Raw genomic sequence first — 112,862 nt, 5'->3', positions numbered from 1 at the left:
GAGCGGGAGAAGCTGATCGTGTCCCGGCACGGCAAGGGCCGGTTCGTCCACCCACAAGGTTGAGACGTCCTGGGACGTCCGAGTTGGCACCCTAGGTCTGGCTGGGCCTGGGGTGCCTATCGTCTATCCCGTGGGACAAGCTGAGTGGGCGCGCGACCTGGCCGAACGACTTCTTGCCGAACCGCTGTCGCGGCGGTGGGCGCACACACGAGGAGTGGCGGCGCGGGCGGCGTCGCTGGCCCCGGTCCTCGGTGACGACGCCGACACGGTGACCGCCGCGGCGTACCTCCACGACATCGGATACTCGCCCGAACTGGTCGACACCGGGTTTCACCCCCTCGACGGCGCCCGCTACCTGCGCGATATCGCCGGGGCGGATGAGAGGCTGTGCCGGTTGGTGGCGCATCACTCGTGTGCGGTCAACGAGGCGACCGAACGCGACCTGTACGACGCCTTGACCAAGGAGTTCGCCCCGGAGCGGCGGGAGCTGGCCGACGCGCTGACCTACTGCGACATGACCATCGGCCCGGACGGGCGGCACCTGGACGTGCGCGACCGCCTGGCCGAGATCCATTCCCGCTACGGCCCCGATCACCTGGTCAGCCGCTCGATCACGCTCTCGACGCCGTGCATCCTGGCTGCCGTCCGCAGCATCGAGGCAGCGCTATCCGATGTACGGCAGGCCGGTTCCGCTGAGGTAGTGGCCGATTCTCAAAGCCATTGACCGGTCCATCGGCAGGCCGGTGACCTCAGCACATGGTACCCAGCGGACCTCGGTGGATTCGCTGCTCGGGGTCGGCTCACCGCCGACGGCGTGGGCCGTGAGCACGATGGAGAACTCCTGGCGGGCCTCGCCGTTCGAGGCGTAGAGGATCACGTGCTTGGGGTCGGTGTAGGTGCCGACGATGCCGTTGATCTCGCAGAGGATGCCGGTCTCTTCGAGGGTTTCCCGTACGGCGGCCTGCGGCAACGACTCGCAGAGGTCGATCGCGCCGCCGGGGACGGCCCAGTTGCCGTTGTCGGACCGGCGGATCACCAGCAGGTCTCCGGCGTCGTTGGTGACCACGACATTGACGGACGGCACGAGGCTGTTGGGCTTGGGGGCGTCGGGGTCGTCGTAGAAGTCGATCCGGCGGGCCATGGTTACGACTCTAACGGCTGGGCCTGCTCCCATACCCGTTCGAAGCTGTCGACGTAGGTGGTGACCATGTCGCCGCCGAGGACCTTGCGTAGGTGCAGGACGGGGGCGTTGCCGGCGGGCATGCCGTACACGTGGGTGTTGACGAGAAGCTGATCGTCCCCGCGGTAGATCGAGTTGTACAGGACCGTGCGGTGAAGGCGGAACTCGACGTTGTCCAGTCCCCGGATCGGCTTGTACAGCACGAGGACGTTGCGGATCTTGGCGGCCATGCCGTCGTCGATGCCCTCGTCCGCGCCGCGCTGGGCGACCTCGGGGCACTCCGGATCGCCCAGCAGGATCCGCACCCGTGCCCCGGTGGCGGCCTTCTCGCCGAGCATGCGCACGATCCCCGCGTCGTCGGCGAGGAACAGCCCGCTGTAGACGAGGATGCCGATCTCTTCGGTGGCGGCGGCGAACAGTCGTCCCCAGGCGTCCCGGGGGACGGCCCAGCGGTGCGGGTAGACGGTGACGATCTCACTCTCGGATGCTGAGGCGACCTGTTCCCGCGTTAAGGCCTCCGGCCACAGGTAACCCTCGTCCATGCCCAGGTGGACAGCCACGGCGTAGCGGTGCCTGCGGTAGGGGGCGCGGCCCTTGGTGATCCACCGTTCGACGGTCTTGGGGTCCACCTCGACGGCCTCCGCCAGGTCCGCGATGCTCACCCCGCGTTCCAGCAGCGCCGCACGTAACCGATCGTTTGGCATCTCACCTGACCCTGGTGGCTAATTTGATCAGGCCGCGAGGGTGAGTTCGGGCCGGGTGAGGTGGCTGGACCAGACCCGCACCACTCAGCCAAGGCAAGGGTAGGTTCCGGTCACGTAGTCGCCGATCTGCTGGCGCATGCTGGGATGGATGTCGTACTGGTCGAGATCAGCAGGCTGGACGAAGCGGACACCATCGGCCTCGTCGTTGACCGCGGGTTCACCCCCGATGGGGCGGCCGATGTAGGTGTTCTCGTACTGCTGGCGGATCTCGCCGTCAGTGTAGGCGACGATGTGGTGGGGATTGGTGTAAACCCCGAGGAAGCCGGTGATCTCGGCGATGATACCGGTCTCCTCCTGGCATTCGCGGATCGCGCACTCTGCAGCGGTCTCGCCGATCTCCTGAGCGCCGCCGGGCAGGGCCCACTGGCCCGTGTCACGTCGGCGCTGGAGCAGGATGGCGCCGGCATCATCGACGACGAGCAGGTTGCTGGCCGGGATGAGGGTGTTGGCCTTGGGCGCGTCGGGGTCGTAGTAGTACTCAATCCTGCCCATGCGTGGCGGTCCCCTCTCGATCCGGCGTCCATGGGCATGCGCGGGCCCAGACGGCTTCGAAACTCTGAGCGTAGTTGTCGAACCATCCGGTAGCGTTCAGCCTCTTGAGGTGAAGCAGGGGGTTCGCACTGGCCGGCTGGCCCCATACGTGCGGATTGATCAGTAAGTTCTCGTCATAGCGGAACAGCGAGCTGTAGAGGGTGGTGTCATGGAGGCGCACCTCGCAGCCGGGCACGGTTAAGAGCGGGCGATAATAGGTGAGGGAAGCGCGAATCTTGGCAGCGAGAGTTTCACCGATGCCTTCTTCGCGGCCCCTGATAGCCACGGCCTGGCCGTCCGGATGGCCGAAGCACAGCCGCACTCTCACCCCATTATCCGCGCGCTCAGCGAGCATCTTGGCCACCTGTGGATTGGATTGGACGAAGAAGGTTCCAGAGAAGACGAGCACGTCGATCTGATCCTGGGCTTCCTGCAGGAGGGTCAGCCACATCTCTCGGGGGACACTGGCCCGGTTCTGGTAGGTGCCGATGATTTCGGTGCCTACCCCGCGCTGCCCTGGCTGGGGCTGCGGGGTGGGCCAGAGGAAGGTCTCCTCGACACGCAGGTGCTGAGCGGCGCGGAAACGGTGCCGGGGATGAGGAACACGTCCGCCAAGCCAGCGGCTGACGGTTTTTGGGTCTACCGCGCAGGCTTCGGCGAGCGATTCGAGGGAGACGCCACGCTGGGCGAGTACGTGGTGAAGTCGCTCGTTCATGGAGGTATGTAAACCCAGGCGAACGTGGCCGTGCAAGGATGTCGCATGTCGCGTGATTTCCCGATTGTCGAGTTATATCCCGATTGAGCTGGCAGCCCGACAGGGCTCGTATCCTGGCCGCATGCCGCTCACCATCCTGTGGGACATCGACCACACGCTTATCGACAATGCGGGGATAAGCAAGGAGATCTACAGCGCGGCCTTCCGGGCTTTGGCGGGGGTCCGCCCGGCGGGTGCGGCCGTGACGGAGGGTCGCACGGACCGTTTGATCATGAAAGAGATGTTCCTCCGACATCACCTGCCCGAACCGGGCTGGGCGGCCGTCGAGGCTGCCCTTGCACAGGCCGGAGAGGAGCGGACTGACGCTCTTCGTAGTCGTGGGGCGGTCCTGCCGGGTGTGCGCGAGGCTCTTAAGGCTGCCTCGGCGCAGAACGGCTGGACGTCCTCTGTGTTGACCGGCAACATCGCGGCCAACGCCCGTGTGAAGCTGTCGGCATTCGGCCTGGACCCGTTGCTGGACTTGACCGTCGCGGCGTACGGGGCTGATGCCGTGCATCGTCCCGAATTGGTGGCTGTCGCTCGCGAGCGTGTACGTCTTCGATACGGTCCCACGGATGACATACCGATTGTGCTGGTAGGGGACACGCCTCGGGACGTCGAGGCCGCTCTTTCCTCAGGTTGCAGAATCGTCGCGGTTGCCACGGGCATCCACACTCAAGCCGAACTGGCCGCTGCCGGAGCCACCATCGTCCTGCCAGACCTGTCGGATACCGCTGGCCTCATCGAACTTCTGGAGACCTTCCAGGCACCCTGAGAACGTCTTGGGACGTCCCGGAACCGTCCGGGTACGCGGTGACGCGGTCCTTGTTTCCCTGGCCATCATCGAGTCTCCAACCAGAAACCTGGCCGATGGAGGTCCATGTGATCAGGGAAGTCGTCGGGATACGCAAGATTCGGATGCTGTACTTGCAGCTGCTGTACCGCTGCAACTTCGAGTGCCTGCACTGCTTCCACGGCGAGCGGCTCAAGCATGCCGACGCCTTCACCCCCGACGAGGCGATCAGCCTCGTCACCCTCATGCGCGACCAGTACGGCACCGAGGCCGTCACCCTGCTGGGTGGAGAGCCGTTCGCCTACCGGGATCTGCCGCAGGTCGTCAGCCGCACCAAGCAGGAGCTCGGTCTGCAGGTCGAGATCTGCACCAACGGCTACCGGATCGAGCGGCGGCTGATCGAGATCGCCCCCTACGTGGACCTGCTGCGGATCTCCCTGGAGGGAATCGGGCCGACCAACGACCACATCCGCAAACCCGGCAGCTACCAGAGCGCGCTCGGTGCCTTGGCCCTCGCCAGGGACCTCGGCGTGCCCACAGGGGTGACCATGACGGTCACTGCCCGCAACATCCACGAGGTGCTGCCGCTGGCGCGCACAATGCAAAAGTTGGGCGCGCGCCAGCTGAAGCTGCACTGCCTGCGACCGGTCGGCAACGCCGCCCATCACCCCGACCTCTTCGTCGCCGACCCCGCCGCGTACCCCGACATGCGCCAGCAACTCCAGGCGGCGGACCTGACCATCGAAGTGATCGTCGATGAGGACCTGTCCGTCGATGGCGCTCCGGATATCTGTCCCCCAGTGGGTGGCCCACACGAGATCGAGCGGATCGAGGTCGACCCGCGAGGGGCGCTCACCATGTCCTGCAAGGCGGTCGGCAAGGACGCGCATGCCTTCTGGTACGACAAGCCGACCAACAGCATCGTCCACCGACCATCCCCTGCCGATGAGCTGACCCTCGCGGTTCCGGACGTGGTCTACGGCCATGCCTGACCGGCCGAGATTCGAGAGCCTGGAAGGACTGCGCGGTACCGGCAAGTCGACCATCGCACCGCTGCTCGCGGTAGTCCGCAAGGCTGTTCTGATCCCCACGATCCCCATCGTCTACCAGCGGTTGCGCCGGGAGGTCGACCGTCAGGAGAACGTCGAGGCCAGGATGTGCCTCTATCTCTCGGCGCTGTTCGCCGCCGCCGAGGAGATCCAGGGCTACCTGGACGTCGGGATTCCGGTCGTCGTGGAAAGCTACTTCGCCCGGTGCCTGGCCACCCATCAGGCGTTCGGCGCGCAACTCGGCGTCACGCTACCGTCCGACCTACCCATGCCCGTCACCTACCAACTGCTCTGCGCAGAGGGTGAACGCCGTCGCCGGTTGATCCAGCGTGACAGACCAGCCTCCCGCTGGGATGTCCTGAGCGAGGACGCCGCTGAGCTGATCACTACCGCTTATACACAGTTTCCGATGCACCGCGTGGACACCACGGGCCTCGCCCCGGATCAGGTCGTCCAGGCCATTATCAACTTTGATTCGGAAGGAGCCCGCTTCGATGCGGACATGCAGCCTGTGGGAGCAGACACTCACGTTCTTCCCCCAGTTCCTCGCCGCGCTGAAAGCCAACGCCTCCCCTGACGCCACCGTCGCGGTCGTCGGCGCGAGTGACGGCAAGTTCGTCCTGCCGCTGGCCGCCGCCGGCTACCGCGTCATCGCCATCGAGCGCGACCCCCTCGCCCTGCACGGCGGCCCGGCCCGGCTCCCAGGCGACATCGACACCCACGCACCGGGCCTGATCGATCGTCTCAAGCTCGAAGAACTCCACGACCGGGTGCAGGTCGTCGAGGAGGACTTCCTGGCCTACGAACACCCCCTCGACACGCTCTGCGATGCGGTGTGGACGAGCTGCTCCTGGCATTACAGTGTCAACCACCATCGCCCGCTTGCCGAGTTCGTCACCCGTATGCAACTGCTTGTCCGCCCCGGCGGGCTGTTCGGCGCGGAGTTCATGATGGCTGTCGAACCGCGGCACTATCTCATCGAGCACTACACCTCGCCCGAGAGGCTCAGCTACCACTTCACCGGTTCCTGGGACCTTCTACTGACGCTACGCACCAGCGAATTCACCGAGCGAGCCCACGTCGGCCAGCTTGCGGACCACACGCACCGAATGGGCCTGCTGCTCGCCCTCCGCTCTGCCCGCCATTCCCCACTCCTTACGAAGAAGGGCCCATGAAGCACGAGTACGAGGCGAAATTCCTCAACGCCGATGTCACCGACCTCCAGGCCAGGCTGACCGCCTTGGGGGCGACCCAGTCGAGCCCGCGCACCCTGCTCACCCGCAAGATCTTCGAAAACGACGTTCTCGACAACGGTCAGTGGATCCGCCTGCGTGACGAGGGCGGCAGGTCCACGCTGACACTCAAGCAGGTCACCGACGCCACCACGATCGACGGCACGACCGAGATCGAAACGGAAGTCGCCGACATTCACGCCATGGCCGACATCCTCCGCGGAATCGGTCTACGCGAGGTCCGCTACCAGGAGAACTACCGTGAGGAGTGGCGTCTGGGGGATGTCGTCTTCGACTTCGACACCTGGCCGGGCCTTTCCACTTTTCTGGAGATCGAAGGGCCTGACGAGGCGTCGGTCCGCGAAGCGGCCGCTCTGCTGGGACTCGATTACGCCGAGGCCAGGTTCGGGAGCGTCGACGAGATCTACAAGAGCGAAGTTGGACGAGACATCCTCGCCGAACCCACCCTCCTCTTCGCGGAACGGTGATCGTTTATAGGTCCGCCCCGCAGACAGCGGACCCCGCCCACCAACTACGGCAGGCGGGGTTTCTGCACGTCAATGGCTACTTCAGGAGTTGGCGGGCCATGACCATGCGTTGGATTTGGTTGGTGCCCTCGTAGATCTGGGTGATCTTGGCGTCGCGCATCATGCGTTCGACCGGGAACTCGCGCGTGTAGCCGTACCCGCCGAGCAGCTGTACGGCGTCGACGGTGATCTCCATGGCGGCGTCCGAGGCGGCGCACTTGGCGGCGCTGGAGAAGAACGTGAGGTCCTTGACCCGCGTGCCGTTCATGGCCAGCTCCGACTTGGCGGCGGCGGCGTAGGTGAGCTGCCGGGCGGCCTCCAGCTTCATCGCCATGTCGGCGAGCATGAACTGCAGGCCCTGGAAGTCGGCGATCGGCTTGCCGAACTGCTTGCGCTCCTTGACGTACCCGACGGCGTAGTCGAGCGCGCCCTGGGCGATGCCGAGCGCCTGGGCGGCGATCGTGACCCGGGTGTGGTCGAGGGTGGCCAGCGCGGTCTTGAAGCCCGTGCCCGGCTCGCCGATCATGCGTGAGGCCGGGATTCGGACGTTCTCCAGGATGACCTGACGCGTGGGCGAGCCCTTGATGCCGAGTTTCTTCTCCTTGGCCCCGAACGACACGCCCTCGTCGTCCTTCTCCACGACGAACGCGGAGATGCCGCGCGCCCCGGCGCCCGGTTCGGTCACGGCCATCACGGTGTAGTACTCCGACACGCCCGCGTTGGTGATCCACATCTTGGTGCCGTCGAGCACGTAGTGATCACCATCGAGCACCGCCCGCGTCTTCATCGCCGCGGCGTCCGAGCCGGCCTCCGGCTCGCTCAGCGCGTACGAGAACATCGCCTCGCCACGCGCAACCGGTGACAGGTAGCGCTGCTTGAGCTCTTCTGACGCCGACAGCAGCAGCGGGACGGTGCCCAGCTTGTTGACGGCGGGGATCAGCGAGGACGACGCGCAGGCCCGCGCGACCTCCTCGATCACGATGACGGTGGCGAGGGCGTCGGCGCCGGCTCCGCCGTACGCCTCGGGGATGTGGACGGCGTGCAGGTCGGCGGCGACGAGGTCCTTGTAGACCTCCCAGGGGAACTCCTCGTTCTCGTCGGCCGCCGCGGCACGCGGGGCGATCTTCTCGTCGGCGAGGGCCCGGACCGTCTCCCGGAGCATCTCGTGCTCCTCGGCGGGCGCGTAGAGAGGGAAGCTCATGAGGAGATAGTAGGACGTCCGAGCAGATGTTACCTACCAGTAGATCAATCTGGTCGATTCTGACAAGCCTGGTAACAGAACATCCGTCTGGGCCCCATCGACCGAGCAGGGAGGGCACCGTACCGTTGACTCATACCCAGTTTGCGGACGTGGTTCAACGGGCAGTAAACCAGCCCGGTACCATGCCACTTCACAATCAGTGAGCTAGAGGGGAGCATGCCGTGCCGTACCGCCTCACCGTGCTTGGAACCGGATATCTCGGGGCTACCCACGCGGCATGCATGGCCGAACTGGGCTTCGAGGTGCTGGGCCTCGACGTGGACCAGGCGAAGATCGACCGGCTTCGGCGCGGAGACCTGCCGATCCACGAGCCCGGACTCGAGGAGTTGCTGCGGCGCAACCTGGAGTCGGGACGGCTGCGCTTCACGACCTCCTTCGAGGAGGCCGCCAACTTCGGCGACGTCCACTTCGTCTGCGTCGGCACTCCGCAGAAGAAAGGCGAGTACGGCGCGGACGTCTCCTACCTCGACGCCGTCATCGAGTCCCTCGCTCCCCACCTCGACCGCCAGTGCCTGGTCGTCGGCAAGTCCACCGTGCCGGTCGGCACCGCCGAGCGCCTGGCCGAGAAGCTGGTACGGCTCGCTCCCGCGGGCGCCCAGGTCGAGCTTGCCTGGAACCCCGAGTTCCTTCGCGAGGGCTTCGCCGTACGGGACACCCTGCATCCGGACCGCATCGTGCTCGGCGTGGCCTCCGACCGGGCGGAGAAGGTGCTGCGCGACGTCTACGCGCCGCTGGGCGAGGAGATCCCGATCGTGGTGACCGACTACCCGACGGCCGAGCTGGTCAAGTCGGCGGCCAACGCCTTCCTGGCCACCAAGATCTCTTTTATAAACGCGATGGCCGAGGTGTGCGAGGCCGCCCACGCGGACGTCAAGCAGCTCTCACTGGCACTGTCGTTCGACGAGCGGATCGGCGGCAAATACCTCAACCCCGGCCTCGGCTTCGGCGGCGGCTGCCTGCCCAAGGACATCCGGGCTTTCATGGCCCGGGCCGGCGAGTTGGGCGCCTATCAGGCGCTCACGTTCCTCAGCGAGGTCGACGCGATCAACATGCGACGCCGGGCCCGCATGGTGGATCTCGCGCGTGAACTGGTCGGCGGCTCGTTCGAGGGCCGCACTGTCGGGGTTCTCGGCGCGGCCTTCAAGCCCAACTCCGACGACATCCGCGACTCCCCCGCGCTGGACGTGTCCGTCACCATCGCACAGCACGGCGGCAAGGTCACGGTCTATGACCCGGTGGCCCTGGGCAACGCGCGTGCGGCGCATCCCGACCTCGGCTACGCGGACAGCGCGCGCGGCGCCGCCCGGGACGCCGACGTCGTCCTGCTGCTGACCGAGTGGCAGGAGTTCGTCGAGATCGACCCCGAGGAACTCGGCCTGGTCGTCGCGGCCCGCAACATCGTCGACGGCCGCAACGCGCTCGACGCCGACGCCTGGCGTGAGGCCGGCTGGCACTACCGCGCCCTCGGCCGCCCCTGACCGTCTCAGGCGTGGTGGTCTCGGGCGTGCAGGTCGGCGGCCTCGGCGCGCAGGCGCTCGCCCTTGGCGTACGCCTGCGCCTTGAGCGCCGCCTGGAACTCCTCCATCCGCTGCCGCAGACCCGCGTCGGAAGCGGCCAGGATGCGTACGGCCAGCAGACCGGCGTTGCGCGCCCCGCCGACGGCCACGGTCGCGACCGGCACCCCGGCGGGCATCTGGACGATGGACAGCAGCGAGTCCATCCCGTCCAGATACTTCAGCGGCACCGGCACCCCGATCACCGGCAGCGGGGTGACCGAGGCCAGCATGCCGGGGAGGTGGGCCGCTCCCCCGGCGCCGGCGATGATCACTTTGAGCCCACGGTCCGCGGCGTGCGAGCCGTACTCGATCATCTCGGCCGGCATGCGGTGCGCCGAGACGACGTCGGCCTCGAACCGCACGCCGAACTCGGCGAGCGCCTCGGCGGCCTGCCGCATGACCGGCCAGTCCGAGTCGCTTCCCATGACGATCCCGACGTCAGCCATTCAGCGGTCCCCTCAAACAGACGGCGGCGTGGTGGGCCCGGGCCCGCACCTCGTCGAGGTCCGTGCCGAGCGCGGTCACATGCCCGATCTTACGGCCGGGCCGTACGGCCTTGCCGTAGAAGTGGATCTTGATGCCGGGGTCGTTGGCGAGCACGTGCTCATAGCGCGAGAACACGTCCGGGTCGGGCCCGCCCAGCAGGTTGGCCATGACGACGACGGGCGCGGCGAGCGACGGCGAGCCGAGCGGCAGGTCGAGCACGGCGCGCAGATGCTGTTCGAACTGGGAGGTCCTGGCCCCTTCGATGGTCCAGTGGCCGCTGTTGTGCGGACGCATGGCCAGTTCGTTGACGACCAGGCCCGACCTGGTGGCGAACATCTCGACCGCGAGCAGCCCGGTCACGCCGAGGTCGCGGGCGATGCCGAGCGCGACGCGCTGGGCGACCGCCGCCTCCTCGGCCGGGAATCCGGGCGCGGGAGCGATCACCTCCACGCAGATGCCGTCCTGCTGGACGGTCTCCACGACCGGGTAGCTCACCCCCTGGCCGTGCGGGGACCGGGCGACCAGCACGGCGATCTCCCGCTCGAACGGCACGAAGGCCTCGGCCAGCAGCGCGATGCCGGTGGCGAGCGCCTCGCGCGCCTCATCGGCCGAGGCGCACACCCACACGCCGCGTCCGTCGTAGCCGCCGCGTACGGCCTTCAGCACGACCGGCCAGCCGTGCTCCTCCGCGAACGCCTCGACGTCGGCCAGGGACGAGACCCGCGACCAGGCGGGGCAGGGCGCGCCGATCGCGGTGAGCCGTTCCCGCATGACCGCCTTGTCCTGGGCGTGGACCAGGGCGTCGGCCCCGGGCCGTACGGCGACGCCTTCGGCGGCCAGCGCCCGGATGTGCTCGGTCGGCACGTGCTCATGGTCGAACGTGACGGCATCGCACCCCTTGGCGAACTCGCGGAGATCACCGAGGTCGCGGTAGTCGCCCAGGCGGGTGTCGGCGATCACCCGGGCGGCGCTCTCGTCGCGCGCGTTGGCCAGCACGCGCAGCTCGATGCCGAGCGCGATCGCGGCCTGCTGGGTCATACGGGCGAGCTGGCCCGCGCCGACCATGCCCACCACGGGACCCGCCGGCGAGTTCACCAGGGGGTTGACCAACGGGTTGACCTCCAGGCCTCCGGCGGATCGGGAAGGAGGAACGTTCGGGCTGTTCACGACAGGCCAGCTTACCGATTGCGGGAAAGTGCGCCCGCATCCGGAGTTCCTTCAGCACGTCGATCATTACATCGGCTTTGACTGGGCGATGTCGGCCAGGGTGCGGCGCAGGGCGACCGTGGTGAGGCGGTTGTTCTTGGAGACCTTGGTCGCCACCAGCACCAGCTCTTCGGCGGTGATGCTCCTCGGCCCGCTCTTGCCGGTGAACGCCCGCACATCGCCCGCGGCGTACCGGGGATGGGCCAGGGTGGAACGGCCCGGGCCGGGCTCCTGGGCGTGGACGAGCCGCAGCGCGTGGAACACCAGCGCGGAGCCGTCGGGCAGCGCCAGCGCCCGCGGCGATCCCTCGATCCGCACGTCGACCGACAACCTGTCGGGACGGACCCTGCCCGGCGCCCGGACCAGCTCGGTCAGCAGGCCGCGCATCGGGTCGCCGGAGGCGAACTTCACGCCGCTGACACCCGCCGGGTCGGTCAGGAACGTCACATACCGCGTCGGCACGAGCTTCGCCCTGACCGCCACGTCCGGCTCGTCGTCGACGTTCCCGACCTCGTCCGCACGCTTGGGCGCCGGGCCGATGAGCGGGATCGGACCGGCGCCCAGGCGCCACCGGCCCTCGGACCGCACGAACACGAAGTACGCGGGCTCGGGGCGTCGGGCCAGCACGGCGAACCACGCGCCGTCCTCGTCGTCGGTCGCCGCGGTTCCCGGCACCAGGAACTCCGGGTCACGGTAGCGGCCTACTCCCGAGCCCCAGCTCGTGTCCGGTACGGCACGGCCGGACGCTGTCGATCGGGCGGATCGGGCCGCCTCGCACACACGGCCGCCCAGTGTGTTCTCGACCCAGGTGGTCAGATGCCCGACCTTCGCACAGTCCTGGTGTTTCCAGGCGTCAGCGAGGTCGCCGAGGCTCTCGACTGCCGTCTCCGCGTCGGCCTGAGTGAACGCGGCGGTGGCGGGGACGCTCGCGGGAGGGCCGATGGCCTGCCCGGCGTTCACGTCTCCGCATCCCGCCAGTAAGGCGAGGCCGAGCCCGAGGCACGCGACACCTGGGGAGACACGACGTGTGGCCGTGATTTTGCGCAGCACGGTGGGAGCCACCTCTCCGGAATGTGCGGATTCCAGAACGAAGTGATCCTTGTCGGGCGGCAGCGTAGCCTGAACGACACCCAGTTGGCCCCATAACGAGATATTTCATGAAATGTTCTTCGCTGACCTGCGGCGGAGCGTCATCTACGGGCAGCGGCCCACTCCTGGCCGTGCCGTACCGGTAGCCTGAGAACACCTCGGCCTGAAAACATCTCAGCCCTGAGAGCACCTCGCCGCCGACAGGAAGGACCGCCGGGTCGTGCAGTTCCTCCGACACGCTTACGAGCGGTTCGCGTCACTCGTCCATGAGCTGCTGAAGTTCGGGACGGTGGGCGCCATCGCCTTCGTCATCGACTTCGGCGGCGCGAATCTGCTGCGCTTCGGCCTCGACATGGGGCCGGTGAAGTCCTCGGTCGCGTCCACGATCGTGGCGGCGACGTTCGCTTACCTGGGCAACCGCTTCTGGACCTACCGTCACCGCAAGCAGAGCGGAATGGTCCGAGAGTACGTCCTGTTCTTCGTGCTCAACGGCATCGGGCTGCTGCCCCCGGCGATCCTGGCCGCGTTCGCCACCTACGTGCTGCGGATGGACGACCCGGTGAGCTACAACGTCGCACGGTTCATCGGCGTGGGGCTGGGCACGCTGTTCCGCTTCTGGTCCTACAAGAAGTGGGTGTTCCTGGCGCTGCCGGAGATCCCGGCCGATCTGCCGCCGAGCCTCTCCTCCTCGGCCGAGGAGGCGGGTGACCCGCAGGCGCAGGCCGTCGGACAGGCCCAGCCGCAGGAGACACCTCAGGAGAAGGACACGGAAACGTCCCCGGAAAAGGCGCAGGCGCACGCGGGACCGGTCACCGCCATCTGAGATCCTCCCTCAGGCCGGCCCGCTCACCACCCGGTGACGGCCGTACTCGCGGGCGTGCCGCAGGAAGATCGCGAAGGTCGCCGGACGGCGCCTGACCAGCTCCAGTCTGCCTCCGTCGGCCGCGACCAGGGCCCTGGCGAGCGTCAGGCCGAGCCCGGTGCTGCCCCCGCCGCTCACGCTGCGTTCGAATACCTTGTGCCCAAGGCTTTCCGGGATGCCCGGCCCCTCGTCGGCCACCTCTATGACGACCGACCTGTCCGTGCTCGTCGTGTAGATGGTCAGCACGCCCGCGCCGTGCTCCAGCGAGTTCTCCATCAGCGTGGACAGGACCTGGCTCAGCCCGCCGGTCGTACCGAGGGCGCTCAGCCCCTGGTCTCCCCGCCGTACGACTGCGCGCTGCGCGCGACGGAAGGCAGGCTCCCACTCGGTGATCTGCTGCTCCACGACGTCGTCCACGTTGATCGGACCCGTCTGGGCATGGCGCTGCCGCCGCGCCGCGGCCAGCAGCTCGTCGATGACCGCGGTCAGCCGCTCCACCTGGACGATGGCGGCCTCGCCCTCCTCGCGTACCGTCTCGGGCTGGCCGGCCGCGGCGACCATCTCCTCCAGGCGCATCGTCAGCCCGGTGAGCGGCGTGCGAAGCTGGTGCGAGGCGTCGGTGGCGAACTCCCTCTCCCGCGCGAGCAGGTCGGAGATCCGCAGCGCGCTCCGATCCAGCACCTCCGCGACCAGATCGACCTCGGGGATGCCGTAGCTGTGCCGGCTGGGCCTGGCGTCACCCGAGCCCAGCCGCTCCGCGATCTTTGTCAGGTCTTGGAGCGGGAGGCTCAGACGGCGTGAGGTGACGGTCGCGAGGCCGACGGCCACGCCGAGCGCGATGACCGCGAGCGCGACGATGAGCACCAGCCGGGCCCGGACGTCCTGCTCGATCTGGGCCGAGTCCTGGGCCACCCGGACGTAGCCGGCCTCGGACCGGGCCTCCTGCACCAGCTCTCGGCCGGGTGGCGGCGGCGACCCCACGGCGATCGGCCGGTTCCCCCGGACGTACACCTGGATGTACCGATCCGTATAGTTCTTCGCGAGCTGGTGCGGATCGATCTTCTGCTGCTGGCTGACGGAGTATTCCACCCCGACGAGCAGCCGCGTCGCCTCGGCCCGCAGCATCTGCTCGGCCTCGTCGTTGATCAGTCGCACGACGAGGACGCCCAGGGGCACGCCTAACAGCACGACCGCGATGACCGCCACGAGCAACATCGAGGACAGCAAGCGCCGGCGCACGGGCTAGCTCCTCCCCACTGACCACCGCACGGCGGCCTACTCGCGCTCGAAACGGAAACCGACCCCTCGGACCGTCGTGATGTATCGCGGCTTCGCCGCGTCGTCCCCCAGCTTGCGGCGCAGCCACGAGATGTGCATGTCCAATGTCTTCGTCGACCCCCACCAGTTCGTGTCCCACACCTCACGCATGATCTGCTCGCGCGTGACGACCTTGCCGGCGTCCCGTACGAGCACGCGCAGCAGGTCGAACTCCTTGGTGGTCAGGTGCAGCTCCTTGTCTCCCATCCACGCCCGGCGCGAGTCGGCGTCTATGCGGACGCCCTGCACCACCGGCGTCTCGGACGTGCCGCGTCGCAGCAGTGCCCGTACGCGAGCGAGCAGCTCGGCGAGGCGGAACGGTTTGGTCACGTAGTCGTCGGCACCGGCGTCGAGCCCGACCACGGTGTCGACTTCGTCGACGCGGGCGGTGAGGATCAGCACGGGCGTGCCGTGCCCTTCCGCCCTGATACGGCGGGCGACCTCCAGCCCGTCCATCTCTGGCAGGCCGAGATCGAGAACTATCAGATCGACGCCTCCCGACAGTGCCCTCTCAAGGGCCTGCGGGCCATCGGGGCTCACCTCTACCTGATAACCCTCCCGGCGCAGAGCGCGCGCCAGAGGCTCCGAGATCGAGGTGTCATCCTCGGCGAGAAGTACGCAGGTCATGAAAGCGATCGTAGGACCTTAAGCGATCGTTTCCCGGCTACAGCGCGCAGTTTGACTTGTCATTGACCCATCAATTGACCTGGGCAAACACTGATAAATCCGGGATAGTCAGTACGCAACGGGGCACCCCGATACGGGCATTTCTCGCCCATCTCGTGAAGTGCCCCAAATCCCACATGTCACGGTAAACAGCATTCGCCGGTCCGCCGCCGCACCGCCATGGCGGCTCGGCGTGCGGACGTGAACGCGATGGTCCGGAAGTCCGGCGACCCGGAAGATCGCGGTGATCGAGAAGGGGGCGTCAGGACGACGCCGAAGGATCTCCGACATAGCGCTGGAGGTAGAGCGCCTCGCCCAGGCTCTCGATGAGGCTCAGCTCGGTCTCCAGGTAGTCGATGTGGTGCTCCTCGTCCGCGAGGATGTCCTCGAAGATCCGGGCGGAGGTGACGTCGCCACGCTCCCGCATCAGCGTGATCCCGGGCCGGAGCCGCGCGACCACCCCCAGTTCGAGGTCGAGGTCCGCCTGCAGCTGCTCCCGCACGGTCTGCCCGATGTGCAGCGTGCCCAGCTTCTGGTAGTTGGGCAGGCCTTCCAGGAAGAGGATGCGGTCGGTGAGCCGCTCGGCATGCCGCATCTCGTCTATGGACTCTTTCCGGGTGTAGCTCGCCAGTTTCGTGTATCCCCAGTGCTCCTGCATCTTCGCGTGCAGGAAATACTGGTTGATCGCGGTGAGTTCGGCGGTCAACTGCTCGTTGAGCAGCGTGATTATCTCTCTGTCCCCCTGCATGGCGGCCCCTCGGTCTATGCGCTGGTCACCAGGTCATCTGACCGTTTCAGCATCGCACAGATCTTACGGACACAGGTGGCGCAGTCCCCTCCGGCGCCGGTCGCGTCGCGTACCTGACGAGCGGTTTTCGCACCTTCGGCGATGCAGTCGTGGACCTCGCTCTCGGTGACGGCTCGGCAGACGCAGACGTACATGGCGGTGAGGGCCTCTCGGTGGCGCTAGGAAGGTTAGGCACACCTAAGGTAACCCACTTTGGTAAGGCTTGCCTATGTGGGAGGCATGTGGGCTGAGCCACATTTCCTTCCGGTTCAGCGTTCCCGGCCGGACCTCCGCAGGACGTACGGCTGGACGACGCCGAGCCCGCGTGCGGGCCGGCGGCGCAGCTTGACCAGGTCGAAGGCGCTCACGCCCCCGAGCGCGTCGGCCATCTCACCGTCGGCGACGATCGTGCCCGGCCGGGCGATGGCGGTGAGCCGGGCCGCCAGGTTCACGGTCGTGCCGAAGACGTCGCCCATCGCGGGGAGCACGGGGCCGTACGCCAGCCCGATCCGCACATCCGGCCCCTCCTCCCCCGCCTTGATCTCGTCCACCAGGTCGAGCGCGATGAGCGCGGCGGCCCGCGGCTCGCCCGCCGTGAACAGCACCTCGTCGCCCAGGGTCTTGACCAGCCGCCCGCCGTGCGCCGCCACGACATCGGAGGCCAGGGCCTCGAAACCCTCCACGAGGTCGGCCAGGGCCGGCTCGTCGAGCTCCCGGGTGACCCTGGTGAACGCCACCAGATCCGCGAAGCCCACGGCGAGCATCAGACGTGAGGGGACCATCTCCTGGCCGAGCTCGGAGAGCGACATGAGCCGGCCCGCGGCCGCGGCCAGTTGCGACCGCCAGACGTGGACCAGCATCTCCTCGAAGTCGGGCAGCAGCCGGCGGACGGTCTCCATCACCTGGGTGAAATCACCCTCACCCGGCCGGCCCGTCTGGTCGAGCACCGCCTCGATCATGATCTCGGCCTGCCACTGGGCCAGCCTGCCGGTCGTACGGCCCAGCGCCCGGGTCATGCGGATGACGGTCCGCTCGTCGAGCAGGCCCGCGTCGATCAGGTGGCGAATCCGCCGCAACGCGGACAGGTCGGCCTCGGTGAAGGCCACCGCGTCGTCGGGCAGCGTGGCGAAGCCGAGCGCCCGCCAGATCCGCGCCGCCAGGTCCCGGGAGATGCCGGCCGCCTCGGCCAGCTGACGGCGGGTGTAGACCGGCGGCGACCCGACAAGCAGCCGCCGCACGTCATCGGTGCCGGGACGCCCGTTGATCTCCACGTCCCCCTCCCCCAGCCGGCGCGCTGCCCGCGCCATCTCGTCTACTTTCCGTCGATGTTCCCGTCGGAAGCGTCCTCCACCAGCCGGAACAGCTCCTGCCGGACGAGCTGGATCCTCGGGATGTCCCTGAGAATGATCTCGCCCTTCTCCGAGGCCGACTCCACGCGCAGCGTGCCGCAGCCGAGGACCCGTTCGACGAACCGCTGGTCGGAGCTCACGCTGTTGACCTTCGCCATAGGGATGTCCTCATCGGACTTGTTCAGGATGCCGGTGCTGATCGCGAGCCGGTGCGAGGTCAGCGTGTACGAGGTCGTCTTCCATTTCAGGAACGGGATGAACGACCACAACGCCAGCGCGACGACGGCGACCACGGCCACCGCGATCCGGGCATACCCCGAGTACCCATAGTCACTCGGGATGAAGTAGATCGCCGCGCCGGCGGCGACCACGACGACGATGAAGGCGAGGATCGGCAGGATCAACCGCTTCCAGTGCGGATGAAACTCGTGAATGATCCGCTCGCCCTCGGTCAGGTGATGATCGGGGAGACCCATGGCGCAAATCGTGACACGTTCCAGCCCGCTGCGCATCGCGGTCGCCCGATCCACGACTTCCTAGCCGGAGGCGGGGCGGACGTGGACCACGTCGCCGACGCTCAGGGCGTGCTCCTCGCCCTGCGCCCGTACGAGCAGGTGGCCGAACCGGTCGACGCCGACGGCCTGGCCGGTGAGCACGCGCTCGCCGGGCAGCTCGACCCTGACCTCCTGCCCCACCGTCGCCGACCAGGCGAGGTAGGCCGAGCGCAGCCCGGAGGCGTCCGGGTCGCCGCCCGCCTCCGCCCATGCCCGGTAGTGCGACTCGATCTCCCGCAGAATCGCCCGCAGCAGCGGATCACGGTCGGTGCACATGGCGTCCTCGACGGCGAGGGAGGTCGCCCGGTCCACCGGCAGTTCGTCCTGCCGCATGGACACGTTGAGGCCCATCCCGATGACGATCGAGGTGTCCACCCGCTCGGCGAGGATGCCCGCGAGCTTGCGTTCACCGGCCAGCAGGTCGTTGGGCCACTTCAGCCGGACGTCGAGCTCTGCGACCCGCCGTACGGCTACGGCGGCGGCGAGCCCGACCAGCAGCGACAGCCATCCCTGAAGCGTGGGCGGCACGCCCTCCGGCCGGAGCAGCACCGAGAACGACAGCCCCGACCTCGGCGGCGCGACCCACGCCCGGCCCAGCCGGCCGCGCCCGGCGAACTGGGACTCCGCCACCAGCACCGTGCCCTCACAGGCCCCTTCGCGTGCGGCCCGGGCCAGGTCGGCATTGGTGGAGCCGGTCCGCTCGACCACGCTGATGGACGACCACAGCGCTCCCGGACGGATGAGCGCTCTGCGCAGCGCCGCCTCGGACAGCGGCGGCCGGTCGAGATCGGTGTAGGGCGATTCCCTCATCTGCCCAGGCTATCGATCCCCTGCTCGATATGAGGGGCGCGGAGCGGACACGGCCGGCAGTGACTCCAGATCACGCATCCGGGCGAGCCTGGCGGCGAGCCGCCGGGCACCCGGCACGTGCCGGCTACCGCACGCCGGCGCAGCGGGCAGGTAACCGAAGGCCGCCATCTCCGGCCCGGCGACGTCCGCGACGCGTACGGCTTCGGCGACGCTGAGCGCGCCGTGCCACGCCTCCCGCCGCTCGAGCCGTTTCATGCGGGCCTCTTCATCCGGGCTCCCGTACGGACGACCATGCGGACGTTCGTACGGGCCCACGCGCCGCCAGCCGTACGGCTTCGGCGGCGACCCGTTCCGGCGGCAGGTCCAGGCACTCGAGGGCGTACGGGCAGGTGAACTGCCGGCACGGCGCGCACCCGGTCGGGACGGTCAGGACCGACGCCGGGACGAAACGCGGGAGGTACTGCCCGACCTGCTCGGTGCCGGCGAACAGCACCACCACGGGCGTGCCGAGCGCGGCGGCCAGATGCGCGCCGCCGCTGTTGTTGCACACCACCACCCGGGCGCCGGCCACGGTGGCGGCGAGGGCCGGCACGTCGAGCTCTCCCGCCAGGATCACCGCGCCGGGGACGTCGCCGGCCGCCTCGGCCACGACCGGGGCCTCCTTCGCGGTCCCGGCCACGACGACCCGCAGGCCTGAGGAGGCGAGGCGCCCGGCCACCCGGGCGAACCGGCCGGCGGGGTAACGCCGCGCCGGGCACGACGCCCCCGGCAGGATCAGGGCGTACGGCCCGCGATCGCCGAGCAGGACGCGGGCGGCGCGCACCGCACCGGGCGGGACGCGGGCGTGCAGACGCCCCCCGAACGGGGGTACCGCCACCCGTTCCAGCAGGTGCAGTGAGCGGTCGACCTGGTGCAGCTCGTCCGGCGGCGAGGGGACCCAGTGGGTGAGGCCCGCGCCGCCGAACTCCTTCGACATGCCCACCCTGACCGGCACACCGGCCAACCGGCACAGGTATCCGGCCGGCCAGGGCGACTGGGAGAACGACGTGAGGATCACGACCGCCTGATAGCCGCCGTGTCCGATGCGGTCGACCAGATCCAGGTCCGCGGCGACCGGCACATCGCGTGACCCGGCCTCCTGCCAGGAGACCGAGCAGGTCAGCACGGCGTCGATCTCGGGTAGCAGCAGGGCGGCCGCGGCGCCGGCGGGCGCGGCGAGCAGATCCAGCCGGGCGCCGGGAGCGGCGTGCCGTAGCGCGCGCAGCGCCGGACCGGCCATCAGCACGTCGCCGAGGTTGTCGGGGCGCACGACGAGCACGCGGTCCAGGTCCCGCCATCCGATCGGCGGCCCGGCGAGCGCGGCGGGGTGCTCCATCCCCATCTCATGGCGCTACCCGACCGCTGAGCAGGGCAAACGACAGCCGCCGGCGGGTAGGAAACGAACGCCGGTGTCGCTTTCGGCTCGACGGGTAGGCAGTGCCCGCATGCCGCCGTACGGGCGCGCCGGGCGTGCGGGATCGGGAGGTGTGCGCGGTGGACCGGGACCAGATCAGGGTGGCGATGATCCACGGCCCGGCGCCGGCGGACCTGGACGGGGTCAGCGACTACGTCGAACGGCTGATGCACGCGCTGGACGATGTCGGGGTCGCGGCGACGTCGGTCCCGGTGCGCGGCGACGGCTCGGCGGCGGGCTGGCTCACGGCCACGCTGCGGGCGGCCCGGGAGGTGCGACGGCTACGGCCCGATGTGGTCCACGTCCAGTTCGCACCGTCGGCGTACCGGTTCTCCGGGCTGCCCGGGCTGCTGCCGCCCCTGCTGCCGCCATCCGTGCCGCTGGTGACCACCCTGCACGAGTACGGATGGTGGGCGGCGCCGGGATGGGTGCCGGACGCCGTCTGGCGGCCACTTGAGCGCGCCCGGCTGTGGGACCGGGAGACCGGGCGGCTGGTCCCCGCCAGCAGGGCCGTCGTGGTCACCAATCGGGAACACGCGCGGCAGGTCAGGCTACGGACAGGCGGCCGGCCGATCGAGGTCCCGCTGGCCCCCAACGTGGCCGACCACGGCCGCGGCCCGGGCCTGGACGGGCACGGCGACGTGCTGGCCTTCTTCGGGTTCGTCCACCCGGTCAAGGGGATCCGATATCTGCTGGAGGCCGTGGCGTGCCTGCGGGCGCGGCGTCCCGGCCTGCGCCTGCTGGTCATCGGCGGGTTCACGTCTCAGGCGCTGCCCGAGGCGGAGGCCCGCGCCTTCCGGGCCGAGCTGGACGCGCTCGCTGAGCGATTGGGCGTGGCGGACGCGGTGACGTTCACCGGCCATCTGCCCGCCGCCGCCGTGTCGGAGGCGCTGCACGCCGCCGACGTGGGCGTCCTGCCCTTCACCGCCGGCGTCACCGCCAAGAGCGGGGCGCTGCTCACGATGCTGGCGCACGGGCTGCCGACCGCGATCACCGTCCCGGACGAACCTGATCCGCCCGTGCTCCACGACACCGTCGCCGTGATCCCCGCCCGACGCGACGCGGCGGCGATCGCCGGCACGCTGGAGCGGCTGCTGGACGACGCGGCACTGCGGCGGCGGCTCGCCGAGTCCGGGCGGCGGCTGGCCGCCCGGCACTCGTGGTCGAGGGTGACCGCCGCGCATCGGGAGCTCTACGACAGCGTGGTCGGCGCGGCGTACGGACGCCGGAATGCCTGACCTTTACGCCGACATCCTCGTGGTCGACCTCCTCGGCGGGATCGGAGACCTGATCATGGTTCTTCCCGTGGTGCACGCCCTGGCCCGCCGCAACCCCGGCGCTTCGCTGCGCGTGCTCACCCACGAGCCGGGCGCGGAGCTGGTCCGCGGCGATCCCGCCGTCACCGAGGTGCGCACCCCCGCGCATGGACGCCCGGGCGCCGAGCGCGAGGCGGTGGCGCGGGCGCTGGCCGAACGCCGCCCGGACCTCGCCGTCACCACGACCCGCTACGACGGCATCCCCGGCCTGCTCGCCGCCTCCGGCGCCCGATGCGTCACCGATCTGTGGCGACGGCCGCCGCCCGACGAGCCGGTCGGGCTGCGCTATCTGCGCATCCTGCAGGCCGAGGGGCTGCTCGGCGCCGATGACCCGCACGACCTGGCCCGGCCGCGGGTGCACCTGTCCGCGGCGGAGCTGGCCCGGGGCCGCCGGCTGCTCGACGAGTCTCTCCTGGCTGGTGGCAGCTTTCTCCCGGCTTCCGGCAGCACGGCCATCGCTCGCCGCCCGCCGGTCGTGCTCGTCACCGGCAGCGGAATGGCCGTCAAACGCTGGCCGTACTGGACCGAGCTCATCGGGCTGCTGTCCGATCGCGGCCACCCCGTCCTGATCGTTGGCCCGCCCCCTACCGAGCCTGACGCGGTTCCGCACGGCACCGCTGGTGACGCGGCGGGCGGGATGTTCCTGCCGGGTGCCGGGCTGCGGGAGCTCGCCGCGTGCTTCGCCGCCGTCGCCGACCGGGGCGGCGTCGTCGTCGGCGGCGACACCGGTCCGGTACGGCTCGCCGCGGCGGCGGGCGCCGCGACGGTGGGGCTGTTCGGCCCGACGTCGGCCCTCCGGTACGGCATCGGCGGCGGCGTCGATCTGCAGGGGCTGCCGGACTGCCCGCATCGGCTGCCGACCGCCATCACCGAGCAACCGTGCTGGTGGACCGCCCGATGCCCGCTCGCTCCCGACGGGCCACCGGCCTGCATGGCCGACATTCCCGCGCGATCCGTGGCCGATGCCGTGACCAGCACAAGCGCATGCATTTTCGCATGCGTCGCTCTACGATGGAGGCATGGTAGCTCTTCAGATCCGTGACGTGCCCGAAGACATGCGCGACAAGCTCACCGCGATAGCACGCGAACGTGGTCAGTCCTTGCAGGCATACCTGCTCGATGTCGTCGGCGACGAGGTGCGCCGCCACGACAACCTCGCGGTCATCCAGCGGCTGTCGGGCCGTTCATTCGGCACCAGGCTGTCAGTGGACGAGGTTCTGGGGGCCCTGCACAGCGCGCGCGGGGAGCGGGACGCGATACTCGGCGTCCCCGAGGTGGACCAGTGATCGTTGTCGATGCCTCCGTCTTCGCCTTCGCCCTGCTGGACGAGGGACCGGTCGGAGACAGGTGCCGCGCCGCGCTCGCCGACGACGACCGCTGGATCGCTCCAGAGCATTGGATGACCGAGGTTGCCTCCGTTATCCGGGGACACCTGCTGGGAAGGAAGATCACCCTGATCCAGGCGACCGGAGCCATTACGGCTCTTGGCGAGATCGCTCCGGTCGTTCCTCTCACCCGCGTCCTACTCCCTCGCATGTGGGAATTGCGCTCCAACATCACCACCTATGACGCCGCATATGTTGCGGCGGCCGAAGCCTACGGTTGCCCCCTGCTGACAACCGACGCTCGGCTTTCGCGGGTGTCCGGCCTCGGCTGTCCGGTGCACGTGCTGTTCGCTTGAGCGGCGAACGGTACGTCGACAAGACCGCCGAGTGCGCTCCCTGCGGGTGGCTGTCAGCGGACGCGACCGAGGCCTACCGGAAGCTGAACACCCCCAAGTTCGATCGGGCCAAGAACAGCGCAGCCCTTCGGGTGCCGGCCTTCAACAAGCTGATCAAGGCCCGTGCTCACGCCCGCGCCCAGGACGCGCTGGCCGCCAGCCGGGCGATAACGACTCCACTCAAGCCCGTCCATATGAACATGGCAGGCTGCTGGGCAGCAGCCTGGAGCCTGAAGGGGCCTGGATCTGGAGGAGTGCATGCATGACGATGGTAGAGAGCGGCCGGTGCACCGCCCGGGGCCGGTGACGCGGACCCGCGTCCGCCAGGTTTCCGGCTCTGCCGTACGGGATCGCCGTGACGATCTGGCCACTGAGGAGCCTCTGGAGATCCGGCTGCTGGCCGGGGGCGAGAGCCGTACGGTCGCGATCACCATGCGGACTCCCGGCGCGGACTTCGAGCTGGCGGCCGGCTTCCTCTACGGCGAGGGCGTGATCGGGCCCGGCGACATCGCCGCCATCGGCTACTGCACGGATGAGGATCTGGAGCCGGAAGAGCGTTACAACACGGTGACCGTACGGCTCAACCTGCCCACGCTGCCCGATATAGCCACCCTTGAGCGACATTTCCTGACTTCGAGTGCGTGCGGGGTCTGCGGCACCGCGACGCTGAAGGCGTTACGGGACCGCTGCCCGACACCCGCGTCCTCGGCACCGGGTTTCGCCGTCGCGCCGCAGGTCCTGTACGGCCTGCCGCACCTGTTGCGGAAGGCGCAGAGCGGGTTCGGCCGGACCGGCGGGCTGCACGCGGCCGGGCTGTTCACCCCGGACGGGTCACCGGCCGGGGTTCGCGAGGATGTGGGGCGGCACAACGCGGTCGACAAGCTGGTCGGCGCGGCGCTGCTGGGCGGGCGGCTGCCGCTCGACCGGCACGTTCTGCTGGTCAGCGGGCGGGCGAGCTACGAGATCATGCAGAAGGCGGTGACCGCCGGCGTCCAGATCGTCTGTGCCGTTTCAGCGCCGTCGTCCCTGGCTGTGGACGTCGCCCGCGAGTTCGGCGTGACCCTCGTCGGGTTCCTGCGCGAGGAACGCTTCAACGTCTACTCGGGCGCCGAGCGGATCACGACCGGTGACGGCGCCTGACCCCCCCGGAATGCGTCAGCCGGTGTTCTGGAGGCCGGCGGCGACGCCGTTCACGCTCAGCAGGAGGAGCGTGGACAGGCGCTCGCGCTCCGCTTCCGACAGGCCGCCGCCGGAGACCCCGACGTCCGCCCGCAGGGCCGACAGAGCGCGCAACTGCAGGTGGCTGAGCGCGTCCACGTAGGGATCACGCAGTTGTACGGCCCGCGAGAGGACGTGCCGGTTCTCCAGCAACCTGCTGTGCCCGGTCACCTCGAGCACCAGCCTTCTGGTCAGGTCGTACTCTCCGAGGACCTGCCCGGCGAAGTCGTCCCGGCCGCCCAGCGCGAGATATCGCGAGGCGATGGCCCGGTCGGTCTTGGCCAGCGACATCTCGACGTTGTCGAGCATCGCGGCGAACAGCGGCCACTCGCGGTAGGCCGCTCGCAGCTCGTCCAGGCCGCCCCGGGACTCCACGGCCGCCAGGCCGCTGCCCAGGCCGTACCATCCGGGCAGGTTGACCCGGGTCTGGGCCCAGGCGAACACCCACGGGATCGCCCGCAGGTCGTCGAGCGAGCGCGGCGCGCCGAGGCCGCGCCGGGCGGGCCGGGACCCGATCCGCAGCGAGCCGATCTCCTCCAGCGGACTGACCAGGGCGAACCACTCGGGGAAGCCCGACGCCTCGGTCAACGACCGGTAGGCGCGCTCCGACGCGCCGGCGACCTGCTCGGCCAGGTCGCGGAACCTGGCCGCGGCCGCGGCGTTGCTCGACTCGACGGCCGTGGTGGAGGCCAGCAGGACGGCGTTCGTCACCTGCTCGATGTGGCGGCGGGCGATCGCCGAGTGGCCGTAGCGGGCGAAGATGACCTCACCCTGCTCGGTGACCTTGAACCGGCCGGCGACCGACCCCGGCGCCTGGGCCAGCACGGCCCGGTTGGCGGGGCCGCCGCCCCGGCCGAGCGCCCCGCCCCGGCCGTGGAAGAGCGTCAGCCGGACGTCGTTGGCGGCCGCCCAGGCGGCCAGCGCCGCCTGCGCGTCGTAAAGACGCAGGGTGGCGGCGGCCGGCCCGAGTTCCTTGGCCGAGTCCGAATAGCCGAGCATGACCTCCAGTCGCCGCCCGTTGTCCGCGAGCCGGCGCCGCACCGGCTCCTGCGCGAGCATGCCGTCGAGCACCTCGGTGGCGTTGTCCAGGTCCTCGCCTGACTCGAACAGCGGCACCACGTCGAGCACCGGCGCCCGGTCTCCCATCGCGTGCGCGGCCAACTGGTAGACGGCCGCGATGTCGTCGGCCGACCGGGTGAACGAGACGACGTACCGGGAGCAGGCGCGCACCCCGAACCGCTCCTGGATCCAGCCGATCACCCGGATCGTGGCCAGGACCTCCTCGGTGCGCTCCGACGGCCTGCCGGACGCGATCTCCTCCAGAGACTCGGCGTGGACCTTGGAGTGCTGGCGCACCTCCAGCTCGGCCAGGTGGAACCCGAACGTCTCCACCTGCCAGATCAGGTGCTGCAGCTCACCGTAGGCCTGCCGTACGGCTCCGGCGCCCCGCAGCGAGTCCTGGGCGAGCCGCAGGTCGGCGAGCAGCTCCTCTGGCGAGCGGTAGGCCAGGTCGAGGTCGCGGCGGCGGGTCGCGACGATCCTCGCGGCGACGAACAGCAGCCACTGCCGGTGCGGCTCCTGCGGGGAACGGGTCCCCATCTCGGACACGAGGTCGGGGTGATGGCCCTCCGCCCGCGCCAGCGCGGCGCGCAGCTCGGCGGACGGCGGCGTGTAGGCGGCGGCGGCCGTGAGCGACCGGCCGATCCGGGTCGCGGCGTTCTCCAGCGCGATGAGGACGTGCTCGGCCTGGATCTGCATCGCCTCGCGGGTCACCCGGGCGGTGACGTTGGGGTTGCCGTCGCGGTCGCCGCCGATCCAGCTGCCGAAGCGGACGAACGGCCGCGACAGCGGCGCGCGCGTGCCGGTCCCGTCCTCGAGCGCCGCGTCGAACGACCGGTAGATCAGCGGCACGGTGCGGAACAACGTCTCGTCGAACGCGGCCATCGCCGTGCGCACCTCGTCGAGCGGGTCGAGCTTGCTCGCCCTGAGCTGCGCGGTGCGCCACAGCACGTCGATCTCCTCGAGGAGCCGGCGGTGGGCCTCGTCCCGCTCCGCCGCGCCCCGGCCCGGCGTGTTGTACGCGTCGAGCTGGGCGCTGATCCGCTGGATCGCCGTAACGACCGCCCGCCGACGTGCCTCGGTCGGGTGCGCGGTCAGCACCGGGCGGAACTCGAGCCCCTCAATCAGCTCGGGCAGCCGCTCGTCGTCGCTCAGCCGCCGTACGGCCTCGGCCAGCGACTCACGCACCGACACGTCGTCACGGTCACGCCGGCGCAGGGTGCGGATGCGGAAGTGCTCCTCGGCCAGGTTGGCGAGGTGGAAGTAGCAGGTGAACGCGCGCGCGATCTGGACGGCCCGATCGATGGGCCACTCGGCGACCATGGCCGCGACCTCGTCGGCCGTCGTCTCGCCGCGCCGCGCGGCGATCACGGCTTTGCGCAGCCGTTCCACCTCGGCCAGCAGATCTGCGCCGCCGTGCTCGGCGATCACTCGGCCCAGCAGGCCGCCCAGGAGGCGCACATCCGCGCGCATCTCCTCGGGCAGCTCCGCCGCGGCACTGTTACGTCCAGCGGGGGCATGCCCTTCCGCAGGGATTCCGTCTCGGTCTGAGGGAGCGATGGCGGCCATGTTCGGAAGGCTAGCGAACCGAGTTCGGCGACCGGAACCCGCCCCACCAATTGGACTAGACCACCAAGGTCACCCGCCTTGACCTCCGGTTATGTCGGGCGGGAGACCGCGGCGAGGATGTCCGGGATGCGCCGGTAGCCGATCAAGGCGGCCAGACGGCGGCCTCCCCAGGCCACGGCCAGGCCGTACGGCACGGCCACCACGGCCCAGACGGAGAGACCGAACATGACCGGCACGACGACGGGCAGCACCAGGACCGCGGTGCCGGTCATCGCGGCGAAGGTGGCGGCGAACGCCTGTCCGCCCTGCCCCGGCGCGGCCCCTGAGAAGGCGTTCAGCCGTTCGGGAAAGGTGTACGGCAGCAGCACGCTGACCATCGCCCCGACGCCGAGCGCGACGCCCATCACCCCCCACCCCGTGGCGGTGGCGGCGACCGCCAGCCAGGGATCACCGCCGGTCACGGCCGCGAAGACGGACAGCACCGCCAGCAGCGGCAGCGCGACGATCGCGTAGGCCAGATGCCGGCCGGCGAGATCCGTGCGCACGTCCCGCACCGTGGCGAAGGCGACCGCGTTCATCCACAGCGACCGTCCGTCGATGCCGAACGAGTTGGCCGCCTGCATTCCCATCATCAACGCGGCCAGGGCGATGGGACCGATCACGAGCGCCGGGCCGTCCGCGTCGAGCCGCCCGCGCAGGGAGAACATCAGGATGGCGCTCACCACGACAGCGACCAGCCAGTTCATCCGCCCACGCGGCTCCCTGCGTGCGTACTTGAGCTCCTTGGCGACGACCGCGCCGAGCATGCCGCCCGGCAGGAACGACCCCATTCGGGACCGCCGTACGGCCCCGCCCTGGTAGGAGGAGTCCGGCGTGACGAGGGCCCGGCGCAGGGCCACGATCCACAGCCAGGCGAGCACCGCGACGACCACCGCGAGCACGACGATCTCCGCGACACCGGCGAGCCCGCCGTCGGCGATCGCGTGCGCGGCCAGTCCCGGCGGCGACCAGCGCAGCACCCCCGCCGTGGCCGCGAGCAGTTCCCTGGGGTCCCCCGGGAGCCCCCGGTTGATGATCAGGCCGGGGATCTGGGTGAGGACGATGAAGAAGACGACGCCGACCGTGAGCAGGTCACGGCCTCGGCGGCTGCGCAGCGCACCCGACAGCGCGGTGGTGACGGCCCGGGAGACCACCAGGCAGAAGGCGAACTGCAGCAGCACTGCGGGCAGGCCGATCAGCACTCCGCCGGGGCCGGAGGCCAGCGCCACCACACCGCCGCTCAGCATGACCAGCGACGCGATCGGCCAGGGGCCGGCCGCCGAAGCGGCGAACATGCCGGCGACGAGCTGCCGGGTCGTCAGCGGGAAGAGCGTCAGCCGGGCCGGGTCGAGGGTCTCGTCCAGGCCGAAGGCCATCAACGGCACGAAGATCCAGCCGATCGCGACCACCGTGAACACCACGATGCCGACGTCACGGGCGATGTCCGCCGGCGCCAGCCGTAACACCGCGAAGAGCACGAACCCCAGGACCGCGACGACACCGGCGGCCAGGCAGGAGAAGACGAAGCCGAGCTGCTTGGCGAGGTCCCCGCGCAGGTTGCCGCGGATCAGGCGCAGCTTGAGCCGTACGAACAACGCCACCGTCGCGCGCGTCCCCATCGCTTCCGCACCCGTCGCGGTCGTCATGTCGATCGACTGTGTCACGTCCGGTCTCCCACTCACGCCGTGGCCGACCCGAGCCACGACAGGCCCTCGTCGCCGTTGCCGCGGGCGCCGACGAGGTCGAGGAACGCCTCGTTGAGGGTGCGCTCACCCCGGACGTCGTCGAGCGGGCCCTGTGCCACGATCCGGCCGCGGTCCATGACCGAGACCCAGTCGCAGAGCCGCTCGACGAGGTCCATCACATGGCTGGAGAAGACCACGGTCGATCCCGAGGCGGTGAACCTGCGCAGGACCTCGGTCAGCGTGTTCGCCGACACGGGGTCCACGCCCTCGAACGGCTCGTCGAGGAAGAGCACACTCGGATTGTGCAGCAGGGCGGCGGCGAGACCGATCTTCTTCCGCATGCCGGTCGAGTAGTCGACCACCAGCTTGTCCTGCGCGTCGACGAGGTCCATGACCCGCAGCAGCTCGTCGGCGCGCCTGCCGACCTCGTCCAACGGGATGCCCCGCAGCTGTCCGTTGTAGAGAAGCAGCTCACGGCCGGAGAGCCGTTCGAACAGCCGAAGCCCCTCGGGCAGCACGCCGATGCGTGATTTGACGCTGACGGGATCGGCCCAGACGTTGTGGCCGTCGATCTCGATGAGGCCGCCGTCCGGGCGCAGCAGACCGGTGATCATGCTGAGCGTCGTGGTCTTGCCCGCTCCGTTGGGCCCGACGAGCCCGGTGAAGCTGCCCCTCGGCACGACCAGATCGATCCCGGACACCGCCACCTGCTGCCCGAACCGCTTGAAGAGACCCCGTGTCCGCACCGCTTCCGTCATGCGCCTCACCCTGCCAGATTCCGTCGGCGTAAGTTCCCGCTGTCTCAGCCAACGAACGGCGGTGAAGCCCCGGTTCCGTACGCCGGTCCCGTACGCCGGTCCCGCATGTCGGCTCGGTACGCCGGATTTTCCGGTGGCGTGCGAGGACACCCCGGCGCGGCCCGCTGTGAGCGGCTGGTTACCCTGTCCGACATGAGTGCGGAGCGAACCCGCGAAGCGGGCCGGGGGGAGCGGTGATCGGCCGATGAGCACCGAGGCCACCAACGAGATCGATATCCACACGACCGCGGGCAAGATCGCCGATCTGGAGCGGCGCAGGCACGAGGCGGCCCACGCGGGGTCGGCGCGGGCGGTGGAGAAGCAGCACGCCAAGGGCAAGATGACGGCCCGGGAGCGGCTGCTGGCCTTCCTGGACGAGGGCTCGTTCGTCGAGTTCGACGAGTTCGCCAGACACCGCTCGACGAGCTTCGGACTCGATCGCGAGCGCCCGTACGGTGACGGCGTCGTGACCGGGCACGGCACGGTGGACGGCCGGCCGGTCGCGGTGTTCGCGCAGGACTTCACGGTTTTCGGCGGCTCGCTCGGCGAGGTCTTCGGCGAGAAGATCGTCAAGGTCATGGACCACGCGCTGAAGACCGGCTGTCCGGTGGTCGGCATCAACGACTCCGGCGGCGCCCGGATCCAGGAGGGCGTGGTCTCACTCGGCCTGTACGCCGAGATCTTCAAGCGGAACGTGCACGCCTCCGGCGTGATCCCGCAGATCTCACTGGTCATGGGCCCGTGCGCGGGGGGCGCCGTTTACTCCCCCGCGCTGACTGACTTCGTCCTGATGGTTCAGGAAAAGTCGCACATGTTCATCACCGGGCCGGATGTCATCAAGACGGTCACCGGCGAAGAGGTGACCTTCGAGGAACTGGGCGGCGCGCGCACCCACGGCTCGAAGTCCGGCGTGGCCCATTACGAGGCGACCGACGAGAAGGACTGCCTGGAGTTCGCCCGAGCGCTGCTGTCCTACCTGCCGTCCAACAACATGGACGAGGCGCCCGTCTTCGAGGTGGAGACGCCGCTGGAGACCACCGACGAGGACCGCGAGCTCGACACGCTCATCCCCGACTCGGCCAACCAGCCGTACGACATGCAGCAGGTCGTCGCGCACGTGCTGGACGACGGGGAGTTCCTGGAGGTCCACGCGAGCTTCGCGCCGAACATCGTGGTCGGCTTCGGCCGGGTCGACGGCCGGTCGGTCGGCGTGGTGGCCAACCAGCCGATGAGTTTCGCCGGCACGCTCGACATCGCCGCCTCGGAGAAGGCCGCCCGGTTCGTCCGCACCTGCGATGCCTTCAACATCCCGGTGCTGACGTTCGTCGACGTGCCGGGCTTCCTCCCGGGCACCGACCAGGAGTGGAACGGCATCATCCGCCGGGGGGCCAAGCTCCTCTTCGCCTACGCCGAGGCCACCGTGCCCCTGGTGACCGTCATCACCCGGAAGGCGTACGGCGGGGCCTACGACGTCATGGGGTCCAAGCACCTCGGCGCGGACATCAACCTGGCCTGGCCGACGGCCCAGATCGCGGTGATGGGCGCTCAGGGCGCGGTCAACATCCTCTACCGGCGGGAGCTCGCCGAGGCCGACGACGCCGAGGCCGCCCGCGGCCGGTTCATCACCCGGTACGAGGACACGCTGGCCAACCCCTATCTCGCGGCCGAGCGCGGCTACGTCGACGCGGTCATCCACCCCGCGGAGACCCGGGTTCAGATCATCCGCGCGCTGCGTGCCCTCCGCCAGAAGCGGGCCACGCTGCCGCCGAAGAAGCATGGGAACATCCCGCTGTGACCGGCAGTCCGACGGCAGAAGAGCCGTTCGTGAAGATCGTGCGTGGCGCGGCGACTCCCGAGGAGGTCGCCGCGCTCGTCGCCGCGCTCGCCGCGATCCCAGCGATCCCCGGCCCCGAGGCGGGCGTACGGAAATCCGCGAACTGGCGGAACTCGGCATACCAGACGAGAGGGCCGCTGCCGTACGGTCCCGGCGCCTGGCGGAGTGCCTTCTTCCCCGGCGTCTAGACCGGCATCCCCGCGAGCACGGTGCGATTACATCGGCGGAACGGGGTGTCAACCGGCCCAAGAGTTGGGACTATCTAGAAAGTGGGGGAATGATAGTCAGCCCGATCATCTAGTGACGAGTCCTGGAGGACAGCATGGCCATCCCGGACTTCAGCGCACATGGCATTGCCGCGAAGTATGCCGTTCTTGTTGATGTTGGTTACCTCTATGCGGCGGCCGGCGAAGTTCTGTTAGGCGCGAAGGAGCGCAAGGAGTACCGCGTATCGGCCGACGAATTGATCCAGGCGCTCCAGAAGCACGCTCTTGAGCGCATCCCCGGCGAGTTGCTCAGGGTCTACTGGTACGACGCGGCACGTGATCGTGTTCCCACCGTCGACCAACGTGTGATCGCGCAACTCCCCTGGGTGAAGGTGCGGCTCGGCAACCTGAACGCCAGGGGGCAGCAGAAGGGTGTGGACGCGCAGATCCGCAGCGATTTGGAAGCACTGGCCAGGCACCACGCGGTGAGCGACACGGTGTTGATCGCCGGGGATGAGGACATGGTCCCGGCGGTGGAGGCCGCCCAGGCGTACGGCGTTCGCGTCCACCTTTGGGGGGTCGAGCCGCCGTTCGGTACGAACCAGGCGGAGCGGTTGGTGTGGGAATCGGACACGGTGGAGATCCTGAGTGCTGAGTTTCTGCGTCCGTATTTCACCCGTGCACCGGTTCCGGTACCGGTACCGCCCACGCCGTCGCCCGCCCAGGTGTTCGCCGGTCGTACGGTGAAACCCGTGCCGAAGGCGCCGGTGGGCCAGGTCGCCAAGCTCGGCCCGGGCCGTCCGCGGGTGGAGGAGGTCGGCGAGCATGTCGCGCAGAAGTGGATCCTCACCCGGGGCCGCGACAACATCCGCGATCTGCTGCCCGGCCCCATCCTGCCCACCGTGATCGACACTGAGTTGCTGATCGAGGCCGAGAAGGAGCTCGGCCACTCGCTGCGGCCCTATCCGGAGGCGCGGGTCTGGCTGCGGGACGGCTTCTGGGCCAGGGTCTACCGCGAGTTCGATCTGGGGGTGGGCATCTCGAGCAAGTGACGGCCGACAAGTGGCGGCGCGGCGCGCTCAGGTCCGATTTCCGCGAGTCCGAGCCCGTGGTCTGCGCATAACGTCGGAAGAGTGACCACACGACAGCTCGACTTCGACACCTGCTATCTGGCGGTGTCCGCGCGTGATCCCCGGTTCGACGGGCGCTTCTACACGGCTGTCACCTCGACGGGCATCTACTGCCGTCCGATCTGTCCCGCTCGTACGCCCATACGGAGGAACGTACGGTTCTTCCGGCACGCCGCGGCGGCGGAGGCCGCGGGCTTCCGGCCGTGCCGCCGCTGCCGCCCAGAGCTGAGCCCCGGTGACCCCGGCTGGAACGTGCGCGCCGACGTGGTGGGACGGGCGCTCCGCCTGATCGACGACGGCGTGGCCGACGACCAGGGCGTCTCCGGTCTGGCCCGGCGACTGCACGTGACCGAGCGGCACCTGCACCGGCTGTTCGTCGCCGAGATCGGCACCGGCCCGCTCGCGGTCGCCCGGACCAGACGGCTGCTGCTCGCCAAGCAACTCCTCACCGAAACCTCCCTGCCCATCACCGATGTGGCGTTCGCCGCCGGATTCGGCAGTGTCCGGCAGTTCAACGCCGCGATGAAGGAGTCGTACGGCTTCGCTCCCACCGAGCTGAGAAATGGCGAGCTCAGCCACGGCGTGCTCGCAGGCGCCGCCTTCGCGCGGAGGGGCCGCCATGCGGTGTCCGCGGCTGTGACGGGCGACTCGACGCGCCCATGCGCCGCCACCGGGCTGACCCTCCGGCTCACCCACCGCATGCCTTACGACGCGCAGTCCGTGCTGCGCTTCCTCGCGACCCGGGCGATCCCCGGCATGGAGAGCGTCACCTGGTCCGGCGACGGCCCGGAAAACGCGCGGCCGGCCGGAATGCCCGCCGAACCCGGCCTCTCGGCGCGTGCCGAGGTAAGGAGCTACTCCCGGGTGATCCCCGGCGGATCTCTCACGCTGACGCCTGCCGGAGACCACATCCGCCTGCTCGTGCACACCGATGACATGCGGCAGCTCGCCAAAATCGTGTCACGCTGCCGGCGGCTGCTCGACCTGGACGCCGACCCGGAGGCGGTCGCCACCGTCCTCGGCGCCACAGCGCTGGCCTCACTTGTGGCGCTGCGGCCCGGTCTGCGGGTGCCGGGCGCGTTCGACGGGTTCGAGCCGGCGGTGCGGGCCGTCGTCGGCCAGCAGATCTCGGTCGCCGGAGCCCGCACCATCCTGGGCCGCATCGCCGTACGGGCCGGGACGTCCGGCGACCCCGGTCCCAGCTGGGATCAGCACGCCGGATCGGTTCTCTTCCCTTCGGCCGGACAGCTGGCCGAAGCCGACCTGACCGGTCTGGGGCTCACCACCCGTCGCATCGCGACGTTGCGGGCGCTGGCCGAGGTCGTCGCCGCCGGGGAGATCGACCTCGACGGCGCCCAGGACCCCGCGGACGCCACGGCCAGGCTGCTGCGGATCCCCGGCATCGGACCGTGGACGGCGGGCTACATCGCCCTGCGCTCGCTGCGCGACCCGGACGCCTGGCCGACGGGCGACCTGGTGTTGAAGAAGGCCATGGCCGCTCTCGGCATCCCGGCCGAGGAGGTCGAACGCTGGCGCCCCTGGCGCGCCTACGCCGCCCTCCACCTCTGGTCCATGTCCACTCCACCCCGGCTAATCTCACAAAAGGAGGAAAAACGGCCATCATGCAGGTGATCATTGCCCAGGTCGTGCCCACACCAGTGGGTCCGCTCTCGATACTCGCCCGCGACGGGGTCCTCGTCGCCGGGGGCTTCACCGCCGACCCCCGCGAGATGTTCGTACGGCTCCCGCCGGCGTTACGGGATCTCGCCTTGGAAGAGGGCGACCTCGCCGACGCGGCGCAGGCCGTACGGGACTATCTCGACGGGGAACTGGGCGCGCTCGACCGGATCCCGGTCGAGCAGCCCGGCACGCCCACCCGGCAGCGGCTGTACGAGGCGCTACGGGCCGTGCCCGCCGGGGCGACCGTGTCGTACGGCCTGCTCGCGGAGAAGGCCGGCCTGCCCAGAACGGCGGCGCGGGCCGCGGGGTCGGCCTGCGCGCAGAACCTCATCGCCCCGTTCGTGCCCTGCCACCGGGTGCTGCCCTCGTCAGGCGGCTACGGCGGTTACTACTACGGCACCCACGTCAAAGAGTGGCTGCTCGCCCACGAGCACCGCTCCCGGGAGAGCGACAAGGGTTAAGACTCAGTTGGTGACGATGGTCTGGACTTCGTCGACCGGGACATCGCGGGAGGCCGACATCCGGATCGGGGCATAGTTGAGCGCTGCCGCGTTGCCGCCCGTGCCGCTACCCGTGACGTTCCAGACCGCCGTCACGGTGAGCGTGTAAGCCTTGCGCGGCTGGTCGATCGACGCCCGCAGATACTGCACGCCGCACCTGAACTCCTCACCCTTCTTGTACGGGTGGCCCGTAGTGCCGCAATCCTTGCCGATCTTCGCCCGGTCGTCGGTGGTGCCCGACTTGATCTCCAAGGCCTGCGGCGTCGCGGTCACGGTCGCGGACATGACGCCCGGCAGCGTGGCCGTCACGGAGCGGGGCGTCGCCTGCCCCCCCTCCAGCCAGACCCAGGTCTCCAGGTTGACGTAGCTCTTCACGTCCGGGCTGAGCTTGATCTTGGGTTCCGGCACGGTCAGCGCGGCCCGGGCGATCTGCAGGAGCTGCTCGAACGTGATCCCCCCGGGCGGGGTGGTCCCCTCCGGCACCCAGACCGGCTCCGCCAAACCCGCATAACACGCCTCGGCTCCCGGGTCGCTCCAGTTGGCGGCGGCGCCCCACCACATGCCCTTCTCGTTGAGCTTGCCGGCGGACTCCTGCACGTCCTCGTTCGAGGTGCCCCGCTCTCCGGCGGGTAGGGAGCTGTTCTGCCTTCTTTCCGTGACCCTCAGCCGGTGCATCTCCTCGGCCGTCATCATCGGCTCCCGCCAACAGGGGCGGGGCATCCGATAGCCGTCGCTCTTGCCGCCGAGGCCGTTGCCGGACAGGACGATGGAGGAGTTCTTCAGCGTCACCCCGGCCGTGTCGCCCTCCTGAAAGCCCTTCACCTGCGTCTGTTGCCGGTTGACCGGATTGGGATCAACGGCCGCCTGGCCGACGAGCACGCCTCCGGTCAGCACGGCGGCCAGCAGCGCGGCCAGCTCAGCGTTCATCTGGCGCACTCCTTCGCGTACTCATCCGGATAGTCCGCGAAGCGGTACCGGACGACGATCCAGCGGCCGTCGTCCTCATGCCGGAACGACGCGGAGTAGAGGAAGGTCGACTTCGGCGGTTTGATCCAGTCGGGCTGCTTGGCCAGGAGCTTTCCCCGCCAGTCGGTGACCCGCAGGCCGGACTGGTTCAGACAGGCGGCGACCTGGGCGCCCGGCTCCACCTCGGCCACCACCCGCAGCGAGTACAGCTTGATCACGCCCTTCGCCGAGAGCTTCTCATCGACGTACGAGTGCACCCACTTGACCGCGCCTCGCTTCGCGTCGTCCACGACGCCCTCGGTGTAGGACAGGTCCCTGCCGTGGCTGGTGATGGCCCGCCACTGAGCCCGGTAGTCGTCGACGAATGCCTCGAGCAGCGCTTTGTGCTTCGGACTGAGCCCCTCCGGCCACTCGACCTGGATCTCGGGACCCGCCGCTTCATCGGTCCCGGTCACCGTAGCGGACGGTGTCGCCGCCTCCCGCGTCTCCGCTCCCGCTTCCGGAGAGACCTCGACGACGCCGCGTGGGGTGAAAGCGCGATCCGCGTCGGCCCGGCCGCAGGCGGCCGCCGACGCCAGCAGCGCGCACCCCGACAGGGCGGCGAGAGCGAATCTCGCGGGCACACCGTGCTGTTTCTTCATCGACACATGGGCTCCATCAGGCGAGACGAGATGTCGGGAGGTCCTGGGCCGAGGCACGGCGCCAGCTGGGCAGCAACTCGTCGATCAGCGCCTCGGTCTCGGAGGCCATCCCGCCGCCGTACGGATGGGAGGCGGCCCGCCGCCCCAGGCCGTCGACGACGGCGTGCAGCCTCGTCAGGTCACCGGTCGCATGGGCCGCCCGGAGCATGTCGCGCCAGAGTCCCTCGTCGTCGGCCGCCAGCAGCAGGCCCGCCCTGGCCGCCGCCATCGCCGCGTCCGGGTCGCCCTGCCCCAGGCGGATCTCGCACAGCGCGTGCGCCGCGTCGGCCACCCACGCCGTCACGTCGTACTCGAGCGGATCGGCCGCGAGCCAGGCGTACCGCTTGCCCGGCCGGCCGTTCAGCAGCGGCCCGCGCACCAGCCGCAGCGCCCGGTCCAACAGCTCGGCCTCCGCCTCGCGGAGCCGTACGGCTTCCGCCTCGCCCTCCGAACCGGTGCTCGCCGCCGCTCGGCGGACCAGATCCTGGAAGAGCCGCCAGTCGGTACGGATCCCGGGGCCGAGCCGCAGCCGGCCGGAGTCGTCGAGGAGGAGATGCGGCCGCCCCCGCGAGTCGCTGCCCAGCCATTCGGCCACCCGCGTGATGGTCGCGTCGCGGACCGCCTTCTGCACTCCCCGCGGCCACAGGACGCCGCCGAGCACGACCGGGTGGACTCCCTCCGGATGAGTGGCCAGATAGACGACCATCTCGTGGGCGAGGGCCGCCCTCCCCTCCTCCAGCGGATCGACCGAGGTGATCTCGATCGCGCCGAGGATCCGTACCTCGATCTCGGGCGGCTCGTCGGGCAGGCGCTCGGCCGCGCCCCCGGTGATCGTGAGCGGCTCGCCCTCGGCCTGCTGTGCCGTACGGACCAGGTCCACGACGGCGTCGTAGTGCCTGCGCGGCAGCAGGTGGGCGTCGACCTCGAAGCCGAGCGCGTCCAGCCGGGCCCGGCCGGTCTCGGTGATCTCCCAGGTCCAGGTCGCGTGCGGCACCTCACCCGTGAGCACGAAGCCGTTCGCCGTCCTCCTGCCCTTGTCGAGCATGGCGCCCTTGCCGAGCACGGCGAGGCGGCGTGCCTCGTCGTCGTCGGGTCTGATGGCCGACAGCAGGTAGTGCGGGGTCCACGCCGGGTCGGCCACCCGACCGTGGATCCGGCCGGTCAGGACGTCGCCGCCCGGCCGGGCGCCTCCATCCGGCGAGCCTGCCTCGGCGACCGCGCTCTCCAACTCGGGCAGGACCTCGGCCAGGCTGCCGGCCGTCCTGATCCGCTCGGGCGCGAGTGCGGTGAGCTCCTCGCCGAAGCCGACGAGCGTTATTCGCATGTCGTCGGACCACCGGTTGGTCGCCAGCTCCACGGCCAGCGCGGACAGGGCCGCGACGGTGTTCGCGCCGGTCATGCTGATCAGCCCGTGCGCGGCCTCCAGGTCGACGAGCACCCTGCCGCCGTCCTGGCCGACGCCCAGCGAGACCAGGCCCGGATAGGGGGCGGGGACGTCGGCCAGCGCGTGCTCGTCGATCCGCCGTCCCTCGTGCGTCGGCAGCCGCCACACCTGTCCGCCGTCGCACGCCTCCCATGGCTGCGGGGCGTTCTCGTCGGCCGGATGGATCCACAGGTCGAGGCCCCGGTCGGACAGGTGCGCGGCGTAGATCGTGGGCGGATGCGCGCCGCGCTCGGCCAGGAGCCTGCCGAGCAGCCGCAGGCCCAGATCGAGCAGTCTGCTGCCGGGGGCGTCCGCGCCGAGGCGGATGGCGACCTCGGCGTCGGCCGCGTCCCCCTGTGGGCGTGCGATCCGCCATCCGAACGCCCGCCGCCACAGCTGCTCCCTGCGCCTGCGGCCGAGCACGGCGAGCAGCCCGGCGCCGGCCAGCGTCGCGGCGGCCAGGTAGTCGAGCAACTCCAGCCCGGTGGCCGCCTCATCCTGGCCCGACTCGCCCTGCCCGTCGGCCGATCGGGCTACCGGCGGCTTCCCTGCCGGTGCCGCGGTGGGGTGAGCCGTGGCCGTCGCCGTGGGCTCGGAGGCGACGGGCGGCGGGGTGACGAGGGACGGCTGCCTGCGATGTTCCGCCCTGTCATGCTGAGGTCTCTCAGGACGGGGTCTGTCAGGTTCCGGCCTGTTGATGTCCGGCCTGGCGGTGTCGGCCTTCGCGGTGCGGGATTCGGCATGCCCGGCATCGGCGGAATCGGGCTGCGTGTACTGGGTGCGCCCGTCGAGCTCCGCCGGCTTGTCCCGATGCTCCTTGAGGATCTCCGGCCGCTCCTCGTCCACAGGGACGATATGGACATTTCTTGCGTCGTCCGGCATGTCGAGCACCCAGCCGGGCCGGATGAGATCGGCGATGTGCAGGCGGCTGCCATCCGGCTGCACCTTGTGCTTGTTCAGCCGGTAGATCTCGGGATAGCGGCGCCCCTCTCCCAGGCACTTTTCCGCGATCTCCCACAGGCTCTCGTGATGGCGCCCGTGCGGCGGCTGCACGACGTAGACCTTCTTGACCTCCCGGGCATGCAGGGGCGCCTGTTCCGCTTCGGCGGCGACCGGTGCGGACAGCGCCGCCGTCTGGGCCGTCACCTGGGGCTGAATCGATGCGGGTGCGGGTGCGGTCGCCCGGGAGAACGGCACGGCCATCGCCGTCACCGTGAACAGCAGCAGCGCCGCGGAGACCAACCGGTGGGCGAGTGCCTGGGGGCCACCTGACAGGGGAACCCGGGCCGGCATGCCGACGCGGCGCAACCCGCCGTACACCTCGACGATCACGCACAGGAAGAGCTGGAACCAGGCGAGCCACACCAGGAGGACCAGGATCCCGATGATCGCCTCCGGACCGACCCGGCTGGTGAGCAGATCGAGGTTCAGCAGTTCCGGCGACAGGGGCGGGCCGGCCAGCCTGATCAGCGCGTACGGCACGCCGCCCACGAGCCCGACGAGGGCGAGCAGCGCGCCGAGGCCGGAGAAGATGTCACGAGCCCGCCGCCTGGACGGAATGCGGACCGGACGGCGGTCCCGCTGCGCCTCGGCCCCGCGCTGCGTCTGCCCGAAGGGCCGATAGTCGGCGGGCCTCGAGGGGATGGAGCTCGAAGCGTCCGGACCCCGAGCCCCCGGCCTGGCGCCCGGGTCAGGCCGGGCGTTCGCGGTCGATCTCGTGTTCGCGGCTCCTCGGCCACGTGGTCGTTCCCCCGCGGATTCCGGCCAGCGGCGCAGTGGCTCACGAGGGCCGGGGGATGTTGACTTCTGCGACATTTCCGCCTCATCCCTCCCCGACGTTCAGGCCGTCCGATGTCCGGGCCAGGGCGGCGGTGCCCGTGCTGGGTGCGGCCGTCGCGGCGGCCTCCATATCGGAGCCGTTGAAGCCCAGAACTCCGAGGAAGTAGGCGTCCCAGCGAACCGCCACCCCGACGGTCACCTCCGTCTGGCCGCCCGCTTCGCATCGGGTCATCCGCACCCCGTCGGCCTGGTGCGCGCCCACGATCTCCTCGGCACGTCCGCAGAGGTCTCCACCGGCGGAGAGCAGACGGATCTCGCCGGTCGCCCGCAGGGTCTCCTGGTCGATCTGGTCGGCGGCGCCGCGTGCGGCCTGCTCCGCGATGTCGGCGGCCTTGAGCCGTGCGTTGATCGCCGACCCGCCGTCGACCAGCAGGCCGGCGAGGAGGAACACGGCGGCCGAGAAGATGACCACGAACACCGACATGGACCCCCGGTCCGCCTCGTCGCAGGCCCCGCCGGAGGAGGCGTCCCTCGAACCACGCCAACGGCTCATTGGTCATACCTCCGGAACTGCTCCAGGGGCACGACGGAGTCGCCCGTCATCTGCTTGGCCCCACTGAAACCGAGGAAGCCCAGGTCGAGTTGGCACGTCACGGTCGCCTTGACGACCCCGCCCGCCTTCCAGTCGGTCCCCGACAGGCTGACCTGCGGGGAGCAGTCGCCCGACAGCGAGGACTGCGCGACCTCCGTCGCGGCCGACTCGGCTTCGGAGAGACTCCGCTGGACCGAGGCGGCCCTGGCCGCGTCCCTGGCGGCGCCGTTGACCTCCCCCTGCGCCTCCACGATCCGCCCGGCCCCGACCAGGAACAGCAGGAACAGCAGCAGAACCGGGGCGAGCATCACCGTCTCGGCCGTCATCGAACCGGCCTCCATCGAACCGGCCCTCATCGAACCGGCCTCGGCCCGGTCGTCGGCGGAGGTGTCGGCGCGTCTCATTCGCAGCCTTCCGAGCCGTCGTCGGGGCGGAAGCACTCGATCGGGCCGCCGAAGTGCGCGGTGACCTCGAAGGTCGTCTCGGGCAGCAGCGGCACCACCTGTACGGCGCTGGCGGTCACGTCGACGCCCCGCTGGTCGCCCTTCTCCCATGCCTGCACCTGGGCGTTCCGCAGCAGCTTGGGCCCCACCGCCTGGATGATCTGCCTGGCCTTCGCCTCGGCGCCGCTCTGCCAGCCGTCGGAGGTGCCGGCGGCGCGGGCGATGCGGGCCCCCTCCCGTGCGGCGGCGTCCGCCACCTGCCGGCCGTGGAACCAGAGCGTGAACTGGACCACCAGCAGCACCACGGCCAGGATGACCGGCATGAGCATGGCGAGCTCGATCACCGTGGCACCGCGCTCGCTCGCCGCCCGGCGTCCTGAGGCGCGCCGACCCCCTGGGCTCACTGGTCACCCGCGGCGCCCCCACCGCCGCCACCGCCGAAGTTGGAGGTGATCTCGCCCTCCTTCCCGGCGACGAGGTTCTTGATGAGCGTGGCGAGCCCCAGGGCGACCCCGGCGATGATCGCCGTGATGATCACCCATTCGACCGCCGAGGCTCCCCTGCTGGGAGCGTTCCTGGCACGGTCGATCCGTACGCGCAGCACGGCGATCAGGTAGTGCAACCAGAGCATCAGGACCCCAACATCTTCATCGCTGCCGGAAAACTAAGGAAGAGCACGAAGCCGGCGCACAGCAGGAGCTGCGCCACCAGCATCGACTGAGACCGTTCACCCGCCTTGCCCTCGACCTCGGCGAGCTCGCGGCGCCGCAGGGTGGCCGCGCGGGCGGTGAGCGAGGCCCGCACCTTCGCGCCGTCGTCGGCGACGAGTCCGAGCGCCGCGGACAGATCCCGCAGCTCATCCACGTTGATCTCGTCGCCGAGCTGGCCGAGGGCCTGCCACGGGGTGATGCCGACGATCCGGGCGTTGGACAGCGCCTCACGGATCCGCTCCATCGCCCAGTTGGAGCCCGCCGCCGAGGGACCGGCGCCGTCGGCACCCGTACCCGTGCCCCCGGCTGCCCTGTCCCCTGCCCCCGCTCCCCCGGCTCCCGTGCGCCCTCCCACCGTGCGCCCTGCCCCCGTGCCCGTCCCCGCCGGCGCCGGCCTGCCGTGGGGCAGCGGATCGGCGGCAGGCCTGGGGTTGCCGACGGACACCGCCATCATCAGCGCCTCGGGAACGCCGCGACCTCCCGCGAGGTTCATGGAGACGAGGTCGAGGAAGGCGCCCACCGCGTGCCGGAAGTCGCGCCGCCGGTCGGCCGCGTCGCGCTTGATCTGCACGTCGGGGAGCAGGAAGAACACCACGCTCACCAGGAGCGTGGACCAGAACGGCACCTGCGCCGACATGCCCCAGCCCATGAGCGCGAGCCAGGCGAAGAGGATCGGGAAGGCCAGCAGCCCCGAGACGCCGAGCAGGACCTTCGTGGCCAGGAACCCCTCGAAGGACTTCCCCAGAAGGGCGAGGTCGGCCTTGGTCGAGCGCGCCTCCCAGCCGCGGGCCGCGTAGAAGCGCGCGAGCCGTTCGCCCAGGCCACGCCGGAACGGGCTGACGTTCTCCTCGGGAGCGATGAGCGGCGCCCTCGGGACCGCGGTGCCGTCGCGGGCGACGTCGAGCGCGGCGAGCCTGGCGACGAGCCCGGGCCTCGGCGGGAACAGCGCCCTGATCAGGAGGAAGAGCCCGATGCCGAGCACGCCTCCCGCGAGCACGGTCTCGATCATCCGGCCTCCTTCTGCCTGACCGGCGGACGGTGATAGGGGGCGAGGATGCGGGCGGGCTTGTCGAACCGGGCCAGCCGCCGCATCCAGGCGAACCCGGCGCCGAACAGGCCCGCGACCACGACCAGCACGGCCTGGCCGAGCGGGTTGCCGTACTCCTCCACATACGACCGGTTGAAGATGACCAGGGCGCCGGCGAAGGCGAGAGCCGTACCGACCACGATCTGCACGCTCTTGCGGGTCGACCTCCGCTCGGCCTCGACCCTCCGCCGCATGTCGAGCTCCTCCCGGGCCGACACCGCCAGAGCGGACAGCACGTCCCGCAGTCCGGGACCACGCAGCCGCGAGTTGAGGATGAGGGCGGCGACCACCAGGTCGGCCGAGGTGTCGTCGAGCTCGTCGGCGAACATCCGCAGCGCGTCGGGGAGCGGCATGCGGGTGTGCAGCCGGTCGACGAGCGTCCGCAGCTGCGGCTGCAGGGTGGGGGCGGCCGCCCGGACCGACGACGGGATGGCCTGTTCCAGGCCGGCGGCCCCGGCGATGGTGTCGCGCAGCGACTCCGTCCAGGCGGCCAGCGCCTCCAGCCGTCGCATCGCCGCGCGTTCCTCCGCGGCGCCGCCGGTCAGGCCTCGCCAGGCGAGGACCAGGAGCACCGATCCCCCCGCGATGACCGCCCACCGGGTCACCGCCAGGACGACCACTCCGGTGATCAGGGCGACGGTCGTCCTCGTGGTGAGGGCGCGCAGCAGCCGCACCCGGTTCGCTCTGCCCTCCGGGCGGGCCGGCCTGGGTCGCGTGCCGTGGAGAGAGAGGCCCAGCAGGAACAGCCCGCCGCCGATCACCGCCCCGGCCGGCAGCACCAGTGGGTCGAACGCTCCGAAGAGTCCGGCGTTCATCGCCACCCTCCCTGCGCGGGGTCGTAGCCGTGATAGGCCAACTCGGTGGCGCAGGAGATCGGGGCGTGCGGCACCAGCTGATCTCCCGACATGGTGAACACCTCCGAGGAGAGCACCCGGCCGTCGACCCCGGTCACCTCGCGGACGCTGGAGACGTACCGCCGCAGCCCGCCGCCCCGGTGATAGTCGTTGCGTTTCTCGATGAACACGACGAAGTCGATCGCCCCCGCGATCAGCATGTGCGTGGCCTCGATCGGCAGCCGCTCCTCGGCCTGCAGCGCGTAGGTGGCGATGCGGTTGAACACCTCCATGCTGGAGTTGGCGTGGATGGTCGACAGCGACCCGTCGTTGCCCTGGGTCATCGCGTTGAGCATCGTGACGATCTCGTCGCCGAGCACCTCGCCCACGATCACCCGGGACGGGTTCATCCGCAGCGAGCGCCGCACCAGCTCGGCCATGGTGATCTCGCCCTGGCCCTCCGAGTTCGGCAGGCGGTGCTCGAAGGCCACGGCGTTCGGATGCAGCTCGGGGAACTGGTCGAGCCCCAGCTCCAGCGCCCGCTCCACGGTGATCAACCGCTCGTGCGGCGGGATCTCGTTGGCCAGCGCGCGCAGCAGGGTGGTCTTGCCCGCGTTCGTCGACCCCGCGATCATGATGTTCTTGCGGGCCGCCACCGCCGCCGACAGGAACCGGCCCAGCTCCGGCATGAGCGTGCCGTTGCCGACCAGATCGCTGAGGAAGACCTTGCCCAGGCGGGCGCGGCGGATCGACAGCGCCGGCCGGACGGTCACGTCCATCACCGCGGACAACCGCGACCCGTCCGGCAGGCGCAGGTCGAGCTGGGGGTTGGCCGTGTCGAACGGCCTGGACGACAGCCCCGAGTACGCCGCCAGGACCTGGATGAGCTCGATCAGCTCCTCGTCGGTGTCGGCGACCGGGTCGGCCAGCGCCTCGCGGCCGTCGGCGTAACCGACGAAGACCCGGTCGCAGCCGTTGACGTCGATGTTCTCGATCTCGGTGTCGTCCAGCAGCGGCTGCAGCCGGCCCACGCCGAACAGCGCGGCGTGGATCCCCCCGGCGAGCGCCTCCTCCTCTTCGGCGGTCGGCGGCGTGCGGCCCACGCCGATCTCGCCGCGGGCGTACTCCTCGAGAACCTGCGCGATCAGCGCGCGGGCGAACTGTCGCTCGTCCTCGCCGGTCATCGGCGGCAGCCCGCTGGCCTGGTCCAGCCGCCGCTGGTGTGCCAGGCGGTCTCCGACCTCCTGCCGGAACCGCTTCACCAGGCCGTGGTCGACGGGCCGCTGCTCCGCATTCATGATCTCGGCCCCCTCGTCGGCCTCGTGCCGCCCTGGGCGTCGGAGGCGGCGGCATCGGCCGTCAACTGGGCCATGAGCCGCCCGGCCAGATCCCGTGCGGTCCGGATGAGCAGGCTGCGGTCGAGCCGGCCGCCCCACTGCCCGCGCAGCAACTCCGCACCCTTCGGATCATGTGCCAGGCCGCCGACGAACGTGACGTCCCAGCCGGAGACGATCCGCCGGACCTCCTCGATCGAGGCGCGGTACGCCCTGGGATCGGCGATCACCACCACTCCGGCCCGCCGGCCCAGCAGCGTCAGCCGTTCCCGGAGGTGGGCGACGTGGTCGAGGCTGGCCCGGGTGAACAGCACCACCTCGTCGGCCTCGGCGATCAGGTCGTTCATCTGCGGGTGCGACCCGAGCCGGCCGCAGTCGGCCAGGACGTCCGCGCCCGGCAGCGCCGCCAGCGAGCGCCCGAGCGGCCCCCACAGCCAGGTCAGCCCCGCCGCCTGCTCCGCGTTGGTGAGCCCGGTGAGCACGTCGAGGCCGCCGACGAGCCGCTGCGTGTGCTCGTAGATCAGCTCGGCGCGCAGCCCCCGCCTCGCCACGGCGCCCAGGCTGAGCAGGCCCCGGCCCGGATTGAGCACGCCCACGTCCTCCCCCGGCAGCCGGTAGGCCAGGTCGCCTCCCGACGGGTCGCACTCGGCCAGCAGCACCGGCCGGGGCCACACCGCGCCGAGGGCGGTCGCCGCGGTGGTCACACCGGGCGCTCCCTTGTCTGCCGCGAGGACGATGAGCGCCACGTCACTTCACTCCGGGAAGCTTGATCAGGGCGACCTGCCCGTTTGAGGCGTGCTGGGCGATGGCCGGCGCGGCGGAGGTGTCCACGCGCACCGTGAACAGCCCGCTTCCTCCGGTCCGGCCGGGGGTGGGGATGCTGTGGACGCGTGCGGCGGTGGCGAGCACCCGCTGCTGCCGGCCTTCCGTCCCCTGGTCCGTGCCCTTGTCCGCGCCCGCGACGTAGATCACCTGGACGACGTCGCCCACTTGCAGGCCGACCGGAAGTTGCCCGGGCTTGAGCGCGAGGCCGACGAGCGCCTTGCCCGGTCCCACGTCGCCGCTGGACTCGGCCACCATCGTCTCGGTCAGCAGCGTGCCGGGCAGCAGGGTCACCGCGGCGTACCCCTGGGCGACGCTCTCGCGGTCGCGCCACAGGACCCGGGCGATGCCGGTGTCGGCGATCTCCACCTCCTCCAGCGCGGATATCGGGATCGACTGTCCCGCTCCGACCTGCTGGCCGACCCGGATGGCCGACACCCGTTCGCCGCTGCGCATCACCAGCAACGTGGTCGCCAGGGCGCCGCCCAGGATGAGGAGCACGGCGAGCGCCGCGAGCGCGGGCCTGCGCTCCCTGGGCGAGACGGGAAGCTTGCGAGACGCGGGCCCGGACAGCCCGGACCGCTCACTCACCGCGCCGCGACCGTCCTGCGACGCCTTCTCGCTGATCCTCATCTGTTCGGGGGCTCCCAGTGATGATCACGCCCAATTTTCGGGCTGCTCCAATTTATTTACGGTCCTTGCCGTTCTCCGCGCATTCACCACATTATGGCCGACTTTCGGTCTCAGGCGTGGCGAGATACGGCGTCCCATGCTTATCCGTTGGCAATACACCTGTCAACGGCAATGGATCTATCACCATATTGGTAGGCGACTATCCGATCTGGAAATTCTGTGATAAAGGGTAACAGTCCCTTCCCGATGCCCCATCGTTCACAAGGTGCTTGACCGAGCGGCCACGGTCGAATCCGTGCCTGCCGTACGTCCCGGCCATGCCGGAAGATGCGCATGACATGGCGGTTTACCGATTAGGGCACGCGCCGCCCGGATCCCCTCGCTAACGTGGCCTTCGCCGGACGTCCACGCGGCAAAGCCCTGAATGCGGGCCGAATCGTCATGGAAGATCTCCACGGGTTCTTCCCGGGGAGGCCCGGCGGATGAAACGCTTTGCCGGAGAACGTCCCCCTATCCGACCCCCGCCGGGAGTCTGCGCATGCGGATTACGCTCACCGTGGTCACCGAGCACGAACGGCGTGACGTGCTGATCGAAGGCGACGAGACGGCCACCGTGGCCGCGCTCACCGCCGATCTCGTCGCCGCGCTCGACGACCCGTCCGGCCGCGCCTCGAATGTCGTACGGCTCCCGCACGCCCGAGCGCCGTACGACCTCGGCAGCCGAAGCGCCGCCGGCGGGAGAGCCGGACGCGGGGCCGGTGCGGGCCCGCGCAGGCCGCGGCAGGGTGGTGGGCTCTGGCTGGACGGGCGGCCGCTGGATCCGGAAGCGGCCGTCTTCGGACTGCTCCGCGACGGCGACGTGGTCGCCCTGGACGCCCGGGCCGCGTGGGCCACGATGAGCGAGGAGCCCGACGGGCTGGTGGAGCTGCGCGTCGTGGGCGGCCCGGGCGCCGGTTCGGTCCACCGGCTCGGCGTCGGCGCGCACACGATCGGGTCCGATCCGGCGTGCGCGATAGCCGTACCCGACCTGGGGATGCCCCCGGTCGCCGCCGTGATCCGCCTGACCCCGAACGGCGTGACCGTGGAACCGGGCGACGCCGTACCACGCAAGAAAGTCAAGAAGAGGTGGCGCCGACGCCGGGGACGACGGCAGGGCGCCACGGCGCGGCGAGAGAGCATGAGCGAGGGAGCCGCCCGGCTGGAGGGCGAGCCGCTCACCGAGGCCGTGCCCTGGCCCGAGTGGGGCGCCCTCTCATGCGGCAACTCGGCCTTCTCGCTCGGCCCCGTCGAGCCGCCGGACACGCACCTGGACGCGCTGCCGGACGGGGGTCTCGCCTACAACCGCCCGCCCAGGCTGCGGCGGCCGGTCCCCGGCCGGCGGATCACGGTCCCCGCGGAGCCGCGCCGGGCCGAGGGGATGCGGCTGCAACTGCTCGCCGCGCTGCTCCCGGCGGTGCTCGGCGTGGTCATGGCCGTGGCCCTGAAGACCTGGTACTACCTGCTGTTCGCGTTCATGACACCGCTCCTCATGATCGGGCAGTGGGTGAGCGACCGCAGGCACGGCAAGAAGAAGCACCGCCGGGCGGTCAAGGCGTACCGGGAGCGCCTGGCGGCGTTCGAGGCGGAGGTCGCCCTGGCCGTCAAGGAGGACGAGGCGGCACGCCGGGACGGCGCACCCGACCCGGCCGAGGTGCTGCTCACCGCCACCGGGCCCCGGCGCAGGCTGTGGGAGCGCCGCGTCCACGACCGGGACGCGCTGCGGCTGCGGGTGGGCCTGGCCGATCTGCCCGCCGGGCTGGAGTTCGAGCTCGAGAGCGGAGCCCCGCAGGACGCGTCCCGGCCCGAGCAGCCGACCTGTCACGACGTGCCGGTCGCGCTGGTCATGCGGCGGCTCGGCGTGGCCGGCGTCACCGGGCCGCGGAAGACGGCGCTGGCCTGCGCACGCTGGCTGGTCGGTCAGGCCGCCGCCCTGCACAGCCCGCGCGACCTGGCCATCGTCGTGCTGTCGGCGGGGTCGGACAGCGACCGGCAGTGGGGCTGGGTGCGCTGGCTCCCCCACTGCGGCCACCGCGGCGGGGGGCCTCTCGGCGCTGACAGCGTCGCGCTCGTCGGCGCCGACCCCGAGGCCGCCGCCCGCCGGGTCGCGGAACTCACCGCGCTGATCGAAGAACGGCTCGACGACGAGACCAAACCGGGACTGGGCGGATCGGCGTCGGCGCTGGGCGGTGGGCGGTTGACAGGCGGGCCGGCGGGGTGGGACGACCTCGGCGGCGTCAACCTCAGCAGGGGCGGCGCGACGGCCGAGACGGAACCCGCCTTCGCCGGCTACGACGAGCAGCCGTTCGACGTGCTCGTCATCCTGGACGGCGCCCAGGTGCTGCGTGGCCTGCCGGGCATGCCGCAGGTGCTCAGGCAGGGCCCACGGGCCGGCGTCTACACGATCGCCATCGACGGCGACCAGCGGTTGCTGCCGGAGGAGTGCGCGACGGTCGTGTCGTGCTCGGCCGACGGCGAGGTGCGGCTGCACGGCGGGGGCCTGGATGCCCTCGGCGGGATCCGCGCGGACCAGGTCTCGATCTCGTGGGCCGACCGCCTGAGCCGGGCGCTCGCCGCGCTGCGCGACGTGAGCCGCGAGGACGCCGCCTCGGCCGTACCCGGTTCTGCCCGCCTGCTCGACCTGCTCGGCCCGGACGCGTGCGAGCCCGACCACATCGCCAAGCGGTGGGGCCGGTCGACCCGGGCCGTCATCGGCGTCGGTCCCGATGGGCCGTTCGAGGTGGACCTGAGCCGGGACGGCCCGCACGCGCTCATCGCCGGCACCACCGGCGCGGGCAAGTCGGAGCTGCTCCAGACGCTGATCTCCTCGCTGGCCGTCGTCAACCGGCCGGACGAGATGACGTTCGTGCTCATCGACTACAAGGGTGGGGCGGCCTTCAAGGAGTGCGTACGGCTCCCGCACACGGTCGGCATGGTGAGCGACCTCGACGGTCACCTGACGCAGCGGGCGCTGTCATCGCTGGCCGCCGAGATCCGCAGGCGGGAGCGCCTGCTTCTGGAGGCGGGCGCGAAGGACATCGAGGAGTACCAGCGGCTGCGATCACGCGGCGCCACCTGGGTGCTGGGCTCCGGAGGCGTACGGCAGGCCCCCGCCGGAGGCCTCTTCGGCACGGCGGGCGGCCACGTCCGGCAGCAGGAAGGGGAACGGCCGTCGATGCCCCGGCTGGTGCTGATCATCGACGAGTTCGCCGCGCTGGTGACGGAGCTGCCCGATTTCGTCGAGGGCCTGGTGGACATCGCCCGGCGCGGCCGCTCGCTCGGCATCCACCTCATCCTCGCCACCCAGCGGCCGGGCGGCGTGGTGACCGCCGACATCCAGGCCAACACCTCGCTGCGGATCGCGCTGCGGGTGACCGACGTCCGCGAGTCGGCCGACGTGATCGACTCGCCGGACGCGGCGCACATCTCGCGGTCCACGCCGGGCCGCTGCTACGTCAGGTCGGGGGCGGGCCCGGCGGTGGCGGTGCAGACCGCCAGGATCGGCGGGCGTAGCCCCCGGAGGGCCCCCGCGTCCGGGGACGGCGCCGGGCAGGGCGGGGAGAGCCTGCGGGTGATGGAGCTGGCCTGGCCGGCGCTCGGCCGTCCGGTCTCCGTCCCGGCGGTCGAGTCCGGGGACGACTCCGACCTCGCCCTGCTGGTGGACGCGATCGGGGAGGCCGGGCGGGGCGTCCCCGGCCAGCCCAGCCCCTGGCTGCCGCCCCTGCCGGAGCTGGTCACGCTGTCAGTCACCGGCCGGGCCGACGGGGACTCTCCGGGTCACCGGCTCGACCCGGCCGGGCCGTACCGGACAGACGCCCAGGAGGTGCCGCCGCTGCCGTTCGGACTCGTGGACCTGCCGTGGCAGCAGGGCAGGCGCCCGCTCGTCCTCGATCCGCGGCACGGGGGGCACCTGCTGATCGCGGGCTCGGCGCGCAGCGGGCGATCCACGGCCCTGCGTACGCTCGCGGGCTCAATCGCGGCGGGGGCCTCGCCGGCGGACGTGCACATCCACGCGATCGACTGCGGGTCGGGGGCGCTGCTGCCCCTCGTCGGCCTCCCGCACTGCGGCGCCGTGGTCACCCGCGACCAGCTCGACCGGGTGGAACGCCTGCTGACCCGGCTGCGCGCCGAGGTGGGACGCCGCCAGCAGCTCCTCGCCGAGGCCGGATACGCCTCACTGACCGAGGCCAGGACGGCCGCACGGGGACGGGCGCCGCGGTCTTCGGGCGACGAGGTCGGACGGCTGCCCTGGCTGGTGCTGCTGCTGGACCGGTGGGAGGGGTACGTCGCGGCGTTCGAGAACTACGACTACGGCCGCCTGCTCGACGCACTGATGCAACTGCTGCGTGAGGGGCCGGCCGTCGGCCTTCGGGCGGTGGTCACCTCCGACCGGTCGGGCCTGATCGGACAGATTTCCACGATCTTCGATGAGCGGCTGGTCCTGCGGCTGGCTGACCCGGCCGACTACGGGCTGGCCGGGCTGCCGGTGCGGGATCTGCCCACCTCGATGCCCCCCGGCCGGGCGCTGTCGGTCGGGGAGCACGGCCTGGTGGAGAGCCAGATCGCGCTGCTGTCCCCCGATCAGTCCGGCCCCGCGCAGGTGGCGGTGCTGCAGGAGCTGGGCCGCAGCGCCGCCGCCCGCTTCGGCGGCCATGACCTCGAAGCCGGAGACCTCGGCGATGGCGGCCGGGGCCGATGGGTCTGGGCCGGAGAGCCGCCGCTGCGCGTGGACGCGCTGCCGATGCGGATCACGGCCGAGCAGGCCCTGGACCTCGTGCCGTCGTTCGAACCGCCGTCGCCCCTGTGGGCGCTGCTCGGCGCGGGCGGAGACTCCCTCGCCCCGCTGGGCGTGGATCTGCTCGGCCAGGGACCGGCCGCGGTGATCGCCGGTCCGCCCCGATCGGGCAGATCCTCCTGCCTCGTCACCGCGGCGATATCACTGCTTCGGCAGGGCGCCTCCGTGCTCGCCGTCACCCCCCGCCGCAGCCCGCTGCGGGAGCTGGCCGGATCGGCCGGCGTGCTCGCCGTGCTCGACGGGAACGCCAGGGACGTTGCCGAGGGCGATGCGACACGGGATCTCCTCAGCCTGGTCAAGGATCGGGAGCGCTATGTGGTGCTCGTCGACGACGCGGAGCTGATCTCCCCGGACTCGCCGCTTGGTCTCGCGCTGGAGGAGGTCCTCCGTACCGGGCGGGACGGAGAGCACGGGCTGTTCATCGCGGGAGCCACCGGGGATCTGGCGACCGCCTATCGGGGCTTCGTGGCGGAGGCCAGGAAGGCGCGGACGGGACTGCTGCTGTCGGTGCAGAGCCCGGCCGACGGCGACCTGTTCAACGTACGGCTGCCGCGCGGAGCCGTCGGCGGCCCGACCGGGCGAGGCCTGCTGGTGATCTCCGGGACCGCGACCCCGATCCAGGCCGCGGTCCCGGTTCAGTGAACGTGGCGCCGACGCGTCAGCGGGTGGCGGACTCGATGTTGCCGCGGTAGGTGTTGATGACGCGGGACGCCTCGTTGAGCTCCTCGGACATCCGCTGGAAGGCCGACCGGTAGCTCTGCCAGGCGTCGTGGAAGCGCTGCGCGCCGGGCCCGGTCCAGGCGGTGCCGACCTTGGCCGCCTCACGGTCGAGGTTGGCCATCGTGGTGCGAACCTGGTCCGCCTGCTGGTTGAACTGCGCGGCCATGCTCTGCATCTCCGCGGGGTCGCCGCCGAGCAAGCTGTTACTCATTCAGTTCACTCCCTTAATCGACAGAGGGCCGCTCTCACCGTAAACCCCTGGTCAATCTTGTAAAGCCCATATGCCGAGCCGCTATACCGATTCAACCCGGCGTCCGTGTTACCTCTGCCTGTTACCTTCCGAACGTACGGTTTCGGGTAGTTGAGCCTGGACACCGGGGGCGGGCGTCTCCGACGCGAGGGCCCCCCTTACACTCCAGGAAGGCTTGTCAAGGGAAGGGAAGACGCCGGTGCACAAGGTCCTGATCGCCAATCGCGGTGAGATCGCTGTTCGGATCGCCCGCGCCTGCGCGGACGCGGGGCTGAAGAGCGTCGCGGTGTACGCCGACCAGGATCTGGAGGCGCTCCACGTCCGGGTGGCCGACGAGGCCCACGCGCTGGGCGGGCAGAGCCCGGCGGAGACCTACCTCGACATCGAGAAGCTGCTCGCCGTCGCCCGGGAGACGGGGGCCGACGCCGTGCACCCCGGTTACGGCTTCCTGGCGGAGAACGCGGACTTCGCCCAGGCCGTTCAGGACGCGGGCCTGATCTGGATCGGTCCGCCGCCCGCCGCGATCACCGCGCTGGGCGACAAGGTCCAGGCCAGGCACATCGCGCAGCGCGTCGGGGCGCCGCTCGTGGCGGGCACGGCCGACCCGGTGTCCGGCGTCGACGAGGTGATCGCCTTCGCCGAGGAGCACGGCCTGCCGATCGCCATCAAGGCGGCGTTCGGCGGCGGCGGCCGGGGACTGAAGGTGGCCCGCACCAAGGAGGAGATCCCCGACCTCTACGAGTCGGCCGTGCGTGAGGCCGTGACGGCCTTCGGCCGCGGGGAGTGCTTCGTCGAGCGCTATCTCGACCGCCCCCGCCACGTCGAGACGCAGTGCCTCGCCGACCGGCACGGCAACGTCGTCGTGGTCAGCACCCGTGACTGCTCGCTGCAGCGCCGCCACCAGAAGCTGGTCGAGGAGGCCCCCGCGCCGTTCCTGACCGAGGAGCAGCTGGAGCTGCTCTACTCGTCGTCGAAGGCGATCCTGCGCGAGGCGGGCTACGTCGGCGCCGGCACCTGCGAGTTCCTCGTCGGCCAGGACGGCACGGTCTCCTTCCTTGAGGTCAACACCCGGCTGCAGGTCGAGCACCCGGTCACCGAGGAGGTCGCCGGGATCGACCTGGTCCGCGAGATGTTCCGCATCGCCGACGGCGAGGCCCTCGGGTACGACGACCCGGTGCTGCGCGGCCACTCCTTCGAGTTCCGCGTCAACGCCGAGGACGCCGGCCGCAACTTCCTGCCCGCGCCCGGAAAGATCACCTCGATGCGGGTGCCCTCGGGCCCGGGCGTACGGCTGGACGCCGGCTACGAGGCCGGGATGAGCGTGCCGCAGTCGTTCGACTCGCTCGTCGCCAAGCTGATCGTCACGGGTTCCTCCCGGAAGCAGGCCCTGGAGCGGTCGCGCCGGGCGCTCGCCGAGTACGAGATCGACGGCATGCCGACCGTGCTGCCGTTCCATCGGGCCGTGGTGGACGACCCGGCCTTCGCCGGCGAGCCGTTCTCCGTGCACACCCGCTGGATCGAGACCGAGTTCGTCAATGAGATCCCGCCGTTCGCGGGGGTCGCGGAGACGGACGAGCCGGCCGGACGTGAGCGCATCACGGTCGAGGTCGGCGGCAAGCGTCTGGAGGTCGTGCTGCCCGCCGGTCTCGGTACGGCAGGCCGCAGCGAGACCAAGAAGGCGGCGCCCAGGCGAGGCGGTGCGAACGGCGGCGCGAGGAAGGCGGCAGCGGCGAGCGGGGACGCCCTGGTCAGCCCCATGCAGGGCACGATCGTGAAGGTCGTCGTCGCCGATGGGGAGGCCGTCGCCGCCGGGGACACGATCGTCGTGCTCGAGGCGATGAAGATGGAGCAGCCGCTGACGGCGCACAAGTCCGGCACGATCACCGGTCTCGCCGCCTCCGTCGGCCAGACCGTGACCGCCGGCGCCGTGATCTGCGAGATCAAGGACGCCTGAGCGAACCGGAAAGACGCGCCCCGGGAGATTCCCGGGGCGCGTTCGTAACGGAACGGGAAACCGGCCCGACGCGGGGCATGCTTCAGCGGATAGCGTTGTCAGATGAGGAACCTTCGTACATCGCCGTTCGTCCAGAAGGGCGAAGGAGGCTAAAGAAGCCGTGACCATCAAGAAACCGCTGGGCCACGCGGGGAGTGCCGTGGCGGCGCTACGCGTGGGCCTGACCGCATTGCTCATGGGCCTGTTCACGCTGATCGCCGCGGTCCCCGCGGCGTACGCCGCGAGCGCGCCGGACCCGGCGACCGTCGTGGCGTCGTGGAAGAACAGCAAGGATCATTTCTATGCGATGAGCGGATCGCCGCTGTCGTCCAGCCAGCAGGACGAGGTCCGCAAGGCGATCAAGGATTCGAAGGCCCCGATCTATGTGGCGGCGCTGCCCGACGGCACCGTGACCACCGCCCAGGTCAGCAGTTATATCCCACAGCTGCTGACCGAGCTCGACAAGGCCGGCCGGTCGAAGGCGACCGTGGCGGTGCTCGACGGGACCACCCTGTTCGCCGGATCGAATGATCTGCCCAAGAACGCGGCGGGCACGCTGGCCAAGCTCTCCGTGAACGCCAACAACGATCTCGTCACCGGTATGCAGGACTTCGTCAACCGGGTGAACCTGGTCAAGGACGGCGATGTCAAGGGCGCACGTGACCGTGACACCACGGTAGGCGGAGGCGGCGGCGGTAGTGGTGTCCTCGTCGGCATCCTGGGCATCGCGGTCGTGGGAGGAGCCGGTTTGTGGATTATCGGGCGCCGTAAGAAGCGCAAGCGTGAGGAGCGCGAGGCCGCCGAGCTCGCCGCGGTGAAGCAGACCGTCGAGGAGGACGTCACCAAGTTCGGCGAGGAGATCACCGCCCTCGACCTGGACATGAAGATGCTGCCGCAGGCGGAGACGACGACCGACTGGCAGCGTGCGCTCGACTCCTACGAGCGGGCCAAGAACGAGCTGGCGGCGGTGCAGCGTGCCGACGAACTGCGCACGGTGACCTCGACCCTGGAGGACGGCCGCTACGCGCTGGCCTGCGTCAAGGCGCGGGTGAACAACCAGCCGCTGCCCGAGCGGCTGCCCCCGTGCTTCTTCAACCCGCAGCACGGCCCGTCGGTCCGCAACGTACGATGGGCCCCGCCCGGTGGCGCGGTCCGCGACGTTCCCGCCTGCGCGGCGGACGCCGAGGCGGTGGAGCGCGGCTTCGACCCGCAGATGCGCGAGGTCATGGTCAACGGTGAGCGCAGGCCGTACTGGGACGCCGGCCCGGCCTACCAGCCGTACGCCTACGGGTACTACGGCGGCTTCGGCGGCGACCTGCTGACCGGCATGATGGTCGGCACCATGCTCGGCCACGCCTTCGGCGGCTGGGGCCACGGCGGTTACGGCGCGGGCTACGACTCCGGCTACGCCGCGGGCGTCGAGTCCGGCGGCGGCGACTGGGGCGGTGGCGACTTCGGTGGCGGTGGCTTCGGCGGCGGTGACTGGGGTGGCGGCAGCGACTTCGGCGGCGGAGACTTCGGCGGCGGCGACTGGTAACCACCCCGCCCCCAAAACCCCCCGCGTGATCTTGCGAATTCTCGCAGTGACCCACGCTCACCAGGGCGGATACCATCCGTGATCTTGCACAAATTCGCACGGATAGCCCGTCACCTGCACCTTTGAACGCCGTGATCTTGCACTTGACCCGGTGCGAGATCACGGCGTCTCCGTTGCCCGGGAACGGCCGAGGAGGCCCTGGCCCAGGTCAGGGCCAAGCAGACGGACGAGCCGTCAGATGGCGGTGGTGAGCGGTGACATGAGGCGCCGGGCGGCCTCGGTGATGGAGCCCGACAGCGACGGGTAGACGGCGAAGGTGTGCGCGATCTGGTCGACGGTGAGCCGCTGCTGCACGGCCACGGAGACCGCGAGGATCAGCTCCGACGCCCGGGGGGCCACCACGACGCCGCCGAGCACGATGCCGGTGTTGGGCCGGCAGAACAGCTTGACGAACCCGTCGTTGAACCCCTGCATCTTGGCCCGCGCGTTGGTCGCCAGGGGCAGCTTGACCACGTTGGCGGCGATCTCGCCGGACTCGATCTGCTGCTGCGACACGCCGACGTTGGCGATCTCGGGGTCGGTGAAGATGTTGGCGGCGACCGTGGCCAACCGGATGGGCTGTACGGCCTCGCCGAGCGCGTGCCAGACCGCGATCCTGCCCTGCATGGCCGCGACGGAAGCCAGCATCAGCACACCCGTGCAGTCGCCGGCGGCGTAGATCCCGGGCGCGGACGTCCGGGAGACCTTGTCGACCTCGATGAACCCGTTCCGGTCGAGCCGTACGCCGTTCTCCTCCAGTCCGATCCCGGACGTGTTGGGCACCATGCCGACGGTCATCAGGCAGTGGCTGCCCTCGGCGGTGCGGCCGTCCTCCAGCGAGACCACGACGCCGTCGGCCGTGCGCTTGACCGCCGCGGCCCGCGAGCGGCCCATGACGTTCATGCCGCGCCGCCGGTAGACCTCCTCCAGCACCTCGGCGCCGTCGGCGTCCTCGTTCGGCATCATCCGGTCCCGGGAGGAGACCAGCGTCACCTGGGAGCCGAGCGACTGGTACGCCCCGGCGAACTCGGCGCCGGTGACGCCCGACCCCACAACGATCAGGTGCTCGGGCAGCTCCTGCAGGTCGTACAGCTGCCGCCAGCTCAGGATGCGCTCCCCGTCCGGCTCGGCGCCGGGCAGCACGCGGGGGTGTGCGCCGGTGGCGACGATGACGACGTCGGCCCGGATCGTCCGGTCGCCCGCACGCACCACCTGGGGGTCGACGAGGCGGCCGGCCGCGTGGATCACCTCCACGCCCTCGGCGGCCAGCCGCGCCGCGACGTCGGCGGACTGCGCCTGCGCCAGTTCCTTGACACGCTTGTTCACCAGGCACATGTCGGCGATGACGCCGCCGGTGTCGCCATCCGGGCCGCCGTCGAAGTGGACGCCGACCGAGGACGCGTCGAGCAGCGCCTGCTTGCGTACCGAGGTGGCGATCAGTGTCTTGGACGGCACGCAGTCGGTGAGCACGCAGGCGCCGCCGGGGCCGTCCCGTTCGACCACCGTGACCTGCGCGCCCAGTTGCGCGGCCACCAGCGCCGCCTCGTACCCGCCGGGACCGCCGCCAATGATCACAATCCTCGTCACATATCCCATTCTCCCGCATTCCGGCGGGCCCATGCCCGGTGAAGTCCGCCGGGCCCCGCCGTACCGAATCTCTTTCGGCGGCACGGCGTGCGCGATCCCTTCGGCGAAGCCCGGGGTCTTGGATTAGGCTTGTGTGCCGTGCCTGTTTATGCGGCCTACGGCAGCAACATGGACCCGAAGCAGATGGCCGAGTGGGCTCCCCACTCGCCGATGCGAGGAACCGGCTGGTTCGCGGGCTGGCGCCTGACCTTCGGCGGGGAGGACGTCAGCTGGGAGGGCGCGCTCGCGACCATCGTCGAAGACCCCGACGAGCAGGTGTTCGTCGTGCTGTACGACGTGCCCGAGTGGGACGAGGCCTCCCTCGACGAATGGATGGGCACCGCGCTGGGCCTCTACCGCAAGGTACGGCTCCGCGTCGCGACCCTGGAGGGCGACGTGCTGGCCTGGACCTATGTCCTCGACTCCTATGAGGGCGGCCTGCCGTCGGCGCGATATGTGGGCATCCTCGCCGACGCGGCCGAGAAGGCCGGGGCGCCCGACGACTATGTCACCGGCCTGCGCAACCGCCCGTGCAAGTCACTGGGCGACTGACCGGCGTCGACGCCACCGGGGACGGACCGCCCGGGGTTGTGACCGCTACGCTCACTAGCGTGACCAACGACCCATATGTCCTGGCGGCCGAGGCCGCGAGCACGCTGCGCAACCTCACCGGTGTGGATTCCTTCGATGTGGCCCTCGTCATGGGCTCGGGATGGGTGCCGGCGGCCGACGCCATCGGCGAGACGGTGGCCGAGTTCCCTGTGACGAAGTTGCCCGGTTTCACCGCGCCCGCCGTGGCCGGGCACGCGGGCACGCTCCGCGCGGTGCGCACCGGCGCGGGCCTCGACGCACTGATCTTCCTCGGCCGCACGCACCTCTATGAGGGGCGCGGTGTGGAGGCCGTGGTCCACGGGGTCCGTACGGCGACCGCGGCCGGGGTGCGTGCGGTCGTGCTGACCAACGCGGCGGGCGGCCTGCGCCCGGAGACCCAGCGGGTCGGGGAGCCCATCCTGATCAGCGATCACATCAATCTGACCGGGAGCAACCCGATCACCGGCGCGACGTTCGTCGATCTGACCGAGGTCTACAGCCGACGCCTGCGCGCCCTCGCCCGTGAGGTGGACCCGTCGCTGGCCGACGGCGTCTACGTGGCGTTCCGCGGCCCGACGTACGAGACGCCGGCCGAGATCCGCATGCTGCGCACGCTCGGCGGGGACCTGATCGGCATGTCCACCGTGCTCGAGGCGATCGCCGCCAGGGAGGCCGGCGCGGAGGTGCTCGGCATCTCCCTGGTCACCAACCCCGGCGCGGGCCTGACCGGAGAGCCGCTCAACCACGAGGAGGTCCTCGAGGTGGGCCGGTCCACCGCCACCCGCATGGGCGGTCTCCTCGCCAAGGTGGTCGACAAACTTTAGGGGAAGTCTGCCGACGTGCCGTACCCGCCGAACCGGGCATGATTTGTCGGGACACGACCACGGATGACGCAAGGGGAACCCACCTTGACCACCGACGACCTGGTCCGCATCGCCCGCGAGTGGCACGCGCAGGATCCCGACCCGCGGACCCGGGCGGAGCTGGCGGACATCCTCGATCGCCGGGACACGGCGGCGCTCGCGGACCGGTTCGGCGGAAAGCTCGAGTTCGGCACGGCGGGCCTGCGCGGTGAGTTGGGCGCGGGTCCGAACCGGATGAACCGCGTCACGGTGATGCGGGCGGCGGCCGGGCTCGCCCGCGTCCTTGGACCGGGCAGGCATGTGGTCATCGGTTTCGACGCGCGCCACATGTCGGACGTGTTCGCCAGAGACACGGCCGCCGTGCTCACGGGGGCCGGCCTGCGCGCCTCCGTGATGGGCGGCCGGTGGCCGACCCCGGTGCTGGCGTTCGCCGTACGACACTTCGGGGCCGACGGGGGCGTCATGGTGACCGCGTCGCACAACCCCCCTCGGGACAACGGCTACAAGGTCTACTGGGGGGACGGCGCGCAGATCGTCCCGCCGATCGACCGTGAGATCTCCCAGGCCATCGACGCGATCGGCCGGGTGGACGAGCTCCCGCTCGGTGACGGCTGGGAGACGCTCGATCACGACACGATCGTCGTTCCGTACCTGGAGGCCCTGGCCGCTCTCCCGGTCGGGGACGCCAGGGAACTGGTCATCGCGTACACGCCGCTGCACGGCGTCGGGCACGGCGTGCTCACCGAGGCGTTCACGCGGGCCGGGTTCGCCGCGCCGAGAGTGGTCGGCCGCCAGGCGGACCCCGACCCGGACTTCCCGACCGTGTCGTTTCCCAATCCGGAGGAGCCGGGTGCGATGGACCTCGCACTCGGCCTGGCCACCTCGATCGGCGCCGACCTGGTGCTGGCCAACGACCCGGACGCCGACAGGTGCGCGGTCGGCACGCCCCTGCCGGAGGGCGGGTACCGCATGCTCACCGGCGACGAGGTGGGCGGGCTGCTGGCCGAGCACGTGCTGCGGCACACCTCCGGCGACGACCGCCTGGTCGCCACGACGATCGTGTCGTCGTCGCTGCTCGCCAAGATCGCGGCGGCGTACGGCGTGCGCCACGCCGAGACCCTCACCGGCTTCAAATGGATCATGAAGGCCGGGCCCGGACTGGTCTTCGGATACGAGGAGGCGCTGGGATACAGCGTGGGCTCGGATGATGGTCTGCCGGTCCACGACAAGGACGGGGTCGGCGCCGCCCTCACCTTGGCCGGTCTGGCCGCCGACGCCAGGCGGGCCGGGCGGACGCTGCTCGACCTGCTGGACGACCAGGCCAGGACGTACGGCCTGCACGCCACCGCCCAACTCTCGTTCCGGGTGACGAACCTGGAGGAGATCGGCCGCGCCATGGCCCGGCTGCGCGCCGAGCCACCGACCGGGCTCGCCGGCCGCGAGGTGGAGTCGGCCGAGGACCTGGCGGCGGGCGTGGCCGGGTTGCCGCTCACCGACGGCCTGCGCTACCGCCTGACCGGCGGCGCGCGCGTCGTCGTACGGCCCAGCGGCACCGAGCCCAAGCTCAAGTGCTATCTGGAGATCGTCATCCCGGTCGAGGACTCCGTGGCCGCGGCGAGGGCGCGTGCCGCCGAGGACCTGGAGGCCCTCAAGAAAGACCTCTCAGCCGCCCTCGGCCTCTGAGCTCGGTTCATTCACGAGAGGATTACTGTCACCACGACTAGGGCGACCGCGGCGACGGCTACGCCGACCGCGGTCGGCGACCAGGTGACGGAGGTCTCCCCCGATGAGGCGTCCCGCCTGCTCGTGCTCATCTCGGTGATCCGCTGGGCCACCCAGTCGGCGTGCGTACGCGAACCGACCGCCTCGGCCACTGCCCGCTCGGTACGGGACGCGTCGGCCGAGGAGGCCACCTTGGTGCTGCGCGCCCTGGTCCTGGCCCGCTCGCGGGCGGTCACCTGCGGCGTCCAGCACCGGACCGTGGTGCGGCCGGCCTCGATGACGATCGCGCTGGTCACGATCACGTCGTCGACGGCGCGCCAGGGGATGTAGGCGTTCCGCAGCGGGTTGCGGACGCGGACGCCGCCGCCCTCCAGCACGACCGCCGGGCGCAGCGCCATGATGAAGATCAGTGCTGTTATGACGCCCAGCACGGCCCCGGCGATCAGCGCCGACGGCATCGAACCACGCACGACCAGGTCATAGGCGTTCCACGCGGCGAACACCAGCCAGATCCAGCCGAAGATCCAGCTGAACTTCGACCGGTAGACCTCTCCCTTCGCCCTGTCCAACTCAGGCCCGCCACTTCAGGTGGGCGAAGCCGGGCTTGATCACGCCGTTGATCAGCGCCAGTCGCTCGTCGAACGGGATGAAGGCGGACTTCATCGCGTTGACCGTGAACCACTGCAGGTCGTCCCAGTCGTAGCCGAATGCCTCCACGAGCTTGGCGAACTCCAGCGACACGCTCGTCCTGCTCATCAGCCGGTTGTCGGTGTTCACCGTCACCCGGAAGTTCAGCCTGCGCAGCAGGCCGATCGGGTGCTCGGCGATCGACGGGGCGGCGCCGGTCTGCACGTTCGACGTGGGGCACATCTCCAGCGGAATCCGCTTGTCCCGGACGTAGGCCGCCAGCCGCCCGAGTTTCGCCTCGCCATCGCCGGACATGGTGATGTCGTCGTTGATCCGTACGCCGTGGCCCAGGCGGTCGGCGCCGCACCACTGGATGGCCTGCCAGATCGACGGCAGCCCGAACGCCTCGCCGGCGTGGATGGTGAAGTGGGCGTTCTCCCGCTGCAGGTACTCGAAGGCGTCGAGGTGCCGGGTGGGCGGATATCCCGCCTCGGCCCCGGCGATGTCGAAACCGACCACTCCGACGTCGCGATAGCGCACCGCCAACTCGGCGATCTCCATCGAGCGGGCCTGGTGGCGCATGGCGGTGAGCAGTGTGCCGACCCTGATCCGCGGCTGTCCGTCCGGTCCCGCCGAGCCCAGCCGGAAGCCCTCCAGCACGGCCTCCACGACCTCGTCCAGTGTGAGCCCGCCGACGGTGTGCTGCTCGGGGGCGTACCGCACCTCCGCGTACACCACGCCGTCGTCGGCCAGGTCCTGAGCGCACTCGGCCGCGACCCTGACCAGGGCCTCACGGCTCTGCATCACCCCGACCGTGTGGGCGAAGGTCTCCAGGTAGCGCTCGAGCGAGCCCGAGTCGGCGGCGCCCCGGAACCACTCGGCGAGATTGTCCGGATCGCCGGACGGCAGGACATGGCCGCGATCACGGGCCAGATCAATGATCGTCTGGGTGCGCGGCCCGCCGTCCAGATGGTCATGGAGAAGCACCTTGGGCGCTTTGCGAATCTCCTCAAGACTGGGCAAGCGGCTCACGGTTCCCACCTCGCTCCGGTCGCTCATCACGCAATCCTATCCCCGGCGCCGTCACTCCTCCCGGTGCGCGGCGTCGGGGGAGAACGCGGGCAGGCAGACCGCGACGTACTCGGCTCCCGAAGGCCCCGAGGTGTACCGGATCCTCTCCCCGGGCTCGCTGACGAACGCCTGGCCGGCGGACACGACCGTGGCGCCTCCGTCGTGCTCGACGACGACCGAGCCCTTGAGCACGAGCGTGTACTCCGCGAACTCGGGGGCCTGGGCAGGCTCCTCCCAGCCGGACGGAGCGACCATGTACGCGATCGAGACCCGGTCGTCGCCGCTGTTCACCCGGCCGACGTACTCGCGAATGACCTTGCCTCCCGGCACGGGAATCCGCGTCGGCCCATCGATCCTCTTCACCATGCCGAGCAGGCTACGCCGAGCGCCCGAAAGACACTAGAGAGTGCCCCAATGTGCTGCCCGTCACGCTCGCCCGTCCGCTGGGGCGGAGCCGTCCCCGGGATCGGTCCCCCAGAAGCGTCGCCACGACTCCCAGCGCTCGGGCAGTTCGGCCCGGTGGATGAACGGGTTCCCCGGGAAGTTGAACCTGCCCGGCACCCTCAGCGGGCTCTCCTCCACGTCGGCGGCGTAGAACACCTTCGTGCTGCGCGACGTGAAGTACCAGTGCCCGTCACGTCGTTCGTATCGGTCCCAATACTGCATGGGCATCACCACCCACAGGTCGCCGACCTCGTGCTCGGGGCGGCCGTAGACGACGCCGGTGGCGTGGTCCTCGTCGACGAAGTCGATGACGTGGTTGCCGACGAGGTGGAAGGTGATGCCGTACGGCCGCAGGATCTCCCCGAACCAGTCGGCCAGCGCCTCCCTGCCCACCCGCCCGTCATGCGTCCTGACGTCCTCGACGAAGAGGGAGGCCAGGGTCGTGACGTCCCGGCTGTCCAGCGCGAGCGCGTAGCGGGAGACGAGTTGGCGGATCTCCTCCACCGCCTCCAGCCTCCGCACCCGAGCCGCAAGATCAGTCGTGTTCTCGCCCATGGCGTCGTCCTTTCAACGGTGACTTCCCCCTCGCTTCCCGGTCGGCCAGTTTCGGCGAACGTTCCTCAGTCCCGCACCGAGTCCTCTCCACCAGTGAGGCATGTCTCGGGCATCCCGTACATCTCATTCATCTCGTTCATCTCGGAGCTCTCAGTCATCGGACGTCCCGCGGCCTGTCTGGGCGGTGGACCCGGCGGTGGCTTCTGTCTCGGCGCGGAGCGCGGGCGCGACACTTCCGAACAGCAACTCCACATGGCGCTCGACGAGGTCGTCCGGCATCCCGGCGATGCTCGCCCACAGGTAGACGTGCTCCACCGGCAGGGCCGCCGTACGCTTCCTGATCGCCTGAACCGCGTCCTGCGGCGTCAGCACGGTGAGACCCGGGATCTTGCCCTTCGGGCCGGCGCCGCCCGCCACCTCCTCGACGGTCAGATCGCGGTACGACTCGGTCTCACCCGCGTTCATCCTCCGGTAGGAGTTCAGCTGGTAGACGAAGTGCGGCAGGATGCGCCGCCGCGCCTCGTCGGGGTCGTCGGCCACGATGATGTCGAACATGCCGCTCATGCGGGCCGACGACGGCTCGTGCCCGCCTTCCGCCAACCCCTGCTCGTACGGCTCGAGCAGCCGCGGGTCCAGGGAGAGCAGGCCCGCGCCGAGCCGACCGGCCCGGCGGGCCCCCTGCGGCCCCTGGTAGCCCATCCAGATCGGCAGCGGCCGCTGGACGGGCGGCGGCGTGACCTCGCCCTCGGCGAACAGCCGCCTGATCTCGCCGACCGACGCGTCGGTCAGCGTGTAGCGCCGCCGGATGTCCGCGCCGAACGCGTCGTACTCCCGCTGCGCGAACCCCGCGCCTATCCCGAGTTCGAGCCGACCGCCGGAGAGGATGTCGACCACGGCGGCCTCCTCGGCGACGTGTCGGGGATGCCGCAACGCGGCCAGCAGGATCGCGGTGCCGATCCGGAGCCGGGAGGTGCGGGCGGCCACGGCCGCGGCGAAGGTCAGCGGCTGCGGGAGGTAGCCGTCCTCGAGGAAGTGGTGCTCGGTGAACCACACCGATGCCGCGCCCATGCCTTCCGCGGCGCTGATCAGGTCGAGGTTGCGCCGGTAGTGATCGGTCCAGGGGCGCCGCCAGCGGGGCGGGTTACGGAGATCGAAGAAGAGGCCGAGCTTCAACAGCAGCACTCCCGGAGGTGAGATGAGGACGCGCCGGGTCCCCGTGGCGATCGTGGCCTGCTCGCAGGCGGACCTGGATCGGCCGCTGCGCCTACGCAGGTTAGGCAGGTCTGGACATGAACTGCCCGTGGCTCTCACTGACCGGGAGCCGGACGGGACACCCACGTCACATGCTGCCCCCAGGTGACACTGCACCTATTCATGCACGTATGTCCCGGTATCTACCGATATCGTGGCGGGGCGATGGCGTGGACGTGCGATGGTTGACTTACAGTGGGGCTATCTAACAATCGTTAGGTAGATTGTACGGCGAGACTTCGGAGTGTGCGATGACGCTCACCATCGGCACGGAGTTGGAGCAGGCCGGGGAGCGAGACCTGCCATCCTCCATGGTCGGACGGATGACGCTGATCCTCGACACCCTCGGAAAGCGCGGAATCAGGCTGACGCTGGAGGAGATCGAACGGCGCACCGGGCTCCCCCGTTCGACCACGCACCGGATCCTCTGCCAGTTGCTCAACCTCGGGTGGGTCGAGCACGGGCCCTATGGGTACAGCCTCGGCACCCGCGCCTTCCAGCTCGCGGCCTCCAGTGCGAGCTGGGACGAGTTGCGCAGGGCCAGCGCCCCGGTCCTGCACGACCTGCACGTCCGTACCGGACTCGTCAGCCACCTGTGCACGCTCGACGGGCCGGAGACCGTTTTCCTCGACAAGATCGGCGGTGCCTACGCCGCCCGGCTCCCCTCGGATGTCGGCAGCCGGTGGTGGGCGACCAACAGCGGAATCGGGAAGGCGATCCTCGCCTACCTTCCGGCCGAGCAGGTCGACGAGCTGCTCAGATCCTGTCCCGAGTTCGCCAAGAGCACTGACGACGGCTTCGGCTCGCTCCATTGCGAACTGAACACCATCCGCCGGGTGGGCGGGCTGCACTTCGACCGCGGTGAGGCAATGCCGGGGGTGGGCGCCATCGCATGCGCCGTACGCGGTCCGAACGGTCCCGCCGGGGCCATCTCCGTCTGCGGCGATCTCCCCCAAATACATTTCGAGCGACTGGCGCCCATGGTCGCGGCGGGAGCCCGCCGGATATCCGAGGCGCTGTTCCCGACGCTGGGCGACCAGGCATGCGGACCCATGGTCGAGCAGCCGCCCGCGGCGGACGGCGGTCAGCGGCTTCCTTCTCGGTTCTCGCAGATCTTCCCCCGCGGATGCTGCGGCCACTTCCACCCCTGACTCGCGCTACGCGGTGACGCGGTCGACGATCAGCGGCAGCAGGCCGGGGTCGGCCGAGGCCCCGATCTCGTAGGCGCCGTCCAGTGCCTCGACGGCCCGTTCGAACCTCGCGGGGTCGTCCGCGTGCAGCGTCATCAGCGGCCGGCCCGCGCTGACCGGGTCGCCCGGCTTGGCGTGCAGGGTCACCCCGGCTCCGGCCGACACCGGGTCCTCCTTGCGGGCCCGGCCGGCGCCCAGCCGCCACGCCGCCAGACCGACCGACATGGCGTCGAGCCGGGTCAGCACGCCGGAAGCGGGTGCGGTGAGCTCCAGGGACTCGGCCGCCTTCGGCAACGGGGCGTCCGGGTCACCTCCCTGGGCGGTGATCATGCGCCGCCAGGCGTCCATCGCCGAGCCGTCCTTCAGCGCCTCCTCCGGATCCCTGGCGTCCGGGATCCCGGCCGCCTCCAGCATCTCCCGCGCCAGCCGTACGGTGAGCCCGACGACGTCGGCGGGGCCGCCGCCGGCGAGGACCTCGACGGCCTCCGCGACCTCGAGCGCGTTGCCGACGGCCTTGCCGAGCGGCCGGTCCATCGCGGTGAGCAGGGCTACCGTGCGCACCCCGGCGTCGGTGCCGAGGGCCACCATCGTCCGGGCCAGCTCACGGGCGCCGGCCACATCCTTCATGAACGCGCCGGAGCCGACCTTGACGTCGAGCACGAGCGAGCCCGTCCCCTCGGCGATCTTCTTCGACATGACCGACGAAGCGATCAACGGGATCGACTCGACCGTGCCGGTGACGTCGCGCAGTGCGTACAGCTTCTTGTCCGCCGGGGCGAGCCCGCTGCCCGCCGCGCAGACCACGGCGCCGGCCGTACGGATCACCCGCAGCATCTCGTCGTTCGACAGGGACGCCCGCCAGCCGGGGATGGACTCCAGCTTGTCCAGGGTGCCACCGGTGTGCCCGAGTCCCCGTCCGGACAGCTGCGGCACGTAGGCGCCGCAGGCGGCCACCAGCGGGGCGAGCGGAAGTGTGATCTTGTCGCCGACCCCGCCGGTGGAGTGCTTGTCGGCCGTGGGCCGGTCGAGGATCGACCAGTCCATCCGCTCCCCCGACCGGATCATCGCCTGGGTCCAGTCCGCGATCTCCCTGCGGTTCATCCCGTTGAGCAGGATGGCCATCAACAGCGCCGACATCTGCTCGTCGGCGACCTCACCTCGCGTGTAGGCGTCCACCACCCAGTCGATCAGCGCGGTGGACAGCTCGCCGCGGTCCCGCTTGGTGGTGATGACCTCTATCGCGTCAAACCCCATGCCCTCTATCCCTTATCGCGACAAGTCGTCCGGCCCGAAGGCGTAGGGCAGAAAGTCCGCCATCCGCATCGGCCCCTCCGGCGTCTCGACCAGCAGGTCGGGACCCCCGTGCTCGAAGAGCAGCTGGCGGCAGCGGCCGCACGGCATCAGCAGCTCGCCGTGCCCGTCGACACAGGTGAACGCGACCAGCCGGCCCCCTCCGCTCGCGTGCAGCGCGGAGACGAGGCCGCATTCCGCGCACAGCCCGATGCCGTACGACGCGTTCTCCACGTTGCAGCCGGTGACCACCCGGCCATCGTCCACCAGCGCGGCAGCGCCGACCGGAAACTTGGAGTACGGCGCGTACGCGTGCGTCATCGCCTCGTTCGCCGCGGCGTGCAGCGCCGCCCAGTCGATCGTCATCTCGCTCCCCTTTCGCCCTCGCGACCCGTCATGTGGTCTGTCCCCTGCGGTAGGGGATTCCGTCCGCGGCCGGCATGCGCAGCCGCTGGGAGGCCAGCGACAGCACCAGCAGCGTGGTCAGGTGCGGGGTGAACGTGGTGAACTGCTCGGGCACCGTGTCGGTCATCATGAACACCACGAAGACCAGGGCCGCGCAGCCTGCGGTGATCAGCGCCGCGACGGTACGGCTCTGCCGTACGAGCTGGTAGACCGCCATGGCGGCGAGCAGCAGCGCGACGACGAGCAGCAGCGCGTGCACCGAGACCCCGCCCTGCCGCAGCTGCAGCGCGTCCGTGTAACCGAACAGCGCCGCGCCGCCGGCGAGCCCGCCCGGACGCCAGTTGCCGAAGATCATGGCGGCGAGGCCGATGTAGCCGCGACCCCCCGTCTGCCCGTCACGGTAGATCCCGGCCGCCACGATCGACAGGAACGCGCCGCCCAGCCCGGCCAGCAGGCCGGAGACGACCACGGCGGCCCACTTGTAAAGATAGACGTTGACGCCGAGCGACTCGGCGGCCACCGGGCGCTCGCCGCAGGACCGAAGGCGCAGGCCGAACGCGGTGCGCCACAGGATGTAGTACGACAGCGGCACCAGCAGGATCGCCAGGATCGTGAACCACGACACGCCCTGGGTGAGCCCACGCAGGATGCCCGCGAAGTCGGACAGCAGGAACCATTGTTTGGCCTCCAGCGTCCGCAACGGCCCGTCGATGAACGTGACGCTGAGCCTGCCCATCTCGGGGAGCTGGGGAGAGTTCTTGGTCCCGCCGCCCGGCATCTTCTCGAAGACCAGCTTCGACAGATACTGGGTGAAGCCCACGCCGACGATGTTGATCGCGACACCGGAGATGATGTGGTCGACACCGAAGGTCACGGTGGCGACCGCGTGGATCGCGCCGCCGAGAGCGCCGCCCACCGCGCCGGCGACCACCCCGGCCCACGGGCTGTGGAACTGGAGCGCCCCCCAGGCGCCGAACCAGGTTCCGAGCACCATCATGCCCTCGAGACCGATGTTGACCACACCGGCACGCTCCGACCACAGGCCGCCCAGGGCCGCCAGGCCGATCGGTACGGCGAGGCCGAGGGCGGCGGCGACCGTGCCGCCCGACGTGATGTCGCTCGCACCGGTGACGATGCGCACGGCGGACAGCAGCACGACCAGCCCGACCCCGCCGAGCAGCAGGATCGGCGTCGTGACGCGGAATCGGCGGGCCGGCGACGTGGCCCGGGCTCCACCCGCCGGAGCCGGCGCCGTGGTCGTCCCCTCCGCTTGCCCGCTCACGCCGCGGCCCCTTCAGCGGCCGGTGCGGCGGCCGTCTCCTGGCCGGCCCGCCGCTGCTCGGCGACGATCCGATATCGGTGGACCAGCTCGTACGCGATGATCACCGAGAGCACGGTCACGCCCTTCATGATGTCCGCGGTCTCCTTGGAGATGTTGAGCATCTGGAGGGAGTTGGACGAGTTGCTCAGGAAGCTCCACAGCAGCGCGCCGAGGGCCATGCCCACCGGGTTGTTCCGGCCGAGCAGCGCGATCGCGATGCCGTCGAAGCCCAGGCCCGACGGGAAGTTGTTGCTGTATTTGTGCGATTCGCCGAGCAGTTCGGGCATCCCGGCCAGGCCGGCCACCGCCCCGGACAGGACCATCGTTGTGACGATCATCCGCTTGACCCCGATGCCGCTCGCGACCGCGGCGGGTTCGGACATTCCGGTGGCCCGCAGCTCGAACCCGAACCGGGTGCGGTTCAGCAGCACGTAATAGGCGATGCCGAGAATGATCGCCACCACCAAGAAGCCGTTGACCAGCTGCGGTGTGCCGGAGATGAGCGCCATCCCCGGCATCTGGGAGTCCGCCGGGATCGGCCGCGTGGCCAGCTCGTTCCCGTTCAGGACACCGAAATGGTTGCTCATGAGCCAGGACGCGAGGCCGGTGGCGATCGCGTTCAGCATGATGGTCGCGATGACCTCGCTGACGCCGCGCTTCACCTTCAGCAGCCCGGCGATCCCCGCCCAGAGCGCGCCGACGAGCACCGCTACCACGAGCACGAGCAGGATGTTCAGCACACCGGGCAGCAGCGCCGCCCCGCCCACGCCGGCCGCCACCACGGCGGCCAGGCGATACTGCCCGTCCACGCCGATGTTGAACAGGTTCATCCGGAACCCGATGGCGACGGCCAGCGCGGAGATGTAGTACATCGTCGCGCTGTTGAGGATGACGGCCATCGTGCGCGGCTGGGTGCCGTACTGGGCGAGCGCGTCGAAGGCGTCCAGCGGTGAGCTTCCCGCGATCAGCAGGACCACCGAGGTGATCAGTGCCGCGAACAGGACCGCCAGCAGCGGAGCGGCCAACGCCAGCCAGCCGCTGAGCTTCACCCTCCCCAGCAGCCTGTCGCGGAAGCCCCCCACTCCGCCGGTTCCACCGGCCCCGGGCGTGCCGCTGCTGCTCGCGTTTCGCTCACTCATTGTGCTGCCGCCTCACCGGCGCCGGTCATGGCCGAGCCGAGCTGTTCGGGGGTCACGTTCGCGGGATCCACGTCCGCGACGATCCGGCCGCGCAGGATCACCTTGAGCGAGTCGGACAGGCCGATGAGCTCGTCGAGGTCCGCCGAGATCAGCAGCACGGCGAGGCCGTTGGCGCGCGCGTTCCGCAGGTGATCCCAGATGGCGGCCTGCGCGCCGACGTCGACGCCACGGGTGGGATGGCTGGCGATCAACAGCACTGGATCACCGCTCATCTCCCTGCCGACGATCAGCTTCTGCTGGTTGCCGCCGGAAAGCGCGGCGGCCGCCGTGTCGATCCCGGGGGTACGGACGTCGTAGTCCTCCGCGATCCGCCGGGTGTCCGCCCGGGCCCCCGAGCGGTCGATCCACGGGCCCTTGACGTTGGGCCGGCGCGTCTGGTGGCCGAGGATGCGGTTCTCCCACAGCGGCGCCTCCAGCAGCAGGCCGTGCCGGTGCCGGTCTTCCGGGATGTAACCGATGCCGCCCTCGCGCCGCTTCAACGTCGACCACCCGGAGATGTCCTTGCCGTCGAGCATGAGCGAACCGGTCGTGCAGGGACGGATGCCCATGAGCGCCTCGACCAACTCGGCCTGGCCGTTCCCCTCGACTCCGGCGATGCCGAGCACCTCGCCCTTGTGGATGTCGAAGCCGACCCCCTCGACGATCGCCCGCCCGTCGACGCCGCCTACAGTCAGGTCGCGCACCGACAGCACCACGGTGTCGGTGACCGTGGACTCGCGGGTCTCCGGGCTGGGCAGCTCGCTGCCGACCATCAGTTCGGCGAGGCGACGAGCGGTCATGTCCTTGGGATCGACGCTGGCCACGGTGGTGCCGCGGCGGATCACGGTGATCGCGTCCGCCACCCGCAGGACCTCGTCGAGCTTGTGGGAGATGAACAGGATCGTCAGGCCCTCGCGGACCAGGCCGCGCAGGTTCTCGAACAGCTCGTCGACCTCATGCGGTACGAGCACCGCGGTCGGCTCGTCGAGGATGAGGATCCGCGCGCCGCGGTAGAGGACCTTCAGGATCTCCACCCGCTGGCGGTCGCCGACCCCCAACTCCTCCACCGGCACATCCGGCCGGATGCCCAGGCCGTACGCGTCGGAGATCTCCTTGATCTTCCTGCGGGCCGCGCGGAAGTCTACGGCGACACCGGCCCGGCGCGGCTCGCTGCCGAGGATGACATTCTCCAGCACCGTGAGGTTGTCGGCGAGCATGAAGTGCTGGTGAACCATGCCGATGCCCGCGGCGATGGCGTCCGCCGGGGTGTGGAAGGCGACGGGCTTTCCCTCGACGCGGATCTCACCCTCGTCCGGGCGCTGCATGCCGTACAGGATCTTCATGAGGGTGGACTTGCCCGCGCCGTTCTCACCGACGATGGCGTGGATCTGTCCCTTGGTCACCCGTAACTGGATGTCGCGGTTGGCGACGACGCCGGGGAACCTCTTGGTGATCCCGGTGAGCTCTACGGCGGGTGCCGTGACGGTCGCGGTGGAAATGGCGGGCCCCCTCCTCGAGGAGTACCTGGGTGGGCGGTGACAGACGAGATCGTAGGCGTGGGGGCCCGGGAAGCGCGGCCGCTGCCGCACGGCTGTGGACAACTTCACCGGGCCCCACGAAGGAGCGGGTCAGGCGGGCACGGCTCAGGAGCTCGGAACCGTGATCTCGCCGCTGATGATCTTCTGCTTGTACTCGTCGATCTTGGACGTGATGTCGTCGATCTTTCCGCCGGTCGTCGAGTAGCCCACGCCGTCGGCCTTGAGGTCGTAGACGGTCTTGCCGGACTGGACCGTGCCGTCGGCGGCGTGCTTGAGGAAGTCGAAGACCGCGACGTCGATCTTCTTGATCATGGACGTGATGATGACGTCCTTGACGTCGGCGTACGCGGGGAGAGCCGCCTGGTCGGAGTCGACGCCGACGGCCATCGCGCCGGCCGCCTTGGCCGCCTCGAACACGCCGCTGCCGGAGCCGCCCGCGGCCTGGTAGACCACGTCGGCGCCGCTGTCGAACATGCCCTGCGCCGCGGTCTTGCCCTTGGCCGGGTCGTTGAAGCCGCCGAAGTCCGGCGGCTGGGTCAGGTACTTCGACTGGAGCTTGATGTCCGGCTTGACCGCCTTGGCGCCGGCCTCGAAGCCCGCCTGGAACTTGTGGATCAGCGGCACGTCCACACCGCCGACGAAGCCGACGCTGCCCTTCTCGGACTTGAGCGCGGCGGCCACGCCGACCAGGAACGAGCCCTGCTCCTCGGCGAACACCAGGTTGCTGATGTTCGCGCCCGTCGCGGCATCGTCGTCGACGATGGCGAACTTCACGTCGGGGAACTCGGGCGCGACCTTCTTGAGCGACTCGGAGTAGGCGAAGCCCACCGCGATGACCGGGTTGTACCCGTTGGAGGCGAGCAGGCGGAGCCGCTCCTCCTTCTGGGCGTCCGTCTCGCCCGCCGCGGCCTCCAGCTCCTTCTTGTCGGCCTTCAGCTCGGCGACGGCCTTGTCGAGGCCCCGCGCGGCGGCGTCGTTGAAGGAGCCGTCGCCGCGGCCGCCGATGTCGTAGGCGAGACCGACCTTGAGAGCCGCGCCCGCGGGCGCGGCAGACGAGGACGCCTCGGATGTGGCCGTCGATGTGGAGTCGTCGTTACCCCCACACGCGGCGGCGGCCATGAGCATGGCGCCCGCCGCGCTGACGGCGGCCAGTTTGCTAACTCGATTGCGGAGCAAGGTGTGCAGTCCCCTTCCGTGTCCCCGCCGGTCCAGTCGCCGGCATGGAGGAACGCACGGCAACCCTGCACGGAAGATAGTTCGTTGACCTGCGTGAACCAAACCCGCACCGCAGTCCGCAACGTGTCCGTTATGTACCTCAGGCCACCTTGTGACCCATTGGCCGGCCTGCGGAAACTCCAGGTCACCCCCGACCGCCGCTCACTACGGCTGCGGTGGCCTGGTACGACTACCGGTCAGTAGGACCGCAGGGCGTTCATGGCGGTCTCCACGAACATCCGGATACCCACCCCGATGGCCCGCTCGTCGACGTCGAAGCGATCGTTGTGCAGGTCGACGTGGTCCTCCGCGTCCGGATGCGTGACGCCCAGGCGGAAGAGCGCGCCCGGGACCTGGCGGAGGTACCAGGCGAAGTCCTCACCGCCGAGGCTCTGCGGAGCCTCCTGCACGTGCTCCTCGCCGCAGACGGCGAGCGCCGAGTTGTAGAGGATCTTCGTGGCCACCGCGTCGTTGACCACAGCCGGGCACACCCGGTTGTAGTCCAACTCCCATTCGACCCCGAAGGGCTCGATCAGCTCGGTGAGTGACTTCTGCACGATGCTGGGGATCTGCTCCCAGATGTCCGCGTTGGGGATCCGTACGGTCCCGGCGGCCTGCGCGCGAGACGGGATCACATTGGCGGCCTCGCCGGCCTGGATGATGCCGAACCCGAGGAGCACCCGCTGGTGAGGCTCGAGGGACTCGTTCACGGACTCGGAGAGCCGGGCGATCACGGAGGCCAGCGCGTTGATCGGGTTGACGGTCAGGTGCGGCCGAGCCGAGTGGCCGCCCTTGCCGTGCAGTCGCAGCACCATGTGGTCCTGGGCCGAGGTGATCGCGCCCGTGCGGATGCCGACGTCGCCCACCTTGCGGCTCGGGTCGCAGTGCAGAGCGTAGATCACGTCAACGCCGTCGATCGCGCCACCCGCGATCATGTCCAGCGCGCCGCTGGAGGACGACTCCTCGGCCGGCTGGAACACCAGCCGGATCCGGCCCGGCAGGTGCTGCCGCCGCTTGGCGAGTTCGAGGGCCGTCCCCACCAGGACGGTCGTGTGTACGTCGTGCCCGCAGGCGTGGCACACGCCGGTGTTCTGCGAGCGGTACGGCACGTCCTTGGCGTCCAGGATCGGCAGCGCGTCCATGTCGGCGCGCAGCCCCACGGTGGGGCCGTCGGTCCCTTCGATGTCACAGACGAGCCCGGTCCCGGTCGGGAAGACCCGTGGCTCCAGTCCGGCGGATCTGAGCATGTCCGCCACGGCGGCGGTCGTACGGATCTCCTGACGGGCCAGCTCTGGGTGGGAGTGGATGTCCCGGCGGAACCGGATAAGTGTTTCTAGATCCAAATCCCCTGTCAACACGAGAGCAGACTCCGTCCAGCTAGTTCATTTTCCTTGTGATCGCAAGCGAGAATGGGGGACAGTCTAGCGATCGATACACCGATCTGCCGGTTTTCCTGCGAGTTTATGCGAAGCGTGGGCCAACCATTACCTATCCGCCCATCCGGGCTGCTCGACACGGGACGTTACGAACCTGTCTTCGGCGAGTTCGATAACCGTCGCGTCGACGACGTCCTGAAGGCTCCCCCCGTCCGCCAGGATCGCCCGCTGACGTTCGCTCGAATTGCCCTGCTCCAGCACCTCGGTCATGACCGCCAGTTCCTCGGCGCAGCCGAGCCGCTCTGCGACCGGTTCTAGATCGCGCTGCAGCTCGTACAGCAGATCCCGCATGGGCGCGGTCGACCCGCGGTCATCAGTGATCACGTTGGCGTCGAGGCCGTACCGCGTCGCCCGCCACTTGTTGTCGTGCACCACCCAGGCCGCCGGGTGCGGCAGCGTGTAACCGCGGTCGAGTTGCTGGTCGAGCCGTGTCACCAGGCTCTGGCACAGCGCGACGACCATGCCGACCTCCCTGGGCGTGGGGATGCCGTCGAACATCCGTATCTCGATGGTGCCGAAGTCGGGGTGCGGCCGGATGTCCCACCACACCTCCTTGATGCTCCTGATCGTCCCCGCCCGCAGCAACGTGTCCATGTACTCCTCGAACTCCGCCCAGTCCGCGAGCAGGTGCGGCGGCCCGGCGGTGGGCAGCGAGCCGAAGACGATCGCCCGGCTGGACGCCAGTCCGGTGTCCTTGCCGCCCCAGAAGGGGCTCGACGAGGTCAGCGCGAGGAAGTGCGGCAGGTGGGCGGCGAGCGCGTTGACGATCGGGATGACCTTGTCTCGGTCCTGGACCCCGACGTGCACGTGCACACCGAACGTCTGGATCCGCCAGGCGAGCCACTGCAGGTCCTCGACCAGCTCGGCGTACCGCTGGCTCGGCGCGTAGACCGCGTCGCGCCATTCGCTGATCGCATGGGTGCCCGTGCAGGCCAACACGGTGTCCCTGGGCCCGACCACCTCGGTGAGCCTGCTGATGCTCTTCTTCAGGTCCTGTACGGCCTCCGCCACCGTGTGGCAGACGTCGGTGACGATTTCGATCTGCGACTGCATGAGCTCGTGCATGGCCTTCGGACGCTGGCCCTCGCTCAGGTCGGGGACCGCGGCGAGCACGTCCTTGGCGTCCTGGCGAAGCTGGCGGGTGTGCCGGTCGATCAGCTGGAGCTCCCACTCCACACCCAGAGTCGCGCCGCGGGAAGGGTTGAACTGGATCGCCACACTCGCCTCCATCACATCGAAATGTCCTTCCTTTCCTTAATGCCCGTTGCGCTTTTGGTTAGTGCCGCCGACGCCAGCAATCCGCGTACGCCCAGGACGCCGAGCACCAGCCCCAGGATGACGTTGACGGCGATCAGCACACCGTGGACCACATAGAAGGCGGTGTCGTGCCCGTCCTGCAGGTTGAACCCGAGGTTCACCCATTCAAAGATCATGAAAGCGCCGAGGGCCAACAGAAAGCCCGATACACGTCTCGTCATCCTTCTAGTATCAACGGTCGCCCCATATGCGTATATTCGCGATCTTTGGGGGATCTGTCCCGCATGTGCAGGGACTCAGGACTAGGCTGATCCGCCTATGCTGCCCAAGAGGACGAACCGCGGCCCCACGTCGGCGAAGACGCGCATGACGGCATGCGTGACAGCGCTCGGTACGGCGCTCGCCACCGTGTCGCTGCTCGGCGTCGGAGCACCGGCAGTCGGAGCACCGGCAGTCGGAGCACCGGCAGTCGGAGCACCGGCCGGCGCGACAGCCCTGCCCTCCCCGTCCCCCTCTCCCGACACCGTCGGCCCTGGCGCCGAGGAAAGCCCCGGTGCCGACGAAAGCCCCGATGCCACCCGGAGCCCCACTGCCACTGCCAACCCCGGTACCGTCGACAACGCCCCGCGTAGCACGGTGGGCGGCAGGCTGCTCGCCGGCCGCGGCGTGATCGTGCCCGCCGACCTCAAACCGCTGCCGAAGACCGAGGCCTCGGCCTTCCTCATCGCCGACGCCGACACCGGCGCCGTGCTGGCGGCCAAGGACCCGCACGGCCACTACCGGCCCGCGAGCACGCTCAAGACGCTGACCGCCGTCACCCTCATCCCCAAGCTCGACAAGAACCGCAAGGTCAAACCCAGCGATCAGGCCTGCAATGTGGACGGCAGCGCCGTCGGGATCGTCCCCGAACCGATCTACAAGGTCGACGATCTCCTGCGGGCGCTGCTCATGGTCTCGGCCAACGACGCCGCGGTCGCGCTCGCCGAGGCGAACGGCGGCATGCGCAAGACTCTCGCCGACATGAACGGCGTGGCGCGCAGGCTCCAGGCGTACGACACGGTGGCCAAGACGCCCAACGGCCTGGACAAGCCGGGCCAGCGGACCTCGGCCTACGACCTCGCCCTGATCGCCCGGGCCGGGTTGGCGATGCCCCGGTTCCGCGAGTACATCAAAACGAAGGTCGCCAAGTTCCCCGCCCCCAAACTCCCCAAGCACTACGACAGGGAGTACCGCGAGCAGTCCGATGGCCACAACCGCGGCCACAGCCCCAAGGCCAGCAAATCCCCGCCGAGCTACTACGAGATGGGCAACCACAACCGGCTGCTGTGGAAGTATTCCGGCATGATCGGCGTCAAGAACGGCTGGACGTCGAAGGCCCTGGGCAGCTTCGTGGGCGCCGCCACCCGAAACGGACACACGATCATCGTCGTGATCATGCATCACCCGGGCGGCTTCTGGGACGAGGTGGCCAAGCTGCTCGACTGGGGCTTCGCCAACCGGGGCAAGGCCGCGCCGATCGGCCGGCTCGTCGGCCCGGCGGCGCCCTCACCGTCCCCGTCGCCCAGTCCCTCACCCGGGGCCCTGCCCGTACGGCCCGGCCGACCCGCCGCGAGCCCGGCCGCCGCGGCGGGCGGAGCCGGCGGAGAGAGCAGCCCGCTCCCGGCCATCGTGGCCGTGCTGGCAGGCGGCGTGCTCCTCATCGGCGGCGGCGCCACCGTGTACGGCATCCGCCGCCGACGCCGCGAGAGCCGTACCTGATCGAAATCCGGCTCAGCGGCTCGGCAACGCGCGGCTACTCCATTCCCAGCTGGCCGCCCAGGCCGCGGAGCCGGCGGGCGAGATCGGGAACGTCGTCCAGCTCGCCCTTGGCCAGTGCGATGACGAGGCTCTCCGCCTCGTCCACGTCCTGATAATCCAGAGTCTCGCCGTTGTCTTCGAGAAACGCGACGGCGGCGGCCCAGCCGAGCCGCTTGTTGCCGTCCACCAGGGGATGACCCAGGACGATGCTATGCATCAGCGCGGCAGCCTTCTCCCACAGATCCGGGTAGGCATCCTCACCGAACACCGAGGTCTGCGGGCGCAGCACCGCCGCGTGCAACAGACCGCCGTCGCGCAGCTCGACAGCCGGAAGTACGGCTCCGGCCAGCGCAAGGATGTCCCCTGTCGTGGGATAGGAGGTCATCGGGCCAGGCGGTCGAGCAGTTCCCGATCGCGTTCTGCGATCTTTCTGCCCATTGCCGCATAACGTTCACGGCGACGACGGGCGATGTACTCCTCGATCGCGATGACCATCGCCGAGTTGACGCTCTGCGCATCAGCGCCGGCTATCTGCTTGATCTGTTCATAGGTCTCGTCCGGGAGCCGCAGTCTGGTCTCAGCCACGGTTGAATGGTACCACTTTCCGGTACCACTCCTTGATCCCTTCAGCGTCGCATAACGGCCGCTTCACTGACGTTGCGCACATCCATCCCGGCGGCCCACCCTGTCCCTCGCTCGAACCTGCAAAGCCTCGGCTGACCTGGCGGCACCCGTCAAACCGTACGCCCACGGTCCGCGTCGTCAGGCACACCTGCGAATGCCGCGCCATGATCTACGAGCTGTGTAGCGCCGGGGGCCAGGGGTTCGTACGGCGCACGACACGCGGCACCAAGGGAACGACCATCCACGAGACCGACCGGGTCCCCGCACCCCGTGCCGTCGAACTCTTCGAGCGCATCCTGACCGGCGAAGCCCGATGAGCCGCCCCGCCGTTCGCCGTTGGCCGCGATCGGCAGGGCCATGGGCGGTCTTCCGCAAACGACCTTGCCCGCCGAGGGAGGCCGCCCCGCCAAGACGGCCCGCCTGCCGTACTTCCCCCGTGACAGCAGGCGGGCCATCCACCCGGCCTCACGGCCGTTCCCCGGGATGTCCCCAAGCACCTTGAAGAATTTTTCCGTCATATCTCTCAATTCGTAGTCGATCAGACACGCTTTGCGCGCGGGCTCACGATGCGTCGGTTAAAGTGATGCCATCTTTACCTACTAGGTAAATCTCGCAGGCGGGAGGCGCGGGTAGGGCGGTGCGACGGCGTGAGGAGGGATGGAAATGGCCAGGGCGAAGACCACGCGTATCCTGTATGCGGCTGGAGATCTCGACTACGCGGTGCCGCCGGGGGACACCCTGCGGGAGCTTCTCGAAGAGAAGGGGATGACCCAGCGTGAGCTGGCAGAGCGTGTCGGATTGTCCCCGAAACATGTCAATCAGCTGATTCACGGTCTCGTACGCCTCACTCCCGAGGTCGCCGAGTCGCTGGAACGCGTGGTCGGCACTCCCGCGAGGCTGTGGAACCGGCTTGAGGCCGACTACCAGTCGACGCGCGCACGTCTTCGATCGGTCAGGGACCTGGAACAGCACATCGAGTGGCTCAAAGAGCTTCCGGTGTCCGAACTGGTCAAACGGAAGGTGCTTCCGGAAGAGCCGAAAGACAAGGTCGCACGCGTCGAACAGCTTCTCGCGTTCTTCGCCATCGCCTCGGTCGACGTATGGCGGGAGCTGTACGAGCGACCGGCGGCATGCGCGTTCAGAAAGTCCAAGGCCCAGGATTCGAAGCTCGGCCCCTTGGCCACCTGGCTGCGCCTCGGGGAAATAGAAGCACAGCAGATCCGCTGCGCGACCTTCGACGCCGCGGCGCTCAGCAGGACGATCCCCGAGCTGCGGGCGCTGACCGTGCTGCCCCCGGACGAGTTCCGGCCACGCCTGCGGGAGATCTGCTCCAGCAGCGGTGTGGCGGTTGTTTTCGTGGAGGAGGTCAGGGGGGCGCGCGTAAGCGGTGTCACTCGAAAGATCGGAACCAAGCGCGTCATTCAGCTCAGCCTTCGCTACCGTACGGACGATCAGCTCTGGTTCAGCTTCTTTCACGAGGTTCACCACGTGCTGAACGGCGACGATGAGATTCGCATCGAGATCGCCGGCAGGACCGGGACCGACGATCCGAAAGAGGCGGAAGCCGACCGGTTCGCGGCGGACACCCTCATCCCTCCCCGGCATGCCTCCCGGTTGGCCGGCCTGACCTCGAAGGACGCCATACGAGCCTTCGCCGAGGAGATCGGAATCGCCCCCGGGATAGTCACAGGACGACTGCAGCGAGAGTTCCCCCGTCGATGGCCCTACCGCAACGGAAACGATCTCAAGCGCAAGCTGGATATGACCGCTCCCAGCTGAGGGATCGGGTACGCAGAGGCCTGCCCATCCCGAGTAGGCGAAGGCAGGCCGACTGCTTATCCGGCGGAGCGTTCGGGGTCGTCGGTGAACAGGTCGGCGGTGGAGGTGGCGGTGACGGCGCGCCGGGCCCATGCGTCGAGCCGGTCCAGGTCGGTGCAGGTGGTGATGCGGGCGTGGTCGGCGTCGGAGAAGGGGATGCCCCGGACTTGCAGGACGGCCAGCACCGCCCTGGCCTCCCCCTCCGCCCGGCCTTCCTGGAGACCTGCCGCACGGCCCGCTTCGAGACCTGCCGCACGGCCCGCTTCGAGGCCCTTGCCGTAGTGCTTCTGCGCGAAGGGACTGTAGACCGGCCAGACAGCGGATTCCATGAGCTTCTCCATCAGGTGTCGAGCAGCCTCTGAGGCCAACCGGAATGCGTATTCATAGTATTGCGGAGCGTGCTCGCCGGGGAGGTGCTGCAGCGCGGCGACGAACGCCTCCAGCACCTCCTCCCGATCTCCGTGGGTCATCACCGACAACGCCGCCAGCTCCGGATGCGCCGCAGCCTTCCCCGGATCAACCACCACAGGGATCTGCTCCGGGCCGATCACATGGCAGATCAACGTGTAGCCGGGCAGCTCGGTGGGGATCGGCTTGGCCGCCCACGCGGCCACCTTGGCCTGCGGGCAGATCACCAGCACGCGGACCGGGCACCGCAGCTGCAGCCACAGCGCGGCGGCATACCGTGGCAGCTGCGCCTGCTTGGCCTCGTCCTCTTCCCGCTGGATCTCCACGATGATGGCCTGCACGGGGTGGTGCCGGGGCCCGACCGTGATCACCGTGTCGGGGTACAGGTCCTTGGACGGTCGGTCGTTGAGCTCGTTGCCGACCAGCTGGACCGGCAGCCCGCCGGGCATCGCGACACCCAACTGGTCGCGCAACATCTCCACGGCAAGCTCCGGCCGGTTGCGGAACATCAGATTCAGGGTGTCGTGCACAGCAGACGGCATGACACCCAACGTTACATCACAAATACATAGAGTGATTAATGGTTGTTGGCCTCAGCTTGACCCGGCCCCACGGATTGGGGCCGAGGGTGTTGGTGAAGTGCGTCTCCGCCACGGTCGTCTCGCAGCGGAACGACAGCGGCATCCGCCACGCCCGCACCTGCCGCGACGCCTTCAGTCCCGCCGCGTCGGGGTCGGAGTAGACGTGCGACTCGGTAGACACGCCGTCCAGGACGAGCATCGGTTCGTGAACCAGCGGGAAGCCGAAGTTCGGTTATCGCTTCGCCGACTCCCCGATGCGCACCTCCATCCCAGCGGCCCACCCTGTCCCCCGCGATAGGCCGGCATCTGGGTACGGAAGGTTCAAGAGGAAGGGAGAGGCTCCTGATGGCGGAGTATGTGCAGGTTCAGGTCACCATCGACGACCGCGAGCAGGCCGCCTCGCTCGCCCGCTCCGCCGTGGAGGCCCGGCTCGCGGCCTGCGCCCAGCTCGTCGGTCCCATCACCAGCACCTACCGGTGGGAGGGCCGGATCGAGACCGCCGAGGAGTTCCTGTTGCTGTTGAAGACCGCCGGCGGTCTGGCCGACAGGCTGACCGAGCACATCCGCGCCGAGCATCCGTACGACACACCCGAGATCATCACGCTGCCGATCGACGGCGGGCTCGCCGCCTACCTGAACTGGATCACCGAGGAGACACGACAGCCGCGCTAGGGAGTGTCCCTAACCGGGGGCGTCGGCGAGGCGACGGCGGGCCGAGCCGTATTCGGAGCGAAAGTCGCGCACGGCCGGCGCCCGGTCCACATCCCCAGGCGGCGTATCCCCCACGACGCCTCCGTCTGCCGTGCAAGCGCGAGAGTGCGCCGTGCGTAGTACACCGCCCCATCGACGTCGACATCCATTCGTGCCTGAGCTGCCGCGACGTCCGCGTTCACTATCGCTCCTCGCTTGGAATCGGGTAGTCGTTCACGAAGGCGAGCGCCATTTCGGACGCCTCCTGCACGCCACGATCGCCGCCGAGGTGAGTATGCGCGGTAAGCACCATTGAGGTGAACCGCGCCTGATCCAGGAAGCTGTCGCCGGATCCTGAAAACTGACCCCTGGGGTACCGCGGGTTCTGGTGTTCGTCGCAGGCGCCTTCCCCAGCGCCGCCCGTAAGGGCATACCACCATTGCACATGACCTCGTCATCCCAGCCATGGATACGGATATCCATAAAAGCGAATTCGGCTACCCATAACAGTTGACCAGAAATTCCCAATTGCCCCTAATCGAAAGACATGAGAGGATCACCATTCATAGCCCGGACCATCTTCCGGTGGTTCGGCCGGTCTTTCCGAGACAACTCGAAGGGTTGCCCGTGAGTCACAGACAGCAATCCGGCGCTGACTTAAGCGCCGATCAACGACCTGAACCCGCGACGCCCTCCAGCCGTATAGAAGGAGAGAAGAGGAGGAGGACCACGTTGCTTCGCCGTAAACTGGCAGTCGGCATCGCACCCGCGATAGCACTGCTCATGCTACCTACGGTAGCGGCGGCCGATCACATTTATGATGGCATCATACCGACCGCAACCTATGGACCTGCCTGCATCAACGGAACAGTCACCGATAGCCCGGTATGCCGGACGGACAACGCGAGCGTCTACTGGTACGCGGACAGCAACGACTACGCCGCCCTTGAACAAAACGATAAAGATGCACTCAGCGGCATGTTAAGCGCCCAATACCAGCCGACCGATCTCACTGTCACCCACGAGTCCAACCCTGTGTTTTCGGGAAGCGGTGAGACGGACATCATCTACCAGGAAGAGACCGATGGTCTAACCGGTTTATATGGAATCACGTGGTGCGACGACGCGGTAAACGGCGAGCTCTACACATGCGATCAGACGTACATCCGGATCGTGACCCCGGACGGCTACCGGGTAGAGGGAGGGTCGGTGGCCTGCCACGAGACGGGACACGCCGTCGGTTTAGTACACGGTACTGAGGCTTACCCCGTCCTGGACCCGGGAGACGACAGGCTGGGTTGTATGGAGAACGCGGAAGAGTTCCCTCCCAACCTCGGCAACAACAGCGCACACCTCATCAACGGCGTGTATTAAGAGGAAAGCCGACATGAAGCGTATCCCCGTATGGGCCGTCGCCACCATCGCGGCCCCCGTCGTCGTGGCCGCCGTAGTCGCCACCACACTGACCCTCGCCGGCAGCAGGGAGTCGTCTCCGGCGCTTGCCGTGGGCACGGATGCCGCCAGCACGGAAGTCGTTGTCGGTCACGGCCGTGATCGCACAGCCAGTCGCACAGCAAGTGACTGGGCCACCTATGCCGACCATGTGGTGGTTGTCACCGCTGTACAGGAGACCGAAAAGCAGCCGAGCAAGAAGGAGATCGAACGTGGCGAGGGCATGATAGGGCGCACAGTCACAGAACGGATCGACAAAGTGCTGTGGTCCGCTCCCGATGCCCCTCAACCGCCACCCGGAATCCTACAGATGTCGGTTCCTGGCTGGGTCTTCAACAACAACGACGGCCACGGCAAGCGCAAGTTCGCCATCGCGGACTCGTCACGCATTGAGGTCGGCCACACCTATATCCGAGCGATCGAGTGGATCGACGACCCGTGCTCCGACGACGTAGCGAAGGGCAAGTGGGATGCTCTGGGCACGGGCAGCGTCATCCCCTTCGACCAAGGCGTCCTCGGCATGGGTGAATTCGAGGGTGAAGGACGCTCTGCCGAGACGGCCAAAGCCAAACTGAAGAGCGTCGATCCACAGGTTTGGACGCTGAGAGACAAGACGCTCGGCGGGAACGCCAACACGCTGGTCGCCGAGTTGAAGACAGCAAAACCTCGGAAGGAAAACGTTATGCGGAGGGAATGCAACCCTCAGGACCAATAAGTCCAAGCATAGGGATGGATGTCTGATGAGGACCGGCGGCGGGGTGTCCGCCGACCGGTCCTCGGGGATGGGATCATCAGTTCGGGCGGGCCGTGAGGGCCAGAAGCTCCGCTCGACGTTGCCGATCACGACAGGATGCTGTCAGGCGTCGGGCCAGGGTTCTTCGCGGTCGGGAATGGCGGGGGACGGCAAGGGGGTGGGTCCGGGGGGTGGGCCGAGGGTGGCCGTGGCGGTCCAGGCGGCGGTGTAGAGGACCAGCCGGGCGGACAGGTTGATCCACAGCAGCAGGCCCACGATCACCGCGAACGTGCCGTAGATGGGATTGCGCAGCGTCCCCGACAGGATCAGCGCAGCGAGCTGCTTGAGCAGACCGAAGCCGACCGCCCCCAGCAGGGCACCCTTCAGCACGACCCGCAGCGGCTCGTCCGGCTTGATCAGCCAGCCCAGGATGACAAGGAAGATCAGCAGGTCGGCCAGTAGGGAGGCACCGGCCCCGGCGAGCCGTACCGTGAACTCCCCGAACACCGAGCCGCCCAGGCCGAGCCATCCGGCCACGGCACCGGTCGCACCGGCGGCGAAACCACTGACGACGACCGAGACAAGCATGATCACACCGAGCAGCGCGAGCGCGACGAGGTCGTGGAACTTGCCGACGAAGAAGCTCGGCTTCGGGCGGCTGGTCATCCAGATGTCGCGCAGGGCGGTGCGCAGGGCCTCGATCGCGCCGAGCCCGGCATAAAACAGCCCCAGCAGGCCGATGACGCCCGCGCCGGCCCGAGCCCCGGCGAGCTGGTCGATGTGGAGCTGCTCGGCGAGCCCGGGAAGCTGCGCGTTGACCGCCTTGATCAGCGTGGCCAGCGCGTCGGGCCGAAACGTCACGATGACCCCGAACAGGGCGAACGCCAACGCCAGCAGCGGGAAGAACGACAGGAACGCGAAATAGGTCAGCGCACCCGCCAGGCGGTCGCCCTCGCGCACGTGGTAGCGCTGCACGGTCCGGATGAGGTGGTCGACCCACCGATGCCGAAACCGCTCCCGCTCGACGAACTCCCGGCCCCACTCCTTGGCGGCGGCGACTCGCCGCTTCACCCGATCGATCACACCCGACTCGGCTTCCATCCGCCGTCCACTACCCAGTGTCGGCGAATCGACGCCCGGACGGAGCCCTGCCTAGGGCAGCAGGCCGAGGCGGTCGCGGACCTGGGCCATGGTCTCGCGGGCCACCGCGCGGGCACGCTCGGCGCCGACGGCGAGCAGACGATCGAGCTCGGCCTCGTCGGCCAGCAGCTTCTCGGTCCGCTCGCGGATCGGGGCGAACGTGTCCACCACGACCTCGGCGACCTCCTTCTTGAAGGCGCCGTAGCCCTGACCGGCGAACCGCGCCTCCAGGTCGGCGATCGACATGCCCGACAGCGCCGAGTGGATCCGCAGCAGGTTGGTTACGCCCGCCTTGTTCTCCTCGTCGGCGATGACCTCGGAGCCGGTGTCGGTGACGGCTCGCATGATCTTCTTGCGAAGCTTGCCCGGCTCCTCGAGCAGGTCGATGATGCCCTGCGGGCTGGACGACGACTTCGACATCTTGGCCGACGGGTCCTGAAGGTCGGTGATCTTCTCGACCTCCTTCAGGATGTACGGATTCGGCAGCTTGAAGGTCGGGCCATAGCGGCTGTTGAACCGCTGCGCGAGGTCGCGGCTGAGCTCCAGGTGCTGCTTCTGGTCGACCCCGACCGGAACCTGGTCGGTCTGGTAGATCAGGATGTCGGCGGCCATCAGCATCGGGTAGGTGAACAGGCCCACCCCCGCCGAGCTCTCGCCGTACTTGGCGGCCTTGTCCTTGAACTGGGTCATCCGGGCGGCCTCGCCCATGCCGGTCTGGCAGATCAGGTACCAGGCCAGCTCGCTGTGCTCCCGGACGTGGCTCTGCACGAACACGGCGGCACGCTCGGGGTCGAGCCCCACCGCGAACAGCTGGGCTGCGGCCACCCTGGTCCGGCGGCGCAGATCCTCCGGCTTGGGCGTGACGGTCAGCGCATGCAGGTCGACGACCGCGTAGAAGGCGTCATGGGTGTCCTGCAGGGCCACCCACTGCCGCACCGCGCCGAGATAGTTGCCGAGGTGGAACGAGTCGGCGGTGGGCTGGATTCCGGACAGAACGCGAGGACGGGCCATGACATGTAATTCTGTCAGGAGTCGCCGGGTGCCCGCGACAGGCGCATCCCCGACCCGCTCAACCCGTGCTCACCTGCCCCTCCCCCGCGTCGTCCGTGGCCTCCTCGGGGGCGGGAGCCGTACGGGTGACCCGGACGCGGGAGACCCGCCGGCCGTCCATCTCGGAGACGGTCAGCTTGAGGCCGACCACCTCGACGGCCTCACCCGGCTCGGGGACGTGACCGAGCGCGGCCATGACATATCCGCCCAGTGTCTCGTAGGGGCCCTCGGGGAGCCGCACACCCGTCTGGTCCGCGAAATCCTCCAGATGGACCAGACCCTCGATCTCCATGTCGCCGGCGATGAGGCGTACGGCCTCGCCGTCCTGGTCGTACTCATCGCGGATGTCGCCGATGAGCTCCTCGACCAGGTCCTCCAGCGTCACGATGCCGCGGGTCCCGCCGTACTCGTCGACCACGATCGCCAGATGGTGGCCCTCGTCGCGCATCTCGGCCAGCGTCGTGAGGACCCGTTTGCTCGCCGGCACGAGTTTGACGGGCCGGATCGGCACCAGTTCGCTGATCGGTTCGACGCTCCCGGTCAGGACCGGGTCGAGGAGATCCCGAACATGGACAAATCCGATGATGTCGTCATATGAGTCTCGATAGACCGGGAACCGGGAGTGCGGCATGGCTGCGGCCAGCACAGCCGCCTCGGCCAGCGGTGTGTCCACCGCCATGAACTCGACCTCCGTACGCGGCAGCAGCACCTCTCTGAGCTGGCGCTTACCCGCCGCGAACACCTCTCCGATCAGGTCACGCTCGTCCTGGGCGAGTTCCTGGTGGCCCGCCACCATCTCACGGAGCTCCTCAGTGGTCATCTCGGCCCGGTCGGCCGCCGGATTGCCGCCGAGCAGCCGCACCACGCCGTTGGTCGACATCGACAGCAGCCAGATGACCGGCCGCGACAGACCCGCGATGAAGTCGAGAATCGGCGCGGCCAGCAGTGACCACCCCTCCGCCCGCTGCCGGCCAAGGCGCTTGGGCGCGAGCTCGCCCAGCACCAGGGACACGAACGAGATGGCGAGCGTTACGATCACGAACGCCAGAGGGGCGGCGACCCCCCGCTCCAAGCCCCAGCCCGCGAAGACCGGAGTCAGCCGGTCGGCGAGCTGGCCGGCGCCGAGCGCGGCCGAAAGCACGGTGGCGACGGTCACGCCGACCTGGATGGCCGAAAGGAAGCGGTTCGGGTCGCGGGCGAGCTTCTGCACCCGGGCGCCGCGGCGGCCCCGTTCGCTGAGCCGCCTGACCTGGCTCTCCCGCAGGGACACCATGGCCATCTCGGTGGCGGTGAAGAAGCCGCCGATCAGAATGAATATCAGGACCAGGGTGATGATCACCGCGACGTTGCTCACGTCATCGTCCGTTCCCAATGTGGTCGCTCTTCTGCAGGCATTCAACCCGTTCCGAGAGGAGACCGCGTAAGCTAGGCGACGGTCGTACAGAATTAAACACTCTTAAACAGAATCGAACATAGGAGTGACAGTGCAGCTCTTGGTCACCGGTGGAGCGGGATACATCGGCAGCGTGGTGGCCGCCCAGCTCGTCGAGGAGGGACACGAGGTCACCGTGCTGGACGACCTGTCGACGGGACACGCGGACGCCGTGCCCGCCGGCGCGCGGTTCGTCCAGGGCTCGATCACCGAGGCCGGCGGCCTGCTCGGCGAGAGCTTCGCGGAGTTCGACGCCGTGCTCCACTTCGCGGCGAAGTCGCTGGTGGGCGAGTCGGTCGAGCAACCGGGCCGGTACTGGTCCAGCAACCTGGGCGGCACACTCGCGCTGCTCGACGCGATGCGGCAGGCCGGCGTGGGCCGCATCGTGTTCTCCTCGACCGCCGCGACGTACGGCGAGCCCGAGCGCACGCCGATCCTGGAGACCGATCCGACCCGGCCCACCAACCCCTACGGCGCGTCCAAGCTCGCCGTCGACACCGCGCTCGCCACGTTCTCCGATCTGTACGGCCTGGCCGCCGTCAGCCTGCGCTACTTCAACGTGGCCGGGGCGTACGGCGAGTTCCGTGAGCGGCACACGCCCGAGACCCACCTGATCCCGAACGTCCTGAAGGTCGCACTCGGCGAGCGCGAGTCGATCAGCGTGTTCGGCACCGACTACCCGACACCGGACGGCACCTGCGTCCGCGACTACATCCACGTCGCCGACCTCGGCCGTGCGCACCTGCTGGCCCTCCACGCCGGTACGGCCGGCACGCACCGGATCTTCAACCTCGGCAACGGCGCGGGCTTTTCCGTACAGGAGGTCATCGACGTCTGCCGCGAGGTGACCGGACACGAGATCCCCGTGACGATCGGCCCGCGCCGGGCCGGCGATCCGGCCGTGCTGGTCGCCTCGTCGGAGAAGATCCAGCGGGAGCTCGGCTGGAAGCCCGCCCGCCCCTCGCTGCGCGACATCGTCTCCGACGCCTGGACGGCCACGGCCGGAAAGGAGTCAACCTCGGCGTAGCGAGACCCGCATGCGGGCCTGGTTGTCGGCCGGCCGCCGGTCACCGAAGTGGCGCGAGTAGACCGTCGCCATCGTGGACACGGCGCGCGAGGCGTGGGACGGCACGCGGAACATCAGCCTCAGCAGGCCGGTGGACCCGGACCTGATCGGCGGCATGGCGCATGCGACGAACGCCTTCCGGCTCCGGCAGCGTCCCCCGGTCGCCGACAGGAACCGGGCCCGCCGGGGCTGGAGGACGACATAGGCGTCCCGCACGATGCGCGGACCCCGGTTGCGCACCTCGGCCCGCACCGAAAACCAGTGACCCGGCCGGGCGAACCTGGTCGACGACCGGAAACGGACAGCGAGATCCGCCCCCGCGTCCACCTTGATGACCGCTTTCGCGGTGTTGTCCGCCTCGTGGCCGTCCACGACCTCTGAAGCGATGCGGGCCTGGGCCCGGAGCGGGCCGTGCGCCCCCGGCCGGACCACACCGGTGATCGTCAAGCTGCCGGACTCGCCGGCGAGGACGTCCCGGTTCGACTCGCAGACCACCTCGCTGTAACCACGGGCCGGTCGGCACTCCGCCACGTTGACGTTGACGATCTGGAAATCGCGGGGCACGTTGACCCGCAGCACCGGCAGCACGGCGTCACCCGGCCCCTTGTTGTGCACCTTCACCCGGTAGACCAGCGGCTGACCCGGCTGCGCCACCTTCGGTGAGGCGGAGATCCGTACCGTGAGATCCGCCGACCCCCACTGCTCCACCTGATCCACTGCCACCGCCGGGCGCGGCATCCCGGCGACGAAAACGCAGAACAAACCCGTGACGACCCTACGACCCATGCGGCTCCCCCGAACGCTCGAGATCAATTCAACCGTGCCGAACTGCCCGTGCATCCCTCCGACACGCCGCCGCTGCGCGCGCTCCGACGGCTTAAACATCGAGGTACGCCGGGGCCCGGGGTCAGCCGATAGGGGTCAGCCGGTGTAGGGGTCAGCCGATGTACGGCCGGCCCGTGCCGGCGAGGCGTGCCGCATGCGACAGCACGACCGCCGAGGCGTCATCCGACTCCGGGAGGCCGAGCAGGCCCAGCAGGACACGGTCCGCCGTCGGCCGGTCGGCCGCCTGCTTGCTGAGGCATGCCCGCACGACCCCGCGAAGCGGCTCGGACAGCATGCTCACGTCGATGTCCTCGTTGAGGATCCGGTTCAGTGTGGCGGCGATGGACCCTCCGCCGAACGCCGCCTTCCCCGTCGCGGCGTACACAATGGTCGCGCCCCAGGCGAACACGTCGGTCGGCGTGCCCACCCCGCCGCCCGCGACCTGCTCGGGGGCGAGGTAGGCGGGGGTTCCGATCGCCCGGCTGGTGATCGTGCCGGTCGAGTCGACGATCCGGGCGATGCCGAAGTCGACCACGCGGGGCCCGCCGGCGGCGAGGAGCACGTTGTCGGGCTTGAAGTCGCGGTGCACGATCCCCGCATGATGGATCGCGGTCAGCGCGGTCGCCGTACCGACGGCCAGCCGGTCCAGCTCCGTGCCGCGCAGCGGACCCGCCGCTTCGACCCTCTCCCGCAGCGATCTTCCCTCGATGTACTCGCTCGCGATGTACGGCGTATCGCCCTCGACGTCGGCCATGAGGACCTGGGCGGTGCAGAAGCCGGCCACCCGCTGCGCCGCGCGCAGTTCCCTGGCGAAACGCGACCGCGCGATCGTGTCACCGTTGAACTTGACGTGCAGCAGCTTGACCGCGGCCCAGTCCCCCAACTCGTTCCTGCCGAGATAGACGATCCCCTGCCCGCCCTCGCCGATCCGGCCGGAGAGCGTGAACGGCCCCAGCCGGGTCGGGTCCCCGGGCCCGAGCGGCACGATCTGTGACATCACGCCCCCAAATTTGCGCGAACAGCCCTCAAGATCGGGCAAACATCCGGTCAGCCCAACTTTACGGGCCCGCACTCGCAATCCAATTGCCGTGATCTTGCAGCTCAAGATCACGGAAGGGAGATCACGCGCATGAATGTGAACAGGGCCGCCCGGAGGAGGGCGGCCCTGTCTGCGTGGCCTGTCGAAGGGGACGGGTCAGAACGCCATCTTCTTCTTCAGGTTCTCGTCCAGCGCGGCGAGGAAGTCCTGGGTGGTCAGCCACTCGGCGTCGCCGCCGACCAGGAGGGCGAGGTCCTTGGTCATCTGACCGCCCTCGACGGTCTCGACGCAGACCCGCTCCAGCTTCTCGGCGAAGTCGATCACCTCGGGGGTGTTGTCGAGCTTGCCCCGGTGCTGCAGGCCGCGGGTCCAGGCGAAGATCGAGGCGATCGGGTTGGTCGAGGTCGGCTTGCCCTGCTGGTGCTGACGGTAGTGGCGGGTCACCGTGCCGTGGGCCGCCTCGGCCTCGACGGTGCGACCATCGGGCGTCATGAGCACGCTGGTCATCAGGCCGAGCGAGCCGAAGCCCTGCGCCACCGTGTCGGACTGGACGTCGCCGTCGTAGTTCTTGCACGCCCAGACGTAGCCACCCTCCCACTTGAGCGAGGCGGCCACCATGTCGTCGATCAGGCGGTGCTCGTAGGAGATGCCGGCGGCCTCGAAGTCGGCCTTGAACTCGGTCTCGTAGACCTCCGCGAAGACGTCCTTGAACCGGCCGTCGTACGCCTTGAGAATCGTGTTCTTGGTCGACAGGTAGACCGGGTAGCCGCGGTTGAGGCCGTACCGCATCGAGGCGCGGGCGAAGTCGCGGATCGACTCGTCGAGGTTGTACATCGCCATCGCGACGCCCGAGCCGGGGAAGTCGAAGACGTTGAGCTCGATCGGCTCACTGCCGTCCTTCGGCGTGAACGTCAGCGTCAGCGTGCCCTCGCCGGGGACCTTGAGGTCGGTGGCGCGGTACTGGTCGCCGAACGCGTGACGGCCGACGACGATCGGCTTGGTCCAGCCGGGCACCAGCCGCGGCACGTTGGACATGATGATCGGCTCGCGGAAGATGACGCCGCCGAGGATGTTGCGGATCGTCCCGTTCGGGGACTTCCACATCTTCTTGAGGCCGAACTCCTCGACGCGGGCCTCGTCCGGGGTGATCGTGGCGCATTTGACGCCGACGCCGTACTTCTTGATGGCGTTGGCGGCGTCGATCGTGACCTGGTCGTCAGTGGCGTCGCGGTGCTCGATGCCGAGGTCGTAGTACTTCAGGTCGACGTCGAGGTAGGGAAGGATCAGCTGGTCCTTGATGAACTGCCAGATGATCCTCGTCATCTCGTCGCCATCGAGTTCGACGACCGGACCCGCTACCTTGATCTTGGGCATGCGTGGGGTTCCCCTTCTGAAACTAACTGGCCAGACAGTCCTTTTTGAGGCTCACTGGCCGTTGAGGCTATCGGATGGCTGTGGTAGTGCCTCGATCCAGGGCGCGGGCTGGGTCGTGTCAGACGTTCCCTAGGGATGGTGCAGAGGCGGCAGCAGCAGGCTCAGGGAGCCTGCCAGCAGGGCCGCGCCCAGCAGGGCGAGCACGGCCGTGTCCGTCTTACGACTCCGCACGGCCAGCATCCCGGCCCTGCGGCCGGAGCCGAGGTAGCGCAGCGCGGCCCCGGCGAGAAGCGACCCGCCGATGGTCACGCCGCCCGCCCAGGGCGCCGCCCCCAGGCCGACCGCGCCCAGCCCGGCCGCCGCACCCGCCACCACCAGCAGGTACGGCCTCCAGATCTGGCCCTTGCCGCTCGCCTTCACACCTGTCGGGTCACCGTTCGTCGATCGGGATCCACTTCTGGTCGCGCTCCCCGATGTACTCGCTGTCCGGCCGGATCAGCCGGTTGTCCGCGTGCTGCTCGATCACGTGCGCGGTCCAGCCGGACATCCGGCTGACGGAGAAGACCGGGGTGAACAGATCCGTCGGGATCCCCAGGTAGTGGTAGACCGTCGCGGCGTAGAAGTCCACGTTCGGGTAAAGACCCTTCTCCGCGAAGACGACCTCCTCCATCTCCTTGGACATCCGATAGTAAGTGTCGTCGCCGGACGCCTCACCGAGTTCCCGCGACATCCGCCGCAGATGCGTCGCCCGGGGATCCTCCGTCTTGTAGACACGGTGCCCGAAGCCCATGATCTTCTCGCCGGCCGCGAGCTTGTCCCGTACGGCTTGTGCCACGCCGCTCGGGTCCAACGCTTCCAGCGTACGCATGACCTGCTCGTTGGCGCCGCCGTGCAGGGGGCCCTTGAGGGTCCCGATGGCCGCCACGATGGCCGAATGCATGTCGGACAGCGTGGCCGCGCAGACCCGGGCGGCGAAGGTCGAGGCGTTCATCGTGTGGTCGGCGTGCAGGACCAGACACGCGTCGAAGATCTCCGTCTCGCGCGGCGACGGCCGCCGTCCGGTGATCTGCAGCAGGAAGTTGGCGGCGATGCCGAGCTCGGGATCCGGCTCCGGGATCTCGGCGCCGGTTCTGGCGGCATGATAGTGAGCGACCAGGATCGGCTGCTGGGCCGTCAGCCGCGCCGCCTTGCGGCGGTTGGCGTCCGCGGCGTTGGAGTTCTTGTCCGGGTCGTCGGCCGCCGACAACGAGACCAGCGTGCGCAGAGCCGCCATCGGCGCCTGCTTCTCGGCGATCTCGGCGACGTTGTTCTCGGCGAGCCCGCCCAGACTGCGTCCGCGGGCCAGCTCGGCGCCGTATTCGGCGAGCTGGTCATGTGTCGGCAGCTTTCCGCGCTGAAGCAGATGGGCGATCTCTTCGAAGGTGGTGCGGCCGGCCAGGTCGTGGATGTCGTAGCCACGATAGAAGAGCCGACCGGCCTTGCCGTCGATGTCGCTCAGCGCTGTGGACGCGGCGACGACATCGGCGAGGCCTTTGGTGGGCTTGTCAGCCATGAGTATTTCCTCCGCTTATCTTCCTCCGAAGTCTACCCGTGAGCAGACAAATCGCCCATGATTGGTCCAGACCAGCGACAAGAAAGATTCTGCTTCTCGTAAAGGAGATTCCCCACCGCCACGGGTGGGTAAGCCGGACGTGTAGCGAAAGTAACGGCGGGCTACCTGGGGAGGAACTGCCGTGGAGGGGCCGTTCATTCGGATCGAGGACAGCGGCGAGATCATGCCGCTGCGCCCCGACGTCACCACGATCGGTCGTGGCCGAGGCGTGGACATCCGGCTGGCGGATCCGAGCGTGTCACGGCTGCACGCCGAATTCGTCCGTCGCGGGACCTACTTGTACGTCGTTGACCTGGGCCTGTCCCGCAACGGCACACGTGTGAACGGCAGGCCGATCGCCCGGAGGGTCCTCGATGACGGCGACGTCGTCTCATTCGGCGCCGCCCGTGCCCGCGTCGGCGGGATCCCCCGGGAGGATCTCGCCCCCGAGGTCGAGCTGCGGCGTGCCGCCGCACCCGAGCTGACCCGCCGCGAGGTCGACGTGCTCACGTCGCTGTGCCGACCGGCCCTGTCGGACGAGGCCTTCGTGGCGCCGGCGACGGCCAAGGAGATCGCGGACGACCTCGTCGTGACGGAGGCGGCCGTCAAGCAACACCTGCTGAGGCTTTACCAGAAGTTCCGCATTCCCGAGGGGAGCAACCGGCGGACCCGGCTGGCCAACGAGGTCGTCGCCCTCGGTCTGGTGCGGCCCACCCCCGTCGTGCCACCGCAACGGCCCACCGCACCGGTCGACTCCGAGCACCACCGGGCCGCAGCCGGCCGCCGCGCTTCCTGACCAGGGATTTCGGCGCCACCGGACAGGCGTGCCGGAAATCGCGGAAAAAAGTTAGTGGTGCTCGGCGGCCTCGACCACGTTGGCGAGCAGCATGGCCCGCGTCATCGGCCCGACGCCGCCCGGGTTCGGCGCCACGAATCCCGCCACGTCGAGGACGTCCGGCGCCACATCGCCGGCGAGCTTTCCTTCGATCCGGGAGACGCCCACGTCGAGCACGGCCGCACCGGGCTTGACCATCTCCGCCGTCACCAGGCCGGGCACGCCGGCGGCCGCCACGACGATGTCGGCCCTGCGCACGTGGGATGCCAGGTCCTGCGTCCCGGTGTGGCACAGCGTCACCGTCGCGTTCTCGGTACGCCGGGTGAGCAGCAGCCCCAGCGGGCGACCCACCGTGATGCCCCGGCCGATCACCACGACTTCGGCGCCCTTGATCGACACGCCGTACTCCTGCAGGAGCACCACGATGCCGCGCGGCGTGCACGGCAGCGGCGCGTCGACCATGTGCACGAGGCGGCCGAGGTTGACCGGGTGCAGGCCGTCGGCGTCCTTGGCGGGGTCCATCCGCTCGATGAGCGCCTGGGTGTCCAGGTGGCGGGGCAGCGGGAGCTGGATGATGTAGCCGGTGCACGCCGGGTCGGCGTTGAGCTCGTCGACCGCGGCCGTCACGTCCGCCTGGCTCGCGTCAGCCGGCAGATCCTTGCGGATGGAGGCGATGCCGACCTCGGCGCAGTCACGGTGCTTTCCGGCCACGTAGATCTGGCTGCCCGGGTCCTCGCCGACCAGGATCGTGCCGAGGCCGGGGTTGATGCCCCGGGCCGCCAGCGTCTTGACCCGGCCCGCGAGATCGGCCTTGATCTTCGCTGCCGTCGCCTTGCCGTCCAGAATCCTCGCGCTCATGCCGCCATCCTCCCACGGCCGTCAGTCCGCCCCGCCTCTCAGTCAGCGCTCCACATCACGGTCAGCGCTGTTCGCGCCTCTCGATGATGCGGCGGGTGAAGGGGATGAACTCCACGATCCGCCAGCCGAAGTAGGCCGCGGCGATCGCGACGAAGATCAGGGCGAACGGGCTGCTCCCCAGCTCGTTCATCAGGATCAGCGAGTTCGCCACGGCGTCGAGCAAAGGCATGGAAGAGCTCCGGGAGAGGAAGGAGTGGGAAACCTCGCCCAAGAGTATCCGACTCTTTGCACCATTTATCCCAATTACCCCAGAAAACACGGTACGGCCCTCGGCGCCGGGAGCCGTACCGAACGGAGATGTAACGTCAGTGGAAGAAGTGGCGGGTGCCGGTGAAGTAGAGCGTGATGCCCGCCTCGGCGGCCGCCGCGATGACCTCGTCGTCCCTGATCGAGCCGCCGGGCTCGACGATCGCCTTCACCCCGGCCTCGGTCAGCACCTGGAGGCCGTCGGGGAAGGGGAAGAACGCGTCGGAGGCCCCGACGGAGCCGGCCGCCCGCTCCCCCGCACGCGAGACCGCCAGGCGTGCCGAGTCGACCCGGTTCACCTGGCCCATGCCGACGCCCACGGTGGCGCCGTCGGACGCCAGCAGGATGGCGTTCGACTTCACCGACCGGCAGGCCCGCCACGCGAACGCCAGGTCAGTCAGAACCTCGGGCGAGGCCGGCTCACCCGTCTTGAGCTCCCAGGCGGCGGGGTCGTCGCCCGGCGCGTCCACCCGGTCGGCCGTCTGCACGAGCAGCCCGCCGTCGATGCGGCGGAACTCCGCCGGGTTGCGCGGGCCGGTCGGGCAGGCGAGCAGCCGGATGTTCTTCTTCCCGCGCAGCACCTCCAGCGCGTCCGCGGCGAACGACGGCGCGACGACCACCTCCGTGAAGATCGGCGCGATCTGCTCGGCGAGCTCCCGGGTGACCTCGCGGTTGACCGCGATGACGCCGCCGTACGCCGACACGGGGTCGCACTCGTGGGCCTTGCGGTGGGCCTCGGCCACGTCGACGCCCACCGCGATGCCGCAGGGGTTGGCGTGCTTGATGATCGCCACACAGGGCTGGTCGAAGTCCCAGGCCGCCCGCCAGGCGGCGTCGGCGTCCACGTAGTTGTTGTAGGACATCTCCTTGCCGTGCAGCTGCTCGGCGTTGGCCAGGCCATCCATCTGCCCGGAGTAGAGCGCGGCGCCCTGATGGGGGTTCTCGCCGTAGCGAAGGACCGCCCTGCGTCGCCAGGCCGCACCCATGAACGCCGGCCATTCGGCTACGCCGTCCGGGGCGTACACGTCGGCGAACCACGAGGCCACCGCGACGTCGTAGGAGGCCGTGTGCGCGTAGGCGGCCGCGGCGAGCCGCCGCCGCTCGGTCAGCGTGAACCCGCCCTCGGCCACCGCCGCCAGCGCCTCGCCATAGAACGAGGGATCGACGACGACGGCGACCGTGCCGTGGTTCTTCGCCGCCGCGCGGATCATCGCCGGACCGCCGATGTCGATCTGCTCGACGCACTCGGCGTCCGACGCGCCCGAAGCGACCGTCTCCGCGAACGGGTACAGGTTGACCACCGCGAGCTGGAACGGCTCGATCTCGAGCTCCTCCAGTTGCTTGACGTGCGAAGCGTTCGCCCCGTCGGCCAGCAGACCGGCGTGCACCCGGGGATGCAGGGTCTTGACCCGCCCGTCCAGGCACTCGGGGAAACCGGTGAGCGACTCCACCTTCGTCACCGGGATGCCGAAGGACGCGATCGCGGCGGCCGTGCCACCGGTCGAGACGAGCTCCACGCCCGCGGCGTCGAGCCCCCGGGCCAGATCCTCCAGCCCGGTCTTGTCGTATACCGCGATCAGCGCGCGCCGGATGGCGATGCGGGTCACTTCGTCGTACCTCCTGGTTCCTGGCATTGCTGGAAGCTCTCCTCCCGGCCCGTACGGCTCGCGTCGCGCGGCTCGCCCGTACGGCCGATGCGTACGGTTCGACCGGTCACGGTCCAGCCGTCCCGGGCCATCCGGCCGACGACCTCGACGAGCAGCCGCCGCTCGACGGTCTTGATCCGCTCGTGCAGGGTCTCCTCGTCGTCACCCTCCCGTACGGCCACCGCTTCCTGGGCGATCACCGGCCCGGTGTCCACGCCGGTGTCGACGAGGTGGACCGTGCAGCCGGTGAGGCGAACGCCGTAGGCGAGGGCGTCTCGGACCGCGTGCGCGCCCGGGAACGCGGGCAGCAGCGCGGGGTGGGTGTTGACCACGGGAAACGCCGCCAGCACGCGCGGGCCGAGGATCTTCATGAACCCGGCGGAGACCACCAGATCCGGCTTGTGCGCTGCGATCTGGACGGCGAGACTCTCGTCCCATTCATCCCGGTTCGCGTGATCGCTCACTTGCTCGACGAAAGTCGGGACGCCCACACGCCCGGCCCGGGTGAGGCCCTCGATGCCATGACGGTCGGCGCCGACGGCGACTACGCCGAAGTCGCCACTGGCCGTAGCGTCCAGCAGGGCTTGTAAATTGGTCCCCGAACCCGAGACGAGGACCACGAGCCGGAAGGACAGGGCGGAACTCCTTCGTGAGCGGGCTTCGTTTTGCAGGTGACCATCATGAGATGGTTCCTTGGAAGACGGTCGGTGGGGCCGTCCCCGAACGGCGAACGGGATGACCCCCGCACGAAAAGCGTATCGGGCGCCGACCACCACGATCTACGACGGTCCACCCCCGAGCGACGCGAGGCGAGGCGAAGAGAACGTGACAGCACCCCTCCAGATGTCGGCCCCCGAGACCGGCGGCCGAAGGGCGCTCGCCCTGGCGATCATGGCGCTGATCTTCACGGTGATGCTGCCCGCCGCCGGGCTGGCGCTGTCCATCTTCGGCATCATCCTCGCGATCCGCGACCTGCGTGCGCTTCAGGCCGCGAAGCAGCGGATCGGCATGGCGACCGGCGCGATCGTGATCTCGTCCGTCGCGTTCGTGCTGGGCCTGATGACGACGGCGTTCCAGTTCTACTTCTCGGCCGAGCTCGCGGCCTACACGGAGTGCCGCAAGGGCGCGGGAACGGTCGAGGCCCAGCAGCACTGCTCCGACCAGCTCATTCGGTCGCTGGAGAAGAAGCTCGGCGTCACCCTTCCCCCCGACTTCCCCACCCCTGCCTGACTCTTTCCACGCCCCTCCTATTCGCGCTCCCAGGGGTAGGGGTCCATGTAGATCACATGGCCGCCGCGGTCGTCGGACTCGTCCACGATGTCCTTCCTGTCGCCCCGCGTGTCGTGCTGCTTGTCGTGCTGTCGGACGGAGTCGTCGCGGCCGCCGAACGTCTCCGCCGCCGCGGCCGCGTGCTCGTCGGGCCAGTCATCCTTGATCACGGGTATCGGCTGGGTGTCCGCCTCGGTGCCGTCCATCCAGTGCCCGGGAAGGACGCGCGCGTTCCGGTCGTGCGGCCGGACGCGACGGGCCGCCTTGGTGATCGCGGCCCCCGCCTTCCGTACCGGCTCCGGCGCGACGGCCGGGCGGCGTGAGATCAGCCACCAGTTGGCGAGCCCGGCGGAGATTCCCGCCGCGACGCCGACCTCCAGCGTGACCGACAGCGCCACCTCCCAGGGCGAGGGCCCGATGACCGACAGCCGGGCCCCGCCCAACGGGCCACCCGACAGCGCCGCGAGCGCGCCCGCCATCATGCCCGTCGACAGGCCGCAGACGAAACCCCACAGCGGCGCGGCCTCGATCGACGGCGTCGGCGCGATGCGGGCCATGACGACGCCCGCGACCGCGCCGGCGACGAACGGCACCGCGATGACAGCCATCACCCAGGCGGGCGTCGTACCGGGCGCGGGCAGCGCCCCGAGCATCGGCAGCGTGGGAACGGCGCTCAGCTTCACGCCGGTGGGCGCGACCAGCGTCCCCGTCCCGATCGCGAACCCCGGCCCTGCGATGTAGGACAAGCCCCAGATCACGGCGTTGAACAGGTAGAGGCCCTCGAGGAGCAGTAGCAGCAGGCCGCCGACGAACCCCGGGCTGAGCATGTCGGAGCGGTCGCGGATCTCCCCGAAGTTCACCACGATGGCGGCGAGCACCAGCACCGCGGCGGCGGCGAGCTGCAACGTCAGCGCGACAGCCGTACCGGCCACGAGCGAGCGGGCCCGCTCGGGCAGCAGGCGCAGCATCGACCGCCACGGGCCTATCGTGCGCGCGGTGGCGACGGATCCGGTGAGGAAGGCCAGCACGAAATGGCTGACGAGTGCCTCCCCCAGGAACGGCTGGGTCACCTCGTTGCGTGCGACCAGGGCGATGACGCCCGCCAACAGGGCGTACGGCGCGGCCAGCGAGATGCCCGCCTGCGCCACGAGCACGAGCTGCGCGCGCCGGCGGGCGTTCTCGACGTCCCGGGGAGTGCCCTTCGGGAGCCGGGCGGGCATGCGCAGCCGCAGATCGGCGTCCCGGGCCATCCACAGGCCGGCGCGGTAGAGCAACGCACCGGGCAGGATCATCAGTCCGAGCGGCAGCAGTCCGATCCGGCCGCCGGGGATGGCGAACCCCGCGTGGTGCGCGGCGAGCCAGAGCTGGCAGGCCGTACGGAACACTCCGGGCAGGCCCTCGCCGAAGGCTCCGCGCGGCGCCGCCATCCAGCCGATGAGCGTGAGCGTGGTCAGTACGGCCAGGCCGACGCCGAGCGTCCAGACCGCGGCCAGCATGCCGGAGACGGGCAGCGGGCGACGGGTTTCCTCGTCGTCCCCGAGGCGGCTGAGGACGGCACGGGGGGCAGTCCGAAGCTGGTCGAAAAGGGCCGTCACGCTACCCCATGATCCCAGCAGAGACCCGCGAATCCTCGGAGCCACGCCGCCCGGCTGCGGCAACCGGGGTCAGCGGGACCGCATGACCTCGCGCATGAGGCGGGCGGTCTCGCTGGGGGTGCGGCCGACGCGGACGCCGACCTTCTCCAGCGCCTCCTTCTTGGCCTGGGCGGTGCCGGCCGAGCCGGACACGATCGCACCGGCGTGCCCCATGGTCTTGCCTTCGGGAGCGGTGAACCCGGCGACGTAGGCGACGACAGGCTTGGTCACGTGCTCCTCGATGTAGGCCGCGGCCCGCTCCTCGGCGTCGCCGCCGATCTCACCGATCATCACGATCGCGTCAGTGCCCGGGTCATCCTGAAACGCCTGCAGAGCATCGATGTGCGTGGTGCCGATGACTGGGTCACCGCCGATGCCGACGCAGGTGGAGAAACCGATGTCCCGCAGCTCGTACATGAGCTGGTAGGTCAGCGTGCCGGACTTCGAGACCAGGCCGATGCGGCCGGGCGTGGTGATGTCGGCCGGGATGATGCCGGCGTTGGACGCGCCGGGCGAGGCGATGCCGGGGCAGTTGGGCCCGATGATGCGGGTCTTGCCGCCCTTTTCCACCGCGTAGGCCCAGAACTCGGTCGTGTCGTGGACCGGCACGCCCTCGGTGATGACCACGCAGAGCGGGATCTCGGCGTCGATGGCCTCCTTGACGGCGGCCTTGGTGGCGGCCGGCGGCACGAAGACGACGGACACGTCGGCACCGGTCTGCTCCACGGCCTCCTTGACCGTGCCGAAGACGGGCAGGCCCTCGTGCACGATGCCGGCCTTGCGGGCGTTCACGCCTCCGACGACCCTGGCGCCGGCGGCGAGCATGCGGCGGGTGTGCTTGGTGCCCTCCGAACCCGTCATGCCCTGGACAATGATCTTGCTGTTCTCCGTGAGCCAGATGGCCATTACGCACCTACCGTGGCAAGCTCGGCGGCACGCTTGGCCGCTTCGTCCATCGTGTCGACCAGCTCGACGCGCGGCAGCGCGGCGTCGGCCAGGATCTGCCGCCCGAGGTCGGCGTTGTTGCCGTCCAGCCGGACGACCAGCGGATGCGTCACCGCCTCGCCCCGGCTCTCCAGCAGCGTGAAGGCCGCCACGATGCCGTTGGCGACCGCGTCGCAAGCGGTGATGCCGCCGAAGACGTTGACGAAGACCGACTTCACCGACGGGTCCGAGAGGATGATCTCCAGACCGTTCGCCATCACCTCGGCCGAGGCGCCGCCGCCGATGTCGAGGAAGTTGGCCGGCTTCGGCCGGCCGGGGAACGCCTCGCCCGCGTAGGCGACCACGTCGAGGGTCGACATGACCAGGCCGGCGCCGTTGCCGATGATGCCGACCGTGCCGTCGAGCTTGACGTAGTTGAGGTGCTTCTCCTTGGCCCGCGCCTCGAGCGGGTCCTCGGCCGCCTTGTCGACGTACTGCACGTGCTCTGCCTGGCGGAAGGTCGCGTTGTCGTCGAGGGTGACCTTGCCGTCGAGGGCCTTCACCTGGCCGTCGGCCGACAGGATCATCGGGTTGACCTCGACGAGCGAGGCGTCCTCGTCGACGAACACGGCCCAGAGCTTCTCGATGAGCTCGGCGGCGCCGTCCAGCGCCTTCTCGGGCAGGCCGCCGGCCTTGGCGATCTCGCGGGCGCTGGCCCGGTCCACGCCGGTGAGCGGGCTGACCGGCACCTTGGCGACCTTCTCGGGCGCGGTGTGCGCCACCTCTTCGATGTCCATTCCGCCGGACGCCGAGCAGATGGCGAGGAACGTGCGGTTGGCCCGGTCGAGCAGGAAGGAGAAGTAGTACTCCTCCGCGATCTGGCTGGCCTCCTCGATCAGGACCTTGTGGACCGTGTGGCCCTTGATGTCCATGCCGAGGATCTGCGTCGCCTTCGCATGCGCGTCGGCCACGTCGTCGGCCACCTTCACACCGCCGGCCTTGCCGCGTCCGCCGGTCTTGACCTGTGCCTTGACCACAACCCGGCCGGTCAGTTGCTCGGCGGCCGCACGCGCCTCCTCCGCGGTGTGCGCGACGATTCCGCGCGGCACCGGGATGCCGTATTCAGCGAAGAGCTCCTTCGCCTGATGTTCGAACAGGTCCACGAGGGTCCGTCCCCTTTGACGTCGATCGCCGGGCACCGTCGTTCCGCCCGGCATTTTCCGCCAATGAAGCCTAGCCCCCGCATGAAGGTGGCCTCGTCATCGGGTCCGTGTAAAACCTGGCCACTGATCTGCACGATGTTGTGACATGTCAGGGCTTGTCGTGTTGCTCGGCCTAGACGGTCGCGGGCACCGTGGCGCGGACCCACTCGACGATCTCCTGTGTCGAGGCGCCGGGGGTGAAGATCCTGGCGACCCCCAGCCGTCGCAGTTCGGGAATGTCGGCCTCTGGAATGATCCCACCGCCGAACACCACGATGTCCTCGCCGTCCTGCTCGCGAAGGAGTTCGACCACCCGGGCGAAGAGCGTCATGTGGGCCCCGGACAGGATCGACAGCCCGATGGCCGCCGCGTCCTCCTGGATCGCCGTCCGCACGATCTGCTCCGGCGTCTGGTGCAGCCCGGTGTAGATGACCTCCATGCCGGCGTCGCGCAGCGCCCTCGCCACGACCTTCACGCCCCGATCGTGCCCGTCGAGTCCGGGCTTGGCGACGACGACCCGGATTCTGCCCGCCATGGCGACCCCCTGCCCATTTACCGCCGCTGCCCGCAGGCTGATTCCCGCCTCTCACGCCGTTCACGCCATCGGCGGACATTCCGATTCCGGTCGCGCCCGGTGAATCGGCCGAGCCGAGCGGGATGAGCGCCCCGGCCCGTTCACCAGACCCGTTCACCAGGCCCGTTCACCAGGCCCGTTCACCGGGCCCGGGCCGGCGAGATGTTCGGTACGGCGTTCGCGAGCCGCCCGTCGCTCTCCTCTACCAAGGCCCCGCGTCACGCCCGCCGGCTTCCTGCCAAGGGAAACTCATCCGAGCACGCGAACCGATAACGCGCCCCGACATCGTCACACACATGAAAATCCACAATAAATGCCGACTTTTGTGACTTTACCGTGATCATTACTCGGCATGATGTCACGATAACCCCAACAGACGGGGTGCATTACGGGAGGAATCACTCATGAGGCGATTAATCGCCACTTTGGCATGCACGGCTGCCGTCGGTGCGGTGGCCCCCGCGCTGGCCACGCCCGCGTATGCCCAGGCACCCGCCGCCGACCCGGTGATCGCGCTCAAGAAGCAGTTCGTCACCGGCCACGGCGTGGCCTTCTCCGAGCGGACCACGATCGGCGACGGCGACTACTCGACCGTCATGGTCCGCCGCACCGGCAAGTTCCAGTTCGGCAAGCGCGGCGTCGCCGCCTCGGACATCTCCACCAAGTTCAACCTCACGGCCAGGCAGCGTGAGGACCTGTCCGAGGAGGTCAGGGACTTCTTCGCGCCGGAGCAGACCATCCGCGTCGGCACCACGGCCTACTTCAAGGGCGGATTCTTCGGTTCGTTCCTGCCCGCGGACAAGACCTGGCTCAAGATCCCGGGCGGCCCCCAGGCCGGCGTGGTCGGCACCATGGGCCAGATCATCGGCGTCACCGAGCCCGAGACCCTGAAGACGCTGCTCGCGCATGGCAAAAAGGTCTCCGGGGGCTACAGCGGCACCACCACCTACGGCGAGCTGTGGAAGGTGTCGAAGTGGTTCCGCGGCGCGCTGTTCGATCAGAAGCCCAAAGCCGCCCAGTCCAAGACAAAGGTGACCTGGAAGCTGTTCACCAACGCGAAGGGGGTCGTGACCCGGGTCGTCAGCTCCCACAGCGGGTCCGCGAGCGGCCTGTCGGGCTCGAAGCTGACCACGGACACGGTCTTCACCGGCTGGGGCCGAACGGTCTCCATCAAGGCGCCCGCGGCCAAGGACGTCGTCAGCATCACCGACCTCGACCTCGACGCGGAGGACACCTCCATCCCCTCCGTGACCCTCAACTAGCCCAGTCCTAGAGTTTTTCGATCGGGGCGTAGGCGAGGAGCAGCGTCTTCTCGCCTGCGCCACCGAAGTCGATCTTCGCCTGAGCCCGGGGGCCCACGCCGTCGACGCTGATCACCGTGCCCAGGCCGAACGCGTCATGCGTGACCCGGTCCCCCGGCGCCAGGTTCGGCACGCTGCCCGCTCCCTTTCTCGCCGGAGCGGCAGCCGTACGGGACGAACGGGCGTCCGTCCGGAAACTGGCACCGTCCCGCGACGTGGCGGCCGACCTGGCGTCCTTGGCCGGATCCGTACGCCACTCGACCAGATCGCCGGGAACCTCCGCCAGGAACCGCGAAGCCGGGTTGAACGAGGGCGAGCCCCACGAGGACCGGACGGCGGCCCGGGACAGGTAGAGCCGGCGCTCGGCCCGGGTGATGCCCACGTAGGCCAGGCGACGCTCCTCTTCCAGCTCCTTCACGTCGCCCATCGAGCGCATATGCGGGAAGACCCCGTCTTCCATCCCGGTGAGGAACACCACGGGAAACTCCAGGCCCTTGGCGGTGTGCAGTGTCATCAGCGTGACGACGCCACCGTGGTCGTCCCCGTCGGGACCGCGGTCGCTCGGAGGGACGACCCCCCCAGACCCTCCAGGCAGCTGGTCGGCGTCGGCGACGAGCGCGACCTGCTCCAGGAAGTCGACCAGCGTGCCGTTCTCATTCGCCTCCCCGAACTCGGCCGCCACCGAGATCAGCTCGTTGAGGTTCTCCAGGCGGCTCTCGTCCTGCGGATCGCGTGAGCTCTCCAGCTCGGCCCGGTAGCCGGTGGCGTTCAGCACCTCCTCGGCGAGCTCGGCCGGCGGCAGCTCCCTGCTCCGCAAGTGATCGAGCAGCGCCGTGAACTCCTTGATCGCGTTGATCGACCGGGTGGCCAGGCCGGGCGCCTCGTCCACCCGGAGCAGCCCCTCCCAGAAGCTGATCCGCTCCCGGTTCGCGAACGCCTCGATCATCGCCTCGGCCCGCTCGCCGATGCCGCGCTTGGGCACGTTGATAATGCGCCGCAGCGACACCGTGTCGTTCGGGTTGGCCAGGACCCGCAGATAGGCGAGCAGGTCCTTGACCTCCTTGCGCTCGTAGAACCGCACCCCGCCGACGACCTTGTACGGCAGGCCGGTGCGGATGAAGATCTCCTCGAACACGCGGGAGGCGGCGTTCGTCCGGTAGAAGATCGCGACCTGGCCGGGCGTGATCCCGTGCTCATCGGTGAGCCGGTCGACCTCCTGCGCGACGAACATGGCCTCGTCGTGCTCGTTGTCCGCCACATATCCGATGATCTTCGGCCCGGCGCCCTGGTCGGACCACAGGTTCTTGGGCTTACGGCTCTCGTTGCGGGCGATCACCGCGTTGGCCGCGTTGAGGATCGTCTGCGTGGACCGGTAGTTCTGCTCCAGCAGGATCGCCCGCGCGGCCGGATAGTCCCGTTCGAACTCCAGGATGTTGCGGATCGTCGCCCCGCGGAAGGCGTAGATCGACTGGTCGGCGTCGCCGACCACCACCAGCTCCGCCGGGTCGACGCCGGCGCCCTCCCGGACCAGGTCCCCGTCGGCGGTCCTGAGCTCCGGCCGCCCCACCAGCTCGCGGACCAGCACGTACTGCGCGTGGTTCGTGTCCTGGTACTCGTCGACCAGCACGTGCCGGAACCGCCGCCGGTAGTGCTCGGCCACCTCCGGGAAGAGCTGGAACAGGGTGACCGTCAGCATGATCAGGTCGTCGAAGTCCATCGCGCCGGCCTCGGTCAGCCGCCGCTGGTAGGTCCGGTACGCCTCGGCCAGCGTGCGCTCCAGATGCGTCCCGGCGCGCTCGCCCGCCGTCTCATAGTCGATCAGCTCGTTCTTGAAGTTGCTGACCTGCGCGGAGAACGAACGCGGCGGATAGCGCTTGGGGTCGAGATCGAGCTCGCGGCAGACCATCGCCATGAGCCGCTGGGAGTCGGCCTGATCGTAGATGGAGAAGCTGGAGGTGAACCCCAGCCGCTTGGCCTCGCGCCGCAGGATGCGTACGCAGGCGCTGTGGAAGGTCATCACCCACATGGCCCCGGAGCGCGGCCCTACCAGCCGCTCGATCCGGTCCTTCATCTCCCGTGCCGCCTTGTTCGTGAAGGTGATCGCGAGGATCTCCCCCGGATGCACGTCACGCTCGGCCAGCAGGTACGCGATGCGCTGGGTGAGCACCCGCGTCTTGCCGGATCCGGCTCCGGCGACGATCAGCAGGGGACTGCCCCGGTGGAGGACGGCCTCGCGCTGCTGCTGGTTGAGGCCGTCGAGCAAGGGGTGGGCGGTGGCGTCGGCTCGGGTGGACACGTGACAAGGGTATGGCCGCCTACCGACATCCGGCGCCGGACCGTTCCACCGATCGTTTTGCTTCCCCTTTAAGGTGGGTGGGCGAGGACGAGGAGGACCGAAGATGCTGGAAGAAGCCGAACTCAACCGGGTGCTCGTGGTCATGGCGCACCCCGACGACATCGATTTCGGTGGCGCGGGGACCATCGCCAAGCTCACCGACGCCGGGAAGGAGGTCGTGTACTGCCTGGTCACCGATGGTGACGCGGGCGGGTTCGACCGGGAGCTCGACAACGGCGGCATGGCCGCCCTCCGCCGCGCCGAGCAGACGACCGCGGCCAAGTGCGTCGGCGTCACCGATCTCCGCTTCCTCGGCTACCGGGACGGGACGGTCGAGCAGACCCTGGGCCTGCGGCGCGACATCACCCGGGTGATCCGGCAGGTGCGTCCCGACCTCGTCATCACGTCCACGCCCGAACGCAACTACGTCCGGCTCGGCCCGAGCCACCCCGATCACCGGGCCGTCGGCGGCGCCACCCTCGACGCGGTCTACCCCGACGCCCGCAACCCGTACGCCTTCTCCGAACTGCTGACCGACGAGGGCCTGGAGGCCTGGACCGTACGCGAGGTGTGGCTGTCCGGCACGATGACCCCGGACCACTTCGTGGACGTCACCGCGACAGTCGACCGGAAGATCGCCGCGCTGCGGGCGCATGAGAGCCAGACCGCGCACATGGCCGACCTGGAGGGCATGGTGAAGGGCTGGCTCGCGGCGAACGCGTCGGAGGCCGGTCTCCCCGAGGGCGCCTACGCCGAGGCCTTCCATCTCGTCGTGACCGCCTGATCCCGTACGGCATCCGCCGTGCGGCCGGTTCGGTGTCCGGCCGTCATCGGGCCCTCGCGTTGATCCGCCTGGCCAGGCGGGCGGCGACGTAGCCGAGCGAGTTCGTGGCGAGGTGGAGCAGTGACGGCGCGAGCAGCCCGCCGCGGCGGCGCAACTCGTGGAAGAACAGCCCGGCGGCCCCTGTCGACAGGACCGTCCCCGCGACCAGCCGTACGGCCCCGGGCGCCGCCACCTGTGCTGTCCCAGGTGCTGCTCCCGGCACTGTCTCCGGCTCTGTTGGCGGCTCTGTTGGCGGCGCGGCCGAGCTCTCCGCCGAGGCGACGCGGCCCAGCGCCGGGTTGGCGCGCGCCATGTCGATGGCGGGCAGCACGTGCCACAGCCCGAAGAGCGCGGCCGAGGCGGCAGCGGCCGTACGCGACGGGAGCGGACGGTCGGAAGGCCCGCGCGACGCGAGCAGCGCGGGCAGGACGCCGCGGAAGGCGACCTCCTCGAGCAGGACCGTCCCCACGGGCACCTGGAGCAGGACCTCCTCGGCCAGCCGCCCGCGCGAGAGCGCGAGCGCCCGCTCGTCGAGGAACAGCGGCCTGGTCCGGGGCAGGGCGACGCCGGCCGCGTAGACCGCCACAACCCCCGCGGCGAGCGTGCCGCCGAGGCGGACGCCGCGCCCTTCGATGCCCAGTTCCCGAAGGCTCAGGCCCTCGCGCCGGGCCAGGCCGATCAGGACGGCGGTCGTGACCGCCGACGTCAGCGGCGCCCAGCGTCTGGCGACCCGGTTGTTCAGCACGTTCGCGGCCGCGAGGAGCCCCAAGGAGCACATGACCGGATCCGTCCGCCCCAATACGTCCCTCCAAAGGCCATGTTGTCGATCAGCAGGCGTCGACGCCCTTCTCGAGCCCCTTGACGAGGGCCTTCATCCGCTTCTCGGGCGTGCCGTGGGCGTCCGGCTCCCACCACTCGTCGGTGGGGTCGCCCACCTCCTCCAGATTGGCGATCAGCTCCTCGTCGTCGCCGTCCTCGAACTCGAGCTCCTCCGACTCGACCAGCCCGGCGAGCGTGGCACCCGCATAACAGTCCGCCTGAAGCTCCAGCTTCACGTTGTATTTGAACTCGGTGCCGAGCTGCGCCTGAACGGAATGTCCGAATTCGTGAGGGATGACGAAGTACACGGCGGCGTCGCCGATCTGTCGGTACATCGATTTCAGCCAGTCCACGTCATACGCGATGAAGTGCCCGTCGGAGCAGTAGAACGCGTTCTCCGGCTCGGCCTTCTCTCCCGCACAGGTCGCCGAGGACGGCGCCCTGTTCCCTCGGTACGCGATGAACCTCTTGATGGGCTGGTACGTTCCACCGGCGTCCTTGAACCGCTTCACCCAGAACTTCTCGGTGAGGCACCGGACCAGCTTCACATCGCTCTCGAAGCCGTCCCCCGCTTCGTCACATCCAGAGGCGGCCTTGACGGCCTCCGCGGTCTTCCTCGGCTTCTTGGGCGGTGAAGCGGTCGGCTCCTCGTCCAAGCCGCAGGAGGCGGTCAGGGCCGCCGAAAGGAGGATGGCGAGGAGAACTCGGGGGGATGACACGGTTTGTCCGCCTTACTCGTTTGCACACCAACGCTGCAGGCGATCATGCCGTATCGTTCCACCCGATTCACAATCGAGTCACATCGCACGAGTAACCCTCAAAACGGACCCCCGGATCAGACGAGGCGCCGCGCGGTGGCCCAGCGGGACAGCTCGTGCCGGTTGGAGAGCTGAAGCTTGCGCAGCACGCTCGACACATGCGTCTCGACCGTCTTCACCGAGATGAACAGCTCCTTGGCGATCTCCTTGTACGCGTAGCCGCGCGCGATGAGCCGCAGCACCTCGCGCTCGCGCTGGGTGAGCGAGTCGAGCTCCGGATCGATGGGGGGCGCCTCCGTCGACGCGAACGCGTCGAGCACGAACCCGGCCAGCCGCGGGGAGAAGACCGCGTCGCCCTCGGACACCCGGATGATCGCGTCGGTCAGCTCGGCGCCGCTGATGGTCTTGGTGACGTAGCCCCTGGCCCCGCCCCGGATGACCCCGATCACGTCCTCCGCCGCGTCCGACACCGACAGCGCGAGGAAGCGGACCTGGGCACCCGAGCCGAGGACCCGCCGCAGCACCTCCTGGCCGCCGCCACCCGGCATGTGCACGTCCAGCAGCACCACGTCGGGCGCCAGCTCGGCGATCGCCTTCACCGCCGAATCCACGTCCTCCGCCTCGCCGACCACCTGGATCGACGGCCCCAGCTCGGCGCGCACCCCGGACCGGAACAGCCGATGATCGTCGACGATCAGCACACGTACGGTCTTCATGATCCCCTCATTGTCACCGCGACACCGAGGTCACGGGTTCCTCTTCATCGTCAGCATGACCTCGGTCCCGTCACCGGGCTCGGTCCTGATCCGGGCGCTGCCGCCGTTCCGCTCCATCCTGCCGATGATCGACTGCCGGATGCCCATCCGGTCCTCCGGCACGTCGTCGAGCACGAAGCCCTTGCCCCGGTCCCTGATGAACACCGTCACCTCCTCCGGCTCCACCTCGGCATAGACGGATATGACCGAAGCCTCACTGTATTTCGCCGCGTTCACCATCGCCTGTCGCGCGGCGTGGAGCAAGGCCACCAGGCCCTCGGTGAGCTCGCAGTCACCCACGCAGACCACCTCGATGTGCACGCCGTGGGCGTCCTCCTCCTCGGCGGCGACTCGCCGTACGGCCGCGGCGAGCGTGGCATCGGCGTCCTGCTTCGGCTGGTAGAGCCAGTTGCGCAGCTCCCGCTCCTGTGACCGGGCGAGCCGCGTCACCTCGCGCGAGTCGTGCGCGTTGCGCTGGATCAGCGTCAGCGTGTGGAGCACCGAGTCGTGCACGTGGGCGGCCATCTCGGCACGCTCCTCCTGCCTGATGCGCTCGGTGCGCTCACGCTGGAGCTCCTGAATGAGGGAGGCGAGCCACGGCGCGGCGATCATCGCGATGCCGCCGACGACGACGGCGGTGAAGACCAGCCCGGTGCCGGCCTTGGCGAGTTCGCCGCTCGCGGCGAGGAAGCCGATCGCGCCCACGACGACCAGCAGCGCCCCGATGCTCGTACGGACCCAGGTCGCGTTGACCTGCTGGACCGCGCCGCTCATCCATCGCTGCCGCCGGTCCGGGTCGGCCTGTTGCCAGAGGATCAGCGCGCCGACGCCCCCGATGGCCAGCGGCCAGGTGCCGTACCCCCCACTGGGCGCGCCGGTCAGCCAGCCGAAAGCGGCGAGCACCAGCCACAGCACCCCGTACGCCGCGAGCTGACCCCAGTCCCGGCCGGGCACGCGTCCCTTGAGCTGCTCCTTGGGCGTGAACATCCACAGCGCGGCGTAGGCCACGAAACCGAGCCCGTCGACGACGGTGAGCAGCACGAAAGCCAGCCGCATCACCACCGGATCGAGCCGGAGCTGGGCCGCGGCGCCCTGGGCCACTCCGGCGATCACCCGGCCCGTCATGGGCCGGACAAGCCTGGGCGGCGCCTCCGGGGCGCCGGGCATCGTGTTGGGCATCGTCGCGTTAGGCATCTCAGACATCTCGGGAAGCATCGTCACACGCCACGCCCGCCGCCCGCATCAGGGCCCGCCCTGGTCCTCCCCCGACTTCTCACCCCCGCCCTCAGGGTCCTGACGACGAGGCGAAAGCCGTACGGCGGCCGGGGCGGGAATCGGCGGAAATCAGACTCAGACGGACGCGGCGAAAACAGGCTGGACAGCGGCGAAGTCGATCAGCGCGTGGACGACCATGAGGTAGGGCAGCAGCCGCGGCCGCCGGCGGATCGCCACTCCGACAAGCAGGGCGAACGGTACGAACATCAGCGCCCGCCACAGCACGAAGCGCCAGTCTGCGATGAACGGCAGCGTGACGTGCTGGATCGCGAGGAAGAACGCCGCCGTAGCGACGGCCGCCGGCGCACTGCCCCAGCGTGCCTCGAGACGAGGCATCGCATACCCGAAGTAGGTGGGCAACTCCGCGAACGCGATGGTCACCGGGAAGACGACCATGCCGGCGACGGCGGCCCACACCGGCAACGGCTGGACGAACATGTCCAACGCCACGGCCGCGTCACCGAAGAGCAGCGTCGCGAGCCCCACGTTGGGGAGATAGGCGATGGGCGCCGCCAGGAGCAGCACGACGAGCAGTGCCCGCACGTCGCCGCCGATCCCGCCTGGAATGCGCGACCGGTAGAGATCGACGAGGCGCATTCCCTCCCGGCGGGCGAGCCTGGCCAGCATCGCGATGGTGACGAGGTTCGCGGCAGCCGCGGTCAACGGCCACCACGCGGCGGAGGCTGCGAGCGGATCGCGCTCGCCCGCGGCGGTCAGGGCCAGCGCCACTCCCGCCTGTGCGACGGCGAAGAATGACAGGCGTGCGATGAGCACGGGAAACAAGGGCACCGCGTCAACGGCAGCACGCTTCGGGGCGTCGGGGGGATTCATCGTGGGCTCGTGATCTCCGTGAGGTGGTTGTCAGTGTTTCAGCGGTGATATGCGTGGACGACCGCGTGACCCCCGCCCCGGCCGATGATCCACTTGTTGACGGGGGTGGTGACGAGGAACGCCAACAGCAGGGCGAGGGCCAGCGCGCTCCAGAACAGGCCCGAGGTGAGCTCGGCATCCATCGCTCCCGGAAGTGCGACCATGACGCCGTTATCAACGATCTCCATGACGAGGATCGACAGGGTGTCGGCCGCGAGCGCCAGCCGTACCGCCTCCCGCCAGCCGACACCCGCGCGACGCAGGCTCAGCAGGGTGAGCGCGTAGCCGAAGAGGAAGGCCAGGGCGACGGACAGGATGACGGTGGGCGCGTTGCCCCAGCCCAGCGCGGTGCCGACCACCATGCCGAGCACCTCACCGATGGCGCAGCCGGTGAGGCAGTGCAGCGTCGCCGACGCGGCCATCCACCACGTGACCTTCGCCGCATGTCCCCCATGCGTGTGGCGATCGGGCGCCCGGTGGCCGCCGTGGTCGTGCCCCTCCTGATGGATGCCATGACCGTCGTGATCACGTCCATGGTGGCCGTGCGAGTCATGGCTTAGGGCGTGGCCGCTGTGATAGGTAGAGTCCGACATTTCCACCTTCTAGGACTTATCGGTTGGTTGCGCCGCGACAATATACCCCCATGGGGTATATTGCAACAGTGGAATGAAGGCGTGCTCGGCCGCCCGTCGGCAGGTGAGGGATCGGGGATGAGTCAGGGGTTACCCCGATGGCGGGCGGGTGGCGTGCGCCGCCAGGATGGGAGCATGACCGAAGCGCCGACCACCCCCGCCCCCGATCCCGGGCCGGACCCCGCCGCCGGTCCGGAGCCGGAGCGGGTGCTGAGCCGCGGCGGCTCGGGCCGCATGCTGACCGGGGTGTGCGCGGGCCTCGGCAGGTTCACCGGCATGGACCCGGTGCTGTTCCGGGTCGGTTTCGCCGTGCTGGTCCTCGCCTCCGGCACCGGCATCCTGCTGTACGTCGCCGCGTTCCTGCTGATGCGGCAGCCCGGCGGGCAGCCCGGCCACCTGGAGCAGTGGACCCGCCGGCTGTTCGACGCCGAGACCGTGCTCGCGCTGATGGCGGCGGTCTTCGCACTCGGCCTGATCATCAACGTCGGGTCGGGCGGGGTCAACAAGGGCACGATCGTGATCGGCACGCTGCTGGCCATCGTGCTGCTCGCCGCGCACGCCCGCGGCGTGGACCTGCGCTCGCTGGTCAAGTCGATGCCGGAACGCGCGACCGGACGGCGCGGCATGAGGCCCTCGGGCGTCCCGACACCCGCGATGCCGGTGACGGCGACGTTCCCCCAGCCAGGCCCCCAGCCGACCCCCCAGCCGACCCCGCAGCCGGCCCCGCAGCAGCCGTACGGCGCGGGGCTTTCCGGCAACCCGGCGTCCCCCCAGCAGCCCCACGGCGGCGGCTCCCGGCAGGAGCCTGGCGCGACAGCGGCCTTCCACGGCTCCGGCATCCGTGCTCCGGAACACCCCGCTCCCGAACCCCTTGGTGCCAATCCCCCGAGTCCGGCGCCCCCGGGCTACCGGCGGCTGTCGGATCTGGCGCGGGAGGCTCGCGCCGGCACGTACGGCTACACCGCTGGCGAGCCGTACGCCCCACATGGCCCGTACGCCCCGCGGCAGCCCCGCCAGCCCATGCCGGCGGAGTCGTACCGGCCGGTGCCGCCGCCCCCGGCCCGGGTGAAGGTCGAGCGACCCAAGTCTTTCATCGGCGGACTCACCATCTGCCTCGCCCTGCTGATTGGAGGGATCATGGTTGCGGTGCAGCAGTCAGGCACCGGTTCGGTCGGTCTGCCGGTGATCGGCGGGG

The 112,862-nt window shown here is 69.7% G+C and carries 114 protein-coding genes (1 of these 114 running past the window's edge); 39 read left to right on the top strand and 75 right to left on the bottom strand.

Translation table 11 applies throughout. The features are described from left to right. Window positions 1-63: the final stretch of a GntR family transcriptional regulator gene (locus Mth01_RS13725; protein ID WP_204016207.1), read on the top strand. 399 nt of this gene lie to the left of the window's left edge; the window shows 63 of its 462 coding nt (coding positions 400-462); its start codon lies off the left edge, out of view; it ends in the stop codon at window positions 61-63. 67 nt (window positions 64-130) lie between these two features. After that, complete coding sequence (locus Mth01_RS13720; RefSeq protein WP_308440796.1) at window positions 131-724, top strand: HD domain-containing protein; 594 nt, start codon at window positions 131-133, stop codon at window positions 722-724. Here the strand turns inward: Mth01_RS13720 and Mth01_RS13715 are convergent. The 4 genes from Mth01_RS13715 to Mth01_RS13700 all read right to left on the bottom strand — a co-directional run bounded on the left by Mth01_RS13715 (window position 665) and on the right by Mth01_RS13700 (window position 3,190). After that, the gene (locus Mth01_RS13715; protein WP_204016206.1) at window positions 665-1,141 is read right to left on the bottom strand and encodes an NUDIX hydrolase; all 477 of its coding nucleotides are present in this window, start codon (window positions 1,139-1,141) and stop codon (window positions 665-667) included. The two genes, Mth01_RS13720 and Mth01_RS13715, sit on opposite strands and share 60 nt — an antisense overlap. 2 nt (window positions 1,142-1,143) lie before the next feature. Continuing rightward, window positions 1,144-1,884 carry a helix-turn-helix domain-containing protein gene (locus Mth01_RS13710; RefSeq protein ID WP_204016205.1) on the bottom strand — a complete coding sequence of 247 codons (741 nt, stop codon included), beginning with the start codon at window positions 1,882-1,884 and terminating at the stop codon, window positions 1,144-1,146. Between the two features lie 84 nt (window positions 1,885-1,968). Continuing rightward, complete coding sequence (locus Mth01_RS13705; protein WP_204016204.1) at window positions 1,969-2,436, bottom strand: NUDIX hydrolase; 468 nt, start codon at window positions 2,434-2,436, stop codon at window positions 1,969-1,971. Beyond that, entirely contained in the window at window positions 2,423-3,190 is a 768-nt protein-coding gene (locus Mth01_RS13700; RefSeq protein ID WP_204016203.1) for an XRE family transcriptional regulator, read from the bottom strand. The genes Mth01_RS13705 and Mth01_RS13700 overlap by 14 nt, the downstream gene beginning before the upstream one ends. Before the next feature lie 121 nt (window positions 3,191-3,311). Between Mth01_RS13700 and Mth01_RS13695 the strand changes: the two genes are divergently transcribed. The 5 genes from Mth01_RS13695 (at window position 3,312) to Mth01_RS13675 (ending at window position 6,791) form a co-directional block, all read left to right on the top strand. Then, window positions 3,312-4,004, top strand: coding sequence for an HAD family hydrolase (locus Mth01_RS13695; RefSeq protein WP_204016202.1), 693 nt, complete (start codon window positions 3,312-3,314; stop codon window positions 4,002-4,004). Between the two features lie 143 nt (window positions 4,005-4,147). Then, window positions 4,148-5,014, top strand: coding sequence for a radical SAM protein (locus Mth01_RS13690; protein ID WP_204016201.1), 867 nt, complete (start codon window positions 4,148-4,150; stop codon window positions 5,012-5,014). Further along, complete coding sequence (locus Mth01_RS13685; RefSeq protein ID WP_204016200.1) at window positions 5,007-5,648, top strand: hypothetical protein; 642 nt, start codon at window positions 5,007-5,009, stop codon at window positions 5,646-5,648. Before Mth01_RS13690 ends, Mth01_RS13685 begins: the two co-directional genes overlap by 8 nt. Further along, on the top strand, window positions 5,566-6,246 hold the full coding sequence (locus tag Mth01_RS13680; RefSeq protein ID WP_204016199.1) for a class I SAM-dependent methyltransferase: 681 nt from the start codon (window positions 5,566-5,568) through the stop codon (window positions 6,244-6,246). Before Mth01_RS13685 ends, Mth01_RS13680 begins: the two co-directional genes overlap by 83 nt. After that, complete coding sequence (locus tag Mth01_RS13675; RefSeq protein ID WP_204016198.1) at window positions 6,243-6,791, top strand: class IV adenylate cyclase; 549 nt, start codon at window positions 6,243-6,245, stop codon at window positions 6,789-6,791. The genes Mth01_RS13680 and Mth01_RS13675 overlap by 4 nt, the downstream gene beginning before the upstream one ends. Window positions 6,792-6,867: 76 nt before the next feature. Here Mth01_RS13675 and Mth01_RS13670 read toward each other — a convergent pair whose 3' ends face one another. Then, window positions 6,868-8,031 (bottom strand): acyl-CoA dehydrogenase family protein, encoded by a 1,164-nt coding sequence (locus Mth01_RS13670; RefSeq protein ID WP_204016197.1) that lies wholly within the window; start codon window positions 8,029-8,031, stop codon window positions 6,868-6,870. A 221-nt stretch (window positions 8,032-8,252) separates the two neighbouring features. Here Mth01_RS13670 and Mth01_RS13665 point away from each other — a divergent pair, with 221 nt between their 5' ends. Next, window positions 8,253-9,569 carry a UDP-glucose dehydrogenase family protein gene (locus tag Mth01_RS13665; RefSeq protein WP_204016196.1) on the top strand — a complete coding sequence of 439 codons (1,317 nt, stop codon included), beginning with the start codon at window positions 8,253-8,255 and terminating at the stop codon, window positions 9,567-9,569. A gap of 5 nt (window positions 9,570-9,574) precedes the next feature. Here the strand turns inward: Mth01_RS13665 and purE are convergent, their stop codons facing one another. The 3 genes from purE to Mth01_RS13650 all read right to left on the bottom strand — a co-directional run bounded on the left by purE (window position 9,575) and on the right by Mth01_RS13650 (window position 12,299). After that, window positions 9,575-10,093, bottom strand: coding sequence for a 5-(carboxyamino)imidazole ribonucleotide mutase (gene purE / locus Mth01_RS13660; RefSeq protein ID WP_204016195.1), 519 nt, complete (start codon window positions 10,091-10,093; stop codon window positions 9,575-9,577). Then, complete coding sequence (locus Mth01_RS13655; protein ID WP_204016226.1) at window positions 10,086-11,228, bottom strand: 5-(carboxyamino)imidazole ribonucleotide synthase; 1,143 nt, start codon at window positions 11,226-11,228, stop codon at window positions 10,086-10,088. The genes purE and Mth01_RS13655 overlap by 8 nt, the downstream gene beginning before the upstream one ends. 138 nt (window positions 11,229-11,366) lie before the next feature. Then, the gene (locus Mth01_RS13650) at window positions 11,367-12,299 is read right to left on the bottom strand and encodes a hypothetical protein (RefSeq protein WP_204016194.1); all 933 of its coding nucleotides are present in this window, start codon (window positions 12,297-12,299) and stop codon (window positions 11,367-11,369) included. 349 nt (window positions 12,300-12,648) lie between these two features. On the opposite strand from Mth01_RS13650, the gene Mth01_RS13645 reads away from it, so the two are divergent. Further along, complete coding sequence (locus tag Mth01_RS13645) at window positions 12,649-13,251, top strand: GtrA family protein (RefSeq protein ID WP_204016193.1); 603 nt, start codon at window positions 12,649-12,651, stop codon at window positions 13,249-13,251. A 9-nt stretch (window positions 13,252-13,260) separates the two neighbouring features. On the opposite strand, the gene Mth01_RS13640 is transcribed toward Mth01_RS13645, so the two are convergent. The 9 genes from Mth01_RS13640 to Mth01_RS13600 all read right to left on the bottom strand — a co-directional run bounded on the left by Mth01_RS13640 (window position 13,261) and on the right by Mth01_RS13600 (window position 20,154). Next, window positions 13,261-14,529 carry an ATP-binding protein gene (locus tag Mth01_RS13640; RefSeq protein WP_204016192.1) on the bottom strand — a complete coding sequence of 423 codons (1,269 nt, stop codon included), beginning with the start codon at window positions 14,527-14,529 and terminating at the stop codon, window positions 13,261-13,263. Window positions 14,530-14,565: 36 nt separating this feature from the next. Next, window positions 14,566-15,234 carry a response regulator transcription factor gene (locus Mth01_RS13635; RefSeq protein ID WP_030451323.1) on the bottom strand — a complete coding sequence of 223 codons (669 nt, stop codon included), beginning with the start codon at window positions 15,232-15,234 and terminating at the stop codon, window positions 14,566-14,568. A gap of 301 nt (window positions 15,235-15,535) precedes the next feature. Then, the gene (gene bfr / locus Mth01_RS13630) at window positions 15,536-16,021 is read right to left on the bottom strand and encodes a bacterioferritin (RefSeq protein ID WP_204016191.1); all 486 of its coding nucleotides are present in this window, start codon (window positions 16,019-16,021) and stop codon (window positions 15,536-15,538) included. Between the two features lie 14 nt (window positions 16,022-16,035). Beyond that, window positions 16,036-16,215 carry a (2Fe-2S)-binding protein gene (locus Mth01_RS13625; protein WP_204016190.1) on the bottom strand — a complete coding sequence of 60 codons (180 nt, stop codon included), beginning with the start codon at window positions 16,213-16,215 and terminating at the stop codon, window positions 16,036-16,038. 114 nt (window positions 16,216-16,329) lie between these two features. Further along, window positions 16,330-17,367, bottom strand: coding sequence for an adenylate/guanylate cyclase domain-containing protein (locus tag Mth01_RS13620; protein ID WP_204016189.1), 1,038 nt, complete (start codon window positions 17,365-17,367; stop codon window positions 16,330-16,332). A 5-nt stretch (window positions 17,368-17,372) separates the two neighbouring features. Then, entirely contained in the window at window positions 17,373-17,885 is a 513-nt protein-coding gene (locus Mth01_RS13615) for a PH domain-containing protein (RefSeq protein ID WP_204016188.1), read from the bottom strand. 60 nt (window positions 17,886-17,945) lie between these two features. Next, window positions 17,946-18,773, bottom strand: coding sequence for a biotin--[acetyl-CoA-carboxylase] ligase (locus tag Mth01_RS13610; RefSeq protein ID WP_204016187.1), 828 nt, complete (start codon window positions 18,771-18,773; stop codon window positions 17,946-17,948). Between the two features lie 9 nt (window positions 18,774-18,782). Next, window positions 18,783-19,028, bottom strand: a complete 246-nt coding sequence (locus Mth01_RS13605) for a hypothetical protein (RefSeq protein ID WP_204016186.1) — start codon at window positions 19,026-19,028, stop codon at window positions 18,783-18,785. 10 nt (window positions 19,029-19,038) lie between these two features. Next, on the bottom strand, window positions 19,039-20,154 hold the full coding sequence (locus Mth01_RS13600) for a glycosyltransferase family 9 protein (protein ID WP_204016185.1): 1,116 nt from the start codon (window positions 20,152-20,154) through the stop codon (window positions 19,039-19,041). Between the two features lie 152 nt (window positions 20,155-20,306). Here Mth01_RS13600 and Mth01_RS13595 point away from each other — a divergent pair, with 152 nt between their 5' ends. From Mth01_RS13595 to fdhD, 6 genes are read left to right on the top strand one after another with little or no spacing between them, the layout of a single operon-like run. Beyond that, window positions 20,307-21,464, top strand: a complete 1,158-nt coding sequence (locus Mth01_RS13595; protein ID WP_204016184.1) for a glycosyltransferase family 4 protein — start codon at window positions 20,307-20,309, stop codon at window positions 21,462-21,464. Then, window positions 21,457-22,584, top strand: coding sequence for a glycosyltransferase family 9 protein (locus tag Mth01_RS13590; protein WP_204016183.1), 1,128 nt, complete (start codon window positions 21,457-21,459; stop codon window positions 22,582-22,584). The genes Mth01_RS13595 and Mth01_RS13590 overlap by 8 nt, the downstream gene beginning before the upstream one ends. Next, window positions 22,562-22,828, top strand: coding sequence for a hypothetical protein (locus Mth01_RS13585; protein ID WP_204016182.1), 267 nt, complete (start codon window positions 22,562-22,564; stop codon window positions 22,826-22,828). Before Mth01_RS13590 ends, Mth01_RS13585 begins: the two co-directional genes overlap by 23 nt. Then, complete coding sequence (locus tag Mth01_RS13580; protein WP_204016181.1) at window positions 22,825-23,223, top strand: type II toxin-antitoxin system VapC family toxin; 399 nt, start codon at window positions 22,825-22,827, stop codon at window positions 23,221-23,223. Before Mth01_RS13585 ends, Mth01_RS13580 begins: the two co-directional genes overlap by 4 nt. Beyond that, the gene (locus tag Mth01_RS13575; RefSeq protein ID WP_204016180.1) at window positions 23,220-23,528 is read left to right on the top strand and encodes a hypothetical protein; all 309 of its coding nucleotides are present in this window, start codon (window positions 23,220-23,222) and stop codon (window positions 23,526-23,528) included. The genes Mth01_RS13580 and Mth01_RS13575 overlap by 4 nt, the downstream gene beginning before the upstream one ends. Then, the gene (gene fdhD, locus Mth01_RS13570; RefSeq protein ID WP_204016179.1) at window positions 23,521-24,402 is read left to right on the top strand and encodes a formate dehydrogenase accessory sulfurtransferase FdhD; all 882 of its coding nucleotides are present in this window, start codon (window positions 23,521-23,523) and stop codon (window positions 24,400-24,402) included. Before Mth01_RS13575 ends, fdhD begins: the two co-directional genes overlap by 8 nt. A 15-nt stretch (window positions 24,403-24,417) precedes the next feature. Here the strand turns inward: fdhD and Mth01_RS13565 are convergent, their stop codons facing one another. The 3 genes from Mth01_RS13565 to Mth01_RS13555 form a co-directional block, all read right to left on the bottom strand. After that, window positions 24,418-27,108 carry a phosphoenolpyruvate carboxylase gene (locus Mth01_RS13565; RefSeq protein WP_204016178.1) on the bottom strand — a complete coding sequence of 897 codons (2,691 nt, stop codon included), beginning with the start codon at window positions 27,106-27,108 and terminating at the stop codon, window positions 24,418-24,420. A gap of 89 nt (window positions 27,109-27,197) precedes the next feature. Continuing rightward, the gene (locus tag Mth01_RS13560) at window positions 27,198-28,811 is read right to left on the bottom strand and encodes a hypothetical protein (protein ID WP_239089631.1); all 1,614 of its coding nucleotides are present in this window, start codon (window positions 28,809-28,811) and stop codon (window positions 27,198-27,200) included. 14 nt (window positions 28,812-28,825) lie between these two features. Further along, window positions 28,826-29,590, bottom strand: a complete 765-nt coding sequence (locus Mth01_RS13555) for an ABC transporter ATP-binding protein (protein ID WP_204016177.1) — start codon at window positions 29,588-29,590, stop codon at window positions 28,826-28,828. A gap of 244 nt (window positions 29,591-29,834) precedes the next feature. Here Mth01_RS13555 and Mth01_RS13550 point away from each other — a divergent pair, with 244 nt between their 5' ends. The 5 genes from Mth01_RS13550 (at window position 29,835) to Mth01_RS13530 (ending at window position 34,940) form a co-directional block, all read left to right on the top strand. After that, a complete protein-coding gene (locus tag Mth01_RS13550; protein WP_204016176.1) occupies window positions 29,835-31,424 on the top strand; it encodes an acyl-CoA carboxylase subunit beta in 1,590 nt (529 codons plus the stop codon). Further along, window positions 31,421-31,651: an acyl-CoA carboxylase subunit epsilon gene (locus Mth01_RS13545; RefSeq protein ID WP_204016175.1), complete on the top strand. Its 231-nt coding sequence runs from the start codon at window positions 31,421-31,423 to the stop codon at window positions 31,649-31,651. Before Mth01_RS13550 ends, Mth01_RS13545 begins: the two co-directional genes overlap by 4 nt. A gap of 134 nt (window positions 31,652-31,785) precedes the next feature. Next, a complete protein-coding gene (locus Mth01_RS13540) occupies window positions 31,786-32,721 on the top strand; it encodes an NYN domain-containing protein (protein ID WP_204016174.1) in 936 nt (311 codons plus the stop codon). An 81-nt stretch (window positions 32,722-32,802) separates the two neighbouring features. After that, entirely contained in the window at window positions 32,803-34,431 is a 1,629-nt protein-coding gene (locus Mth01_RS13535; RefSeq protein ID WP_204016173.1) for a DNA-3-methyladenine glycosylase 2 family protein, read from the top strand. Further along, a complete protein-coding gene (locus tag Mth01_RS13530) occupies window positions 34,422-34,940 on the top strand; it encodes a methylated-DNA--[protein]-cysteine S-methyltransferase (protein WP_239089630.1) in 519 nt (172 codons plus the stop codon). Before Mth01_RS13535 ends, Mth01_RS13530 begins: the two co-directional genes overlap by 10 nt. Window positions 34,941-34,943: 3 nt before the next feature. On the opposite strand, the gene Mth01_RS13525 is transcribed toward Mth01_RS13530, so the two are convergent. The 12 genes from Mth01_RS13525 to Mth01_RS13470 are packed head-to-tail and all read right to left on the bottom strand — an operon-like array spanning window position 34,944 to window position 46,281. Next, the gene (locus Mth01_RS13525) at window positions 34,944-35,906 is read right to left on the bottom strand and encodes a hypothetical protein (RefSeq protein WP_239089629.1); all 963 of its coding nucleotides are present in this window, start codon (window positions 35,904-35,906) and stop codon (window positions 34,944-34,946) included. Next, window positions 35,903-36,586, bottom strand: coding sequence for a hypothetical protein (locus Mth01_RS13520; protein ID WP_204016172.1), 684 nt, complete (start codon window positions 36,584-36,586; stop codon window positions 35,903-35,905). Before Mth01_RS13520 ends, Mth01_RS13525 begins: the two co-directional genes overlap by 4 nt. A 16-nt stretch (window positions 36,587-36,602) precedes the next feature. After that, complete coding sequence (locus Mth01_RS13515) at window positions 36,603-39,863, bottom strand: hypothetical protein (RefSeq protein WP_239089628.1); 3,261 nt, start codon at window positions 39,861-39,863, stop codon at window positions 36,603-36,605. A gap of 7 nt (window positions 39,864-39,870) precedes the next feature. Then, window positions 39,871-40,380, bottom strand: a complete 510-nt coding sequence (locus tag Mth01_RS13510) for a pilus assembly protein TadG-related protein (protein WP_239089627.1) — start codon at window positions 40,378-40,380, stop codon at window positions 39,871-39,873. Then, window positions 40,377-40,823 (bottom strand): TadE/TadG family type IV pilus assembly protein, encoded by a 447-nt coding sequence (locus Mth01_RS13505; protein ID WP_204016171.1) that lies wholly within the window; start codon window positions 40,821-40,823, stop codon window positions 40,377-40,379. Before Mth01_RS13505 ends, Mth01_RS13510 begins: the two co-directional genes overlap by 4 nt. Beyond that, a complete protein-coding gene (locus Mth01_RS13500; RefSeq protein ID WP_239089626.1) occupies window positions 40,820-41,206 on the bottom strand; it encodes a TadE family protein in 387 nt (128 codons plus the stop codon). Before Mth01_RS13500 ends, Mth01_RS13505 begins: the two co-directional genes overlap by 4 nt. Before the next feature lie 56 nt (window positions 41,207-41,262). Continuing rightward, window positions 41,263-41,493 carry a hypothetical protein gene (locus Mth01_RS13495; RefSeq protein ID WP_204016170.1) on the bottom strand — a complete coding sequence of 77 codons (231 nt, stop codon included), beginning with the start codon at window positions 41,491-41,493 and terminating at the stop codon, window positions 41,263-41,265. Then, the gene (locus tag Mth01_RS29690) at window positions 41,493-42,581 is read right to left on the bottom strand and encodes a type II secretion system protein (protein WP_239089625.1); all 1,089 of its coding nucleotides are present in this window, start codon (window positions 42,579-42,581) and stop codon (window positions 41,493-41,495) included. Before Mth01_RS29690 ends, Mth01_RS13495 begins: the two co-directional genes overlap by 1 nt. After that, window positions 42,578-43,474 (bottom strand): type II secretion system F family protein, encoded by an 897-nt coding sequence (locus Mth01_RS13485; protein ID WP_204016169.1) that lies wholly within the window; start codon window positions 43,472-43,474, stop codon window positions 42,578-42,580. The genes Mth01_RS29690 and Mth01_RS13485 overlap by 4 nt, the downstream gene beginning before the upstream one ends. Continuing rightward, on the bottom strand, window positions 43,471-44,790 hold the full coding sequence (locus Mth01_RS13480; RefSeq protein ID WP_204016168.1) for a CpaF family protein: 1,320 nt from the start codon (window positions 44,788-44,790) through the stop codon (window positions 43,471-43,473). The genes Mth01_RS13485 and Mth01_RS13480 overlap by 4 nt, the downstream gene beginning before the upstream one ends. Further along, window positions 44,787-45,572 (bottom strand): MinD/ParA family ATP-binding protein, encoded by a 786-nt coding sequence (locus tag Mth01_RS13475; protein WP_204016167.1) that lies wholly within the window; start codon window positions 45,570-45,572, stop codon window positions 44,787-44,789. The genes Mth01_RS13480 and Mth01_RS13475 overlap by 4 nt, the downstream gene beginning before the upstream one ends. A 1-nt stretch (window position 45,573) precedes the next feature. Next, window positions 45,574-46,281, bottom strand: coding sequence for a hypothetical protein (locus Mth01_RS13470; protein WP_204016166.1), 708 nt, complete (start codon window positions 46,279-46,281; stop codon window positions 45,574-45,576). A gap of 538 nt (window positions 46,282-46,819) precedes the next feature. On the opposite strand from Mth01_RS13470, the gene Mth01_RS13465 reads away from it, so the two are divergent. Next, entirely contained in the window at window positions 46,820-51,754 is a 4,935-nt protein-coding gene (locus Mth01_RS13465) for an FtsK/SpoIIIE domain-containing protein (RefSeq protein WP_204016165.1), read from the top strand. Between the two features lie 16 nt (window positions 51,755-51,770). Here the strand turns inward: Mth01_RS13465 and Mth01_RS13460 are convergent, their stop codons facing one another. Next, the gene (locus Mth01_RS13460) at window positions 51,771-52,043 is read right to left on the bottom strand and encodes a WXG100 family type VII secretion target (RefSeq protein ID WP_204016164.1); all 273 of its coding nucleotides are present in this window, start codon (window positions 52,041-52,043) and stop codon (window positions 51,771-51,773) included. Between the two features lie 238 nt (window positions 52,044-52,281). Between Mth01_RS13460 and Mth01_RS13455 the strand changes: the two genes are divergently transcribed. Together Mth01_RS13455 and Mth01_RS13450 are read left to right on the top strand one after the other, a co-directional pair. Next, on the top strand, window positions 52,282-54,036 hold the full coding sequence (locus tag Mth01_RS13455; RefSeq protein WP_204016163.1) for an acetyl/propionyl/methylcrotonyl-CoA carboxylase subunit alpha: 1,755 nt from the start codon (window positions 52,282-52,284) through the stop codon (window positions 54,034-54,036). A gap of 160 nt (window positions 54,037-54,196) precedes the next feature. Then, window positions 54,197-55,612 carry a hypothetical protein gene (locus Mth01_RS13450; RefSeq protein WP_239089624.1) on the top strand — a complete coding sequence of 472 codons (1,416 nt, stop codon included), beginning with the start codon at window positions 54,197-54,199 and terminating at the stop codon, window positions 55,610-55,612. A 234-nt stretch (window positions 55,613-55,846) separates the two neighbouring features. Here the strand turns inward: Mth01_RS13450 and Mth01_RS13445 are convergent, their stop codons facing one another. Then, window positions 55,847-57,238: an NAD(P)H-quinone dehydrogenase gene (locus Mth01_RS13445; RefSeq protein WP_204016162.1), complete on the bottom strand. Its 1,392-nt coding sequence runs from the start codon at window positions 57,236-57,238 to the stop codon at window positions 55,847-55,849. Between the two features lie 138 nt (window positions 57,239-57,376). Here Mth01_RS13445 and Mth01_RS13440 point away from each other — a divergent pair, with 138 nt between their 5' ends. The 3 genes from Mth01_RS13440 (at window position 57,377) to Mth01_RS13430 (ending at window position 60,414) form a co-directional block, all read left to right on the top strand. After that, a complete protein-coding gene (locus tag Mth01_RS13440; protein WP_204016161.1) occupies window positions 57,377-57,829 on the top strand; it encodes a gamma-glutamylcyclotransferase in 453 nt (150 codons plus the stop codon). Window positions 57,830-57,888: 59 nt separating this feature from the next. Further along, the gene (locus Mth01_RS13435) at window positions 57,889-58,692 is read left to right on the top strand and encodes a purine-nucleoside phosphorylase (RefSeq protein WP_204016160.1); all 804 of its coding nucleotides are present in this window, start codon (window positions 57,889-57,891) and stop codon (window positions 58,690-58,692) included. Window positions 58,693-58,776: 84 nt separating this feature from the next. Then, on the top strand, window positions 58,777-60,414 hold the full coding sequence (locus tag Mth01_RS13430) for a phospho-sugar mutase (protein WP_239089623.1): 1,638 nt from the start codon (window positions 58,777-58,779) through the stop codon (window positions 60,412-60,414). A gap of 11 nt (window positions 60,415-60,425) precedes the next feature. Here Mth01_RS13430 and Mth01_RS13425 read toward each other — a convergent pair whose 3' ends face one another. The 5 genes from Mth01_RS13425 to Mth01_RS13405 all read right to left on the bottom strand — a co-directional run bounded on the left by Mth01_RS13425 (window position 60,426) and on the right by Mth01_RS13405 (window position 64,332). Further along, window positions 60,426-61,022, bottom strand: coding sequence for a PH domain-containing protein (locus Mth01_RS13425; RefSeq protein WP_204016158.1), 597 nt, complete (start codon window positions 61,020-61,022; stop codon window positions 60,426-60,428). Between the two features lies 1 nt (window position 61,023). After that, entirely contained in the window at window positions 61,024-62,139 is a 1,116-nt protein-coding gene (locus tag Mth01_RS13420; protein WP_407695943.1) for an adenosine deaminase, read from the bottom strand. Between the two features lie 24 nt (window positions 62,140-62,163). Further along, a complete protein-coding gene (locus tag Mth01_RS13415) occupies window positions 62,164-62,517 on the bottom strand; it encodes a cupin domain-containing protein (protein WP_204016156.1) in 354 nt (117 codons plus the stop codon). Window positions 62,518-62,577: 60 nt separating this feature from the next. Further along, window positions 62,578-63,150, bottom strand: a complete 573-nt coding sequence (locus Mth01_RS13410) for a nuclear transport factor 2 family protein (protein WP_204016155.1) — start codon at window positions 63,148-63,150, stop codon at window positions 62,578-62,580. 150 nt (window positions 63,151-63,300) lie between these two features. Then, window positions 63,301-64,332, bottom strand: a complete 1,032-nt coding sequence (locus Mth01_RS13405) for an LLM class flavin-dependent oxidoreductase (protein ID WP_204016154.1) — start codon at window positions 64,330-64,332, stop codon at window positions 63,301-63,303. 320 nt (window positions 64,333-64,652) lie between these two features. Between Mth01_RS13405 and Mth01_RS13400 the strand changes: the two genes are divergently transcribed. Next, window positions 64,653-65,552 carry an IclR family transcriptional regulator gene (locus Mth01_RS13400; RefSeq protein WP_204016153.1) on the top strand — a complete coding sequence of 300 codons (900 nt, stop codon included), beginning with the start codon at window positions 64,653-64,655 and terminating at the stop codon, window positions 65,550-65,552. Window positions 65,553-65,558: 6 nt separating this feature from the next. Here Mth01_RS13400 and Mth01_RS13395 read toward each other — a convergent pair whose 3' ends face one another. The 9 genes from Mth01_RS13395 to Mth01_RS13355 all read right to left on the bottom strand — a co-directional run bounded on the left by Mth01_RS13395 (window position 65,559) and on the right by Mth01_RS13355 (window position 75,452). Then, entirely contained in the window at window positions 65,559-66,845 is a 1,287-nt protein-coding gene (locus tag Mth01_RS13395) for a thymidine phosphorylase (protein WP_204016152.1), read from the bottom strand. Between the two features lie 12 nt (window positions 66,846-66,857). Then, window positions 66,858-67,247, bottom strand: a complete 390-nt coding sequence (locus Mth01_RS13390) for a cytidine deaminase (protein ID WP_204016151.1) — start codon at window positions 67,245-67,247, stop codon at window positions 66,858-66,860. A 28-nt stretch (window positions 67,248-67,275) separates the two neighbouring features. Continuing rightward, window positions 67,276-68,568, bottom strand: a complete 1,293-nt coding sequence (locus tag Mth01_RS13385; protein WP_204016150.1) for an ABC transporter permease — start codon at window positions 68,566-68,568, stop codon at window positions 67,276-67,278. Further along, window positions 68,565-69,746: an ABC transporter permease gene (locus tag Mth01_RS13380; RefSeq protein ID WP_204016149.1), complete on the bottom strand. Its 1,182-nt coding sequence runs from the start codon at window positions 69,744-69,746 to the stop codon at window positions 68,565-68,567. The genes Mth01_RS13385 and Mth01_RS13380 overlap by 4 nt, the downstream gene beginning before the upstream one ends. Continuing rightward, window positions 69,743-71,284, bottom strand: coding sequence for an ABC transporter ATP-binding protein (locus tag Mth01_RS13375; RefSeq protein ID WP_204016218.1), 1,542 nt, complete (start codon window positions 71,282-71,284; stop codon window positions 69,743-69,745). The genes Mth01_RS13380 and Mth01_RS13375 overlap by 4 nt, the downstream gene beginning before the upstream one ends. Window positions 71,285-71,428: 144 nt before the next feature. Then, a complete protein-coding gene (locus Mth01_RS13370) occupies window positions 71,429-72,499 on the bottom strand; it encodes a BMP family lipoprotein (protein ID WP_204016148.1) in 1,071 nt (356 codons plus the stop codon). Between the two features lie 236 nt (window positions 72,500-72,735). Continuing rightward, window positions 72,736-73,893, bottom strand: coding sequence for an amidohydrolase (locus Mth01_RS13365; protein ID WP_239089622.1), 1,158 nt, complete (start codon window positions 73,891-73,893; stop codon window positions 72,736-72,738). 129 nt (window positions 73,894-74,022) lie between these two features. Continuing rightward, window positions 74,023-75,192 (bottom strand): glutamate--cysteine ligase, encoded by a 1,170-nt coding sequence (locus Mth01_RS13360; protein WP_204016146.1) that lies wholly within the window; start codon window positions 75,190-75,192, stop codon window positions 74,023-74,025. Between the two features lie 11 nt (window positions 75,193-75,203). Further along, window positions 75,204-75,452, bottom strand: a complete 249-nt coding sequence (locus Mth01_RS13355; RefSeq protein ID WP_204016228.1) for an SCO4848 family membrane protein — start codon at window positions 75,450-75,452, stop codon at window positions 75,204-75,206. Window positions 75,453-75,549: 97 nt separating this feature from the next. Here Mth01_RS13355 and Mth01_RS13350 point away from each other — a divergent pair, with 97 nt between their 5' ends. Next, window positions 75,550-76,989 carry a D-alanyl-D-alanine carboxypeptidase family protein gene (locus Mth01_RS13350; RefSeq protein WP_239089621.1) on the top strand — a complete coding sequence of 480 codons (1,440 nt, stop codon included), beginning with the start codon at window positions 75,550-75,552 and terminating at the stop codon, window positions 76,987-76,989. Between the two features lie 34 nt (window positions 76,990-77,023). Here Mth01_RS13350 and Mth01_RS13345 read toward each other — a convergent pair whose 3' ends face one another. Both Mth01_RS13345 and Mth01_RS13340 read right to left on the bottom strand, forming a co-directional pair. Continuing rightward, window positions 77,024-77,413 (bottom strand): type II toxin-antitoxin system death-on-curing family toxin, encoded by a 390-nt coding sequence (locus tag Mth01_RS13345; protein WP_204016145.1) that lies wholly within the window; start codon window positions 77,411-77,413, stop codon window positions 77,024-77,026. After that, window positions 77,410-77,613 (bottom strand): Arc family DNA-binding protein, encoded by a 204-nt coding sequence (locus Mth01_RS13340; RefSeq protein WP_204016144.1) that lies wholly within the window; start codon window positions 77,611-77,613, stop codon window positions 77,410-77,412. Before Mth01_RS13340 ends, Mth01_RS13345 begins: the two co-directional genes overlap by 4 nt. A 203-nt stretch (window positions 77,614-77,816) precedes the next feature. Between Mth01_RS13340 and Mth01_RS13335 the strand changes: the two genes are divergently transcribed. Both Mth01_RS13335 and Mth01_RS13330 read left to right on the top strand, forming a co-directional pair. After that, the gene (locus tag Mth01_RS13335) at window positions 77,817-77,969 is read left to right on the top strand and encodes a hypothetical protein (protein ID WP_204016143.1); all 153 of its coding nucleotides are present in this window, start codon (window positions 77,817-77,819) and stop codon (window positions 77,967-77,969) included. 346 nt (window positions 77,970-78,315) lie between these two features. Next, window positions 78,316-79,431 (top strand): helix-turn-helix domain-containing protein, encoded by a 1,116-nt coding sequence (locus Mth01_RS13330; protein WP_204016142.1) that lies wholly within the window; start codon window positions 78,316-78,318, stop codon window positions 79,429-79,431. Between the two features lie 56 nt (window positions 79,432-79,487). Here the strand turns inward: Mth01_RS13330 and Mth01_RS13325 are convergent, their stop codons facing one another. Next, window positions 79,488-80,420: an RpnC/YadD family protein gene (locus tag Mth01_RS13325; protein WP_239089620.1), complete on the bottom strand. Its 933-nt coding sequence runs from the start codon at window positions 80,418-80,420 to the stop codon at window positions 79,488-79,490. Window positions 80,421-80,436: 16 nt separating this feature from the next. Then, window positions 80,437-80,640 carry a hypothetical protein gene (locus Mth01_RS13320; RefSeq protein WP_204016141.1) on the bottom strand — a complete coding sequence of 68 codons (204 nt, stop codon included), beginning with the start codon at window positions 80,638-80,640 and terminating at the stop codon, window positions 80,437-80,439. Between the two features lie 164 nt (window positions 80,641-80,804). On the opposite strand from Mth01_RS13320, the gene cutA reads away from it, so the two are divergent. The 3 genes from cutA (at window position 80,805) to Mth01_RS13305 (ending at window position 83,316) form a co-directional block, all read left to right on the top strand. Beyond that, window positions 80,805-81,131, top strand: a complete 327-nt coding sequence (cutA, locus tag Mth01_RS13315; protein WP_204016140.1) for a divalent-cation tolerance protein CutA — start codon at window positions 80,805-80,807, stop codon at window positions 81,129-81,131. Between the two features lie 645 nt (window positions 81,132-81,776). After that, window positions 81,777-82,523, top strand: a complete 747-nt coding sequence (locus Mth01_RS13310) for a hypothetical protein (protein WP_204016139.1) — start codon at window positions 81,777-81,779, stop codon at window positions 82,521-82,523. A gap of 13 nt (window positions 82,524-82,536) precedes the next feature. Next, window positions 82,537-83,316: a hypothetical protein gene (locus Mth01_RS13305; protein ID WP_204016138.1), complete on the top strand. Its 780-nt coding sequence runs from the start codon at window positions 82,537-82,539 to the stop codon at window positions 83,314-83,316. A gap of 141 nt (window positions 83,317-83,457) precedes the next feature. Here Mth01_RS13305 and Mth01_RS13300 read toward each other — a convergent pair whose 3' ends face one another. The 3 genes from Mth01_RS13300 to Mth01_RS13290 are packed head-to-tail and all read right to left on the bottom strand — an operon-like array spanning window position 83,458 to window position 86,878. Beyond that, window positions 83,458-84,435, bottom strand: coding sequence for a YihY/virulence factor BrkB family protein (locus tag Mth01_RS13300; protein WP_239089619.1), 978 nt, complete (start codon window positions 84,433-84,435; stop codon window positions 83,458-83,460). Window positions 84,436-84,486: 51 nt separating this feature from the next. Continuing rightward, the gene (gene trpS / locus Mth01_RS13295; RefSeq protein WP_204016137.1) at window positions 84,487-85,485 is read right to left on the bottom strand and encodes a tryptophan--tRNA ligase; all 999 of its coding nucleotides are present in this window, start codon (window positions 85,483-85,485) and stop codon (window positions 84,487-84,489) included. A gap of 58 nt (window positions 85,486-85,543) precedes the next feature. After that, window positions 85,544-86,878: a hemolysin family protein gene (locus tag Mth01_RS13290; protein WP_204016136.1), complete on the bottom strand. Its 1,335-nt coding sequence runs from the start codon at window positions 86,876-86,878 to the stop codon at window positions 85,544-85,546. Between the two features lie 130 nt (window positions 86,879-87,008). Here Mth01_RS13290 and galE point away from each other — a divergent pair, with 130 nt between their 5' ends. Further along, on the top strand, window positions 87,009-87,983 hold the full coding sequence (gene galE / locus Mth01_RS13285) for a UDP-glucose 4-epimerase GalE (protein ID WP_204016135.1): 975 nt from the start codon (window positions 87,009-87,011) through the stop codon (window positions 87,981-87,983). Here galE and Mth01_RS13280 read toward each other — a convergent pair. The 5 genes from Mth01_RS13280 to Mth01_RS13260 form a co-directional block, all read right to left on the bottom strand. Further along, the gene (locus Mth01_RS13280; RefSeq protein WP_204016134.1) at window positions 87,969-88,808 is read right to left on the bottom strand and encodes a DUF11 domain-containing protein; all 840 of its coding nucleotides are present in this window, start codon (window positions 88,806-88,808) and stop codon (window positions 87,969-87,971) included. The two genes, galE and Mth01_RS13280, sit on opposite strands and share 15 nt — an antisense overlap. A gap of 151 nt (window positions 88,809-88,959) precedes the next feature. Next, entirely contained in the window at window positions 88,960-89,844 is an 885-nt protein-coding gene (locus Mth01_RS13275) for a serine/threonine-protein kinase (protein WP_239089634.1), read from the bottom strand. 198 nt (window positions 89,845-90,042) lie between these two features. Next, complete coding sequence (locus Mth01_RS13270) at window positions 90,043-91,260, bottom strand: NADP-dependent isocitrate dehydrogenase (protein WP_204016132.1); 1,218 nt, start codon at window positions 91,258-91,260, stop codon at window positions 90,043-90,045. Window positions 91,261-91,389: 129 nt separating this feature from the next. After that, entirely contained in the window at window positions 91,390-91,680 is a 291-nt protein-coding gene (locus tag Mth01_RS13265; RefSeq protein WP_204016131.1) for a DUF3017 domain-containing protein, read from the bottom strand. 10 nt (window positions 91,681-91,690) lie between these two features. Then, a complete protein-coding gene (locus tag Mth01_RS13260; protein WP_204016130.1) occupies window positions 91,691-92,812 on the bottom strand; it encodes a citrate/2-methylcitrate synthase in 1,122 nt (373 codons plus the stop codon). Window positions 92,813-92,993: 181 nt separating this feature from the next. Between Mth01_RS13260 and Mth01_RS13255 the strand changes: the two genes are divergently transcribed. Continuing rightward, a complete protein-coding gene (locus Mth01_RS13255) occupies window positions 92,994-93,647 on the top strand; it encodes an FHA domain-containing protein (RefSeq protein WP_204016129.1) in 654 nt (217 codons plus the stop codon). A 51-nt stretch (window positions 93,648-93,698) separates the two neighbouring features. On the opposite strand, the gene Mth01_RS13250 is transcribed toward Mth01_RS13255, so the two are convergent. The 4 genes from Mth01_RS13250 to purN all read right to left on the bottom strand — a co-directional run bounded on the left by Mth01_RS13250 (window position 93,699) and on the right by purN (window position 97,131). Further along, window positions 93,699-94,544 (bottom strand): bifunctional methylenetetrahydrofolate dehydrogenase/methenyltetrahydrofolate cyclohydrolase, encoded by an 846-nt coding sequence (locus tag Mth01_RS13250; RefSeq protein ID WP_204016128.1) that lies wholly within the window; start codon window positions 94,542-94,544, stop codon window positions 93,699-93,701. Between the two features lie 61 nt (window positions 94,545-94,605). Continuing rightward, window positions 94,606-94,773: a hypothetical protein gene (locus tag Mth01_RS13245; protein WP_204016127.1), complete on the bottom strand. Its 168-nt coding sequence runs from the start codon at window positions 94,771-94,773 to the stop codon at window positions 94,606-94,608. A 136-nt stretch (window positions 94,774-94,909) separates the two neighbouring features. Continuing rightward, window positions 94,910-96,457: a bifunctional phosphoribosylaminoimidazolecarboxamide formyltransferase/IMP cyclohydrolase gene (gene purH, locus Mth01_RS13240; protein ID WP_204016126.1), complete on the bottom strand. Its 1,548-nt coding sequence runs from the start codon at window positions 96,455-96,457 to the stop codon at window positions 94,910-94,912. Continuing rightward, the gene (purN, locus tag Mth01_RS13235; protein ID WP_204016214.1) at window positions 96,454-97,131 is read right to left on the bottom strand and encodes a phosphoribosylglycinamide formyltransferase; all 678 of its coding nucleotides are present in this window, start codon (window positions 97,129-97,131) and stop codon (window positions 96,454-96,456) included. The genes purH and purN overlap by 4 nt, the downstream gene beginning before the upstream one ends. A 190-nt stretch (window positions 97,132-97,321) precedes the next feature. Between purN and Mth01_RS13230 the strand changes: the two genes are divergently transcribed. Continuing rightward, complete coding sequence (locus tag Mth01_RS13230) at window positions 97,322-97,726, top strand: SMI1/KNR4 family protein (protein WP_204016125.1); 405 nt, start codon at window positions 97,322-97,324, stop codon at window positions 97,724-97,726. Window positions 97,727-97,743: 17 nt separating this feature from the next. Here the strand turns inward: Mth01_RS13230 and Mth01_RS13225 are convergent, their stop codons facing one another. From Mth01_RS13225 to Mth01_RS13210, 4 genes are all read right to left on the bottom strand, one after another. Beyond that, window positions 97,744-99,360, bottom strand: a complete 1,617-nt coding sequence (locus Mth01_RS13225) for a cell division protein PerM (RefSeq protein ID WP_204016124.1) — start codon at window positions 99,358-99,360, stop codon at window positions 97,744-97,746. 69 nt (window positions 99,361-99,429) lie between these two features. Then, a complete protein-coding gene (gene sucD, locus Mth01_RS13220; RefSeq protein WP_204016123.1) occupies window positions 99,430-100,305 on the bottom strand; it encodes a succinate--CoA ligase subunit alpha in 876 nt (291 codons plus the stop codon). Continuing rightward, window positions 100,305-101,486 (bottom strand): ADP-forming succinate--CoA ligase subunit beta, encoded by a 1,182-nt coding sequence (gene sucC, locus Mth01_RS13215; protein WP_239089618.1) that lies wholly within the window; start codon window positions 101,484-101,486, stop codon window positions 100,305-100,307. The genes sucD and sucC overlap by 1 nt, the downstream gene beginning before the upstream one ends. 172 nt (window positions 101,487-101,658) lie before the next feature. Further along, window positions 101,659-102,060, bottom strand: a complete 402-nt coding sequence (locus tag Mth01_RS13210) for a cobalamin B12-binding domain-containing protein (protein ID WP_204016121.1) — start codon at window positions 102,058-102,060, stop codon at window positions 101,659-101,661. A gap of 443 nt (window positions 102,061-102,503) precedes the next feature. Between Mth01_RS13210 and Mth01_RS13205 the strand changes: the two genes are divergently transcribed. Then, entirely contained in the window at window positions 102,504-103,361 is an 858-nt protein-coding gene (locus Mth01_RS13205; protein ID WP_204016120.1) for a hypothetical protein, read from the top strand. Window positions 103,362-103,368: 7 nt separating this feature from the next. Here the strand turns inward: Mth01_RS13205 and pcrA are convergent, their stop codons facing one another. Next, on the bottom strand, window positions 103,369-105,696 hold the full coding sequence (gene pcrA / locus Mth01_RS13200) for a DNA helicase PcrA (RefSeq protein WP_308440795.1): 2,328 nt from the start codon (window positions 105,694-105,696) through the stop codon (window positions 103,369-103,371). 103 nt (window positions 105,697-105,799) lie between these two features. Here pcrA and Mth01_RS13195 point away from each other — a divergent pair, with 103 nt between their 5' ends. Beyond that, on the top strand, window positions 105,800-106,519 hold the full coding sequence (locus Mth01_RS13195; protein WP_204016118.1) for a PIG-L deacetylase family protein: 720 nt from the start codon (window positions 105,800-105,802) through the stop codon (window positions 106,517-106,519). 43 nt (window positions 106,520-106,562) lie between these two features. Here Mth01_RS13195 and Mth01_RS13190 read toward each other — a convergent pair whose 3' ends face one another. The 6 genes from Mth01_RS13190 to Mth01_RS13165 form a co-directional block, all read right to left on the bottom strand. Next, window positions 106,563-107,336, bottom strand: coding sequence for a CPBP family glutamic-type intramembrane protease (locus tag Mth01_RS13190; RefSeq protein WP_204016117.1), 774 nt, complete (start codon window positions 107,334-107,336; stop codon window positions 106,563-106,565). 49 nt (window positions 107,337-107,385) lie between these two features. Continuing rightward, window positions 107,386-108,096, bottom strand: coding sequence for a neutral zinc metallopeptidase (locus Mth01_RS13185; protein WP_204016116.1), 711 nt, complete (start codon window positions 108,094-108,096; stop codon window positions 107,386-107,388). A gap of 116 nt (window positions 108,097-108,212) precedes the next feature. Continuing rightward, the gene (locus Mth01_RS13180) at window positions 108,213-108,851 is read right to left on the bottom strand and encodes a response regulator (protein WP_204016115.1); all 639 of its coding nucleotides are present in this window, start codon (window positions 108,849-108,851) and stop codon (window positions 108,213-108,215) included. A 30-nt stretch (window positions 108,852-108,881) separates the two neighbouring features. Next, entirely contained in the window at window positions 108,882-110,093 is a 1,212-nt protein-coding gene (locus tag Mth01_RS13175) for an ATP-binding protein (protein WP_407695942.1), read from the bottom strand. Between the two features lie 147 nt (window positions 110,094-110,240). Then, a complete protein-coding gene (locus Mth01_RS13170; RefSeq protein ID WP_204016114.1) occupies window positions 110,241-110,954 on the bottom strand; it encodes a CPBP family glutamic-type intramembrane protease in 714 nt (237 codons plus the stop codon). Between the two features lie 80 nt (window positions 110,955-111,034). Beyond that, window positions 111,035-111,628 carry a DUF4396 domain-containing protein gene (locus tag Mth01_RS13165; protein WP_204016113.1) on the bottom strand — a complete coding sequence of 198 codons (594 nt, stop codon included), beginning with the start codon at window positions 111,626-111,628 and terminating at the stop codon, window positions 111,035-111,037. Window positions 111,629-111,802: 174 nt separating this feature from the next. Here Mth01_RS13165 and Mth01_RS13160 point away from each other — a divergent pair. Beyond that, window positions 111,803-112,862 (top strand): PspC domain-containing protein (locus Mth01_RS13160; RefSeq protein ID WP_204016112.1); only part of this gene is annotated, 1,060 nt, incomplete at its 3' end.

The organism is Sphaerimonospora thailandensis (assembly GCF_016863115.1).
Taxonomy (GTDB): domain Bacteria; phylum Actinomycetota; class Actinomycetes; order Streptosporangiales; family Streptosporangiaceae; genus Sphaerimonospora; species Sphaerimonospora cavernae.
Note: the sequence above shows the minus strand (reverse complement) of the source record. Positions and strands in the feature narration are given on the sequence as shown.

Coding starts and splice junctions, on each gene's coding strand:
- Mth01_RS13190 (WP_204016117.1), bottom strand. CDS start 107,336: ATGTGCTCCTTGGGGCTCCTCGCGGCCGCGAACGTGCTGAACAACCGG.
- Mth01_RS13460 (WP_204016164.1), bottom strand. CDS start 52,043: ATGAGTAACAGCTTGCTCGGCGGCGACCCCGCGGAGATGCAGAGCATG.
- Mth01_RS13355 (WP_204016228.1), bottom strand. CDS start 75,452: ATGACGAGACGTGTATCGGGCTTTCTGTTGGCCCTCGGCGCTTTCATG.
- Mth01_RS29690 (WP_239089625.1), bottom strand. CDS start 42,581: ATGATCGAGACCGTGCTCGCGGGAGGCGTGCTCGGCATCGGGCTCTTC.
- Mth01_RS13715 (WP_204016206.1), bottom strand. CDS start 1,141: ATGGCCCGCCGGATCGACTTCTACGACGACCCCGACGCCCCCAAGCCC.
- Mth01_RS13410 (WP_204016155.1), bottom strand. CDS start 63,150: ATGGGCGAGAACACGACTGATCTTGCGGCTCGGGTGCGGAGGCTGGAG.
- Mth01_RS13420 (WP_407695943.1), bottom strand. CDS start 62,139: ATGAGCGACCGGAGCGAGGTGGGAACCGTGAGCCGCTTGCCCAGTCTT.
- Mth01_RS13180 (WP_204016115.1), bottom strand. CDS start 108,851: ATGAAGACCGTACGTGTGCTGATCGTCGACGATCATCGGCTGTTCCGG.
- Mth01_RS13710 (WP_204016205.1), bottom strand. CDS start 1,884: ATGCCAAACGATCGGTTACGTGCGGCGCTGCTGGAACGCGGGGTGAGC.
- Mth01_RS13705 (WP_204016204.1), bottom strand. CDS start 2,436: ATGGGCAGGATTGAGTACTACTACGACCCCGACGCGCCCAAGGCCAAC.
- Mth01_RS13520 (WP_204016172.1), bottom strand. CDS start 36,586: ATGAAGAAACAGCACGGTGTGCCCGCGAGATTCGCTCTCGCCGCCCTG.
- Mth01_RS13690 (WP_204016201.1), top strand. CDS start 4,148: ATGCTGTACTTGCAGCTGCTGTACCGCTGCAACTTCGAGTGCCTGCAC.
- Mth01_RS13470 (WP_204016166.1), bottom strand. CDS start 46,281: ATGAGGATCAGCGAGAAGGCGTCGCAGGACGGTCGCGGCGCGGTGAGT.
- Mth01_RS13600 (WP_204016185.1), bottom strand. CDS start 20,154: ATGGGGATGGAGCACCCCGCCGCGCTCGCCGGGCCGCCGATCGGATGG.
- Mth01_RS13325 (WP_239089620.1), bottom strand. CDS start 80,420: ATGCCGTCTGCTGTGCACGACACCCTGAATCTGATGTTCCGCAACCGG.
- Mth01_RS13505 (WP_204016171.1), bottom strand. CDS start 40,823: ATGAGACGCGCCGACACCTCCGCCGACGACCGGGCCGAGGCCGGTTCG.
- Mth01_RS13305 (WP_204016138.1), top strand. CDS start 82,537: ATGAAGCGTATCCCCGTATGGGCCGTCGCCACCATCGCGGCCCCCGTC.
- Mth01_RS13245 (WP_204016127.1), bottom strand. CDS start 94,773: ATGCCTTTGCTCGACGCCGTGGCGAACTCGCTGATCCTGATGAACGAG.
- Mth01_RS13670 (WP_204016197.1), bottom strand. CDS start 8,031: ATGAGCTTCCCTCTCTACGCGCCCGCCGAGGAGCACGAGATGCTCCGG.
- Mth01_RS13615 (WP_204016188.1), bottom strand. CDS start 17,885: ATGGGTCTCCCCGATCATCACCTGACCGAGGGCGAGCGGATCATTCAC.
- fdhD (WP_204016179.1), top strand. CDS start 23,521: ATGCATGACGATGGTAGAGAGCGGCCGGTGCACCGCCCGGGGCCGGTG.
- Mth01_RS13685 (WP_204016200.1), top strand. CDS start 5,007: ATGCCTGACCGGCCGAGATTCGAGAGCCTGGAAGGACTGCGCGGTACC.
- Mth01_RS13495 (WP_204016170.1), bottom strand. CDS start 41,493: ATGCTCTGGTTGCACTACCTGATCGCCGTGCTGCGCGTACGGATCGAC.
- Mth01_RS13415 (WP_204016156.1), bottom strand. CDS start 62,517: ATGGTGAAGAGGATCGATGGGCCGACGCGGATTCCCGTGCCGGGAGGC.
- Mth01_RS13275 (WP_239089634.1), bottom strand. CDS start 89,844: ATGTCACAGATCGTGCCGCTCGGGCCCGGGGACCCGACCCGGCTGGGG.
- Mth01_RS13260 (WP_204016130.1), bottom strand. CDS start 92,812: ATGGCTGACAAGCCCACCAAAGGCCTCGCCGATGTCGTCGCCGCGTCC.
- Mth01_RS13380 (WP_204016149.1), bottom strand. CDS start 69,746: ATGAGTGAGCGAAACGCGAGCAGCAGCGGCACGCCCGGGGCCGGTGGA.
- Mth01_RS13480 (WP_204016168.1), bottom strand. CDS start 44,790: ATGAATGCGGAGCAGCGGCCCGTCGACCACGGCCTGGTGAAGCGGTTC.
- Mth01_RS13620 (WP_204016189.1), bottom strand. CDS start 17,367: ATGGCGCGGGCAGCGCGCCGGCTGGGGGAGGGGGACGTGGAGATCAAC.
- Mth01_RS13695 (WP_204016202.1), top strand. CDS start 3,312: ATGCCGCTCACCATCCTGTGGGACATCGACCACACGCTTATCGACAAT.
- Mth01_RS13680 (WP_204016199.1), top strand. CDS start 5,566: ATGCGGACATGCAGCCTGTGGGAGCAGACACTCACGTTCTTCCCCCAG.
- Mth01_RS13300 (WP_239089619.1), bottom strand. CDS start 84,435: ATGGAAGCCGAGTCGGGTGTGATCGATCGGGTGAAGCGGCGAGTCGCC.
- Mth01_RS13250 (WP_204016128.1), bottom strand. CDS start 94,544: ATGAGCGCGAGGATTCTGGACGGCAAGGCGACGGCAGCGAAGATCAAG.
- Mth01_RS13335 (WP_204016143.1), top strand. CDS start 77,817: ATGATCTACGAGCTGTGTAGCGCCGGGGGCCAGGGGTTCGTACGGCGC.
- bfr (WP_204016191.1), bottom strand. CDS start 16,021: ATGCAGGGGGACAGAGAGATAATCACGCTGCTCAACGAGCAGTTGACC.
- Mth01_RS13350 (WP_239089621.1), top strand. CDS start 75,550: ATGCTGCCCAAGAGGACGAACCGCGGCCCCACGTCGGCGAAGACGCGC.
- Mth01_RS13515 (WP_239089628.1), bottom strand. CDS start 39,863: ATGTCGCAGAAGTCAACATCCCCCGGCCCTCGTGAGCCACTGCGCCGC.
- trpS (WP_204016137.1), bottom strand. CDS start 85,485: ATGGCCCGTCCTCGCGTTCTGTCCGGAATCCAGCCCACCGCCGACTCG.
- Mth01_RS13610 (WP_204016187.1), bottom strand. CDS start 18,773: ATGAGGGAATCGCCCTACACCGATCTCGACCGGCCGCCGCTGTCCGAG.
- Mth01_RS13550 (WP_204016176.1), top strand. CDS start 29,835: ATGAGCACCGAGGCCACCAACGAGATCGATATCCACACGACCGCGGGC.
- Mth01_RS13700 (WP_204016203.1), bottom strand. CDS start 3,190: ATGAACGAGCGACTTCACCACGTACTCGCCCAGCGTGGCGTCTCCCTC.
- Mth01_RS13390 (WP_204016151.1), bottom strand. CDS start 67,247: ATGACGATCGACTGGGCGGCGCTGCACGCCGCGGCGAACGAGGCGATG.
- Mth01_RS13565 (WP_204016178.1), bottom strand. CDS start 27,108: ATGGCCGCCATCGCTCCCTCAGACCGAGACGGAATCCCTGCGGAAGGG.
- Mth01_RS13280 (WP_204016134.1), bottom strand. CDS start 88,808: ATGGGTCGTAGGGTCGTCACGGGTTTGTTCTGCGTTTTCGTCGCCGGG.
- purE (WP_204016195.1), bottom strand. CDS start 10,093: ATGGCTGACGTCGGGATCGTCATGGGAAGCGACTCGGACTGGCCGGTC.
- Mth01_RS13625 (WP_204016190.1), bottom strand. CDS start 16,215: ATGTACGTCTGCGTCTGCCGAGCCGTCACCGAGAGCGAGGTCCACGAC.
- Mth01_RS13485 (WP_204016169.1), bottom strand. CDS start 43,474: ATGAACGCCGGACTCTTCGGAGCGTTCGACCCACTGGTGCTGCCGGCC.
- Mth01_RS13270 (WP_204016132.1), bottom strand. CDS start 91,260: ATGCCCAAGATCAAGGTAGCGGGTCCGGTCGTCGAACTCGATGGCGAC.
- Mth01_RS13195 (WP_204016118.1), top strand. CDS start 105,800: ATGCTGGAAGAAGCCGAACTCAACCGGGTGCTCGTGGTCATGGCGCAC.
- Mth01_RS13675 (WP_204016198.1), top strand. CDS start 6,243: ATGAAGCACGAGTACGAGGCGAAATTCCTCAACGCCGATGTCACCGAC.
- cutA (WP_204016140.1), top strand. CDS start 80,805: ATGGCGGAGTATGTGCAGGTTCAGGTCACCATCGACGACCGCGAGCAG.
- Mth01_RS13175 (WP_407695942.1), bottom strand. CDS start 110,093: ATGTCTGAGATGCCTAACGCGACGATGCCCAACACGATGCCCGGCGCC.
- Mth01_RS13400 (WP_204016153.1), top strand. CDS start 64,653: ATGACGCTCACCATCGGCACGGAGTTGGAGCAGGCCGGGGAGCGAGAC.
- Mth01_RS13345 (WP_204016145.1), bottom strand. CDS start 77,413: ATGACCTCCTATCCCACGACAGGGGACATCCTTGCGCTGGCCGGAGCC.
- Mth01_RS13395 (WP_204016152.1), bottom strand. CDS start 66,845: ATGGGGTTTGACGCGATAGAGGTCATCACCACCAAGCGGGACCGCGGC.
- Mth01_RS13210 (WP_204016121.1), bottom strand. CDS start 102,060: ATGGCGGGCAGAATCCGGGTCGTCGTCGCCAAGCCCGGACTCGACGGG.
- Mth01_RS13635 (WP_030451323.1), bottom strand. CDS start 15,234: ATGACCTGCGTACTTCTCGCCGAGGATGACACCTCGATCTCGGAGCCT.
- Mth01_RS13525 (WP_239089629.1), bottom strand. CDS start 35,906: ATGAACGCTGAGCTGGCCGCGCTGCTGGCCGCCGTGCTGACCGGAGGC.
- Mth01_RS13590 (WP_204016183.1), top strand. CDS start 21,457: ATGCCTGACCTTTACGCCGACATCCTCGTGGTCGACCTCCTCGGCGGG.
- Mth01_RS13605 (WP_204016186.1), bottom strand. CDS start 19,028: ATGAAACGGCTCGAGCGGCGGGAGGCGTGGCACGGCGCGCTCAGCGTC.
- Mth01_RS13510 (WP_239089627.1), bottom strand. CDS start 40,380: ATGAGCCGTTGGCGTGGTTCGAGGGACGCCTCCTCCGGCGGGGCCTGC.
- Mth01_RS13555 (WP_204016177.1), bottom strand. CDS start 29,590: ATGACGGAAGCGGTGCGGACACGGGGTCTCTTCAAGCGGTTCGGGCAG.
- Mth01_RS13465 (WP_204016165.1), top strand. CDS start 46,820: ATGCGGATTACGCTCACCGTGGTCACCGAGCACGAACGGCGTGACGTG.
- Mth01_RS13540 (WP_204016174.1), top strand. CDS start 31,786: ATGGCCATCCCGGACTTCAGCGCACATGGCATTGCCGCGAAGTATGCC.
- Mth01_RS13330 (WP_204016142.1), top strand. CDS start 78,316: ATGGCCAGGGCGAAGACCACGCGTATCCTGTATGCGGCTGGAGATCTC.
- Mth01_RS13165 (WP_204016113.1), bottom strand. CDS start 111,628: ATGTCGGACTCTACCTATCACAGCGGCCACGCCCTAAGCCATGACTCG.
- Mth01_RS13530 (WP_239089630.1), top strand. CDS start 34,422: ATGCAGGTGATCATTGCCCAGGTCGTGCCCACACCAGTGGGTCCGCTC.
- Mth01_RS13205 (WP_204016120.1), top strand. CDS start 102,504: ATGAGGCGATTAATCGCCACTTTGGCATGCACGGCTGCCGTCGGTGCG.
- Mth01_RS13585 (WP_204016182.1), top strand. CDS start 22,562: ATGGTAGCTCTTCAGATCCGTGACGTGCCCGAAGACATGCGCGACAAG.
- sucD (WP_204016123.1), bottom strand. CDS start 100,305: ATGGCCATCTGGCTCACGGAGAACAGCAAGATCATTGTCCAGGGCATG.